This window comes from Stenotrophomonas sp. GW821-FHT02D01 (genome assembly GCF_059421765.1).
The window spans coordinates 54,595-169,937 of the sequence record NZ_JBWKVP010000006.1; the positions used below are offsets into that span (position 1 = coordinate 54,595).

At 65.9% G+C, this 115,343-nt stretch carries 101 protein-coding genes and 2 pseudogenes (1 of these 103 running past the window's edge); 50 read left to right on the forward strand and 53 right to left on the reverse strand.

The window, feature by feature from the left end; all coding sequences use genetic code 11:
- Positions 1-41 precede the first annotated feature (41 nt).
- Both AC07UW_RS13430 and AC07UW_RS13435 read left to right on the forward strand, forming a co-directional pair.
- On the forward strand, positions 42-533 hold the full coding sequence (locus AC07UW_RS13430; RefSeq protein WP_025876984.1) for a phasin family protein: 492 nt from the start codon (positions 42-44) through the stop codon (positions 531-533).
- Between the two features lie 238 nt (positions 534-771).
- Entirely contained in the window at positions 772-1,788 is a 1,017-nt protein-coding gene (locus tag AC07UW_RS13435; RefSeq protein ID WP_312110778.1) for a restriction endonuclease, read from the forward strand.
- A gap of 131 nt (positions 1,789-1,919) precedes the next feature.
- Here AC07UW_RS13435 and hutC read toward each other — a convergent pair whose 3' ends face one another.
- Entirely contained in the window at positions 1,920-2,648 is a 729-nt protein-coding gene (gene hutC / locus AC07UW_RS13440; RefSeq protein ID WP_093819095.1) for a histidine utilization transcriptional repressor HutC, read from the reverse strand.
- A gap of 28 nt (positions 2,649-2,676) precedes the next feature.
- Complete coding sequence (locus tag AC07UW_RS13445) at positions 2,677-4,047, reverse strand: formimidoylglutamate deiminase (protein ID WP_495212227.1); 1,371 nt, start codon at positions 4,045-4,047, stop codon at positions 2,677-2,679.
- A 67-nt stretch (positions 4,048-4,114) separates the two neighbouring features.
- Here AC07UW_RS13445 and hutI point away from each other — a divergent pair, with 67 nt between their 5' ends.
- The 4 genes from hutI to hutU are packed head-to-tail and all read left to right on the forward strand — an operon-like array spanning position 4,115 to position 9,391.
- Entirely contained in the window at positions 4,115-5,338 is a 1,224-nt protein-coding gene (gene hutI, locus AC07UW_RS13450; RefSeq protein ID WP_495212228.1) for an imidazolonepropionase, read from the forward strand.
- Positions 5,335-6,876, forward strand: a complete 1,542-nt coding sequence (gene hutH, locus AC07UW_RS13455) for a histidine ammonia-lyase (RefSeq protein WP_312786299.1) — start codon at positions 5,335-5,337, stop codon at positions 6,874-6,876. The genes hutI and hutH overlap by 4 nt, the downstream gene beginning before the upstream one ends.
- The gene (gene hutG, locus AC07UW_RS13460; protein WP_363732811.1) at positions 6,873-7,727 is read left to right on the forward strand and encodes an N-formylglutamate deformylase; all 855 of its coding nucleotides are present in this window, start codon (positions 6,873-6,875) and stop codon (positions 7,725-7,727) included. The genes hutH and hutG overlap by 4 nt, the downstream gene beginning before the upstream one ends.
- Positions 7,724-9,391 carry a urocanate hydratase gene (gene hutU / locus AC07UW_RS13465; RefSeq protein WP_495212229.1) on the forward strand — a complete coding sequence of 556 codons (1,668 nt, stop codon included), beginning with the start codon at positions 7,724-7,726 and terminating at the stop codon, positions 9,389-9,391. Before hutG ends, hutU begins: the two co-directional genes overlap by 4 nt.
- 168 nt (positions 9,392-9,559) lie before the next feature.
- Here the strand turns inward: hutU and AC07UW_RS13470 are convergent, their stop codons facing one another.
- The 3 genes from AC07UW_RS13470 to AC07UW_RS13480 all read right to left on the reverse strand — a co-directional run bounded on the left by AC07UW_RS13470 (position 9,560) and on the right by AC07UW_RS13480 (position 11,446).
- Positions 9,560-10,018, reverse strand: a complete 459-nt coding sequence (locus AC07UW_RS13470) for an Imm30 family immunity protein (protein ID WP_223495564.1) — start codon at positions 10,016-10,018, stop codon at positions 9,560-9,562.
- 243 nt (positions 10,019-10,261) lie between these two features.
- Complete coding sequence (locus tag AC07UW_RS13475) at positions 10,262-10,930, reverse strand: GAD-like domain-containing protein (RefSeq protein WP_223495565.1); 669 nt, start codon at positions 10,928-10,930, stop codon at positions 10,262-10,264.
- Between the two features lie 102 nt (positions 10,931-11,032).
- Positions 11,033-11,446, reverse strand: a complete 414-nt coding sequence (locus tag AC07UW_RS13480) for a hypothetical protein (protein ID WP_223495567.1) — start codon at positions 11,444-11,446, stop codon at positions 11,033-11,035.
- A 324-nt stretch (positions 11,447-11,770) separates the two neighbouring features.
- Between AC07UW_RS13480 and AC07UW_RS13485 the strand changes: the two genes are divergently transcribed.
- The 3 genes from AC07UW_RS13485 (at position 11,771) to AC07UW_RS13495 (ending at position 16,271) form a co-directional block, all read left to right on the forward strand.
- Positions 11,771-13,207: a serine hydrolase domain-containing protein gene (locus AC07UW_RS13485; protein ID WP_223495568.1), complete on the forward strand. Its 1,437-nt coding sequence runs from the start codon at positions 11,771-11,773 to the stop codon at positions 13,205-13,207.
- 96 nt (positions 13,208-13,303) lie between these two features.
- Positions 13,304-14,104: a restriction endonuclease gene (locus tag AC07UW_RS13490; protein ID WP_080148479.1), complete on the forward strand. Its 801-nt coding sequence runs from the start codon at positions 13,304-13,306 to the stop codon at positions 14,102-14,104.
- A gap of 58 nt (positions 14,105-14,162) precedes the next feature.
- Entirely contained in the window at positions 14,163-16,271 is a 2,109-nt protein-coding gene (locus AC07UW_RS13495) for a TonB-dependent receptor family protein (protein ID WP_223495570.1), read from the forward strand.
- A 41-nt stretch (positions 16,272-16,312) separates the two neighbouring features.
- Here AC07UW_RS13495 and AC07UW_RS13500 read toward each other — a convergent pair whose 3' ends face one another.
- From AC07UW_RS13500 to AC07UW_RS13510, 3 genes are read right to left on the reverse strand one after another with little or no spacing between them, the layout of a single operon-like run.
- Complete coding sequence (locus AC07UW_RS13500) at positions 16,313-16,828, reverse strand: hypothetical protein (protein WP_099784697.1); 516 nt, start codon at positions 16,826-16,828, stop codon at positions 16,313-16,315.
- Positions 16,829-16,876: 48 nt separating this feature from the next.
- Entirely contained in the window at positions 16,877-17,626 is a 750-nt protein-coding gene (locus AC07UW_RS13505) for a hypothetical protein (protein ID WP_495212230.1), read from the reverse strand.
- The gene (locus tag AC07UW_RS13510; RefSeq protein WP_025876964.1) at positions 17,623-18,000 is read right to left on the reverse strand and encodes a VOC family protein; all 378 of its coding nucleotides are present in this window, start codon (positions 17,998-18,000) and stop codon (positions 17,623-17,625) included. The genes AC07UW_RS13505 and AC07UW_RS13510 overlap by 4 nt, the downstream gene beginning before the upstream one ends.
- A 166-nt stretch (positions 18,001-18,166) precedes the next feature.
- Here AC07UW_RS13510 and AC07UW_RS13515 point away from each other — a divergent pair, with 166 nt between their 5' ends.
- A complete protein-coding gene (locus AC07UW_RS13515) occupies positions 18,167-18,475 on the forward strand; it encodes a hypothetical protein (RefSeq protein WP_333622424.1) in 309 nt (102 codons plus the stop codon).
- A 12-nt stretch (positions 18,476-18,487) separates the two neighbouring features.
- Here AC07UW_RS13515 and AC07UW_RS13520 read toward each other — a convergent pair whose 3' ends face one another.
- Entirely contained in the window at positions 18,488-19,066 is a 579-nt protein-coding gene (locus AC07UW_RS13520) for a TetR/AcrR family transcriptional regulator (protein WP_495212231.1), read from the reverse strand.
- Between the two features lie 69 nt (positions 19,067-19,135).
- On the opposite strand from AC07UW_RS13520, the gene AC07UW_RS13525 reads away from it, so the two are divergent.
- Positions 19,136-19,681 (forward strand): thioesterase family protein, encoded by a 546-nt coding sequence (locus AC07UW_RS13525; RefSeq protein ID WP_080148474.1) that lies wholly within the window; start codon positions 19,136-19,138, stop codon positions 19,679-19,681.
- 15 nt (positions 19,682-19,696) lie between these two features.
- On the opposite strand, the gene AC07UW_RS13530 is transcribed toward AC07UW_RS13525, so the two are convergent.
- Together AC07UW_RS13530 and AC07UW_RS13535 are read right to left on the reverse strand one after the other, a co-directional pair.
- Positions 19,697-20,416, reverse strand: a complete 720-nt coding sequence (locus AC07UW_RS13530; RefSeq protein WP_495212232.1) for a hypothetical protein — start codon at positions 20,414-20,416, stop codon at positions 19,697-19,699.
- An 81-nt stretch (positions 20,417-20,497) separates the two neighbouring features.
- A complete protein-coding gene (locus tag AC07UW_RS13535) occupies positions 20,498-21,622 on the reverse strand; it encodes an agmatine deiminase family protein (protein ID WP_495212233.1) in 1,125 nt (374 codons plus the stop codon).
- A 144-nt stretch (positions 21,623-21,766) separates the two neighbouring features.
- Here AC07UW_RS13535 and AC07UW_RS13540 point away from each other — a divergent pair, with 144 nt between their 5' ends.
- Positions 21,767-22,627 (forward strand): LysR family transcriptional regulator, encoded by an 861-nt coding sequence (locus AC07UW_RS13540; protein WP_495212234.1) that lies wholly within the window; start codon positions 21,767-21,769, stop codon positions 22,625-22,627.
- Positions 22,628-22,724: 97 nt separating this feature from the next.
- On the opposite strand, the pseudogene AC07UW_RS13545 reads toward AC07UW_RS13540, so the two are convergent.
- Together AC07UW_RS13545 and AC07UW_RS13550 are read right to left on the reverse strand one after the other, a co-directional pair.
- Positions 22,725-23,444: pseudogene (locus AC07UW_RS13545) on the reverse strand (SGNH/GDSL hydrolase family protein); the annotation flags it as partial.
- Between the two features lie 95 nt (positions 23,445-23,539).
- On the reverse strand, positions 23,540-24,508 hold the full coding sequence (locus AC07UW_RS13550; protein ID WP_495212235.1) for a DUF2268 domain-containing putative Zn-dependent protease: 969 nt from the start codon (positions 24,506-24,508) through the stop codon (positions 23,540-23,542).
- Between the two features lie 140 nt (positions 24,509-24,648).
- On the opposite strand from AC07UW_RS13550, the gene AC07UW_RS13555 reads away from it, so the two are divergent.
- Positions 24,649-25,632 (forward strand): hypothetical protein, encoded by a 984-nt coding sequence (locus AC07UW_RS13555; protein WP_223495595.1) that lies wholly within the window; start codon positions 24,649-24,651, stop codon positions 25,630-25,632.
- Between the two features lie 13 nt (positions 25,633-25,645).
- On the opposite strand, the gene AC07UW_RS13560 is transcribed toward AC07UW_RS13555, so the two are convergent.
- From AC07UW_RS13560 to AC07UW_RS13570, 3 genes are all read right to left on the reverse strand, one after another.
- Positions 25,646-25,969, reverse strand: coding sequence for a hypothetical protein (locus AC07UW_RS13560; protein WP_099842986.1), 324 nt, complete (start codon positions 25,967-25,969; stop codon positions 25,646-25,648).
- Between the two features lie 155 nt (positions 25,970-26,124).
- Positions 26,125-28,587, reverse strand: a complete 2,463-nt coding sequence (locus AC07UW_RS13565; protein ID WP_313248634.1) for a S9 family peptidase — start codon at positions 28,585-28,587, stop codon at positions 26,125-26,127.
- 154 nt (positions 28,588-28,741) lie between these two features.
- Positions 28,742-29,077: a hypothetical protein gene (locus AC07UW_RS13570; protein ID WP_025876944.1), complete on the reverse strand. Its 336-nt coding sequence runs from the start codon at positions 29,075-29,077 to the stop codon at positions 28,742-28,744.
- Between the two features lie 728 nt (positions 29,078-29,805).
- Here AC07UW_RS13570 and AC07UW_RS13575 point away from each other — a divergent pair.
- From AC07UW_RS13575 to AC07UW_RS13590, 4 genes are all read left to right on the forward strand, one after another.
- On the forward strand, positions 29,806-30,312 hold the full coding sequence (locus AC07UW_RS13575; RefSeq protein ID WP_495212236.1) for a hypothetical protein: 507 nt from the start codon (positions 29,806-29,808) through the stop codon (positions 30,310-30,312).
- 13 nt (positions 30,313-30,325) lie between these two features.
- A complete protein-coding gene (locus tag AC07UW_RS13580) occupies positions 30,326-31,756 on the forward strand; it encodes an XVIPCD domain-containing protein (protein ID WP_495212237.1) in 1,431 nt (476 codons plus the stop codon).
- Positions 31,757-31,820: 64 nt separating this feature from the next.
- Entirely contained in the window at positions 31,821-32,597 is a 777-nt protein-coding gene (locus AC07UW_RS13585) for a HipA family kinase (protein WP_223495607.1), read from the forward strand.
- Complete coding sequence (locus AC07UW_RS13590) at positions 32,575-32,967, forward strand: DUF3037 domain-containing protein (protein ID WP_312107845.1); 393 nt, start codon at positions 32,575-32,577, stop codon at positions 32,965-32,967. Before AC07UW_RS13585 ends, AC07UW_RS13590 begins: the two co-directional genes overlap by 23 nt.
- A 4-nt stretch (positions 32,968-32,971) precedes the next feature.
- Here the strand turns inward: AC07UW_RS13590 and AC07UW_RS13595 are convergent, their stop codons facing one another.
- The 4 genes and pseudogenes from AC07UW_RS13595 to AC07UW_RS13610 all read right to left on the reverse strand — a co-directional run.
- Positions 32,972-33,355 carry an energy transducer TonB gene (locus AC07UW_RS13595; protein WP_495212238.1) on the reverse strand — a complete coding sequence of 128 codons (384 nt, stop codon included), beginning with the start codon at positions 33,353-33,355 and terminating at the stop codon, positions 32,972-32,974.
- A gap of 46 nt (positions 33,356-33,401) precedes the next feature.
- Complete coding sequence (locus AC07UW_RS13600; protein WP_495212239.1) at positions 33,402-33,953, reverse strand: DUF4952 domain-containing protein; 552 nt, start codon at positions 33,951-33,953, stop codon at positions 33,402-33,404.
- A 40-nt stretch (positions 33,954-33,993) separates the two neighbouring features.
- Positions 33,994-34,245 (reverse strand): LysR substrate-binding domain-containing protein, encoded by a 252-nt coding sequence (locus AC07UW_RS13605; RefSeq protein WP_495212240.1) that lies wholly within the window; start codon positions 34,243-34,245, stop codon positions 33,994-33,996.
- 103 nt (positions 34,246-34,348) lie between these two features.
- A pseudogene (locus tag AC07UW_RS13610) lies at positions 34,349-34,903 on the reverse strand (LysR family transcriptional regulator); the annotation flags it as partial.
- Positions 34,904-35,024: 121 nt separating this feature from the next.
- Here AC07UW_RS13610 and AC07UW_RS13615 point away from each other — a divergent pair.
- Positions 35,025-36,014 (forward strand): zinc-dependent alcohol dehydrogenase family protein, encoded by a 990-nt coding sequence (locus AC07UW_RS13615; protein ID WP_495212241.1) that lies wholly within the window; start codon positions 35,025-35,027, stop codon positions 36,012-36,014.
- An 84-nt stretch (positions 36,015-36,098) separates the two neighbouring features.
- On the opposite strand, the gene AC07UW_RS13620 is transcribed toward AC07UW_RS13615, so the two are convergent.
- The 7 genes from AC07UW_RS13620 to ligA form a co-directional block, all read right to left on the reverse strand.
- On the reverse strand, positions 36,099-38,624 hold the full coding sequence (locus AC07UW_RS13620) for a membrane-bound PQQ-dependent dehydrogenase, glucose/quinate/shikimate family (RefSeq protein WP_495212242.1): 2,526 nt from the start codon (positions 38,622-38,624) through the stop codon (positions 36,099-36,101).
- A 130-nt stretch (positions 38,625-38,754) separates the two neighbouring features.
- The gene (gene gyrA, locus AC07UW_RS13625; RefSeq protein ID WP_223495620.1) at positions 38,755-41,469 is read right to left on the reverse strand and encodes a DNA gyrase subunit A; all 2,715 of its coding nucleotides are present in this window, start codon (positions 41,467-41,469) and stop codon (positions 38,755-38,757) included.
- A gap of 233 nt (positions 41,470-41,702) precedes the next feature.
- Positions 41,703-42,767 carry an S-methyl-5-thioribose-1-phosphate isomerase gene (gene mtnA, locus AC07UW_RS13630; protein WP_059064602.1) on the reverse strand — a complete coding sequence of 355 codons (1,065 nt, stop codon included), beginning with the start codon at positions 42,765-42,767 and terminating at the stop codon, positions 41,703-41,705.
- Positions 42,768-42,814: 47 nt separating this feature from the next.
- Positions 42,815-43,546, reverse strand: a complete 732-nt coding sequence (locus AC07UW_RS13635) for a DUF3011 domain-containing protein (RefSeq protein ID WP_495212301.1) — start codon at positions 43,544-43,546, stop codon at positions 42,815-42,817.
- 134 nt (positions 43,547-43,680) lie between these two features.
- On the reverse strand, positions 43,681-44,637 hold the full coding sequence (gene epmA / locus AC07UW_RS13640; protein ID WP_495212243.1) for an EF-P lysine aminoacylase EpmA: 957 nt from the start codon (positions 44,635-44,637) through the stop codon (positions 43,681-43,683).
- On the reverse strand, positions 44,634-45,119 hold the full coding sequence (locus AC07UW_RS13645) for a GNAT family N-acetyltransferase (RefSeq protein ID WP_025876917.1): 486 nt from the start codon (positions 45,117-45,119) through the stop codon (positions 44,634-44,636). Before AC07UW_RS13645 ends, epmA begins: the two co-directional genes overlap by 4 nt.
- Positions 45,120-45,170: 51 nt before the next feature.
- Positions 45,171-47,642, reverse strand: coding sequence for an NAD-dependent DNA ligase LigA (ligA, locus tag AC07UW_RS13650; protein WP_495212302.1), 2,472 nt, complete (start codon positions 47,640-47,642; stop codon positions 45,171-45,173).
- Between the two features lie 180 nt (positions 47,643-47,822).
- On the opposite strand from ligA, the gene AC07UW_RS13655 reads away from it, so the two are divergent.
- Entirely contained in the window at positions 47,823-48,947 is a 1,125-nt protein-coding gene (locus AC07UW_RS13655) for a pyridoxal phosphate-dependent aminotransferase (protein WP_495212244.1), read from the forward strand.
- A gap of 129 nt (positions 48,948-49,076) precedes the next feature.
- On the opposite strand, the gene zipA is transcribed toward AC07UW_RS13655, so the two are convergent.
- The 6 genes from zipA to AC07UW_RS13685 form a co-directional block, all read right to left on the reverse strand.
- On the reverse strand, positions 49,077-49,814 hold the full coding sequence (gene zipA / locus AC07UW_RS13660; protein ID WP_025876911.1) for a cell division protein ZipA: 738 nt from the start codon (positions 49,812-49,814) through the stop codon (positions 49,077-49,079).
- 46 nt (positions 49,815-49,860) lie between these two features.
- Positions 49,861-53,364: a chromosome segregation protein SMC gene (gene smc / locus AC07UW_RS13665; RefSeq protein ID WP_495212245.1), complete on the reverse strand. Its 3,504-nt coding sequence runs from the start codon at positions 53,362-53,364 to the stop codon at positions 49,861-49,863.
- 400 nt (positions 53,365-53,764) lie between these two features.
- Entirely contained in the window at positions 53,765-54,217 is a 453-nt protein-coding gene (rplI, locus tag AC07UW_RS13670; RefSeq protein ID WP_025876905.1) for a 50S ribosomal protein L9, read from the reverse strand.
- A gap of 105 nt (positions 54,218-54,322) precedes the next feature.
- Positions 54,323-54,553 (reverse strand): 30S ribosomal protein S18, encoded by a 231-nt coding sequence (gene rpsR, locus AC07UW_RS13675; protein ID WP_002804494.1) that lies wholly within the window; start codon positions 54,551-54,553, stop codon positions 54,323-54,325.
- An 11-nt stretch (positions 54,554-54,564) separates the two neighbouring features.
- A complete protein-coding gene (gene rpsF / locus AC07UW_RS13680; protein ID WP_025876882.1) occupies positions 54,565-55,002 on the reverse strand; it encodes a 30S ribosomal protein S6 in 438 nt (145 codons plus the stop codon).
- A gap of 213 nt (positions 55,003-55,215) precedes the next feature.
- Entirely contained in the window at positions 55,216-55,761 is a 546-nt protein-coding gene (locus AC07UW_RS13685) for a CbrC family protein (RefSeq protein WP_495212246.1), read from the reverse strand.
- Between the two features lie 29 nt (positions 55,762-55,790).
- Here AC07UW_RS13685 and AC07UW_RS13690 point away from each other — a divergent pair, with 29 nt between their 5' ends.
- A complete protein-coding gene (locus tag AC07UW_RS13690) occupies positions 55,791-56,024 on the forward strand; it encodes a hypothetical protein (protein ID WP_478031079.1) in 234 nt (77 codons plus the stop codon).
- Positions 56,025-56,085: 61 nt separating this feature from the next.
- Here AC07UW_RS13690 and AC07UW_RS13695 read toward each other — a convergent pair whose 3' ends face one another.
- Positions 56,086-56,424: a HesB/IscA family protein gene (locus AC07UW_RS13695; RefSeq protein WP_033831500.1), complete on the reverse strand. Its 339-nt coding sequence runs from the start codon at positions 56,422-56,424 to the stop codon at positions 56,086-56,088.
- A gap of 130 nt (positions 56,425-56,554) precedes the next feature.
- On the opposite strand from AC07UW_RS13695, the gene asnS reads away from it, so the two are divergent.
- The 11 genes from asnS to AC07UW_RS13750 all read left to right on the forward strand — a co-directional run bounded on the left by asnS (position 56,555) and on the right by AC07UW_RS13750 (position 66,117).
- Positions 56,555-57,949, forward strand: a complete 1,395-nt coding sequence (asnS, locus tag AC07UW_RS13700; RefSeq protein ID WP_442251937.1) for an asparagine--tRNA ligase — start codon at positions 56,555-56,557, stop codon at positions 57,947-57,949.
- Positions 57,950-57,982: 33 nt separating this feature from the next.
- Entirely contained in the window at positions 57,983-58,282 is a 300-nt protein-coding gene (locus AC07UW_RS13705; RefSeq protein ID WP_006376524.1) for a hypothetical protein, read from the forward strand.
- 7 nt (positions 58,283-58,289) lie between these two features.
- Positions 58,290-58,604, forward strand: a complete 315-nt coding sequence (locus tag AC07UW_RS13710) for a hypothetical protein (protein ID WP_025876872.1) — start codon at positions 58,290-58,292, stop codon at positions 58,602-58,604.
- A 9-nt stretch (positions 58,605-58,613) separates the two neighbouring features.
- Positions 58,614-59,252 carry an FMN-binding negative transcriptional regulator gene (locus AC07UW_RS13715; RefSeq protein ID WP_313248666.1) on the forward strand — a complete coding sequence of 213 codons (639 nt, stop codon included), beginning with the start codon at positions 58,614-58,616 and terminating at the stop codon, positions 59,250-59,252.
- A gap of 73 nt (positions 59,253-59,325) precedes the next feature.
- Positions 59,326-59,988: a carbonate dehydratase gene (can, locus tag AC07UW_RS13720; RefSeq protein WP_006376530.1), complete on the forward strand. Its 663-nt coding sequence runs from the start codon at positions 59,326-59,328 to the stop codon at positions 59,986-59,988.
- Between the two features lie 21 nt (positions 59,989-60,009).
- A complete protein-coding gene (locus tag AC07UW_RS13725; protein WP_025876865.1) occupies positions 60,010-60,531 on the forward strand; it encodes a 3-hydroxyanthranilate 3,4-dioxygenase in 522 nt (173 codons plus the stop codon).
- 167 nt (positions 60,532-60,698) lie between these two features.
- Positions 60,699-61,973, forward strand: coding sequence for a kynureninase (kynU, locus tag AC07UW_RS13730; RefSeq protein WP_301867386.1), 1,275 nt, complete (start codon positions 60,699-60,701; stop codon positions 61,971-61,973).
- 29 nt (positions 61,974-62,002) lie between these two features.
- Positions 62,003-63,370 carry an FAD-dependent oxidoreductase gene (locus AC07UW_RS13735; protein WP_033831504.1) on the forward strand — a complete coding sequence of 456 codons (1,368 nt, stop codon included), beginning with the start codon at positions 62,003-62,005 and terminating at the stop codon, positions 63,368-63,370.
- Positions 63,370-64,809, forward strand: coding sequence for an exodeoxyribonuclease I (gene sbcB, locus AC07UW_RS13740; RefSeq protein WP_495212247.1), 1,440 nt, complete (start codon positions 63,370-63,372; stop codon positions 64,807-64,809). The genes AC07UW_RS13735 and sbcB overlap by 1 nt, the downstream gene beginning before the upstream one ends.
- Positions 64,806-65,492, forward strand: coding sequence for a DUF2461 domain-containing protein (locus AC07UW_RS13745; RefSeq protein WP_025876858.1), 687 nt, complete (start codon positions 64,806-64,808; stop codon positions 65,490-65,492). Before sbcB ends, AC07UW_RS13745 begins: the two co-directional genes overlap by 4 nt.
- A gap of 73 nt (positions 65,493-65,565) precedes the next feature.
- The gene (locus tag AC07UW_RS13750; protein WP_495212248.1) at positions 65,566-66,117 is read left to right on the forward strand and encodes a DUF2939 domain-containing protein; all 552 of its coding nucleotides are present in this window, start codon (positions 65,566-65,568) and stop codon (positions 66,115-66,117) included.
- 72 nt (positions 66,118-66,189) lie between these two features.
- On the opposite strand, the gene AC07UW_RS13755 is transcribed toward AC07UW_RS13750, so the two are convergent.
- The 3 genes from AC07UW_RS13755 to AC07UW_RS13765 all read right to left on the reverse strand — a co-directional run bounded on the left by AC07UW_RS13755 (position 66,190) and on the right by AC07UW_RS13765 (position 73,124).
- Positions 66,190-67,134, reverse strand: coding sequence for a 5'-nucleotidase (locus AC07UW_RS13755; RefSeq protein WP_033831508.1), 945 nt, complete (start codon positions 67,132-67,134; stop codon positions 66,190-66,192).
- A 46-nt stretch (positions 67,135-67,180) separates the two neighbouring features.
- Positions 67,181-67,954, reverse strand: coding sequence for an NAD kinase (locus tag AC07UW_RS13760; protein ID WP_025876850.1), 774 nt, complete (start codon positions 67,952-67,954; stop codon positions 67,181-67,183).
- 193 nt (positions 67,955-68,147) lie between these two features.
- Entirely contained in the window at positions 68,148-73,124 is a 4,977-nt protein-coding gene (locus tag AC07UW_RS13765; protein WP_336029722.1) for an NAD-glutamate dehydrogenase, read from the reverse strand.
- 250 nt (positions 73,125-73,374) lie between these two features.
- Between AC07UW_RS13765 and AC07UW_RS13770 the strand changes: the two genes are divergently transcribed.
- The 3 genes from AC07UW_RS13770 to AC07UW_RS13780 are packed head-to-tail and all read left to right on the forward strand — an operon-like array spanning position 73,375 to position 78,484.
- Positions 73,375-74,031 carry a TetR/AcrR family transcriptional regulator gene (locus AC07UW_RS13770; RefSeq protein ID WP_495212249.1) on the forward strand — a complete coding sequence of 219 codons (657 nt, stop codon included), beginning with the start codon at positions 73,375-73,377 and terminating at the stop codon, positions 74,029-74,031.
- A complete protein-coding gene (locus AC07UW_RS13775) occupies positions 74,031-75,296 on the forward strand; it encodes an efflux RND transporter periplasmic adaptor subunit (protein WP_428705067.1) in 1,266 nt (421 codons plus the stop codon). The genes AC07UW_RS13770 and AC07UW_RS13775 overlap by 1 nt, the downstream gene beginning before the upstream one ends.
- A gap of 14 nt (positions 75,297-75,310) precedes the next feature.
- Positions 75,311-78,484, forward strand: a complete 3,174-nt coding sequence (locus tag AC07UW_RS13780; RefSeq protein ID WP_025876842.1) for a multidrug efflux RND transporter permease subunit — start codon at positions 75,311-75,313, stop codon at positions 78,482-78,484.
- Positions 78,485-78,638: 154 nt separating this feature from the next.
- Here the strand turns inward: AC07UW_RS13780 and AC07UW_RS13785 are convergent, their stop codons facing one another.
- The 3 genes from AC07UW_RS13785 to AC07UW_RS13795 all read right to left on the reverse strand — a co-directional run bounded on the left by AC07UW_RS13785 (position 78,639) and on the right by AC07UW_RS13795 (position 80,616).
- Positions 78,639-78,926, reverse strand: coding sequence for a hypothetical protein (locus tag AC07UW_RS13785; RefSeq protein WP_223495653.1), 288 nt, complete (start codon positions 78,924-78,926; stop codon positions 78,639-78,641).
- 105 nt (positions 78,927-79,031) lie between these two features.
- On the reverse strand, positions 79,032-79,346 hold the full coding sequence (locus AC07UW_RS13790) for a hypothetical protein (RefSeq protein WP_223495654.1): 315 nt from the start codon (positions 79,344-79,346) through the stop codon (positions 79,032-79,034).
- Between the two features lie 121 nt (positions 79,347-79,467).
- Entirely contained in the window at positions 79,468-80,616 is a 1,149-nt protein-coding gene (locus tag AC07UW_RS13795) for an acyl-CoA dehydrogenase family protein (RefSeq protein WP_495212250.1), read from the reverse strand.
- A 163-nt stretch (positions 80,617-80,779) separates the two neighbouring features.
- On the opposite strand from AC07UW_RS13795, the gene AC07UW_RS13800 reads away from it, so the two are divergent.
- From AC07UW_RS13800 to metH, 3 genes are read left to right on the forward strand one after another with little or no spacing between them, the layout of a single operon-like run.
- Positions 80,780-81,709, forward strand: coding sequence for an ArsR/SmtB family transcription factor (locus AC07UW_RS13800; protein ID WP_089236121.1), 930 nt, complete (start codon positions 80,780-80,782; stop codon positions 81,707-81,709).
- Between the two features lie 7 nt (positions 81,710-81,716).
- Entirely contained in the window at positions 81,717-82,811 is a 1,095-nt protein-coding gene (locus tag AC07UW_RS13805; RefSeq protein WP_428705068.1) for a homocysteine S-methyltransferase family protein, read from the forward strand.
- Between the two features lie 54 nt (positions 82,812-82,865).
- Complete coding sequence (gene metH / locus AC07UW_RS13810; RefSeq protein ID WP_495212251.1) at positions 82,866-85,550, forward strand: methionine synthase; 2,685 nt, start codon at positions 82,866-82,868, stop codon at positions 85,548-85,550.
- Positions 85,551-85,660: 110 nt separating this feature from the next.
- Here metH and AC07UW_RS13815 read toward each other — a convergent pair whose 3' ends face one another.
- From AC07UW_RS13815 to AC07UW_RS13840, 6 genes are all read right to left on the reverse strand, one after another.
- The gene (locus AC07UW_RS13815) at positions 85,661-87,751 is read right to left on the reverse strand and encodes an acyltransferase family protein (RefSeq protein ID WP_495212252.1); all 2,091 of its coding nucleotides are present in this window, start codon (positions 87,749-87,751) and stop codon (positions 85,661-85,663) included.
- Positions 87,752-87,818: 67 nt separating this feature from the next.
- Complete coding sequence (locus tag AC07UW_RS13820; RefSeq protein WP_032976315.1) at positions 87,819-88,502, reverse strand: DUF2058 domain-containing protein; 684 nt, start codon at positions 88,500-88,502, stop codon at positions 87,819-87,821.
- Between the two features lie 10 nt (positions 88,503-88,512).
- Complete coding sequence (locus AC07UW_RS13825) at positions 88,513-88,752, reverse strand: SlyX family protein (protein ID WP_025876828.1); 240 nt, start codon at positions 88,750-88,752, stop codon at positions 88,513-88,515.
- Complete coding sequence (locus tag AC07UW_RS13830; protein ID WP_495212253.1) at positions 88,745-90,094, reverse strand: UDP-glucose dehydrogenase family protein; 1,350 nt, start codon at positions 90,092-90,094, stop codon at positions 88,745-88,747. The genes AC07UW_RS13825 and AC07UW_RS13830 overlap by 8 nt, the downstream gene beginning before the upstream one ends.
- Positions 90,095-90,117: 23 nt before the next feature.
- Complete coding sequence (locus AC07UW_RS13835; protein ID WP_025876825.1) at positions 90,118-91,095, reverse strand: FKBP-type peptidyl-prolyl cis-trans isomerase; 978 nt, start codon at positions 91,093-91,095, stop codon at positions 90,118-90,120.
- A 96-nt stretch (positions 91,096-91,191) separates the two neighbouring features.
- A complete protein-coding gene (locus AC07UW_RS13840) occupies positions 91,192-91,779 on the reverse strand; it encodes a glutathione peroxidase (protein WP_312108552.1) in 588 nt (195 codons plus the stop codon).
- A 623-nt stretch (positions 91,780-92,402) separates the two neighbouring features.
- On the opposite strand from AC07UW_RS13840, the gene AC07UW_RS13845 reads away from it, so the two are divergent.
- The 6 genes from AC07UW_RS13845 to AC07UW_RS13870 all read left to right on the forward strand — a co-directional run bounded on the left by AC07UW_RS13845 (position 92,403) and on the right by AC07UW_RS13870 (position 96,748).
- Positions 92,403-92,762 (forward strand): GntR family transcriptional regulator, encoded by a 360-nt coding sequence (locus AC07UW_RS13845; protein ID WP_012511573.1) that lies wholly within the window; start codon positions 92,403-92,405, stop codon positions 92,760-92,762.
- On the forward strand, positions 92,762-93,652 hold the full coding sequence (locus AC07UW_RS13850; protein WP_032976317.1) for an ABC transporter ATP-binding protein: 891 nt from the start codon (positions 92,762-92,764) through the stop codon (positions 93,650-93,652). Before AC07UW_RS13845 ends, AC07UW_RS13850 begins: the two co-directional genes overlap by 1 nt.
- On the forward strand, positions 93,649-94,674 hold the full coding sequence (locus tag AC07UW_RS13855; protein ID WP_025876815.1) for a hypothetical protein: 1,026 nt from the start codon (positions 93,649-93,651) through the stop codon (positions 94,672-94,674). The genes AC07UW_RS13850 and AC07UW_RS13855 overlap by 4 nt, the downstream gene beginning before the upstream one ends.
- 23 nt (positions 94,675-94,697) lie before the next feature.
- Positions 94,698-95,582: a GIN domain-containing protein gene (locus tag AC07UW_RS13860; RefSeq protein WP_223482874.1), complete on the forward strand. Its 885-nt coding sequence runs from the start codon at positions 94,698-94,700 to the stop codon at positions 95,580-95,582.
- 30 nt (positions 95,583-95,612) lie between these two features.
- Positions 95,613-96,215, forward strand: coding sequence for a DUF2884 family protein (locus AC07UW_RS13865; protein ID WP_312108557.1), 603 nt, complete (start codon positions 95,613-95,615; stop codon positions 96,213-96,215).
- Positions 96,216-96,322: 107 nt separating this feature from the next.
- A complete protein-coding gene (locus AC07UW_RS13870) occupies positions 96,323-96,748 on the forward strand; it encodes a hypothetical protein (protein ID WP_032951937.1) in 426 nt (141 codons plus the stop codon).
- A gap of 81 nt (positions 96,749-96,829) precedes the next feature.
- Here the strand turns inward: AC07UW_RS13870 and AC07UW_RS13875 are convergent, their stop codons facing one another.
- On the reverse strand, positions 96,830-98,269 hold the full coding sequence (locus tag AC07UW_RS13875; RefSeq protein WP_495212254.1) for a class II fumarate hydratase: 1,440 nt from the start codon (positions 98,267-98,269) through the stop codon (positions 96,830-96,832).
- A 236-nt stretch (positions 98,270-98,505) separates the two neighbouring features.
- Between AC07UW_RS13875 and purB the strand changes: the two genes are divergently transcribed.
- From purB to AC07UW_RS13910, 7 genes are all read left to right on the forward strand, one after another.
- Positions 98,506-99,873: an adenylosuccinate lyase gene (gene purB, locus AC07UW_RS13880; RefSeq protein WP_140225790.1), complete on the forward strand. Its 1,368-nt coding sequence runs from the start codon at positions 98,506-98,508 to the stop codon at positions 99,871-99,873.
- Positions 99,874-100,541: 668 nt separating this feature from the next.
- The gene (locus tag AC07UW_RS13885) at positions 100,542-101,939 is read left to right on the forward strand and encodes a ribosomal protein uL16 3-hydroxylase (protein WP_495212255.1); all 1,398 of its coding nucleotides are present in this window, start codon (positions 100,542-100,544) and stop codon (positions 101,937-101,939) included.
- 3 nt (positions 101,940-101,942) lie between these two features.
- A complete protein-coding gene (locus AC07UW_RS13890; RefSeq protein ID WP_032978874.1) occupies positions 101,943-102,845 on the forward strand; it encodes a GNAT family N-acetyltransferase in 903 nt (300 codons plus the stop codon).
- Positions 102,846-103,031: 186 nt separating this feature from the next.
- Positions 103,032-105,863: a 2-oxoglutarate dehydrogenase E1 component gene (locus AC07UW_RS13895; protein WP_032978870.1), complete on the forward strand. Its 2,832-nt coding sequence runs from the start codon at positions 103,032-103,034 to the stop codon at positions 105,861-105,863.
- Positions 105,864-105,902: 39 nt separating this feature from the next.
- Positions 105,903-107,102 carry a dihydrolipoyllysine-residue succinyltransferase gene (sucB, locus tag AC07UW_RS13900; protein ID WP_025876796.1) on the forward strand — a complete coding sequence of 400 codons (1,200 nt, stop codon included), beginning with the start codon at positions 105,903-105,905 and terminating at the stop codon, positions 107,100-107,102.
- 63 nt (positions 107,103-107,165) lie between these two features.
- Positions 107,166-108,602: a dihydrolipoyl dehydrogenase gene (gene lpdA, locus AC07UW_RS13905; protein ID WP_032951934.1), complete on the forward strand. Its 1,437-nt coding sequence runs from the start codon at positions 107,166-107,168 to the stop codon at positions 108,600-108,602.
- Positions 108,603-108,765: 163 nt separating this feature from the next.
- Positions 108,766-109,176 (forward strand): hypothetical protein, encoded by a 411-nt coding sequence (locus AC07UW_RS13910; RefSeq protein ID WP_495212256.1) that lies wholly within the window; start codon positions 108,766-108,768, stop codon positions 109,174-109,176.
- A gap of 28 nt (positions 109,177-109,204) precedes the next feature.
- Here the strand turns inward: AC07UW_RS13910 and AC07UW_RS13915 are convergent, their stop codons facing one another.
- The 6 genes from AC07UW_RS13915 to AC07UW_RS13940 form a co-directional block, all read right to left on the reverse strand.
- Positions 109,205-109,465 carry a hypothetical protein gene (locus tag AC07UW_RS13915; RefSeq protein WP_495212257.1) on the reverse strand — a complete coding sequence of 87 codons (261 nt, stop codon included), beginning with the start codon at positions 109,463-109,465 and terminating at the stop codon, positions 109,205-109,207.
- A complete protein-coding gene (locus AC07UW_RS13920; protein ID WP_025876788.1) occupies positions 109,462-109,674 on the reverse strand; it encodes a hypothetical protein in 213 nt (70 codons plus the stop codon). Before AC07UW_RS13920 ends, AC07UW_RS13915 begins: the two co-directional genes overlap by 4 nt.
- A gap of 163 nt (positions 109,675-109,837) precedes the next feature.
- Positions 109,838-111,268 carry a replicative DNA helicase gene (locus tag AC07UW_RS13925; RefSeq protein WP_099821134.1) on the reverse strand — a complete coding sequence of 477 codons (1,431 nt, stop codon included), beginning with the start codon at positions 111,266-111,268 and terminating at the stop codon, positions 109,838-109,840.
- Between the two features lie 213 nt (positions 111,269-111,481).
- Entirely contained in the window at positions 111,482-112,042 is a 561-nt protein-coding gene (locus tag AC07UW_RS13930; protein ID WP_033831525.1) for an NADPH-dependent FMN reductase, read from the reverse strand.
- A 66-nt stretch (positions 112,043-112,108) separates the two neighbouring features.
- A complete protein-coding gene (gene asnB / locus AC07UW_RS13935; protein ID WP_495212258.1) occupies positions 112,109-114,052 on the reverse strand; it encodes an asparagine synthase (glutamine-hydrolyzing) in 1,944 nt (647 codons plus the stop codon).
- A gap of 3 nt (positions 114,053-114,055) precedes the next feature.
- On the reverse strand, positions 114,056-115,343 hold the 3' portion of the coding sequence (locus tag AC07UW_RS13940; protein WP_495212259.1) for a thiamine pyrophosphate-dependent enzyme. Its footprint extends 992 nt past the window's final position; 1,288 of the gene's 2,280 nt are visible here — the last part of the coding sequence; its start codon lies off the right edge, out of view; its stop codon occupies positions 114,056-114,058.

The following is a 115,343-nucleotide window of genomic DNA, read 5'->3' on the forward strand; positions in this document are numbered from 1 at the left end:
CGCTACTCTCGGGGGTAGGCCCAACTCCCACGGGGAATGCAATGAACCGTTACGAGAATGACGACCGCCGCGACGACGATGCCGGCTTCGGCGACCAGGCAGAACGCTTTTCGCGCAAGCTGAGCGATTCGGCACAGCAGGTCTGGCTGGCTGGTCTGGGCGCCCTGGGGCGCGCGCAGGCAGAGGGAGGCCGTTTCTTCGATGGCCTGGTGAAGGAAGGCGAAGCCTGGGAAGCCCGCCGCCGTGAACGCAGCGGCGAGCAGGAACCGGGCTGGCGCGACAACGTCGAACACTCGCTGGACGAAGCCCGCGAGAAGGCATCCGGAACCTGGGACAAGGTCAACAAGGCCTTCGATGACCAGGTGCAGGGCGTACTCAAGCGACTGCACGTGCCGACCGCCGATCAGGTGACCGCGCTGGAAGCCCGCATCGATGCCCTGACCGCGCGCCTGGCCAAGCTCGAACACCGTGCCTCCACCGACGTGGACGCCCCCTCGCCGGGCAGCCATCAGTCGCCGGGCAGCACGCCCTGAACCGCCTTTGTTGCAACGCAATAAATTTTCGTTGACAATCGCGTAGAACCCGCCAATCGCTTCGGCTGCCGTTTGTTCCCTCCCCTCACGGCTTCAGGATTGGCGGGTTTTTTCGTGTCTGGCGCGTGCGGATCTGCGGGCTGCATCACGGTTGTTGTCGGGAACACCCTGACGCAATCAACCGGTCCGCCCTTTACACTGTGGGCTTCCGTTTTCGCCCCTTCCGTCGTCGCCCTGCATGCTTCCCTGGATTCTGGCCCTGCTGTCGGCCCTGCTTACCTGCACCCTGGCCACCGTGTACCTGTGGTGGTTCAAGCGTCGACGTACCGAAATGCAACTGGGCCTGCAGGCTCTGGCGGGCATGCACTGGCGTGAGTTTTCCACGCTGATCAAGCGCATGCTGCGCGAGCAGCGCGGCCTGCGTGAACTGCAGGATCCGAGCGAGGAAAGCCGCGAGCCGAGCAGCGATTTCCTGCTCAGCGATGGACCGAACACCTGGCGGGTGTCGTGCAAGCACGGCCTGGCCTATCGCATCGGCACCGCTGCGGTGAACGAACTGGGTGCTGCCGCGCGACTGGCAGGCGCCAAGGGCGGCATGCTGATCACCGAAGGCCGGGTTGAACGCGATGGCCTGGGCGCGGCGGAAAAGCAGGCAGTGGAAGTAATCGATGGTCCGCGCCTGTGGCCACTGCTGCAGCCCTACCTGCCGGCCGATGTTGAGACCCGCGTGCGCGCGATCGCCCGCCATGAGGCGCTGCGCCGCATTGCCATCGCCGCACTGGCTTCAGTGACGCTGGGCCTGCTGGTCGGGCTTGGCCTGCAGGGCCTGCGCCCGGAACACGCGGACCCGATCCCGGCACCGGCCGTTGCACCTGTCGCAACGCCGGCTGCACGTCCTTTGCCGACGCCCGCCGCGCCGGACAGCGCCGCGAATGCGCCCGCTCCCATGGTCGCCGCAGCCGCGCCGCAGAATGGCGACGACACGCGCAGCAATCCCAACCCGGACGCTGCCACGCTGGACCGCTACCAGGCCGAACTGGCCCGCGCGCTGGCGGGGCAATCCGGCATCGCCAGCGGCGTCTGGCTGACCCGGCAGACGCTGGCCATCAACCGCACCGGTGAACTGGAAACGGTGTGGCCACGCGTGTGCCAGGAAGTGCTGCGCTACCCCGCCCTGCGCAACGTGCGCGTGCAGCTCAACGCCCGCCCCGGTGTGGATGAGCCGGTGCGCTGGCGGCAGTGCGCGACGTATTGATAGGCTGAGGCGTGATGGTGCCGAGCTCGGCTGCTCGGCACCGCATCCACGCATGGCGTGGATCTACTCACGGCGATTCATTCCCGCTTGGCTGAAAGCGCCCTGGGAAGAAGCCGAGCGTGGGTTCGCCCCTATCGCGCCCCAGGCGCGAAACGGGCGACCAGATCCCAGGCATCACCCAGGAACATCTGACGCACGCGGGTGATCGGCTGTTCGCCGCGCCAGGTCAGGCGCTCGATCACCAGGCAGGCGGTACCGGGTTTCACGTCCAGCAGCCTGGCGGTGGGCGCATCGGCTCCCCAGGCGCTGATGCGGTGCTGGGCGCGCGTCCACGACACGTTCTGCAGCAACCAGCTGCCCGGCGCGGTGGTGCTGAAATCCACCTCCAGCACCTCGGGCACGCCGACCGGGCTGATCAGGCGATGCTCCAGCGCCAGCGGCCGGCCATCGGCCAGATGCAGGCAGCGCATCGCCAGCAACTGCTCACTGCCGGCCAGTTCCACTTCGCCGGCATTGGCTGCCTCGGCCAGGCGCAGTTCACGCTGCAGCAGCCGGTAGCCGTATTGATGTCCGCGCGAGCCGACCTCCATCGCGATGTCCGGGATCTCCAGCGCCACCTGCTCCAGGTGAGGTGGTTGCCGAGCCACGAAGGAGCCCGCTCGGCGGCGGCGCTCGATCATGCCGCTCTCGGCCAGCGCCGTCAGCACCTTGTTCACTGTCATCCGCGAGCACCCGTACTGCTCCATCAGTTCGTGCTCGTACGGGATACGGAAGCCCGGCGCCCACTCCCCGCTGAGGATGCGGCTTTCCAGGTCGCTGCGGATGCGCTGGTTGAGCGTGGCGGACTTGCTGGCCTTCACGTGGTGGGGTCTCGATGGTGGGAGGCGATCAGCCCAGCACGCCACGCAGGGCAGCGGCGAAGGCGGTGGTGATGGCCTCGCGCTGCAGGTGGCGGCCCTCGGCCACGCACTGGCGGCCATGGCGCCAGACCGATCGCAGCGCGCCATTACGTGCGGCGAACACCCAGCTGTCAAGCCATGCGTCACCGTGTCGCGCCTGCAACGCGGGGTGCGCGGCATCCAGTTCAACCATGTCTGCGCTGGCACCCACCTGCAGGCCGGCAGCCACGCCAAGCGCCTGTGCACCGCCCTGCAATGCCCCTTCAAACAGGAAGCGCCCGGTGCTGCGGCCGGCATCCGGGGCCAACACGTTGCGACCTCGCAGGGCCAGCCGCTGGCCGTATTCCAGCAGGCGCAGCTCTTCTGCGGCATCGATCAGCACGTTGGAATCGGAGCCGACACCGAAGCGTCCGCCCTCGCGCGCGAAGGCCTGCATCGGGAACAGGCCGTCGCCCAGGTTGGCCTCGGTGATCGGACACAGCCCGGCCACGGCCTTGCTGGCGACCATCTGCGCGCGCTCGTCGTCGGTGATGTGGGTGGCGTGCACCAAGCACCAGCGCGCATCGACCGGGGCATGCTCGTACAGCCACTGCACCGGTCGCCGGCCACTCCATGCCAGGCAGGCCTCGACCTCGCGTACCTGCTCGGCAATATGGATGTGTATCGGGCCATCGGTCAGCGGCAGCAGTGCGCTCAGCTCCTCGCCCGTCACCGCGCGCAGGCTGTGCGGGGCGATGCCCAGCACCGCATCGGGCAGCGTGGCCAGCGCGGTGCGGGCGCCATCGAGCAGCTGCGCAAACCCTTCGACGTCATGGATGAGGCGGCGCTGTGCCGGGTTCGGCGGCGCCCCACCGAAATCGGCGTGTGCATAGAACACCGGCAGCAGGGTCAGGCCGATGCCGGTCTGCGCGGCTGCAGCTGCAATCTGCGCGCTCATCTCGGCGCGATCGGCGTAGGGGCGGCCATCGGCATCGTGGTGCAGGTAGTGGAATTCGCCGACACGGGTGAAGCCGCTTTCCAGCATTTCCATGTAGGCCTGGGCGGCGATGGCGTGCACTGCGTCCGGGCGCAGATGGGCCAGGAAGCGGTACATCAGTTCGCGCCAGCTCCAGAAACTGTCGCCGTCGCCACCACCGATCTCGGTCAGGCCGGCCATGCCGCGCTGGAAGGCGTGGCTGTGCAGGTTCGGCAGGCCCGGCACCAGGATGCCCACGCGGGTATCGCCTTGCTGCGCAGCCTGCCCACGCGTGACCTCGGCGATACGCCCGTCCTGCACCTGCAGGCGGACGTCGGCGGCCCAGCCGTCGGCCAGCAGGGCGTGGGCGGCATGGAAGGAGTGCGCGGAACGCGAATCGGACATGGCTGGACAACCCGAATTGGACGCCTATATTGTATAGACATATAAGCACAACTGCGTTGTGGATGCCATGCACGTCGATACCCTCTGGTCCAACGTCCACCTGATGACCCTCGATGGCGAGGGCCTGGGTGTCCTGCGCGATGGAGTACTGGCCGCCACCGATGGCCGCATCGTGCATGTCGGCCCCGCCGGCAGCGAAGCCCAACTGCAGCCGACCACCCGCATCGACGGCGAAGGCCGATGGATCTCGCCTGGTCTGATCGATTGCCACACCCACCTGGTCTACGCCGGCAACCGCGCCAACGAATTCGAGCAGCGCCTGCAGGGCGTGAGCTATGCCGAGATCGCCCGTGCCGGTGGCGGTATCGTCTCTACGGTGCGCGCCACCCGTGCTGCCTCGCCAGAGCAGTTGGCACACGAGAGCCGGCCGCGCCTGCTGGCGATGCGCGCCGAAGGCGTAACCACCATCGAGATCAAGTCCGGCTACGGCCTGACCCTGCAGGACGAGCGCAAGCAGTTGCAGGTGGCCCGCGCGCTGGGCGAGGAATGCCGGGTGAACGTGGTGCCGACCTTCCTCGGTGCGCACGCGGTGCCGCCCGGTCGCGAGGCGCAGGAATACACCGATGAGGTGTGCGAGGTGATGATTCCGGCCATCGCTGCAGAAGGCCTGGCTGAGGCCGTGGACATCTTCTGCGAGAACATCGCGTTCTCGCCGGCGCAGGCCCGCCAGGTATTCGACGCTGCGCGTGCGCATGGGCTGGCGATCAAGATCCATGCCGAACAGCTGAGCAACCAGCATGGCGCCGAACTGGCGGCCGGTTTCGGTGCGCTGTCGGCCGACCATATCGAACACCTGGACGACGCCGGCATTGCCGCGATGGCCGCCGCCGGTACCGTCGCCGTGCTGCTGCCGGGCGCGTTCTACTTCACCCGCGATACCACCCTGCCGCCGATCGCTGCGCTGCGCGCGGCCGGTGTGCCGTTGGCACTGGCCACCGACAGCAACCCCGGCACTTCGCCGCTGACCAGCCCGCTGCTGGCAATGAACATGGGCGCCACCCTGTTCCGCCTGACCGTGGACGAGTGCATCGCCGGCTTCACCCGTGAAGCGGCTCGTGCGCTGGGCCATGGCGAGCGCATCGGCCGCCTGGCCGTCGGCATGGACTGCGACCTGGCGATCTGGGACATCGACGCCCCCGCCGACCTGGTCTATCGCATTGGATTCAACCCGCTGCACGCGCGCGTGGTGCGCGGACAGCCCGACCTGCCTGCCTCCTGGAGCAACACATGAGCAACACCCTGGTTCTTCGCCCCGGCCATGTCACCCTCGCCCAGTGGCGGCAGGCGTATCGCGGTGCGCCGCTGTCGCTTGACCCGGCCGCGTTGCCGGCGGTGCGTGCCAGTGCCGCAACGGTGGCTGCCATCGTCGCCAAGGGCGCACCGGTGTATGGCATCAACACCGGTTTCGGCAAGCTGGCCAGCGTGCGCATCGAACGCGAGGACCTGGCCACCCTGCAGCGGAACATCGTGCTCTCGCATGCCGCGGGCGTGGGCGAGCCGATGCCGGCGAATGTGGTGCGGCTGATGATGGCGTTGAAGCTGGTCAGCCTGGCCCAGGGTGCTTCCGGCGTGCGCGAGGAAACGCTGCTGCTGCTGGAAGCAATGCTGGTGAAGGGCGTGCTGCCGGTGGTGCCGGCGCAGGGCTCGGTCGGTGCCTCGGGCGACCTGGCACCGCTCTCGCATCTGGCCAGCGTGATGATCGGCGTCGGCGAGGCCTTCGTCGGCGAAGAACGCCTGCCCGCCATGGACGCACTGGCTCGCGCCGGCCTGCAGCCGGTGGAACTGGGCGCGAAGGAAGGCCTGGCCCTGCTCAACGGCACCCAGTTCTCCACCGCGTACGCACTGGCCGGCCTTTTTGAGATCGAAACCGTGTTCCAGGCCGCACTGGTCACCGGCGCGCTGTCTGTGGAAGCGGCCAAGGGCTCGGATACGCCGTTCGACCCGCGTATCCATGCGCTGCGTGGCCAGCGTGGGCAGATCGCCACCGCCGCCACCCTGCGCACGCTGATGCAGGATTCGGGCATCCGCGAATCGCACCGCGACAACGACGTGCGGGTGCAGGACCCGTACTGCCTGCGCTGCCAGCCGCAGGTAATGGGCGCGGCGCTGGACATCCTGCGCCAGGCTGCGACCACCCTGGAAATCGAAGCCAACGGCGTGTCCGACAACCCGCTGGTGTTCACCGACACCGGTGAGGCGCTGTCCGGCGGCAACTTCCACGCCGAGCCGGTGGCCTTCGCCGCCGACATGCTGGCGATGGCTGTGTGCGAAATCGGTTCGATCAGCGAGCGCCGCCTGGCGATGCTGGTCGACCCTGCGCTGTCCGGCCTACCGGCCTTCCTGACCCCGCGCCCGGGTTTGAACTCCGGCTTCATGATTCCGCAGGTGACCGCCGCTGCGCTGGTGTCGGAAAACAAGCAGCGCGCCTACCCCGCCAGCGTCGATTCGATTCCCACTTCAGCCAACCAGGAAGACCATGTGTCGATGGCCGCGCACGGTGCACGCCGCCTGATGCAGATGGCCGAGAACGCGGCCAACGTGATCGGCATCGAGCTGCTGGCCGCTGCGCAGGGCTGCGACTTCCATGCGCCGCTGCGCTCCAGCAACGCACTGGAGAACGTGCGCGCCACGCTGCGTGCACAGGTGCCGACGCTGGAAGAAGATCGCTACTTCCACCCGGACATGGTGATCGCGACCGATCTGGTTCGCAGCGGCGCGCTGGCCAAGGGCCTGGCCGAGCTGCTGCCCACGGTGGAACCGCAGGCATGAACGGCCATCCCGAATGGCTGACCGTACACGAGGGGGATGCCCCGCTGATCGTCAGCTTCCCGCACACCGGCAGCGAGCTGCCGCATGACCTGATCGGCGATTTCCACTCGCCGTGGTTGGCGCGCCGCGATGCCGACTGGTGGGTGCATGAGCTGTACGACTTCGCACGCGGCATGGGCGCGACCACCGTGCGCTCGGCCATCTCGCGTTCGGTGATCGACCTCAACCGCGACCCCAGCGGCGTATCGCTGTACCCGGGCCAGAACACCACCGGCCTGTGCCCGCTGACCACCTTCGACAACCAGCCGCTGTACCACGCCGGCCACGAGCCGGATGACGCCGAGATCGCCCGGCGGCGCGACACGTATTTCGCGCCGTACCACAACGCACTGGCCACGCAGATCGCACGCCTGCGTGCGCGGCACGGCACCGTGGTGGTGTACGACGCGCATTCGATCCGTTCGCACATCCCGCACCTGTTCGAGGGCGAGTTGCCGCAGTTCAATCTCGGCACCGCCGGGCCGTCCGGTGCACCGGACACCTCCTGCGACAACGCACTGAGCGATGTGGTGGAGAACCTGCTGGCGCTCAGCGGCATGAGCCAGGTGCGCAATGGCCGCTTCAAGGGCGGCTGGATCACCCGCCACTACAGCAGCATTGCCGGTGGTGTGCACAGCCTGCAGATGGAACTGGCCTGCCGCGGCTACATGCACGAACCACTACCCGACCAGGTGGACGAGCACAGCTGGCCCACCCCGCTCGACCCCGATCACGCCGCACCGCTGCGCCACACCCTGGCGCAGGTGCTCAATGCCTGCCTTGAATTCGCTACGAACCGGAGCGCCGCATGACCCGCAACGACCCGTCCCGCACCATTGCCGCACCGACCGGCACCACGCTCACCGCCAAGAGCTGGCTCACCGAAGCACCGTTGCGCATGCTGATGAACAACCTGCACCCGGACGTGGCCGAGCGGCCGCAGGAGCTGGTGGTGTACGGCGGCATCGGCCGTGCCGCACGCGATTGGGAGAGCTTCGACGCCATCGTCGAAACCCTCAAGCGCCTGGACGATGACCAGACGCTGCTGGTGCAGTCGGGCAAGCCGGTGGGCGTGTTCCGCACCCATGCCGATGCACCGCGCGTGCTGATCGCCAACTCCAACCTGGTGCCGCGCTGGGCCAACTGGGATCACTTCAACGAGCTGGATAAGAAAGGTTTGGCGATGTATGGGCAGATGACCGCCGGCAGCTGGATCTACATCGGCGCACAGGGCATCGTCCAGGGCACCTACGAAACCTTCGTGGAAATGGGCCGCCAGCATTACAACGGCAGCCTGGCCGGCAAGTGGCTGTTCACCGGCGGGCTGGGCGGCATGGGTGGCGCGCAGCCGCTGGCCTCGGTGATGGCCGGCGCCTCCTGCCTGGCGGTGGAATGCCGCAAGAGCAGCATCGAGATGCGCCTGCGCACCGGCTACCTGGATACCTGGACCGACGATCTGGATGAGGCCCTGCGCCTGATCGAAGAATCGTGCACCGCCAAGAAGCCGCTGTCGGTGGGCCTGCTCGGTAACGTTGCCGACGTGCTGGACGAACTGCTGATCCGCGGCGTGAAGCCGGACCTGCTGACCGACCAGACCTCCGCCCACGACCCGGTGAACGGTTACCTGCCGCAGGGCTGGACGGTGGAAGAATGGGATGCCAAGCGCGTGACCGCCCCGAAGGAAGTGGAAAAGGCCGCGCGTGCGTCGATGGCCAACCACATCCGCGCCATGCTCGGTTTCCACTCGCTGGGCGTGCCTACCGTGGATTACGGCAACAACCTGCGGCAGATGGCGCTGGAAGAAGGTGTCGAGGATGCGTTCGATTTCCCGGGGTTCGTGCCGGCCTACATCCGGCCGCTGTTCTGCCGTGGCATCGGCCCGTTCCGTTGGGCGGCGCTGAGCGGCGACCCGGAAGACATCGCCAAGACCGATGCCAAGGTGAAGGAGCTGATTCCGGACAACCCGCATCTGCACCGCTGGCTGGACATGGCCGCCGAGAAGATCAAGTTCCAGGGCCTGCCGGCGCGCATCTGCTGGGTCGGTCTGGGCGATCGTGATCGACTGGGCCTGGCCTTCAACGAGATGGTGGCCAACGGTGAACTGAAGGCGCCGGTGGTGATCGGCCGCGACCACCTGGACAGTGGCAGCGTGGCCTCGCCGAACCGCGAAACCGAAGCGATGGCCGACGGCTCCGATGCTGTGTCCGACTGGCCGCTGCTGAATGCCCTGCTCAACACCGCCAGTGGCGCGACGTGGGTGTCACTGCACCATGGCGGCGGCGTGGGTATGGGCTTCTCGCAGCACGCCGGCATGGTGATCGTCTGCGATGGAACTGAAGCGGCGGCCAAGCGCATTGCACGCGTGCTGTGGAACGACCCGGCCACCGGCGTGATGCGCCATGCCGATGCGGGGTATGAGATCGCGATTGAGTGCGCGAAGGAAAAGGGTCTGGATCTGCCGGGAATCCTCGGCTGACCCCACACCCGGGTAGGGCGGGCGGGGGGCCGCCACCGCCCGATGCATTGCCCGTGCCGCCAGGCATCGCCCGGCGCCACCTGGAACTCCCGTGTCACCTGCTGCTGTCCGCTCCACCTGGTGTTGGGACGCTCTGGTAAATGCCGACCTTGGTCTGCGCTCGCACAGCTACATCAGTGCCGAAGCGACCACCGATGCCCTTACTCGGATACTGTCCGACGTATCGTCCTTCAGCGCTTCGATCAAGGCGACGACTTCTGCTGCGCCCTTCGTCGAAACCATGTTCTTCAGGCAGGCAATCAACACATCTCTATGTAGATCACTATTCAGAAATCTGCAGATGAACGTCTCCAACCATTCTGGTGCCACGCGACGCATGTACGGAGCTGATTGGACAAGCGCAGAAATCAAAATCTCGCTGTCACTTGTCTCGACGAGATGAAGAAGCCCCCACATGACTTCATGATGCGGAGTGTCATCGGCGAATATCGAAAAGAGGACTCCCAGCTCTCGATTGGAGAATTCCAGTCCTGATAGCGCCTGAACCGTCCGGTCAAATGCAGCAACTTCTTCTGAAGTAAGCATTCGCGAAGCCCGCAACAGCTTGTCCAGAAGTTGGTCTTTCATCACAGCTTCGTTGGCGGAACCTGGCATTACTTGCACCGGCGCATCAGCGGAGTGGTATCCGATTGTACGCACGCACCCTGGTAACGGTGGCATTGGCACCAAGAACGGCCAAGTATGACCAGTGTTACCGACCGAACTCTTTGGAGCAGTGCAACTGCTCGGCTCAATTTTCCCGGCTTCACGACGCCTGACCGAAAGACAGCCGAGCATGGGCTCGGCTCTACATGATTGGGGGCCTTCAATTCACTTCCGGGCCAGCGGCTTCACATCAATGGCATAGCGTGGAAACGCAGGCGCGGCGAACTCCCTCAGCATATGCAGGTGCGGGTGAAGCTTGAGCCTGCGCAGATTGCTGATGGATGCTTCGCCGCCGTATGCCAGGGCTGGCTCAAATCCGTACATTTCATCTGCCAGCAAGGGCCCGCACCTGTTCAAGGCCCTTTCGAAAAGCAGCTCTTCGGCCTCATCTGCCAGATCAAAATCGTCGAGCTCCGCGCACGCGAAGAAGGCTTTGATACCACCATCCTGTTGTCCAAGAGACTTGTGTCTCAAACAGTTCTGAAGAGCAGACACTTCACTGCGGATCGGATCGATGCTCAAGCCAGCGCCTGATGCTTCGCCGCACAGGTAGAACCGTCCAAACCCGCTTCTGGCAAACACATGGTAGGTATCGATCAGGGGAAAAGGCGTACCAGCCAACCATGCACCCACCAGGCCTCCGTACTCCTCTGGATTCACCGTCCACAGCCGTCCGTTGCCATAGCTCGCCCATCCGTCCCGACGCCAGTAGATCAATAGCGACTCAGGCAAGATACCCGCCCACCTGGTGAAGCTGGTTTCTGGAACCGCCGCGTGCCCACTGGCTTCGCCGAAAGTCTCGATGAAAAGTGCAAAGTCCTGATCGTCGTCCATTGTCCTCTCCGTACGAGGCAATCTCGTCAACGTGGAATGACGCGACCCAACATCTGATGCGCCATGAACCGCGGCAAGCTGTGGTCGACACGGCCCGCCCGCTCACACCTCATCGTCAGGTGATTCGCACTCTTCGACAATGGACGGGATCCACTTCGATTCATCATCTACCGGTTGTGGCAATCGTCCTTCAAGCCACTCAAGCACCTCATCAGGCTTGATGCCGGGTAGCGTCGATTCGATGCGCCAGCTCAGATACCAGCATGCGGGACCATTTAGATAGGGCGGTGGCGCCGTGGGCAGGAAACGAGTGGGCAGAAGCTCCGACATAGAAAGCGTGTTGAGCACATACGCCAACTCCTGCACCGCGCTCCACGCCAGCGGGTGTTCCAAGGCAAGCGAAAAGCCGACATACCAAGTTCCACCGTCGCAGCGCTGCCAGTGGATGGGCTCGGACATCGCAGGAATCTTCTGCAGGTATGCCACCAGTTTTTTGAATTCGCGGGGCTTGGCCATTGTTTGCTTCCACTTGCCGGCGACCGCAGATTCACTCGATCCGGCAGTCACAGTGGTACGAGGTGGTGACGCGGTCAACAGACCTTCAATGGACGGGTCTATCCGGCTGGGGATTGATCCAAGATCGCCGCGCTTCCGGACCGACGTTGTATCTGAAGGCCTCGCGCGCAAGAAGGGGCAATCGCGACAGACCTACTACCAGAGGCTTCCGCCCTGCTCCATTCCTGCTCCCCTATGTTCCTGCGTGGAGCAAAGGACAGGGCCGGCTTGACCCCAACTCCCGCCGTGACCAAGATGCGCCATCACCGCTGACGGATCACCGCGATGTACCGCACCCTGGCTGCTGCATTGCTCTGCACGCTATTTGCGATCCCACCCGTTTCGGCGCTTGAACCTGCCGGCGATCTTTCCAATCAGATCGACACCCAACTGCAGGCCAACCGCGAGCGCTACGGCATTGCCGGCCAGGCGGTACTGGTCGCACACAACGGCAACGTGCTGTACGAGGGCGCCAGTGGTGAACGCGACCCGGCCACCCACGCGCCTGCCACCGTCGATACCATCTTCGCCGCGCAGTCGATGGCCAAGCTGCTGACCAGCACGCTGGTGATGCAGCTGGTGGACCAGGGCAAGGTGGATCTGGATGCCCCCGCCAGTCGTTATGTGCCGGACCTGCCGACCGCGTGGCAGGTCATCCACGTGCGTGACTTCCTCAACCACAGCTCTGGCATCGGCGAATACTACGACCGCGTGGACAACCGCTGGGTGAGCAAAGGTTACCCGGGCGTGGCGCCCGATCTTGCTGCTGCGTTGAAGGTGGCCGGTTCGGCACCGCTGCAGTTCAGAACCGGCAGCCGCGTGCAGTACACGCAGGCCAACTACCTGATGCTGACTGCGTTGCTGGAGGCGCAGTACCGCAAGCCCTATCCGGTCATTGCACGCGAACGCATCCTGCAGCCGCTGAAAATGACCAGCACCTCGTGGGGAGCGGCCAGCGTGCCGGCGCAGCGCGCGGCGGTGCCGTACATCGGCAAGGAAGGCCAGCTGCAGCCGGCCAATGAAGATCCATGGCCGAACTACGGCTTGGGCCACGCCGATCTGCAAACCACCGTGGGCGACATGAACCGTTTCCTGCAGGCGCTGGCGACCGGCAAGCTGGTGCGCACGGCCACGCTGGAAGCGCTGTGGCAGCCACAGACACTGACCGGCGGCGGCAGCAACTTCTTCTCCACCGGCTGGGATACGACCCGCAGCGATGGCTATACACAGGTCGGCCACGATGGTGGCACCCGCGTGCGCGCGCGGCTGGCCTTCAAGGGCACGCTGGCCAGCGGCTACTGGGTGTTCGTGTACCTGACCAATGGCAGCGCCCGCAATGCCTGGTCGAGCACTCTGGTGGACAGCACGATGGCAGTGGCTGCGCCAGGCGAGTTTCCGCATGCGGCACTGTCCGAACGTTTGATCGGCTATGCCTTGACCGGCGACAGCAGCAGTGAAAGTAGCCTGCGTGCGTGGCTGAGCGAAAGCAGTGGCATTGCATCCAACGAACTGGAGCGGGCCATCAATGCAACCGGCTACGCGATCCGCAACAATCTGGGCAACCGGCCCGCGCTGAAGGTCTTCGCCCTCAACACCGCCCTGTATCCCACCTCGGCCAATGCCTGGGACAGCCTTGCCGAATGCCATGCTGCGCTCGGTAACGCTGAGATGGCCAAAACGCTATTCGCCAAATCAAAAGCACTGGTGAAATCCGCTTTGTAGAGTCGAGCCTCTTCTACTGGAATTTGCTGTGAGGCACACCGGAAAACCAATCGTAAGGCTCGACTGAACAATGGCGAGCACGTCGGAGAAAAATGCATGGGACGCAGGCGCAACAGTCTTCTGGATGTCATGGCCACATGGCCGTGGTACATCAACGCAGCGGTGGGCGGGCTCGGCTTCGCCACTCTGCGCTGGTTGTTACCGGCTTGGCGCCAACCTGTCACTGCCCCCACTGGCGACATCCTCCTTCAGGTTCTTGCCCAACCGGTATTTGCCTGGGCCTGGTTGGCGATCTGCATGCTTGCCACCTTGCTTTCCTTGGCTGGCGCCTATAAGCGACGCCAGCTGCTGGATACCCGAACCGGGTTGGAAAGCCTGGCCACGACGGGCTGGCGAAACTTCGAGCTTCTTGTCGGCGAAGCCTTCCGGCGCCAAGGCTATGCAGTCGAAGAAACCGGACTGGGCGGCGCGGACGGTGGCATCGACCTGATCCTGCGACGCAACGGCAAGCGCACGCTGGTGCAATGCAAGCAATGGCGACGGCAGCAGGTAGGCGTGGCGGTCGTGCGCGAGATGTACGGGCTGCTCGCGCACCACAAGGCGGACGCGGCAATGGTTGTCAGCTCGGGCAAGTTCAGCCGTGATGCCCAAGCCTTCGTGGCGGGCAAACCCGTCGCATTGGTGCCCGGCGCCGAGCTACTGCGGATGATCCGCGAAGTGCAGACTCGGCCGATCACCGAACCGTTGGAACGGCTGGAGCCAACCCTGGCAACGCCCACGCAAGCCGCAACTGCCGCGACCTGCCGGAAGTGCGCTGCGCCGCTGGTTGAGCGCAAGAACCGGACTACTGGCGAGTTGTTCCTGGGATGTAGCCGATTCCCGGCCTGCCGGGGGTGACGTACCGCACCCGACCTGTTAACTTGCGCGCCTGTTTTTTGGTTTACAGACTGTCCGCATGCCCTTCCTGCCGCACCGCCCCACCCGCTCCCCGATGTCGCTGGCCATCCTGCTTGGCCTTTCCACCACCGCCCACGCCGCGCCTCAGGCCACCACGCTGGACGCGGTGCGGGTCACTGCCGCCGATGCCAGCGCGCAGGCGCGCGAGGCGCTGAAGCGCGTGCCGGGCGCCAGCAACGTGATCGACGTGGCCAAGGCGGACAGCCGCCTGTCGAGCAGCGCCGACGTGTTGGCTTATCAACCCGGCATCAGCGCGCAGTCGCCGGGCAACGAAGGCACCAAGGTGTCGATCCGCGGCTCGGGCATCAACCGCGGCCCGGGTGCACATGCTTCCGGCATCGCGGTATCGATCGACGGCCTTCCACTGTCCGGCCCGGGCGGCACACCTTACGAACTGCTGGAACCGTTGTGGCTATCACGCGTGGAAGTGCTGCGCGGTGCCAACGGCTTCGAACGCGGCGCGCTGGCACTGGGCGGGGCCATCGACTACATCAGCCGCAGCGGTCGCGACTCGGCGGGCGTGCAGCTGCACTACGAAGCCGGCAGCCGCGGCTACCAGAAGCGCGGGATCAGCTGGGGCGGCGCCAGTGGTGACGTCGATTACTTCCTGGCCTATACCGATACCGAATTCGATGGCTACCAGCGCCATGCGGCCGGCGATGGCAAGGGCGCAATGGCCAACATCGGCTGGCAGATCACCCCCGATCTGCAGACCCGCTTCTTCGTGCGCTACCGCGAAACCAACCACGAGACACCCGGGCGCCTGACCCGCGAGCAGATCCGCAATGATCCGCGCGCGGCGAACGCGGCCAACCTGGCCATCGATGCGCGCCGTCCGCAACCGGGCAGCACCTGGGTGGGCAATATCACCACCCTGCAGATCGACGAGGATTCCTCGCTGCAGGCTGGGCTGGTCTATCATAAGTATCCGATGGACTTGAACGAAAGCCTGTACCGCCAGCAGCTGGACTACGCCAACCTCAATGCCACGCTGGACTACCGCCGCCGCCACATGCTGTTCGGCCTGGACAGCGAAACCACCATCGGCCTGCGCGTTACCCACGACCTGGATGCCGATGTGCGCGAGTCGCTGCGCTTTGCCAACAACGGTTATGCCGCCGGCACCCGCACGCGCGATTTCCGCCACCACGGCACCGACAGCACGCTGCACATCGGCAACAACCTGGCCGTGAATGATCGCCTGCGCGTACAGACCGGTTTTGCACTGATCAACACCCGCCGCGATGTGCAGGTCACCTGGCCGAGCAGCGGCGGGCGCCTGCGCGACCACGACTGGGACTACGCGCCGCGGCTGGGCTTCACCTGGCAGCAGACGCCGCAGACGCAGTGGTTCGGCAACCTCAGTCGTTCGGTGGAAGCGCCGCATCCGTGGTCGATGATCTGGGGCTCGAACCAGTACTTCGGCGCGGGCAATGGTCCGTCAACCGGCCGCCAGCGCGCGCCGGTGCCGATGCAGAACCAGACCGCCACCACGCTAGAACTCGGCGCACGCGGCGACGCGCCGTTGGGCCGCTGGGAACTGACCGGCTACTACGCGCGCGTGAACCACGAGCTGCTGAGCGTGGAACTGCAGCCGGTGCCGAACCTGTTCATCGCTGAGAACAACGCCAGCCCCACCGTGCACCGTGGCATCGAGGCCGGTCTGGATAGCACCTTGTGGCAGGCTGCACCGGGCCGTCTGTCGTTGCGCCAGGCGTACACCTTCAGCGATTTCCGCTATCGCCATGACACGCGCTTCGGCAGCAACCGCCTGCCCGGCCTGCCGCGCCACGCTTACCAGGCCGAACTGCGCTTCGACCACGCCTCGGGCCTGTATGCCGCACTGAACACCGAGTACGCCTCACGCATCGCGGTGGACTACGCCAACAGCTACTGGGCGGACAGCCACGTCATCTTCGGCAGTCGCATTGGTTACGACGCACCGGGCGGCCGCTGGCAGCTGTGGGCGGAGATGCGCAACATCGCTGACCGCCATTACGCCGCCACCGTCACCCCCGGTTACAACGATGCCGGCAAGGACGTGGCGCGCTCGACGCCCGGTGAAGGCCGCGGCGTGTATGCAGGCGTGCGCTGGCGCTTCGACTGATTCACAAGGGGAGCGCCGGGCATCGCCCGGCGCCCCTTGGATCATGCAATGCGCCAGGACGGCAGGCGCTCGCTGCGCCGCCAGACAGTGGGCGCGAAACCCATCATCAACAGCCCTGCCAGCCACTTCGGCGACGTGCTGAGCAGTGTAGAGGCCAACGCGGCATCCAGCGGAGCGGCGTCCTCCTGCCACGGGTTATAGCCCAGGTAGATGATGCTGCCCGCCCACCACAGCAGGGCCACCCCGATGCCCACCAGCAGCAGGGCCATCGTGCGGCAGGTCCAGCGCTGCGAAGTCGTCCCCCATTCGCGGGAAATGGCCACCAGCAGGCCGACCACCAGCAGCGACACCAAGGTCACCAGGCCGATGTCGACCTTGTGCCCGATGCGTTCATAGGTGCAGGCGCGGCACTGGGCTTCTTCGGCGGCCGCATCTGTTGTGGGCGGGGTGGCCGTAGGCCCGGACTGGGCCAGCACCGCGAAGGGCATCAACAGGGCGAACATCGCCACCATCAGCCAACGAACGAACTTCCTGTTCCTGCGTGCAGCGACATCCATGCGCTTCTCCTTGCGTGTGATTGATATTAAACGTCGTGGCAGATCCTGTTACAACGCCTTGAATACCTGCATCAGGCTGACCGCATCCGGCGCCAACTGCTGCGCAAGCCAGCCCAGCCCGGCGAAAAACACCAGCAGGCCCAGCAGCGGCCAGATCGTATGGGACAGGCACAGCCGCCACCACCCCTGCGCCTGCATGCCCTGCATCCGCTTGTACAGCCCCCCGGCGATGGCCGCATCCACCAGCAGCTCGGCCATCAGCACCGGCGCCGACCAGACCACCCAGGCACTGGCCACGAGCACTGTAGCCACCAGCGCGATGACGCCGAGAATGGCCAGCAACGGCAGGCCTGCCTCGCCGTCGGCCACGTCCAGCAACGATGCGCTGTCGGCGCTCGCGCTGGAGGACGCTGCGGCTTCGCCCCAGGAGGCGGACGCGCCACCACCGCCGGAATGCCCGCCGCTGCCGGTCCACGGCGATGCCTGGCTGTCACCGCCGCCGGGCGCGGAGCCCAACCCATCGGCCACCGCATCCCAGCGCCACCGGATCCAGACCCACATCAGCAGCAGGAACACGCCATAGGCGATCAGCACGGCCAGTGGATAGCGCAGCAGCATCGCGTCCATGCCTGCCAGGCGCAGCACGTGCGAGGCGAGGAATCCGGCGGCACCGGTCAGCACGACAATCACGGCCATCTGCAGCCGCGGCCAGCCACGATGCTGCAGCTGCCGACGTGCACGCATCGCTTCGCTGCTGCGGCTGCCCGTCATCGAAACGGGCTGGCGTCCGTGTCTCATGCCGCCGCCTTGGTCACCGCCTCGATGCGATGGCCATCTGGATCGATCACGAACGCAGCGTAGTAGCGCTCGCCATAGTCCGGGCGCAGACCGGCAGGTCCGTTGTCCTGGCCTCCGGTGGCCAAGGCAGCACGATGGAAGGTATCAACGGCCGCACGCGTAGTTGCCGTCAACGCCAGATGGAAGCCAGGTCCCGGCGCAACCGCATCGTCGCGCAGTTTCAGGCACAACAGGTCTTCATCCTCGACCAGGCCATAGCCGATCGCGGTGTCGTCTTCGAAGACGCGGCGGTAACCGAGTGCTGCAAGAACGGCATCGTAAAAGCGACCTGCACGCTCGAGATCGCGGACACCCAACGAGAGGTGGTGCAGCATGCAGACATCCTTGCCAAGCACGCGCGGGCTGCGCTGGCCGGATTCTACCCTGCCGTGGCGCCGCGTCTACAGGTCACGTCCCGTCCAGTTCCCGGCCGATCCACGGCAACCGCATTCCGGTGTGGATCCTATATTCTGGGCAGCCACGGAACGGATCGGCTCCTGCATGCAAGCGTCCCAGTTCACCCGCCCTGTTGCCATCGTCATGTTCCTGCCGATGATCGGCCTGGCAGGCTGGGGGTCGTGGTTCGCGACCTATTGCATGAGTGACGGCTGCCTGGGTGTGTTTCCACTTTGGCTTGGCGCAATGGCGGCCTTGTTCCTGCAGGCCCTGCTGGTCTTGCCTGTGCATGCGTGGGCACTGAAACGGCAAGGGGCCGATGCGGCCAGCCGCTATGTACGCTGGCTGGTGGCATCCAGTATCGCTGTGATGGTGCCCATGTTTGCCGGGTGGGTCTACATGTTCTTCAAGTAGTCCGCGCGCCGCTCAGGCAGGCAGTGCGGCTGCCTTCAACAACTGCGCAGCCACCTGGTCGAACGGGGTGATGTCCTGCAGTGCACGGCTCATCGCCACTGCGCCTTCCACACTGGCAATCACCAGGCTGGCCAGGCCGGTCGCCTGGGCAGGCGCGTGCCCATCGGCGACGAACGCCTCAGCCAGGTGCCCCTGCCAGCGGGCAAACACCTCGGCGGCCGCCGCACGTGGCTGGCTCGGCAGGGCCTCCACCGGCTCCTCGACGGCTGCCGCCAGCACCGGGCAGCCGGCACGAAAACCGGTGCGCAGCAGGCGCTCGCGCCACAGCGCCAGGAACTGCTGCAACCCCTGCACCGCGCCGCCCTTCAGCAGTTCGATCAGCAGCGCCTCCACCTTGTCGCCGGCCATCGTGGTGGCCCGTGCCAACAATTCCTGCTTGCCGCCCGGGAAGTGGTGATACGTGGACCCCAGCGGCGCATCAGCCAGTTTGGTCACCTCGCGGATGCTGGTCGCGTTGAGGCCCACACGCGCGAGCATCTGCGCTGCGGCATCAATCACACGCTGGGGGGCATCGGACGATCGCGGGCTCACGGCCGGCTCCTTGCTAAGACAGTCGTCATAGACTAGCGTATCGACCGTTCTATAACAGTCGTCATAACCATGAATCTCTGGTTCCGCCTGCTCCACCTGCTGCTGTGCAGCCTGTTCCGTCCGAAGCTGGAGGCCCCGTTCGGCGTCTCCCGCCTGCAGTTCCGGGTGCTGCCCAACGACCTGGACAGCAACCTGCACATGACCAACGGCCGCTACTGGAACATCTTCGACCTGGGCCGGCTGGACCTGATCCTGCGCATGGGCCTGGGCAAGGTGGCCCTGCGTGAGAAGTGGGCGCCGATCGTTGGCGCCGGCACCATCCAGTTCCGGCGCGAGCTGAAGCCGTTCCAGCGCTTCACCCTGGAAACGCGGCTGGTCGGCTGGGTTGGCACGCGCGGCATCATGGAGCAGCGCGTACTGATCGGCCCGGAGCAGAAAACCGCCACGCGTGCACTGCTGATCACCGGCATCTACGATCGCCGTGCGCGGCAGTTCGTCGGCATGCCGCAGATGATGGAATCGATCGGCGTGGTTGCTCCGCCCTCGCCGGCCCTGAGTGCGGCAGCCGAGGCGCTGCTGGCTGCCGACCTGGCGTTGAAGCAGGACCATGATTGACCCCTGCCGCGCAGATCAGGGGGCAGACACCTCCAGCATCATGGGGGTCACGAAGGTGATCTGCGTGCGGCCACCCACATGCAGCACATACTCGAAGGTCTGCCGCATCTCGCTATACGCGCCACCTTCGGGCGCGCCATAGTTGGCGCCGACGCTCACGGTGTGCCGACCGGGCGTCAGTGGCTTGAGCATCAGCCAGTAGCCGTCGGCCGCAGCCAATCTCGAGTCGTCGTCATCCGGATCCATGCGGAAGCAACCTTCGCTCTTCACCCGGTGCAGGCGCATGTCACCCAACGGCTGCCCGTCCAGCAGCACCACAGCGCTGACAAGATAGTCGTTGTTGATCGCCGCGCCGGCCTGCAGCTCCTCGCAGGAGACGTCTTCCCCGGTCTGGTAGCTGGCCATGTTGATGATGGGCAGCAACAGGTGCCTACCTTCGGGCACCACGCACTGCCTGCGTGGCTGGAAGCGGCCATTGGTTCCTGCCAGGTTCCAGACCGGCCCCTCCTGGCCCAGTTCGCACAGGCGACCATCGGGATCCAGGTAAGGCGCAACCCTCTGCTCGTGAGCCCAGCGCCACCAACGCGCGGTCCATTCGCTCAGGGAAATGCCGGCCACCGCCTCACGTGTGACCGGTGACGCTGCAGGCGCGGCAATGGCGCTCGCCTGACCTGCAAACATCAGTACCGCGCCCACGCCGGCCAAGCGCAGCCTGCTGCCGATTCCGTTCTGCATTCCCTGCCTCGTCGTCCTTGGCGGCCACCGTGCGCGGCCGGCTCGGTGGACACTCTATCGCAGCGGCGCCGCGCCGGTGCACTACACCCGCGGCATGTTCTTGGTCACGCAGTGGATGCCGCCACCGCCACCGGCGATCGCATCGATGTCGACCTGCTCGATCGTGCGACCGGGATACAGGTCTTCCAGCAGTTCGCGGCAATAGCCGTCGGCGCGCACATCACCAAACTGCGGTGCGATCACCGCGCCGTTGATCGGCAGGTAATTGATGTAGCCCCGGGCCAGATCATCGTTGTCACGGGTATGTACGTTATCGCGGCCGCCCAGCGGCGGCGGAAGCGTGTGCACCTGCAGCCTGCGACCGTCGGCATCAGTGGCCTCGCGCAGGATCTGCAGATGCTCGCGGGTCAGATCGTAATCGTACGATTCCGGGTCGTTGTCCAGGTTGGCGATCACTACGCCGGGGCGCACGAAGCGTGCGTAGAAATCCACATGCGCATCGGTGATGTCTTCGCCAGCAATGCCGGGTAACCAGATCACCTTGCGCAGGCCCAGGTGGTGCTTCAACTCCGCTTCGATATCCGCGCGTGACCAATCTGGATTGCGGTTGCGGTTCACCCAGCAGCTCTCGGTCAGGATCGCGGTGCCGTGACCATCGACTTCGATGCCACCGCCCTCGCCCACCAGATCGCTTTCCAGCAGCGTCGCGCCGGTCATCTGCGCCAGCCACGGTGCTACCGCACCATCGTTGCGCGCACTCTGCTTGCCGCCCCAGCCATTGAAGTTGAAGTCGACCAGGCCGAGGCGGCCCTGGTCGTTGGTCACGAAACAGCCGCCGTAATCGCGCACCCAAATGTCATCCAGCGGCACTTCGAGGAACTCGATGTTGTCGCGGCCGCAGCGGTCCTGCGCCTGCCGGCGCTGTGCAGGGCGGCACAGCACGCTGACCGGCTGATGACGGGCGATGGTGCGCGCCAGCCGTGCCACGGCGGTGTTCACCGCATCGGCCTGCGCGCCCCATACCCGCGGCTGTGCGGCGAAGGCCAGGAAGACCCGCTCCTGCGGCCCGTGCTCATCGGGCATCTGCCACCCGGCCGGCGCAGCGGCACGGGCCTGGGCGGGCAGTCCACCCAGGCCCAGTGCGGCCAAGCCGCCCAGGCCGGCGGTAGCGGCGAGTTGGGTGATGAAATGGCGGCGGGTAGACATGACAGGCTCCAGGGGCGGACCGTGAAGTCCAGCTGATCGGTTCATGCGCACCGGCTGATGCGCGACAGACCCATGTTGCCCTTGCAGATGGAGGAGAACAAACGATAGATTCAGTGGAAATACGATCAGCCAGGCTTATCAATCATGCTCAAGCATTGGCCCTCACTGAACGCTCTGCGCGGCTTCGAAGCTGCCGCCCGGCTCGGCAGCTTCCATCGTGCGGCCGAGGAACTGCACCTGAGCCAGTCTGCCATCAGCCAGCAGATCCGCGGGTTGGAGGACTCTCTGGAACAGCCGTTGTTCTTCCGCCAGGGCCGCAGCGTGACCCTCACCGATGCCGGCATCGACCTGCTGGAAACCACACAGTCGCTGCTGCGCCAGCTGGCCAGTGGCATTCGTCGGCTCGATCAGTACCGCAAGCCGAATCAACTGATCGTCAACACCAGCCCCGCCTTCGCGCGCCACTGGCTGGTACCGCGGCTGGGCGAGTTCCGCCGCCAGCAGCCGCAGGCCGATTTGTGGCTGTTGACCAGCGAAGAGGCGCCGGACATGACCGCGCAGACGCTGGACATCAGCGTTCGCGATGATCTGCAGGCACAGGCGCATTGCGAGCATCGCGTGCTGCTGCAGGACCGTCTCTATCCCGCCTGCCATCCGTCCCTGCTCGCCACACCGGTGCACGAACGTCTAACGCTGCATGGCGAGCGCGAAATGGACTGGAGCCAGTGGCAGGTGCAGGGCGGTGCCGATGTCGGCCAGCAACGCGAAGGCCTGAATTTCTCCGAGCCAGGACAGCTGCTGGATGCCGCGTGCCAGGGCCTGGGCATTGCACTGGTCAGCGAACTGCTGGCCGCACCGGCGCGCGCACAGGGCGTGCTGCAGCCGCTGGATGAGGCGTACGTACGCGGACCGCGCTGGAGCTGGCTGCTGCACGAGGACAGCGCGCGCGATCCGCTGGTGATGCGTTTCTGTGAGTGGCTGCTGGCGGAACTGGCGATAGGATAGTGCCGGCCGCTGGCCGGTAATCCGTTCGGCATGCAGATCGAGGTTGCCGGCCAGCGGCCGGCACTACTCCAATCTCAGCGCTTGGGCGCGTTCGCCTGCGCTTGATCGCCGCCTCGGCCAGCGGTGCCATCAGCGCATAGCCCTTCGCCGTCGGGTGCACGCCATCGGTTGCCAACTGCGCATCCAGTCCGCCGGCACGGTTGGCCATCGGCGTGTGGTAGTCCAGATAGACCAGCCCGCGCGCATCGGCCTGCCGCTTCAACGCAGCATTCAATGCACGCACCTTGGGTGCAGGTGCTATGCCCGGCATCCACGGGTACTCGCTGACCGGCAACACCGACGCCAGCACCACCGCAATGCCATGCGCTTTCGCCAGATCCAGCATGGCCTGCAGGTTGTCCTCGATCATCGCCTGCGTGGATGGGCCGGTGTTCCCGGCGATGTCATTGGTGCCGGCCAGGATCACCACCACATTCGGGCGCAGCGCCAGCACATCCTGCGAAAAGCGCACCAGCATCTGTGCGGTGGTCTGCCCGCTGATGCCGCGATTGAGGTAACCCTTGCCGGGGAAGAACGTGCTGCTGCCTTCCTTGCCCCAGCCCTCGGTGATCGAATCGCCGAAGAACACCACACGTGACTGCTCGGCCCGTGGCGCGGGCAATGCAGCATTGGCTGCGCGGTACCTCTGCAGCTGCGGCCAATCGGACAGACGCTGCTGCATGAAGCGCACTTCGTCTGGCTGCACCTGCTCCACTGGCTTGGTCAGCAATGGATTGCTGGCCGCCTGCACCAACACTGGCGTGGCCAGCCCCGCCATGAGCGATCCGGCCAGCAGCCAGGCCAGTGAAGTCCTCCTGCGCATGAGCATCCTCCGTTGTCGACCTGGGGCAGTCTAGCGCGGCCTGCCAATGGTCACTTGGCCGATGCAGCCGCCCTTGCCGCCACACCCGTCACCTTGGCCGGCATCCACATCCCTGGCGTCCAGCCGCTGGCCTGCAGGATCGCCTTCGGGTTGTCCTGCTGGATCAGCGCGCGCACGGCATCGCGCTTGTTGCCGGCCTGCAGGTAGTACGCCTTGGCGATGCGGTAGCCCACCCAGTAACCCAGGTCGTAGGGCTCCTGCGAACCCGGCGTGTGGTTGTACAGCCAGGGCGTCAGATCGGTGCTGTCCACGTCCAGCGCGAAGGCGCTTTCGATATGCACTTCCCTGCCCCGCGTCCAACCGGCATGCCGGCCATTGCCAACGTTGCCGGAAATCAGCTCGGCGATGAACTCGGCGATCCCCTCGCCCAGCGACTCGCGCAGCACCGTCGCCCGCGGGTCGCCTGCTTCGTACTCGCTCACACCGGTCTGCTGGATATGCACATACTCATGCGCGATCACGTGCACGAAGCGGTCCTGCGCGTTGGCGTTCATGAATTCGGCGGCGCACAGTGCTTCCAGGCCGATCACCACCCCATCGGGATACGTCATGCCCACCGGCTTGCCGCGCCCCACCACGATCGCCACCGGCGGAAACTTCGCCTGCGGATAGATCGCATGCAGATTAGCGAACACCTGCACCAGTCGCTGCCGCACCGCCGGCAACTCCGCCAGGCAGGCCCGTCCATTGGCGTACAGCGCAGGGTCGCGCGCCATCGCTTCGGCCATGCGCTGGGCGGTGACCCGGCGCAGCTTGGCGAACTGGGCCAGGCTCGGCGTGCCCTGTGCCAGGTACTGCTCAAGCTGGGCCACGCTGGGCTTGCCGCCAGCGGCCTCGTACAGCGCGTAGAAACGGGTGGCATCGGCGGTCAGGATTTCCGGTCCCGACACCGCCGCCTGGGTGGCGCCGATCACCCCGCCGAGGGCCAGGGCAAGCAGGCAGCGCAATGACACGAACATGGCTCCGTCCTTGGTGGAGTGCACGCGAAGCGCGCAATCTACCACCGCGTCGGCGCATGCGCTGCCGTATCGTGCAACGCCCTCCCCTGCTGTGCCAGACTCGCGGCGAGCGGCTGCCATGGAAGCAAGGGGAAGACAGGATGATGATCGTTCCAGCCTACTGGGCCGAAGCCCGTCTGCAGGACAGGTACAGAGGCCGCGCGGTGGTGGTACGCCGGTTCGGCTGGTCCGACGACGACCAGGACGCCGCGCAGGCCCACGCCGATGCTCGTGCACGCGAAGCGCTTGATGCCATCCTCAGTGGCCAGTCCGTGCCGCGTCGCGAGCGACGGACCAACTACGGCGTGGAAGGCATCCCGATCCGCGAGCAGATCGTGCAGCGCAGGGATGATGTCATTGTCACCCGCAACAGTTACGGCGCGCTGTGCCTGAACACCCCCGATGTGCTGTTTGCGGATATCGACCACGTGCCCACTCCCTCAGGCTGCGCATTGCCGCTGCTCGGAGCGCTGGGGCTGCTGGCGGCCGGTGCGCTGATCGGCGGTGCGCTGGGCAACTTCAACATCGGCCTGGCGGCCGGCGGCATCGCGATGGTGGTGGTCAACCAGATCCTGTCGGGGCGGCGCAAGCGACGGCTCGCCCGGGCCGGCGGCGTCGAGGGCATCGCACTGCAGCGCGTACAGGCATTTGTCGAGCACCACCCCGACTGGCACCTGCGCGCTTACCGCACCCCGGCCGGGCTGCGCATACTGGCGATGCATGCCACGTTCGAACCACAGGATGCGCAGGTGCATGCCTTCTTCAAGGCGTTGGGCACCGACGCGTTGTATGCACGCATGTGCACGCTGCAGCATTGCTTCCGTGCGCGGCTGACACCCAAACCGTGGCGGCTTGGCATCATCGCGCGCATCCGCCCGCCGGTAGCGGCCTGGTCGGCCGAGCAGGCCAGCAACCCCGACCGCCTGGCGTGGATCGCCGAATACGAAAGGGAAAGCGCCGGCTTCGCTGCATGCGCCTATGTCCGCAGTTTCGGCGATGAGCGCCGCGTGGATGCCAAGGCCGAACGCGTGCGCGACCTGCATGACCGGATGTCGCGTGCGCTGGATAACCTGCCGCTGGGCTGAGTGCGCGTCCTGCTCAGCGGCCGCCCTGCACGAAGGGTTGGCCCGCCAGCGTGGTTCCCACCTGCAGAGCAACCTGCTGCCCATCCTTGGCGAAGGTGCTGCTGCAATTGTTGCCGCCCTTCTGGCAACCCACTTCCGGGAAACCGTCCAATACTTCAGGTGCATCGCGTGGCGGGCTGGCCTGCCATCCTGCGGCATCAAGAAGGCGCTTGGCCTTGCTGTAGGGCATGCCGGCAGTGATGCCCAACGCTGCAAGCTCGGCCGGCAGCGGCTGGGCGAATGCAATGCCCGGGACAACGGACATCGACAGCGATACGGCGAGGATGAAGGCCTTCATGGAGCGAACCCGTAGCGGACATCAGATGCGCAGCGTACCGCAGCTTTGTGGCCGATCCATGCCTGCATCACAGATGGTTACGCAACACCCACAGGGGGATACCTGGACAGGACAGCTGAAACAGAAAGGCCGCCCCGGAGGGCGGCCTTGCCGGATTACTTCGCGTTCTTCACGTAAGTGTCGAACCAATTCAGCATTTCCGACACCAGCTGCTCGTTCGATTCCAGCGCGGTGTACCAGTGCGGCTCGTTGGGCAGCATCACCAGACGGGTGGTACCACCATTGCCGCGGATCGCCTGGTACAGCTTGCGCGACTGGAACGGCTCGGTGCCCGGGTTGGCATCGTCCTCGCCGTGGACCAGCAGCAGCGGCAGCTTGATCTTGTCGGCATAGAAGAAGGGCGACGCCTTCAGGTACACATCCTGCGCCTGCCATACCGAACGCCGCTCGTTCTGGAAGCCGAACGGGGTGAAGGTCTTGTTGTACGAGCCACTGGTCGCCACGCCGGCCTTGAACAGGTTGGTGTGGGCGATCAGATTGGCGGTCATCAGGCCACCATGGCTGTGGCCGGTCACGCCGATACGGTTGCGGTCGACCACGCCCAGCTCCACGGCCTTGTCCACCGCCGCCTTGGCGTCGGCTTCCAGCTGTTCCAGATAGGTGTCGTAGGCGTTCTTCGGATCACCCACGATCGGGAACGAGGCGTTGTCGATGATCGCGTAGCCGGCCAGCAGCATCAGGCGGTACGGCTGCAGACGGGTGAACGTCTGCTGCGAACCGGAGACCTGGCCGGCCTGCGCGGCATTGGCGAAGTCGGCCGGGTATGCGTACAGGATCGCCGGCACGCGCTGGCCTTCCTTGTAGCCCGGCGGCGTGTACAGGGTGAACGACAGGTCCACGCCATCGGCGCGCTTGTAGGTCACCAGGCGCTTCTGGATCTGCCGCACTTCCGGGGTCGGGTCGAGCAGCTTGGTCAACGCAGCAGGCTTGGACTGGAACTGTGCCTCGCCGGCCTTGGCATCGTTGATGCGCTCACCGAGCAGACGCACGAATGCGTTCGGCGGGTCCATCACCGACTGGTGCCAGGTCAGGAAGCGACCCGGTGTATTGCTGAACCCCAGGAACTGCTCGTACGCATCGGCATCACTGCGGAACAGGCGTTCGGTTTTCAACGTAGCCAGATCGAGCGCATCCAGGAACGGACGGTCGCCCTGCGGCGAGGCCCCCTGCCCGCGCAGGAACACGGTGTTGCCCTCCTGGCGCACCACCGGCGCACCGCTGGGTAGGCGCTTGAACACCAGGTTGCCCGGGTTGCCGTACAGCTCATCGCTGGACATGTCCCACAGCAGGCGACCTTCCTTCTTCGGCTGGTCCACATCAACGATACGGGTCTGCATCCAGTGGCGGTTCTCGTCGTTCTCGAACTGGAACGACACGGCCGGGTCGGCCGACCACGCAAAGCCCTCGAAGCGCTGTGCAGTGCGGGCGATTTCCACCGGCTTGCCGGTGAACGGGGCCTTCAGCATCAGCACGCGATCGCGATGCGGCACGCTCACCTTCCAGTCGCCCTTGTCCAGCGCTTCGGCATAGACCAGGGTGGCCGGGTCGGTGGAGCGCCAGTCATAGCCGCGCGGGCCTTCCGGGACACCGTGTACCGGCACGCGATCGGCCAGCGGCAGGCTCGCCAGAACCGTATTGCGGCCATTGGCCAGGTCCAGCACGGCCACATCGTTGGCGAAGCGCTGGTAGGTCACCGCATGCGAGAACGGCGCCTTCAGGGTTTCGGTCAGCACATGCACGCCATCGGGCGCGGCGTTGACGTCGTTGTACAGCGCCGGCTGGCCAACCGGGCGCACGCTGCCGGCAGCGGCATCGACCACCGCCAGCTGCGAGGCACCGTAATAGGCGAACAGCTTTTCATCGTGCACGCTGGTCAGCGTGTCGCGCGCTTCATAGGTACTGCTCTCCCCACTGCTGCCCAGCGACTCCTGCGCGTCCGGGCCGGTGGGCGTGCCGCCGTTGGACGGCGCCGGCCCCTGGTTGGCCGGCACCAGCTTCACCAGCAGGTTCTGGCTGCCGCCCAGCCACTGCACCGTGCTGCCGAAAATGGGGTTCAACTGCACGTTCGGCACCTGCTTCACCTGGCCGGTGGCGGCGTCGCCCACCCACAGCTGCACGCTGGTATCGACGGCATTCTGGAAGGCGAAACGGCTGCCATCGGCCGACCACTGTGCGCCACCTGCGCAGCCCTGCGGGAGGTTCACCTTGGTGCTCTTGCCGCTGACGATCTCGACCAGGGTGAAGTCGGCCACACAGGCCGGAATACCATAGCCGCCGGGGGTGTCGTGGCGGCTGCGGTTCTTCGGTTCCAGGCGCACGCCGGCCAGCTTCAGGTACGGCTGGGCGACGCGGGTGATGGACGGATAGGTCTGCGCGGTGGTCAGCAGCAGGCGCTGGCCGCTGGGGTCGATGTTCGGTGCCGGCGGCGGCGGCGCCTTGAGCACCTTGAGCAGGTGTTCCGGCGGCTTGGCGTAGTCGGCGAAGGCCGGGCCGGCGGCCAGCAGGCCGAGCGTGGCAACGGCAACGGCCGCCGCCAGAGAGGTACGACGGATGAGCATCCTTTTCCCCTGGGGTGTGAGTTGGGTACCCGCACGGCGGGCATGGGCCGAATCTAACACCCCCTGCCCACCGGGAAATGGGCCGGAAGGGCTAGTCGCCCCATCCTGCAAAGCGTGGCCCTGCCTGGCCCGGCCCCTCTCTGGTGCCCCTCGCCTACTGCCGCGCGTGCAACTCCCAGGTGGACAGATAATCGGGATCGATCACCGTCACCCCGCTGGACCGCAACTGGTACTCGCCCGGAGCGGCCGGCAGGTACTGGTCCAGCATGGGCGGCAGGTAGCGCTCATGGCCATCATCGCCATCGGCCAGCACCAGCCCTTCTTCGGCACTGACCCTCAGCACGGTGCCGGCAAACTGCTCCAGCCCCTGCACCTGGCCATCGCCACCAAAACGGGTAACGCCCACCAGCACCAGCTTGCCAATCATCTGCGCGGCCTTGGCATCATCCAGATCCAGGGGCGGCAGGGCTCCTCTCGATTCGTTGCTCATCGTGCACCTCGGAAGCCTGCGTGGACATCGTGGACGAGATGCGCGCCCAGTGCTGCGAACAAAGCAGCGTCGTGGGGCGACTCGCATGCATGTAGTGGCTCTGCGCACTGCGGGATGCAGAGCCAACCATCGGTGCTCAACTCACGGAAGAATTCTGTCTGACGCTGCATGAACCGCAGCAGCGGTTTCAGCATGTTCGCCGACACCAACGCGTTTGGCCTGGGCAACAGGCCGGCCGCTGATGCGGTAGGGGTACGCGTGAACAAGACAGTGCATCGCGGGCCTCCTTGCCGGGGGAGTGGCCTCGCAGGACCACCTTCAACGCTGCGCAATGTGCCGGATACGAGTTGCGGAGTGCCGGTCGCGGGAAAGCGGCATGGAGACCCGCTACGCAAGGCCACGCCTGCGCTTGATCGTCGACACGGTTGGATGCTGCCACCGCTGACGGAATGGCGAAGTGAAGAAGTTCCGTGGCATCCGGGCCCGGGGCCACTCCGCTTGCAGCAAGTACCTGAGCCGAACGCACCCTGCCCCGATTCCAGCAATCGTCAATTACATTTAACCTGTGATTCACCTGGCCCACTTTACGGTCAGCGCTCAACATGCAGGGAACGCTTATGTTTGGGTACGCATTCACACGGCCGTGGACAATCGTCCTAAGTGCGGCCTCGCTCTGCGCCTGCGCACACGCGACTGACCATTCGTCGACTTCTCAAGGACCCGCTACCATGGCATCGACTGCCTCCGACGCCGCAACGCCGTCTGCGCTCACCGCAGACCAACTCCTGTTGCGCCTGCTGGATCTGATCAAGGACACCACCTCCACCCGTGAACTGACCCTTGAACGGGTATCGCAGGCCATGCAGGCACCCGCGCAGCGTTTCGGCCCGGGGCACTTCGGCTACGGCGGCACGCTGACGCCGGAATGGAGCTACGGCCTCGAAATCAAGACGGCTGGCGCCGCCGATACGCGTCTCGATCTCAATTTCATCGACACCACCGCCGAGCGTAAAGCCAACGCATCGGCGATCTGCCAGGTCGACTTCGATCAGTTCGCCTCGGGTCTGCAGGCCGCGGGCTTCAAGCGTGAAACCGTCCGCGGCGAGCACGGCCGCATCATCCATGACCGTTTCGATCGCCCGAACCTGAGCATCAAGGTCGACACGATTGCTGAGAATCCGACCCCGTCTGGCGAGCCGGTGCATGCCTGCGTCCGCCTTGTCACCGTGCAGTAAGGAGCACCGCACCATGCCTACGCTTTCAGCGGATACGGAACGCCTGCTGACCGAATTTGCAGGAAAACCCGATGTAACGACCGATCAGGTCGACAACCTTCGCAAGGCCATCGCCAACTCTCCGGCGCTGGCAGCCCAGGTCGACTCGGCCATCGCCGCCGGTCATCTGCAGCGCTTTGAGCTGCTGCCTGCCGACAGCAGTGTGGGCGGCGAGTACGACGGCGGCGCAAAGACGATCAGCCTGCCGGCATCCAGTCTGTCCACACCAGCGCGGGACAGGCACGACGCTGCAGAGCTGACTTTCGTACTGGGCCATGAGCTACAGCATGGGTTCAATGATGCAGCGACCGAACGAGCCTATAAGCAGTTTGATTCCGATATTGCAGACATTGCCGCACGCGATTCGACCCACGACTACACCCAGGCCATCGGCACCCTGCTCGCAGCCAACCGGCGCGACGAGGCATCGGCGAACATCGAGGGCTGGAACGCATTGGTAGGCATGGTCAAGACCGCCAACCCGGACGCCACGCTGGAAGATCTCTACAAAGCAAGTAACCGTGCAGAGGAGTTCGTGCGCGTGCAGCCCGGCCCGCCGATGACCTATGCCGCGCACCCGGACCTCACACTCAATGCAGACCTGAGCATGACCGCCACTGCCGCCAACATCGAGGGCATGGGCAAGCACTACTACGATGAAGGTGTGTCGTCGCGGCTGGGTCCCAACGGCAATTCGGACTACCAGAACTTCTACGCTGCTTATGCCATCGGCCGGGTCTGCGAGGAAGAGGCCAGGAACCCGGCACCCGATGGCATCAGCCGGATGTCGGTGAACATGGCAAAGCTCGGCCTGCAGGAAAGCCTGCTGGAACAGAACGGCCTGTCTCTGGGTGAGGGCACGCAGCCACGGCAGCCCTACTTCGATACCAGCACCTCGCCGTCCACGCTGCACTATTTCGACCACACCGAGGGCACCTATGCCCACGTGCCCATCACTGCACAGGCAACCACACCCGTGCCGACCGAGGCGCAGGCTGCGCCGTTGGCGGGCGGCAACGACCGTGCCCTGCACGACCAGATCCGCGGCAAGGTGGCAGAACTGGATGCCGCCAATGGCCGTAGCTTCGACGCCTCCAGTGAACGTCTGAGCGCAAGCCTGCTGGTGCTGGCCCGCGAGAACGGCCTGGACCGCGTGGATCATGTGGTGCTCAGCCGCCGGGCGGGAGATGTCGCCGCGGCACAGAACGTGTTCGTGGTGAAGGGCGCGCTGGATGATCCTGCGTCGCTGCGCGCATCGGCAGCTACGGCTGAAGCCGCGCAGCGGCCGGTGCAGGAAAGCCTGGACAGCCTCGCCCTCGTCAACCAGCGCCAGGCCGACCACGCCTCGCAGGAACAGACGCGCCAGCAGGTGCAGGAACAGCAGCGCAGCGCGTTGTCGCACTGAGGTCAGGGACGGCGCCGGGCATCGCCCGGCGCACCCCATGCATGGGCCACGCTAGAATGCGCCCATGCGTACCGTCCATGCCCTCCGCTACATCACCCCCTTGCGGGAAGGTGGCTCACTGCCCGCCGTGGTCGAGACCGACGACGACGGTATGGCGGTGCTCAAGTTTCGTGGTGCTGGACAGGGGCCCAAGGCGCTGATTGCCGAGTTGATCGCGGGCGAGATTGCACGCGCGATGGGCCTGCCGATTCCGGAGATCCTGTTCGTGGAGCTGGACAGCGAGTTCGCCCGCACCGAGCCGGACCCGGAGATCCAGGACCTGATCCGCGCCAGCGAAGGCCTGAACCTGGGCCTGGATTACCTGCCCGGCGCGATCAACTACGATCCGGCGGCGATGCCGGTGGACGCCGACCTGGCCTCGCGCATCGTCTGGTTTGATGCACTCACCAGCAACGTCGACCGCACCACGCGCAATCCGAACCTGATGGTCTGGCATCGCAAGCTGTATCTGATCGACCACGGTGCGGCGATGTACTTCCATCACGACTGGGCCAATGCCGGCGACGCCTGCGAGAAGCCCTTCGTACTGATCCGTGACCACGTGCTGCTGTCGTTCGCCAGCCGCATCGCCGAGGTGGATGCCGAAATGGCTGCGCGCCTGCCTGATGCGGAAATCGAGCGAATCGTCGGCCTGGTGCCGGACAGCTGGCTGGTCGATGAGCCGGCCTTCGACAGCCCCCAGGCTTACCGGCAGGGCTACATCAACTACCTGAAGCATCGCCTGAAGGTGCGTGCGGTGTTCGTGCAGGAGGCCATCCGTGCCCACGCTGCACACGTATGACTATGCCGTCATCCGCGTGGTACCACGGGTGGAACGCGAGGAGTTCATCAACGTCGGGGTGATCGTGTCCTGCCCGGGTGCACGTCACCTGGAAGCGGCAATCGAGATCGATGCCGCCCGCCTGCACGCCTTCGCGCCGGCGCTGGATATTGAAGCGCTGCAGCCGTGGTTGGATGCCATCGTGGCGATCTGCCGGGGCGATGCCGGCGCCGGCCCGATCGCGCAGCTTCCCGCGCGCGCGCGCTTCCATTTCCTGACCGCCAAGCGCAGCTCGGTGGTGCAGATGTCCAGCACACATGTGGGCCGCACGGCGGACCCGGCGGGCGTGGTCGAACACCTGATGTCGAAGATGGTTCGGGTACCTACCTAGCGCCCTACTTGCCGCCGCCCCAGCGTGCGGTCATTTCGCTGCGGATCGGCGTGCGCTCGGTGTTGCTGTCCGTTGCAGTGAAGCGCATCGCCTTGACTGCATTCAACGCCCAGCCGCTGAAGGCCGTCGACGGCTTGGCATCCACCACCTTTACGTCATACGTCCGGCCGCGCCTGTTGACCGAATAGGCCACGGTCACCTCGTCGGCGAACTGCACGCGCCCGGGATCGGCATTCAGTCGTGGGCGGAACGTGCCTTCCACCGGCTTCCAGTACGTCAGCGCTTCGGCCTGCTGCAGCTGCAGCGGCTCGGGAGATGCGGCGACGGCGACCTGGCTCAGAGCCAGGGCAAGCGTGATGGCAGCAACACGGAGCAGCATCGGAGGCATGGTTGTCATTCCTTGTACGCCAGTGGCTGGTTTCAAGCGTACGCCATCAGGGGCCTTTGCGGTTCACCGCAACGGTTACCGTGAAGGAGGGAATCGCGCTCCACTGCGTGCGCGGATGATGCAGCGATTCCACGCCCATGCCGATCTGATAATTCACGCTGCCCGGCCGCTCGCGCCAGACGTAAGGCGCGCCGTTGCTCCAGCCACAGCAGACGTACTTCAGTGGCGGCATACCGAAGGTCTGCTGCAGATAGGCTTCCATCTTCGCCGCCGAGGCGCCGCTGACGCGATACCGCGCTTCCATCGGCTGGATGTAGGAATCGTCGTCCTGCGTGCAGCCTACGTATTCCAGCTCGGCTGGTTTTCGTCCCATCGCCTGCAGGAAATCCTGGCAGACGGTGTCGGGCCGGGCCAGGCCTTCGACACGGCCGTGCAGTTCCCATTCTGCAAGCGCACCGGCAGGCGTCTGCGCGCTGGCAGTGACGGCGCTGCCGATCAGCAGCAGCAACCCGGCGCCGCAGCGGAGGCGGACGAAACAGGACGCAGGGGGATGCAGCAGGGCGATGGCAGATCCTTCGTGGGCGTGACGAAATGCCATCGTAATCGACCGACGTGACCACCCGGTGCGAACGCTTCGATCAACGCTCACGCGCCATGCTCTTTTCGGTGAAGCGCGCCACGCAGAAATCCAGGAAGCTGCGCAGCTTCGGCGTCACCTGGCGATCGCGGAGATACAACAGGTTGATCGATGTGGACACCGGTACGAATCGAGGCAGCACTTCCACCAGTTCGCCGCTGGCCAGAGCGGTGGACATCATCTCGAACGGCTGCAGGATCAGTCCCAGGCCACCGACCGCAGCAGTCAGCAGCGGCTCGGCTTGGTTGACCATGAAGCGACTGGACACCGGCACGGTCAACACGCCGCCCTTTTGGGTCGTGGAAGCTCCACCGCGTACGGATCACCGAGTGGGCGAAGCTCAGGCATTCGTGGCGGCTCAGATCCTGCGGGTGGACAATCGGTGGGCGCGCGGCCAGATAGCCGGGGGCAGCGCACAGCGCCAGCGGGTACGGGCCCAGCCGCCGCGCGACCAGGCCGCTGTCGGCGAGATCACCGGTGCGGAACACCAGGTCGTAGCCGTCTTCAATCAGGTTGACCAGGCTGTTGGACAGGTTCAGATCCACCTGCACATCCGGATACTGCTGCATGTAGGCCACCACCGCCGGCCCCAGCGCATGCACACCGAAGGTGACCGGCGCACTGATTCGCAGCCGGCCCATCGGTCGCCCGCGCGCGATTTCGGCAAGTTGCTCGGCACTCTCCACGTCCTCCAGGATGATCCGGGCACGTGCCAGATACGCCTGCCCGAAGTCGGTCAGGCTCTGCCTGCGCGTGGTGCGGTTGAGCAGGCGCACACCCAGATGCTGCTCCAGCGTCTGCACATGCTTGCCGACCAGTTGCGGCGACAGATCCAGTGCGTCGGCAGCTGCGGCGAACGAGCCAACCTCGGCCACCTTGGCGAAGCTGCGCAGGGGTGCGATAAGGTCCATTGCAAACTATTGTTTTCCAATGAAACGCCAGATTACCCCTTCTTTCGTTCGCCGGCCACGCGCACAGTAGGGCTCTGTTCCCCCTGCCGGCCACCAGCCGGCGTTCCCTTTGGAGACCCCCATGACCCAGGTTGTCCGCATCCACGCCTATGGCGACGCCGATGTGCTGCGCGTTGACGATATCGACGTACCCGCTCCTGCCGCCGATGAGATCCAGATCCGGGTCAAGGCCATCGGCCTGAATCGCGCCGAGGTGATGTTCCGCAACGGCGCCTATCTGCAGCAGGCAGAGTTCCCGAGCCGCCTGGGCTATGAAGCGGCTGGCCTGGTTGAAGCCGTAGGCAGCGCGGTGACCGGCTTCGCTGCAGGCGATGCTGTCAGCGTCGTGCCGCCGCTGGATATCGCCCGCTGGGGCACCTACGGCGAGCTGGCCAACGTGCCGGCGCGCCTGGTGGTGAAACACCCGTCGTCGCTGGGCTTCGAGCAGGCCGCTGCGGTATGGATGCAGTACGTCACCGCTTGGGGTGCGCTGCTGGAGCAGGCCAAGGTGGGTGCCGGCGATTTCGTCATCATCACTGCAGCGTCAAGCAGCGTTGGCCTGGCTGCGATCCAGATCGCCAATGCAGTGGGTGCAACGCCGATTGCAGTAACCCGTGGGCCGGGCAAGCGCCAGGCGCTGCTCGATGCCGGCGCCGCCCATGTCATCGCCACCCAGGAGCAGGACCTGGTGGCCGAAGTTGCCCGCATCACCGCAGGTGCCGGCGCGCGCGTGGTGCTCGATCCCATCGGCGGCCCGCAGTTCGTGCCGCTCACCGAAGCGATGGCACGCGGCGGCATCTTGCTGGAGTATGGCGCGCTGAGCAGCGAGCCCACGCCGTTCCCGCTGTTCAACGTATTGGGCAAGTCTCTGACGTTGAAGGGCTACCTGTACTCGGAAATCGTGTCCGACGACGCGGCGCTGGCGCGTGCGAAGGCGTTCATCGTCGATGGCCTGGACAAGGGCGTGCTGGTGCCGCTGATCGCCAAGGTGTTTACGTTCGCGCAGATCCAGGACGCACACCGTTACCTGGAATCGAATGAGCAGATCGGCAAGGTGGTGGTCACGGTTTAACCGCTTGTGCGATACCCCTGTGGCGTAGGGAATGTGCCCACAGGGGTCGTGGCTGCTGACCGTCGGTGTTGCCTGCCCTGCGGCTCATCGCGGCAACGCATACGCCATCACGTAATCCCCGGCCGGCGTCTCCATGAAATGGTGTCCGCCAGCCATGATGACCACGTACTGCCGCCCGCCCTGCTCGTACACCATCGGGTTGGCCTGGCCACCTGCTGGCAGCTTGGTGTGCCACAGCTCCTTGCCGGTCTTCAGGTCGATGGCGCGCAGCAGGTCGTCGGTCGCTGCGGCGATGAAGATCAGGCCGCTGGCGGTCACCACCGAACCGCCATTGTTCGGCGTGCCGATTTCAATGGGCAGGCCGGAACGGATGCCGAAGGGGCCATTGCCACGTGCGCTGCCGAACGGCCGGTCCCACAGCAGCTTTCCGCTGCGCAGGTCGATCGCACGGATACCGCCATAGGGCGGCTGCTTGCACAGCAGGCCGGTGAACGGCAGCCGCCAACCGGCGTTGACGTCGATGCCATAGGGCGTACCGACCTGCGGATCCCCTGCTCCTTCGGCACCGCCCTTGTCGGCCCGCATCTGCTCGCGCGGCAGCCAGCCCTTGCGGTCGGCTTCGGCGCGCGGCACCAGCCGGTTGTAGTTGGGCATGTCGTTGTAGTTGGCCACGATCACGCCACGCCGCGTATCGATGGCCACGCTGCCCCAGTCCGAGCCACCGTTGTAGCCGGGGTATTCGATGGAATGGTGATCGCTGCTGGGCGGCGTGTAGAAACCTTCGTAATGCGCCTTGCGGAACTGGATGCGGCAGACCAGCTGGTCGATGGGAGTGATGCCCCACATGTCACGCTCGGTCAGCGCATCGTCGCGCCGCAGCGTGTGGTACAGCGAGAACAGCTGGGTGGCGGCGCGCTGCTCGGGCTCCACGCCGCCCTGTGGCACCTTGCGCTCTTCGGCCGGGGTCAGCAGCTGGCCGTTGCGACGGTCGAGGATGTACATGTCGCCCTGCTTGGTGGGCAGCAGGATCGCCGGCACCTTGCCCGATGCCGTCGGGTAGTCGATGAGGCTGGCCTGCGAACCCAGGTCGTAGTCCCAGACGTCCTTGCGCACGGCCTGGAAATGCCAGACCGGCTTGCCGGTAGCCACATCGATGGCGACCAGCGAGGTCGCGTACCTGTTCTCGTTTTCGGTGCGCGAGCCACTCCAGTAGTCGCCTGCGGAATTGCCCATCGGCAGGTACACCAGGCCCAGTGCTTCATCGCCGGTAGCGGTGGTCCACATGTTCGGTGTGCCACGTGTATAGGTCTGCTCGCGCGGTGGCAGGCCGCTGCGCTCGGGCTGGTCCATGTCCCACGCCCAGCGCAGCTTGCCGCTGATCGCGTCGTAGGCCTGGATGACGCCGGAGGGCGCGTCGCGGCGCTGGCCGTCCAGTACCTGGTGGCCGGTAACGATGACACCGCGGACGATCGCCGGCGGCGAGGTGATCGATACGTAACCCGGCGGCACCTCGCCCATGCCCAGGGTGATGTCGACCTGGCCGTTGTTGCCGAAATTCGCGCAGGGGCGACCGCTGTCGGCGTCCACCGCGATAAGGCGGCCGTCCAGCGTGCCTTCGATGATGCGTGCGCTGCAGGCTGAGCGGCTCCCTGGCGCCGCGCTCTGGTGGGTGCGGGTCGGCGGCGGTGCGGGCAGCGCGAGATCGGCGGCCACGTCAGCCAGTGCGGCATCGGCGAGGGTCGGCGCGCTGGGCAGCTCGTAATAGGACACGCCACGGCAGGCGGCCGTATACGGGATCGACGCATCCTTCACCTTCGGGTCGAAACGCCATAGCTCCTTGCCGCTGCCGGCATCGAGGGCGATCAACTGATTGCGTGCGGTGCACAGGTACAACCGATCACCGATCTTCAGTGGCGTGGTTTCCGCACCCCAGCGCTTCTTCGGCAGGTCGCCCGTGCGGAACTGCCATGCCAGTTGCAGGGTTCCCACGTTTTCCGGGGTGACCTGCTGCAGCGGCGAATAGCGGGTGGCGGCATTGCTGCGCCCCCATGCCGGCCAGTCACCCTCGGCCGGCTGGTCGGCAGGCTGCAGGCCGGTGGTGTCACGGGTGGGATCAAGCCCGGCGCTGACCGCCGGCTCCGGGAACGGCTGATGCCCTTCGACCATGCCATGCGGGGTGAACGCGAGGCCGAAGGCGGCCACGAAGACCAGCATCAGTACAGCGGCCACGCTGCGCGACAGCCGCCTGGGCACCGGCGCCTGCAGGGTCGGCGCCAGCAATGCCAGGACGATGCCGAGGGCGGTCACCAGGCCCAGCCGTGGTACCCAGCGCCAGTAATCGCTGCCCGATTCCCACCAGGTCCACAGCAGGCTGCCGATGAACACCAGTGCATACAGCAGTGCACCGCTACGCCGATTGCCCCACAACAGGATGCCGCAGACCAGCAGGCCCAGGCCGGCGATGGCGTAGTACCAGGAGCCACCGAGGCTGAGCAGCCACGCACCAAGGCCGCCGATGACCAGGCCGAGCACGATCAGCAACAGGGCCAGCACGGTAACGAGAGGATGGCGGGGCGGAGGCGCGTAAGCAGACTGCGGCGTGGCGGACATCGTCGATCTCCGGGGGCAGCATGCGCCCTTATGCCACCGTCACCGTGAAGTGCGTGCGTATTTTCGACTGCAGACACGACGACGCCGGCACAAGGCCGGCGTCGTCGGGTACCTCAGCATCGCGGCAGGATCACTCCTGCGCGGCGTCCTCGCTGCTGGCAGCAGCCGGTGCGCCGTCGGTCGTGGCCGGGGCGGCGGCGGCCACCTCGTCCTCGTCCTCGTCGATCGAGGCATCCATGCGCTCCACCGCCTGCAGCTTCTCGTCCTTGGACAGGCGGATCAGGGTCACGCCCTGGGTGTTGCGGCCGACGCGGCTGATTTCCGAGCCACGGGTGCGCACCAGGGTGCCGCCATCGGAGATCAACAGGACTTCATCGTCGGTACCCATCAGCACCGCGGCAACCAGCTTGCCGTTGCGCTCGGTGGTCTGGATGCCGATGACGCCCTGCGTGCCACGACCCTTGCGCGGGTAGTCCGGCAGCGGGGTGCGCTTGCCGTAGCCGTTTTCGGTGGCGGTGAGGATGTAACGCAGGTTGGCGTCGTCGGCACCTTCGATCAGCGCATCGCCCGTGGCGATGGCCTCCTCGACACCGTTGTCGTCCTCGTTCTCGTCCTCGATGCCGCCAGCACTCTCGGCCACGATCAGGCTGACCACTTCCTCGCCGGCCGGCATCCTGATGCCGCGCACGCCGGTAGCGGTACGACCCATCGAGCGGACCTTGTCTTCACCGAAGCGCACGGTCTTGCCGTTGGAGGCGAACAGCAGGATGTCGCGCTCGCCATCGGTCAGGCCGACGCCGACCAGGGCATCGCCCTCGTCGAGGTTGATCGCGATCTTGCCGCGGGCCAGACGGAAGGCGAACTCGCCCAGCGGGGTCTTCTTGACCGTACCGTTCTTGGTGGCGAAGAACACGAACTGGCCATCGGCGTACTCGCGCACCGGCAGCACGGCCTGCACGCGTTCGCCCGGCTCCAGCGGGATCCAGTTGATGATCGGACGACCGCGGGCATTGGAACCGGCTTCAGGCAGCTGGTAGACCGGCAGCCAGAACACCTTGCCCGAACTGGTGAAGGTCAGCAGCGTGTCGTGCGTGTTGACCAGCCACAGCTGCTCGATGAAATCCTCTTCCTTGGTCGACGCCGCGCTGCGGCCACGGCCGCCTCGACGCTGGGCGCGATAGGCGCTGACCGGCTGGCGCTTCACGTAACCGGCATGCGACAGGGTGACCACCACGTCTTCCGGGGCGATCAGGTCGAGGATGTCCAGGTCTTCTTCGCTGTGGCGGATCTCGGTACGGCGCTCGTCACCGAACTCCGCGCGCACGTTGATCAGCTCTTCGCGGATCACCTGCAGCAGGCGATCGGGATCTTCCAGGATATGGATCAGCCCGGCGATCACTTCCAGCAGCTGCTTGTATTCCTCGGTCAGGCGGTCCTGCTCCAGCCCGGTCAGGCGATGCAGGCGCATTTCCAGGATCTGGGTCGCCTGGATCTCGGTCAGCTGGTAGCCGCCTTCGATCAGGCCCACGCCCTTGGGCAGGTCATCGGGACGCGAGGCTTCGGCACCGGCGGCGCCGAGCATCGAACCGACCAGGCCCGGTTCCCACAGGCGCGCGAGCATGCGCTCGCGTGCCTCGGTGGGGTTCGGCGAGGTCTTGATCAGTTCGATCATCTCGTCGATATTGGCCAGCGCAACGGTCAGGCCTTCCAGCACGTGGGCACGGGCACGCGCCTTGCGCAGCTCGAACACGGTGCGGCGGGTAACCACTTCGCGACGGTGGCGGACGAAGGCCTCCAGCATCTGCTTGAGGTTCATCAACTGCGGGCGGCCGTCGACCAGCGCCACCATGTTGATGCCGAACACCGACTCCATCTGGGTCTGCTGGTAGAGGTTGTTGAGCACAACCTCGGCCGACTCGCCGCGCTTGATTTCTATGTAGATGCGCATGCCGTCCTTGTCGGACTCATCGCGCAGCTCGCTGATGCCTTCGATCTTCTTTTCCTTGACCAGCTCGGCGATCTTCTCGATCAGACGCGCCTTGTTCACCTGGTAAGGAATTTCAGTGACGATGATCGATTCGCGGCCGTTGTCGGCCACTTCGACATCCGCCTTGGCACGGATGCGCACGCGGCCACGGCCGGTGCGGTAACCGGCGATGATGCCGGCGGTGCCGTTGATGATGCCCGCAGTCGGGAAATCAGGGCCCGGGATGAACTCCATCAGGCCGTCGATATCGATTTCCGGATTGTCGATCAGCGCGATGCAGGCATTGATCGATTCGGTGAGGTTGTGCGGCGGAATGTTGGTCGCCATGCCCACCGCGATACCGGCCGAACCATTGACCAGCAGGTTCGGGAACCGGGTCGGCATGACCGTCGGCTCCAGTTCCTTTTCGTCGTAGTTGGGCTGGAAATCGACGGTTTCCTTGTCGATGTCCGCCATCAGCTCATGCGCGAGCCGCGACATGCGCGCCTCGGTGTATCGCATCGCCGCGGCGGAGTCGCCGTCGACCGAACCGAAGTTACCCTGGCCATCGACCAGCATGTAGCGCAGCGAGAACGGCTGTGCCAATCGCACCAGCGTGTCGTACACCGACTGGTCGCCATGCGGGTGGTACTTACCGATGACGTCACCGACGATACGTGCCGACTTGAAGTAGGGCTTGTTGCTGTGCGCGTTGAGTTCATTCATCGCAAACAGCACACGACGATGCACCGGCTTGAGGCCATCGCGCGCATCTGGCAGCGCGCGCCCCACGATCACGCTCATGGCGTAATCGAGGTAGCTCTTGCGCATCTCGTCTTCCAGGTTGACCTGGATGATTTCCTTGGCGGTTTCTGCCATTCGGGTTCCGTTGTCTGGTAGCGGTCCAGTCCGGCGCATCCACCCGGGGGTGGTCGTGCCGGAACCTCGATTCAACCGCTGGATTCTACCACACGGGGCCGTTTTCCGCCTGCCTTTACGGTGATTTTACCGGCACAAATCAGGAACTTAGGGGGTTGCCGGCCAGCGGCCGGCACTACCGGACGCCGGGGTCGGAGCCCTTTCCAGCGGAAAGGCACCCGCCCCTGCCCGCGTCAACCGCCGAAGGCGGTACGCATGTTCTCTGCGGTCGGGTTCAGGATCACCCCCCGCTCGGTCACAATGGCATCGATCAGCTCGCCCGGGGTGACATCGAACACCGGGTTCCAGGCGGCGATGCCCTCGGCCACGGTGCGGGTGCCCCCCACGCCGTACAGTTCGCCCGGATCGCGCTGTTCGATCTCGATCTGGCTGCCGTCCACGGTATCCATGTCCACCGTCGAGGACGGCGCCACGACCATGAACTTCACCCCGTGGTGGCGGGCCGCGATGGCCAGCTGGTAGGTGCCGATCTTGTTGGCGGTATCGCCATTGGCGCAGATGCGGTCGGCGCCCACGATCACCCACTGCACCGCACCGGTCTTCATCAGGTGCGAGGCGGCCGAGTCGGCGATCAGCGTCGCGTCGATGCCGTCCTGCTGCAGCTCCCATACGGTCAGGCGCGCACCCTGCAACCACGGCCGGGTCTCACCTGCGAACACTCGCGCGATGCGGTCCTGGGCCATGCCGGCGCGGATCACGCCCAGCGCCGTGCCGAAGCCGGCGGTGGCCAGCGAGCCGGTATTGCAATGGGTCAACACGCCGCTGCCGGCCTCGATCAGGCCGGCACCGAGTGCGCCCATGTGGCGGTTCGCGGCCAGGTCTTCTTCGGCGATCGCTTGCGCTTCAGCCTCCAGCAGCGCCTTCCAGTCGGCGCCGGCAGCGCTCAGGCAACGTCGCATGCGTGCCAGCGCCCAGGCCAGGTTGACCGCGGTCGGGCGCGAGGCATTCAGCCGCTGCAGCGCCGGTTCCAGCTGCTGCAGGGCATGCGCGCCATCGGCAGCCTGCACATCACGTGCGGCCAGCACCACACCCCAGGCAGCGGCGATGCCGATGGCCGGCGCACCGCGCACGGTCAGGGCGTGGATGGCGGCAGCCACCTCATCGCTGTCATGGCAGGCCACATGCTCGACCACGAACGGCAGCTTGCGCTGGTCGAGCAGTTGCAGGGCATCGCCGGTCCACAGGATCGGGCGGATGTGGTCGTAGCGGGCGTAGTCGAGGTCGGTGGCGGTATTCATGGCCCCATTGTAGGGCCACGCCACGCACGGATGGACCCCGTCCGGGGTCAGTTCACCGAGAATTCTGCGCGGCAGCCGCCGTCGACCCAGATGCCGTTGCGGTTCCAGCCCCAGGTGCTGCCTTCCTCGCATGGGGTGCTGGAAAGCTGGTTGGAGAGGGTGGCGCTGGTGGAGATGCTGGCGCCACAGAAGCGGCGCTTCTTGGACTTGGATTCGCAGGTCAGCCGGCGCGGCATGTCGACGAAACGGCCCTGCTCGTCGGCCACCTCGAAGTCACCCTGGCAACCCCGGGTGGTCCACACCTCATTGCGCTTGTAGCCCCAGCCCTGCCCTTCCCGGCACGGCAACACCGACAGCTGCCGCAGCAACCGTACCGGCGCACCGTCCAGGCGTACCGGGCAGCTCTGCGGGCGACCATTGGACTCACAGCGCACCACCCGCCGCACCAGGCGCTTGCGACCCTCGGTCGAGGGCGCGACATCATTCTCTGCACGGCGCGCGCGGAACTCGGCGCGGCAGCCCAGTGTCACCCACACGCCACTGCGGTCGGTGCCCCACTCGCTGCCACGGATGCAGCTGTTGCTGGACAACTGGCGGATCAGGTCGACGCCGTTGCTGACATCGATGTCGCAATGCACCCAACCCATGTCGCGGGATTCGCAGGTCACTACTTCGTTGTCATAGCCAAGTGACTGCGCCGATGCGGTCGACGGAAGCAGGCCACCCCATATCGCCACGGAGTACATCGGTGCCGCTACGACCGCAAACCACTTGACCAAAGCCTTCCCCATGAATGGATGAACCACGACGCAAGTGTGCGGTATCGGCTGTGATAAGAGCATCATCGTGCTTGCTGAATCAAGCGCGCAAACGCGTGTTTTCGTTCAGCCTGCCAGGTCCAGGGGAAATCGGCTCATGCGTGGGCGAAATCGAATGCAAGCACGTCGGCGATGCGCGGTGTGCGGTGCATCGCCATCAGCAGGCGATCAATGCCAACGGCAACACCGGCACAGGCGGGCATTGAAGGTAGTGCACGCAGCAACGCTTCATCCAGCGCGGGCTGTACCTGCCCCCGTGCATGGCGACGCTGCAGGTCATGCTGGAAACGCGCGCGCTGTTCAGCCGCATCCTTCAGTTCGTGATAACCGTTGGCCAGTTCCACCGCGCCCAGGTACAGCTCGAAACGCTCGGCCAATGGCGGTGTGCCGGGGCGGATGCGCGCCAGTGCCGCTTGGCTGGCGGGCCAGTCGTGAACCACGGTCATAACCGCGTCATCGAAATGCGGTTGGATACGGTGGGTCATCAACAGATCCAGCCAGTCATCGCGGGTCAGGCCCACCGGATCGATGTGCACCTCGCCCAGCGCAGCGCGCAGTTGGCCCTCATCGGCATCGAACGGGTCCACGCCTGCGTGTTGCTGGAACAGTTCGCGATAGCTCAGCACGCGCAATGTCGCGCTGCGGCCAACCAGCGCCAGTGCCTGCACCACCAGTTCCGCGGTTTCCTGCAGCAATCGATGGTGGTCCCAGCCAACCCGATACCACTCCAGCATGGTGAACTCGGGATTGTGGCGGCCACCGGCTTCGCCATTGCGGAACACCCGGCCGAGCTCATAGCAATCGCCCACGCCGGCAGCGAGCAGGCGCTTGAGCGGGAACTCCGGCGAGGTGCGCAGCCAGCGGCGTCGACCGCCCGCATCGACGTGGCCGCTGAAATCGGTATGGAAGCTGTCGATGTTCGGCTCGGTGTTGCCGGCCACGGAAAGAATCGGCGTTTCCACTTCCAGCACGCCACGCTCGGCGAAGAAGCGTCGCACCAGCGCATTGAGGCTGGCACGCTGTTGCAGGCTGCGCAGCAGTGCCTCGCTCACAGGATGCCCTCCGGGCGCGGATGGTCCAGCGGCAGGGTCAACAGATCGCGCGTGTCATCGATGTAGCCACTGGCCAGGTACAGGCGGCGCGCCAGTTCGTTGTGATGGTTCACCTCCAGCCGCAGCCGGCTGACCCCGCGCCCGCGCGCGCGTTGTTCGCAGATGGCCAGAGCCCGCTTGCCACGGCCACGGCCACGCGCGCGGTGGCTGAGGTAGAGCTCGTCCAGCAACATGAAATGGCCGCCCTGCTCCAGGCTGAAGCCCATCGCGATGACCGCATAGCCAACGACGGCCGCGGCCTCGTCCAACCACAGCAGTACTTCCCCGTTGCGCGGATCGGCCAGCAGCGCATCGACACCACGGCGTACGCGCGCATCGTCGAATTCGATCTTGTCTTCGGCGTAGAAATCGCGCATCAGCGCGATCAGCAGTTCCTCGTCGGCACGGGTGGCCAGGCGGAAATCCAGCGGAGCGGTCTGCATCAGTGTTCCTTTGCGGTTGCGTGCCGGGTGCCTGCGCACCCGGCCGGTTCATCACTCGTGTTCGGCCAGGTAGGCCAGCAGGCGCTCTTCATCCCACACCGGAAGGCCCAGCGATTGCGCCTTGTCCAGCTTTGAACCCGCCTCGGTGCCTGCCACCACGAAACTGGTCTTCTTCGACACGCTGCCGGACACCTTGGCGCCCAGCGCCTCCAGACGCTCCTTGGCGGTATCGCGATTGAGCTGGGCCAGCGTGCCGGTAAGCACCACCGTCTGCCCGTCCAGCGGGCCGGCCACCACTTCGGCCAGGGCCGGCGCAGTGGCCAGGATGTGCTTCATTTCCACTTCGGCGGCCAGCAACATCGCGCCATGGCCCTCGCTGTCCAGCCAGTCGGCGACGCCGCGCGCGGTGTCATCGGGCAGGCCGGCATTGACGAACTGGCCGTGCTCGGCGTCCAGCACCGACTGCGCGCTGGGCAGTGCGGCCACCAGCTTCTCGGCACGCAGGCGGGTAATGCCGGGAATCTCCGCTTCGACCAGCAGCTGGGCAAGGTCCAGCCCCTCGCGCAGCTTCGCACTTGGCGGGTGCACGTCGCTGATGCGCACCTGCCCCACCTGCAGCAGCGCGTCGATGGCCTGCTGGTTGCCTTCCTGTTCGAAGAAATGGCCCAGCGAGCGCGCCACTTCGCCACCGATGTCGGGCACGCGCTTGAACAGCGGCCACGGCAGACGGCGGATCAACGCCAGATCGCCAAACCACAATGCCAATGCCTTGGCGGTGCTCTCGCCGACGTGCTCGATGCCCAGTGCGAACAGCAGTCGCTCCAGCGTCGCATCACGGCTGGCATCGATCGCTGCGATCAGGTTGTCAGCCCACTTGGTGGCGATCTTCTTCGTGTTCCATTCGAAGGCCGCCGGCTGCGCCAATGCCTGCGCGCGCCACCCCGTATCGTTGCCATCCAGTTTCAACACAGCGTTGAGCACCGCGCCACTGCCTTCGGCCGGCAGGTGCAGTTTCAGGCTGGCCGCGAGTGCCGAAGGGTCTTCTGCGTCCAACACCAGCTTCAGGTGCAGCAGTTGGTCGCGGGTGAGGCGGTACAGATCGGCCACGCTCCTGACGATGCCGGCGTCCACCAGGGTTTCGATGTACTTGTCGCCAAGGCCGTCGATATCCATCGCCCGTCGTGAAGCGAAGTGGGCGATGGCCTCCTTGCGCTGCGCCGGGCAGGACAGCTCGCCCGAACAACGCCAGGCAGCAGCCCCTTCCTCGCGCACGATTTCCGAGCCGCACACCGGGCAGCTGGTCGGCATCTGCCAGGGCGTGGTGCCCGCAGGGCGGCGATCGAGGATGACGCTGACCACTTCCGGAATCACATCGCCGGCACGGCGCACGATCACACTGTCGCCCACGCGCACATCCAGGCGCGCGATCTGGTCAGCGTTGTGCAGGGTTGCGTTGGACACGATCACCCCAGCCACCGCGACCGGCGCAAGGCGCGCCACCGGGGTGGCAGCACCGGTACGGCCGATCTGGATTTCGATGGCCTCCAGCGTAGTGCTCTGTTCCTGCGCCGGGAACTTGTGCGCGATGGCCCAGCGTGGTGCGCGCGACACGAAGCCCATGGCCTGCTGGCCGGCGCGGTCATCGAGCTTGTAGACCACGCCATCAATGTCGAATGCCAGGCCGTCGCGACGCTCGCCGATGTCACGGTAGTACGCCAGCAGGCCGTCGCTACCTTCCACCACCTGGCACAGATCGCTGACCGGGAAGCCCCATTCGCGCAGCTGTGCCAGCTTGCCCGAATGCGTATCGGGCAGCTCCCCCCCCTGCACTTCACCGGTACCGTAGGTGAAGAAACTGAGCCTGCGCTGCGCACTGATCTTCGGGTCGAGCTGGCGCAGCGAACCGGCCGCGGCGTTGCGCGGATTGGCCAGCACCTTGCCACCGTGCAGGCGCGCGCGCTCGTTGTAGGCCTCGAAGTCGGCGCGGGCCATGTAGACCTCGCCGCGCACTTCCAGCACATCCGGCCAGTCCTTGCCTTTCAGGCGCTTGGGAATGTCGCCGATCTCGCGCAGGTTGGCGGTCACGTCCTCGCCGGTGCTGCCATCGCCCCGGGTGGCGCCCAGCACGAAATGACCGTCCTCATAACGCAGGCTGATCGCCAGGCCGTCCATCTTCGGTTCGGCGGAAAAACGCAGGGTGCCGCGGCGCAGGCGCTCATCGATGCGGCGCACGAAGTCGGCCACTTCCTCATCGCTGAAGGCGTTGGACAGCGACAGCATCGGTACCGCATGGGTGACTTCGGCGAAGCGGCCGGACGGGCGTGCCCCGACCTGCTGGGTCGGGCTGTCGACACGGGCGAGCTCCGGATGATCGCGCTCCAGCGCCTCCAGCTCGCGCACCAGGCGGTCGTAGTCGACGTCAGGGATCTCCGGCGCATCCAGCTCGTGATAGGCGCGATTGGCCTGGGCGATCTGCCGGCGCAGGTCTTCGGCACGTTCGGCGGGGCTGGGGCTCATCGGAATCCGCGGGTTCTGGGATGGCCGTGAATTCTACCGCGCCTGCGCGCAGCACCTTGTAGAGCCGGGCCATGCGGGACTGGCGGCGAGCAACGGTCGCGCATGATTGGAGACGCTGCGGACCCCCTTGCCCGCACTGACCACCAGCGCTAGCGTGCGTCGGTCGCCCTTCCGGAACCGTCCCCTGTGACCTTGCCTGCCTCCCGTCGCCACTTCCTGCAGCTGGCCGGTGCCGGTCTCGCCCTCGCCAGCAGCGGCCTGCCCCGGTCGGCCCAGGCACAGCCGGCGACCGTTGCGCCGCCACCCGCCGATGCGGGCGCGGTGCTGCTGAACTTCAACGAATGCCCCTATGGCCCCTCGCCGGCCGCCCAGCAGGCGGCGCGCGACAGCATCGCCAGCTGCGGCCGTTACCGCTTCGCCCTGGCCGGTGAGGTGCGCGACGCATTCATCGCCCAGGCCGGCATTCCCGCCGACCACGTGCGCCTGTATCCGGGCTCCAGCGAACCGCTGAACCGTGCGGCGACACTGTGGACCGGCCCGCAGGCGGGCCTGGTGGTGGCCGACCCGACCTTCGAGACGCTGGGCGAGATGGCTGCCTCGCGTGGTGCCCACGTGCAGAAGGTGCCGCTGCGCAGCGATGGAGCGCACGACCTGCGCGCGATGGTGGCCGCCGCGCACGCGCGGCCGACCGGCCTGCTGTACGTGTGCAATCCCAACAACCCCACCGGCTCGATCAGTCCGGCCAACGAGCTGGCCTGGCTGCTGGCCAACAAGCCCGCAGATACCCGGGTGCTGCTGGACGAGGCCTATCTGCAGTACAGCGAACAGCCCAGCCTGATTGCACAGGTGGCCCAGCGCGATGACCTGATCGTGCTGCGCACCTTCTCCAAGCTGTACGGCATGGCCGGCCTGCGTCTTGGCGTGGCTGCAGCGCATCCGGAGCGCCTGCGCGAGCTGGCGAGCCTGGGCGAGAACCCGCTGCCGGTGCCCGCCCTTGCAGCGGCACTGGCCAGCCTGCGCGACCCGCAGTTGATCCCGCAGCGACGTCTGCAGAACGCCAAGGTCCGGCAGGCCACCATCGCCTGGCTGGGCAAGCGTGGCTTTGACTGCCTGCCGACCGAAGCGAACTGCTTCGTGGTGGATGTGCAGCGCGACGGCGCGGCCTTTGCCAAGGCGATGGCGGACAACGGCGTGGTGATCGGCCGCAGCTGGCCGATCTGGCCGCAGCGCGTGCGCGTGACCGTGGGCACCGAAGAGGACATGGCCGCATTCCGCAACGCGTTCGCGAAGGTGGCTGGGGTACCGGTCTGACCCTATCCACGCATGGCGTGGATCTACTGGTCTGGTGGGGGGCGAACCCTGGTTCGCCGCATCCACGCATGGCGTGGATCTACTGTTGTGGGTGCCGACCGTTGGTCGGCACGCCAGGACCTGCCGCGCTTACCAGCGCGGGGTCTTGGTCAGCGGCGGCGCCTGGTGCTGGCGGTCATAGGCGCGCAGCTCATCACGGATGTGGGCGATGCGCTGGCGGCCGAGCGCGTTGCGGCTGTCATCCAGCACCACGCCATCGAGCAGTTCAGCCATGCGCTGCACGGTCGGCAGCATCTTCTCCCAGGCGTCCAGCGCGGTCAGCGGTGCCGGCAGCGTCAGGAAGAAGGCGATGGCCGGGGTTTCCATGGCGCGGATGTTGCCCATGTCGAAGCTGCCCGGCTTCATGATGCTGGCCATCGAGAAAATCGGGCCCCGCTCGGGATGACCCTCCACCAGCCGGTGGAAGACATTCATGTGGCCAAACACCAGGCCGGTCTTCTCCGCTGCCACGACGATGTCTTCGCCGCGCAGCTGCTCACCGGCGCGGGCGGCCACGAACAGCGAAACGATCTTGTCGAAATCCTGCGTCGCGCGCTTGCCCAGGTCGCTGGCCGCGCCATCGACATCGGGCAGCCCCAGTTCGGCCTGCTCGACCGTCTCGCCCATGCCAGGCTCGACGCGGTCGCCGGCCACAGGCACGCCATCCTCGCCCAGCACCGGCTCGCGACGCTCGCCGCTGGTCGGTTCGGCGCTATCGAGGCGCCGGCCCTGGGGCTTCTTTTTCGGGCGGCCAAACAGGAAGATCGCAGCGACCAACAGCAGGCCGGCGGCCAGGATGCCGATGCGCAACAGTGCCGTGTCGGACATTCGTTAGGTTCTCCGGCTAGTTCATTCAGGTAACTAGGATGGCACGTCAGGCCGCGCCCGCCAATCGCGCGGCTTCTTCCAGGTCCACGCTGACCAGGCGGCTGACTCCCGGCTCGCGCATCGTCACGCCCGACAACTGGTGCGCCGCTTCCATCGTGGCCTTGTTGTGGCTGACGAACAGGAACTGCACCTTCTCGCTCATTTCCTTGACCATGTTGGCCAGGCGGCCGACGTTGGCTTCATCCAGCGGCGCGTCCACCTCGTCCAGCAGGCAGAACGGTGCCGGGTTGAGCTGGAAGATCGCAAACACCAGCGCCACGGCGGTCATCGCCTTTTCGCCGCCGGACAGCAGCGAGATGCTCGACACGCGCTTGCCCGGGGGACGCGCCATGATGGTCACGCCGGTATCGAGAAGGTCTTCGCCGGTCAGCTCCAGATAGGCGTGGCCGCCGCCGAACAGGCGCGGATACAGCGCCTGCACACCGGCGTTGACGCGGTCGAAGGTGTCCTTGAAGCGGCCCCGGGTTTCGCGGTCGATCTTGCGGATCGCATCTTCCAGGGTCTCCAGCGCGGTGGTCAGGTCCACGTGCTGGGCATCCAGATACTCCGAGCGCTGCGAGGCTTCGCCATACTCGTGGATCGCGGCCAGGTTGACCGGCTCCAGCCGGCGCATGCGACCGTCGATCTGGTGCACGGCCTGTTCCCAGTCGCCCAGGCGCGCCTCTTCGGGCAGCGCGTTGATCACATCCTGCAGCACGAAACCGGCCTTCTCCACTGCGCCCTGCAGGGTTTCGGCACTGAGTACCAGCGCCTGCTGGTCCAGCTTGCGCTGCGAGATACGCTCCCGCTGGGACAACGCCTGCTCGTCGCGCTGGTGGCGGGTCTGCTCGTAGTTGCGCAGTTCGGCATCGATGCCATCCAGCAGCGTGCGCGCTTCGGTCAGCACGCGATCGGCACGCACGCGCTCTTCCAGCGCGTTCTGGTGCTCGGCCTGCAGCGACTCGACCGGGGTATCGCCTTCGTCCAGCTGCGAATGCAGTTCGCCCAGGCGTGCATCAAGCTGGCCGCGCTGGGTGCTCATGCGTTCCAGCGCCTGGCTCAACGACGCCACCTGGGCGCGCTGTGATTCCAGGGTCAGGGCCAACGCGTGCGAGCGCTCGCGCACCGCACGGGCGGCGTCGCGGGCCAGATCACGCGCCTCGGTCAACTGACGGCGTTCGCCCTCCAGGCCCTGCCGGTTCGACTCCAGGTCGCCCATGCTGTTGACCGCATTCTCCAACCGCGCACGCGCTTCACGCGCCTGCTCGCGATTGATGTCCAGGGTCTCCAGCAACTGGCTGAGCTCGCCTTCGATACGGTCGATGCGCGTACGTGCCGCCTCCACCTTGCCCTGCTGGCCCTGCAGCTGGCCGGCCAGTTCGGACACCGCGCGGTGCGCCAGGTACAGCGCACGCTGCGCATCCTCGCGCTGCTGTTCGGCGGCCAACAGGTGCTCGCGGAAACCGGCCAGCTGTTCTTCCAGTTCGGCTTCGCGCGATTGCAGCTGCTCGATCTGCTCGCGCAGTTCGTTGATTTCGCGTTCGCGCAGCAGCGCGCCCTGCTTGGCGGCGCCGGAGCGCGACACGCGCACCCAGCCCTCGCCCAGGCGTTCACCGCCCTGGGTGATGATGGAATCGCCCTCGGGCAGGCTGGCCTGCAGTGCATTGGCTTCGGCAAGGTCACGCGCGCCGTGCAGGCGTGCAAGCAGGCGCCGTATCGGCGCTGGTCCACGCACGCGTGCAGCCAGCGAGGTCGGCGCGACCTTCAGGTCCGCACCGTCATTGGCAACCAGCGCGATGCGGCCTTCGCCAAGCTCACCCAACGCATCGACCAGGTTGGCCGGGTCGTCGACCAGCACGCCTTCGATCAATTGACCGAGCGCGCTTTCCACTGCGTTTTCCCAACCCGCATCAACATCCAGGCGCTCACCTACGCGCGCGGCCGAATCCAGCCCACGCGACTTCAGCCACGCCACCGCCGCGCCCTGCTCCTGGCCGAGTGCAGCCTGCTGCAGGGTTTCCAGCGAAGACAGGCGCCCGCGCAGGCCATTGACCTGCTTGCGCAGCTCGGCCAGCTCGTTCTGCCCGTTGCGCTGCTGCTCCTGCACGGCGGCGACACCGTGCTTGCGCTCCTCGACCTGCTCGGTCAGCTCATCCAGCGCGGCCTTCTGCGTATCGTGCTGCAGGTGCAGCTGCTCGAAGACTTCATCCAGTGCATCCACGTCCAGCCCGGCACGTTCGGCCGCCAGCGCTTCGCGGCGGCGATCGGCATCAAGAATCTGCTTGTCCAGGTAGTCCACGCGGGTGCGCTCGACCTCGCCGGCGCGCGAGGCTTCCGAGCTCTGCGAGGTGTGCTGCTCCCAACGCTGCTGCCAATCGGACAACCGCGCTTCGGCCTCACGCAGGCCTTCCTGCTTGATCTCGTTTTCTTCCTGCAGCGCTTCCAGCTGCGGGGTAGCCGCATCGACCGCTTCGCGCAGCACCATCAGCTTGGCCTCGTCGCCGCTGATGTGCTGGCCCAGTTCGGCCAATGCCTGGCGGGTTTCATCGCGCGCCTTGTGCAGGCGCTGCGACAGTTCGCGCTGGTGCTGGATCTGCTGTTCGAGGCGGGCCAGCGTGCTGCCCACCTGGTAGACCTCGGCCTGCGCAGCATTGAGCGCGTCGGCAGCCTCCTCACGGCGCACGCGGGAAGTCTCGATCCGCGCCTCGGCGTCGCGCTGGTCGGCAATCAGCTGCTGCAGCTTGGTTTCTTCCTGCGACAGCCCTTCGCGCAGCTTGGACAGGCGACCATCAAGGCCACGGTATTCCAGCGCCTTCCACTCCGCATCCTTGACCCGGCGTTCTTCCTGCAACGCCTGGTACTGCTCGGCCTGCTTGGCCTGCCGCTTGAGGTGCTCGAGTTGCTTGGTGATTTCCTCGCGCAGGTCGCCAAGACGGTCCAGGTTCTCGCGGGTGTGGCGGATGCGGGTCTCGGTTTCCTTGCGGCGTTCCTTGTACTTGGAGATGCCGGCGGCCTCTTCCAAGTACACGCGCAGGTCTTCCGGGCGCGCCTCGATGATCTGGCTGATCATGCCCTGCTCGATGATCGAGTAACTGCGCGGGCCCAGGCCGGTGCCAAGGAACAGGTCGGTGATGTCGCGACGGCGGCACTTGGTGCCGTTGAGGTAATAGTTGCTGCTGCCGTCACGGCTGACGGTGCGCTTGACCGAGATCTCGTTGAACGAGGCGTACTCGCCGGAGATCGTGTGGTCGGAGTTGTCGAAGATCAGCTCGACGGTGGCCTGCGAGACCGGCTTGCGGGCATTGGAACCGGAGAAGATCACGTCGGTGAGCGAGTCACCACGCAGGCGGCTGGCCGAACTTTCGCCCATGACCCAACGCACCGCATCGATGATGTTCGACTTGCCGCAGCCATTGGGGCCCACCACGCCGGTCATGTTGGTCGGCAGGTGCAGGGTGGTCGGATCGACGAAGGACTTGAAGCCGGACAGCTTGATCGTGGAAAGACGCATGGCGTGATTGGGTTCCGGGCAAGGGCCTTACGGCCGCCACCATAGTGGATGTCAGGTCAGCCAGCACCTCAAGCCCTTGATTTCAAAAGAATTCAACAAGGCCAAGGGTGACGCAATGGAATGAGTATAGCGGGGCCAATGTTCCACGGGCGGGATGACCGTGGGAGGAGACTCAGCGCTCACGCCCGCTCGTGCTTCCCGGCTCTGCCGGAGGCCGCCCCGTAAACCGACCCGGGTCCGGAAAATGAGACCAACGCATTGATCTTCATGGATTCATCCAGGATCTATCGGCACGGGCGCGGCAGGCCAAGCACCGGCCCGGCCGGACGGGCCGCCCCAAAACAAAACGGGCACCCTTGCGGGCGCCCGTTCTGGTGATACCAGGCCTTGCGGCGTGGGATCAGGCCTTTTCGGCTTCAACCACGACCTTGACGGTGGTCTCGACGTCCGCGTGCAGGTGCACCAGGACTTCGTACTCGCCAATGTTGCGGAAGGCGCCTTCGCCCAGGATGACTTCGCTCTTGCTCAGCGCCAGGCCGGCAGCGGTGAAGGCATCGGCGATTTCGCGCGCGCCGACCGAGCCGTACAGCTTGCCTTCGGTCGAAGCGTTGGCGGCGACGGTCACGCTCGCGCCTTCCAGCTTGGCCTTGCGGGCTTCGGCTTCAGCGTGGATGGACTGGGCCTTGGCTTCGTAATCAGCGCGCTTGGCTTCGAACTCGGCCTTGTTGCTCTCGGTGGCCGGAACGGCCTTGCCCTGCGGCACGAGGAAGTTACGGCCGTAGCCCGGCTTCACGTCGACCAGGTCGCCCAGGTTGCCGAGGTTGGTGACTTTCTGCAGGAGGATCAGCTGCATGGTATTGCTCCAGATAAGTTATTCGTTAGCGAGGCGCGGGCCCCGCAACAAAGGCTGTCCGAATAGCTGGCACAGCGGGGGCAGCGCGAAGCTGCCCCGCCGGCATCAGACGTCGTGGTTGTCGGTGTACGGAATCAGGGCCAGGAAGCGAGCGCGCTTGACGGCGGTCGCCAGCTGACGCTGGTACTTCGACTTGGTACCGGTGACGCGGCTCGGCACGATCTTGCCGTTCTCGGTCAGGTACTGGCGCAGGGTGTTGAGATCCTTGTAGTCGATCTCCTTGACACCTTCGGCCGTGAACTTGCAGAACTTGCGGCGACGGAAGAACTTGGACATGTCAGTGCTCCTTAGGCGGCCGAAGCGGCGTCGTCGCCGGCATCGTTGTCAGCGGCGGGGGTGGTTTCGCCTTCTTCGTCATCACGACGACGACGCTCACCACGCTCGGGCTTGTCGCCCTTCTCGTCCTTGCTCTTCATGATCAGCGACTGCTCGGTGTCAGCCTCGTCACGCTTGATGACCAGGTTGCGCAGGACGGCGTCGTTGAAGCGGAAGCTTTCGGTCAGCTCGGTCAGCACGGCCTGGTCGACTTCGATGTTCAGCAGCACGTAGTGCGCCTTCACCAGGTTCTGGATCGGGTACGCCAGCTGGCGGCGGCCCCAGTCTTCCAGACGGTGGATGGTGCCGTTGCCGTTCTCGACCAGCGACTTGTAGCGCTCGATCATGGCCGGGACCTGCTCGCTCTGGTCCGGGTGGACCATGAACACGATTTCGTAATGACGACTCATGTTTTTCTACCTTTCGGATGTGGCCTTGCGGCCGGACAGCCCCCCGCCGTTGATACCGCGGTGGGGCAAGGGATCCTGCCAGGGAGGCAGGAAGCCGCGCATTATGGCGCAGATTGGGGGGCGTGAACAAGGCACGGACCTTCAGGGTCCACCGAGGGTCCGCAGGAAGCGCCCCGAAATCCAAAACATTCCCTTAAAATTCAATTACCTGAACTACCCCAGATCCACATGCAGGCGGTGCTGGCCGCATTGCAGGCACTGGAACAGGCACCCCACCAACATCCCCTCACGAGTCAGGTGCTGCAGCACCCAGCCAGCATCACGCGGGTTGACCGCTTCCACGTCGGGCCGGACCTCGTCCAGGATCGGCGCCAGGTCATCACGGCCGGCATAGCCCAGGAAGGCACAAGGAGTATTGCAGTGGGTCAGCCAGACCGGCTGCTGCCAGGAGAAGTAACCCGGGGTACGCTCGCAGATCTCCAGCAACTGCTCGCGGGGAATGGTCGGCGGCGGATCGGCCGGGTCCGGCGACACGCCCTCGATGTCGCTCCAGCCGATGAAATCGCCCTGGAAACGCTCAACCGCCCGGCCATCGGCGATGCACCAGGGGCACAGGTAGTCCGGCGCATCGCCGGCACAATGGAAGCTGCACAGGTAGCGCAGCGTTCGCGGCTCGCCACAGCAATCGCAGACACCCGCCACCTCCTCGAAGGAGATCGCGTAGGCGTTGGGAGAATAAGCAAAAACCGGTCGTTCCATCCGTGGATCCTCTGCGCTAACGTCCAGCCATGGACCGCCTCACACGAATCCGACGCTGGATCAACCGCGACGATGGACGCCTGTTCCGTGTGGGCAACGGCCCGATCAGCGGCGCTACGGCCCTGGGCTCTCTGAGCTTGGTGGCGGCACTGCTGATGCATCTTCTGCGCGAAGCCACAGGGTTGCCAGGTAGCTATGCGGCGGCCTGCCTGACGATAGCCGGCGCGTTGCTGGCCTGGGATGCCTGCCGCAACCACCGTTGACCACGGCAAGGGGCGCTCCAACGTCGGTGCCAACCAAGGTCAGCACCCACCCAAGCGGGGCTCAGGCCTTGTCGGCGTCGGTTGTGAAGCTCTCGCCGCAGCCGCACTCGGCGGTGGCATTCGGGTTGCTGAACGTGAAGGTCTCGCTCAGGCCGTGCTTGCCGAAGTCGATCACGGTGCCGTCCACCAGGGCCAGGCTCTTGGCGTCGACATAGATCTTCACCCCGTCCTGGTCGAACACGGTGTCGTCCGCGCGCTCGTCGCGGGCCAGGTCGGTGATGTGGCCCCAGCCCGAGCAGCCGGTCTTGGTCACGCCAAAACGCAGGCCCAGCGCGCCGGGGGTCTGGGCGACGAAGCGCTGCACGCGCTCGAAGGCAATAGGGGTCAGGCTGACAGCCATGGTGGATCACTCCAGAGGTACCGGGACATTATAGGGAGCCGATGACCGCAGAAATGCCTCGCAAGCAGAACGCTGCAACCGGTAAACTCCCGTGTTCATAGATCGAGTCGATCAGCAGAGGATTCAAGTCATGACGGTGGTCAGCGTTGAACATGCGCTTGCCGGGAAGATCCCGGAAGGTGGCGAAGTCACGGTACGCGGTTGGGTGCGCACGGTGCGCGGTTCAGCAAATCTGGCTTTCGTGAATGTGACCGACGGTTCCTGCTTCGCCCCGATCCAGGTCGTGGCCGGCGACGGGCTGGCCAACTTCGACGAGATCAAGCGCCTGACCACCGGCTGCTCGCTGGTGGCCACCGGCACGCTGGTGAAGTCGCAGGGCAAGGGCCAGTCGTTCGAGATCCAGGCCAGCGCGGTCGAGGTGGTCGGCTGGGTCGAAGACCCGCTCACCTACCCGATCCAGCCCAAGCCGATGACGCCGGAGTTCCTGCGTGAAGTGGCGCACCTGCGCCCGCGCACCAACCTGTTCGGCGCGGTCACCCGCATCCGCAACTGCCTGGCCCAGGCCGTGCACCGCTTCTTCCACGAGAACGGCTTCAACTGGATCAGCACCCCGATCATCACCACCTCCGACGCCGAAGGCGCCGGCCAGATGTTCCGCGTGTCCACCCTGGACATGGTGAACCTGCCGCGTGACGCCCAGGGCGGGATCGACTTCAGCCGCGACTTCTTCGGCAAGGAAACCTTCCTGACCGTGTCCGGCCAGCTGAACGTCGAGGCCTACTGCCTGGCGCTGAGCAAGGTGTACACCTTCGGCCCGACCTTCCGCGCCGAGAACAGCCACACCACCCGCCACCTGGCGGAGTTCTGGATGATCGAGCCGGAAATCGCCTTCGCCGACCTGGCCGAAGACGCACGCCTGGCCGAGGAATTCCTGAAGTACCTGTTCCGCGCGGTGCTCAACGAGCGCGGCGACGACCTGGCCTTCATCGCCGAGCGCGTGGACAAGAACGCGATCACCAAGCTGGAAGACTTCATCAACGCGCCGTTCGAACGCATCGATTACACCGATGCGGTCAGCCTGCTGCAGAAGTCCGGAAAGAAGTTCGACTTCCCGGTCGAATGGGGCCTGGACCTGCAGACCGAGCACGAGCGCTGGCTGACCGAGGAACACGTCGGTCGCCCGGTGGTGGTGACCAACTACCCCGAGCACATCAAGGCCTTCTACATGCGCCTGAACGATGACGGCAAGACCGTCGCGGCGATGGACGTGCTGGCCCCGGGCATCGGCGAGATCATCGGTGGCAGCCAGCGCGAAGAGCGCCTGGACGTGCTGGATGCACGCATGGCGCAGTTCGGCCTGGATCGCGAGCACTACAGCTGGTACCGCGATTTCCGCCGCTACGGCTCGGTACCGCACGCCGGCTTCGGCCTGGGCTTCGAGCGCCTGGTGGTGTACGTCTGCGGTCTGTCCAACATCCGCGATGCGATCCCCTACCCGCGCGCCCCGGGCAGCGCGGACTTCTAAGCCCACACGCACGACCACGGAGGTACTGCCCCCATGACCCTGTTCTTCGCCCTGTGTTTCGTCGGCGTTGCAGTGGCCGGGTTCAGTGCCTTCGTGATTTTCTGGCCGCTGACCCTGGTGCATGTGCGCGATCGCCATCCGGCGCTGGCGCAGCGCTTCGGCAGTGGCGCCTTCCTCAAGCCCGATGCGCTGGGCTGGCTGCTGCGGCGCGAATACCGCACCCAGCCGGACCGCTCGCTGTCCGGGCTGGCGACGCCCGCCTGGGTATCGCTGCTGACCCTGCTGGCCGGACTGGGCATGGCTGCCCTGCTCTGGCTGGCCTCGCTCTGGTAAGACACACATGAACGACCTTTCCCACGTCCGCGACAGCTGGTGGCTGGCCAGCCTCGGCAACACCCTGATCTGGGCGCGCCTGCGCATCCGCGAGGCCGGCACTGCCGAAGTGCTGGACAGCGATGGCAATACGCTGAGCTACGACAGCGAAGACACTGCACGCTCGCAGCTGTTCGATGCCGAGTTCGTCGAGTACGACGGCCTGGATGAAGAAGATGCGCTGGTGCGCGGCTTCTCGCTGCATGAAGTGCAGCCACCGCAGGCAGGCAGCGACGAAGGCCTGCGCGGGCGCATGGTGCAGTCGCTCGGCAGCCGCGCCTGAGGCCAACCGATGTTCGCCCCGCGCGCTTTCGCCGAGACCGACCTGCTGTGGCTGGATCGCCTGCTGGCGCGTGATCCATTCGTCACCGTGCTGACCGCCGGTGGCGATGGCCTGCCGGAACTGACCCGGCTGCCGGTGCTGTACCAGCGCAACGGCGACCACATCGAGCTGCGCGGCCACTGGGCCCGTGCCAACCCGCAGGCACGCCACAGCGGTGCGGCCAAGGTGCTGGTGGACGGGCCGCATGGCTATGTATCGGCCAGCTGGTACCCGGACAAGGAACCGATGGCACGGGTGCCCACCTGGAACTACGCCGCCGCCGAGCTGCGCGGCCAGTTGCAGCCCTTCGACGATACCGATGCCCTGGCCCAGCTGGTCAGCGATACCGGCGACCACTTCGAAGCCAGCGTCGGCCAGGACTGGCGGTTCGAACCCGAGCGTGACGACCACCGCCGCCAGCTGCGCGGCATCGTCGGCTTCCGTTTTACCGTCGAACAGGTGCAGCTGACGCTGAAGCTGAGCCAGAACCACCCCGAGGCCAACCAGCAGGCGGTGATGGCCGAACTGGAACGCCTGGACAATCCCCATTCCACCGAACTGGCGCAGTGGATGCGCCGGTATCGCGACGAAGCCGCCGCAGGCAGCTGAGCGCTCTGTTTCCCGCGACGACGCGACCAGAACGGCCGCGCCTTGCCCCCACCCGACGTCAGGGACCCCGAACATGAAAGACATCCACAAGCTGCTGCAGAACAACCGCGAATGGGCTGACCGGATCGAGAAGGAAGATCCGGACTTCTTCCATCAGCTGGCCAAGCAGCAGCATCCGGAATACCTGTGGATCGGCTGTTCCGACTCGCGCGTGCCAGCCAACCAGATCATCGGCATGGCCCCGGGTGAGGTGTTCGTGCATCGCAACGTGGCCAACGTGGTGGTGCATACCGACCTGAACTGCCTCAGCGTGATCCAGTACGCCGTGGACCAGCTGAAGGTGAAGCACATCCTGATCGTTGGCCATTACGGCTGCGGCGGCGTGCACGCCAGCCTGAACAACACGCGGGTGGGCCTGGCCGACAACTGGCTGCGCCATGTCGGTGACGTGGCACAGAAGCACGCCGCGATCATGGATGCGATCGAGGAGCCGGAGCTGAAGCATGCCCGCCTGTGCGAACTGAACGTGATCGAGCAGGTGGTCAACGCCTGCCGCTCGACGATCGTGCAGGATGCCTGGGCCCGCGGCCAGAAGCTGATGGTGCACGGCTGGGTGTACAGCCTGAAGGACGGCCGCGTGCGCGAAATGGGCATCGACGTGGGCGCACCGGAAGAACTGCAGCCGGCCTACGAGAAGGCCCTGTCCTACGTTCCGCGCCGCGGCCGGCGCGACTGACCCTCCCTTACGGACACCCCCATGCTTGCCTCCCCCATCAACCTGCTGGGCTGGATCGAGGAAAACCGGCATCTGTTGAAGCCGCCGGTCGGCAACAAGATGATCGACAACGGCGATTTCATCGTGATGGTGGTCGGCGGGCCGAACAGCCGCACCGATTTCCACTACGACGAAGGCCCGGAGTGGTTCTATCAGCTGGAAGGCGAGATGGTGCTGAAGGTGCAGGAGGATGGCGCGGTGCGCGATATCCCGATCCGTGCCGGCGAAATCTTCCTGCTGCCGGGCAAGGTGCCGCACTCACCGCGGCGCCCGCCCGGTGGCATCGGCCTGGTGGTGGAACGCAAGCGCCTGCCGCATGAACGCGACGGCGTGATCTGGCATTGCGAACGCTGCAACCACAAGCTGCACGAAGAGTACTTCACGCTGCAGAACATCGAGACCGACCTGCCGAAGGTGTTCGCGCACTACCAGGCCAGCCTGGAGCTGCGCACCTGCAGCGCGTGCGGCCACGTGGATCCGTTGCCGGCGCCAGTGGCGGCCTGACGGCGCTCCGCCCCCGGTAGATGCCCACCTTGGTGGGCGCTTGTTCGCACGTGCGCCAACCAAGGTTGGCCACTACCGGATCATGCGGCGCTGGCGCTGGGTGCGCAGCTACCGGGTGATGCCCCAGGCGCTACACTGGCAACCCCGTTGCAGCCTGTTGCCCGACCATGTCCGACCTGCTCAGCCGCACCCACGCCATTGCCCTTGATGCCGCCGATCCGCTGCGGCCGCTGCGGCAGGAATTCCTGATTCCGCGCCACGGTGGCGGTGAGCAGACCTACTTCGTCGGCAACTCGTTGGGCCTGCAGCCACGCGGCGCACAGGCTGCAGTGCAGGAAGTGATGAAGCAGTGGGGCGAACTGGCGGTGGAAGGCCACTTCACCGGGCCGACCCAATGGCTGTCGTACCACCGCCTGGTCAGCGCACAGCTGGCCCGCGTGGTCGGTGCGCTGCCCAGCGAAGTGGTGGCAATGAACACGCTGAGCGTGAACCTGCACCTGATGATGGTCAGCTTCTACCGGCCCACGGCCGAACGCCCGGTGATCCTGATGGAAGCCGGTGCGTTCCCGACCGACCGCCATGCGGTGGAGGCACAGATCCGCTTCCATGGCTTCGACCCGGCCGACTGCCTGGTGGAAGTGCAGCCGGATGAAGCCAACGGCACGATCTCGATGACCGCCGTCGAACGCGCGATCGCCGCGCACGGTCCGCGCCTGGCGCTGGTGCTGTGGCCCGGCGTGCAATACCGCAGCGGCCAGGCCTTCGACCTCGATGCGATCACCCGCGCCGCTCGCCTGCAGGGTGCGCGCATCGGCTTCGACCTGGCGCACTCGGTCGGCAACCTGCCGCTGCGCCTGCATGACATCGCGCCGGATTTTGCCGTGTGGTGCCACTACAAGTACCTCAACAGCGGCCCCGGCGCAGTGGCCGGTGCCTTCGTGCACGAGCGCCATCATCGCGACACCACGCTGCCGCGCTTTGCCGGCTGGTGGGGCCACGACGAAGCCACCCGCTTCCAGATGGCACCGCAGTTCACGCCGGCGGTCGGTGCCGAGGGATGGCAGCTGAGCAACCCGCCGATCCTCGGCCTGGCACCGCTGCGGGCATCGCTGGACCTGTTCGAACGTGCCGGCATGGAATCGCTGCGCAGCAAGTCGCTGGCACTGACCGGCATGCTCGACGCACTGGTACGCGCGCGCCTGCCGCAGGTGCTGGAGATCGTCACCCCGGCCGAGCCGGAGCGCCGCGGCTGCCAGCTGTCGCTGCGGGTGATCGGTGGCCGCGAGCGTGGACGCGCCCTGTTCGAACACCTGCGCGCCATCGGCGTGCTGGGTGACTGGCGCGAACCGGACGTCATCCGCATCTCGCCCACCCCGCTCTACAACCGCTACCTCGACGTGCACCACTTCGTCGAGGAAGTGGAAGCCTGGGCTGGCCTGTAAGCCGCCCTCCCCTACTGCTGGACAGTTCGTTGATCGCACATGCATCCCGCTCGCTGAGCATTGTCGGCGCCGGCCTGGCCGGATCCCTGCTGGCCATCCTGCTGTCACGGCAGGGCTGGCGCATCACCCTGTACGAACGCCGTGGCGATCCGCGCATCGCCGATTACGAAAGCGGCCGTTCGATCAACCTGGCCCTGGCCGAGCGCGGGCGCAACGCGTTGCGCCAGGCCGGCGTGGAAGACGAAGTGATGGCGCGGGCGGTAATGATGCGCGGGCGCATGGTGCATCCGCGCGAGGGCGAGCCGCAGCTGCAGCGTTATGGTCGCGACGACAGCGAAGTGATCTGGTCGATCCATCGCAGCGATCTGAATACCACGCTGCTGGAACTGGCCGAGCAGGCCGGCGCCACCGTGCATTTCCACCGTCGCCTGCACACCGTCGATTTCGATGCCGGCTACGCACGCTTCATCGATGATCGTGACGACAGCCCGCACGATATCCGCTTCGATACGCTGGTGGGTGCCGATGGCGCCGGCTCGGCGCTGCGCGCGGCGATGAACCGGCGCGAACCGCTGGGCGAGGACATTGCCTTCCTCGACCATTCCTACAAGGAACTGGAGATTCCGCCGAGCGACGAGGGCGGCTTCCGCATCGAGCGCAATGCCCTGCATATCTGGCCGCGTGGCCACTACATGTGCATCGCCCTGCCCAACCACGAGGGCACCTTCACCGTCACCCTGTTCCTGCCCAACGATGGCGATCCGAGCTTCGCCACGGTCACCACCGGCGCCCAGGCCGAAGCGCTGTTCGCGCGTGAGTTCGCCGATACCCTGCCGCTGATTCCCAACCTGCGTGCAGACTGGGAGCAGCATCCGCCCGGCCTGCTCGGCACCCTCACCCTGCAACGCTGGCACCAGCAGGCACGTGCCGTGCTGATCGGTGACGCAGCGCATGCGATGGTGCCGTTCCACGGCCAGGGCATGAACTGCGCGTTCGAGGACTGCGTGGCGCTGGCCCGCCATCTGATGGAGGCGGACGACCTGCAGAGTGCGTTCGCCGCATTCGAGGCCGAGCGCAAGCCGAACGCGCGTGCGATCCAGCAGATGGCGCTGGAAAACTATCTGGAGATGCGTGACAGGGTGGCCGATCCGGCCTTCCTGCTGCAACGTGAGCTGGAACAGGAACTGCAGCGGCGCTGGCCCACGCGTTTCGTCCCGCACTACACAATGGTGACGTTCCTGCACACGCCCTATGCCGAGGCACTGCGCCGGACCGACCTCCAGCGCGCGATGCTGATCGCCGCCACCGCAGGCCACGACACCCTGGACAACATCGACTGGAACGCACTGGAAGCGCAGATCCATGCGCAGCTGCCGGTGCTGGAGGGCGCGCACTGATGGCCGACAGCTTCCTGTTCTACGACCTGGAAACCTTCGGCCAGGATCCACGTCGTACCCGTATCTCCCAGTACGCGGCAATCCGTACCGACAGCGACCTCAATGAGATCGATACGCCGGTCAGCTTCTTCGTTCGCCCAGCCGATGATCTGCTGCCCTCGCCGATGGCGACGATGGTCACCGGCATCACTCCGCAGCAGGCGCTGGCTGAAGGCATCAGCGAAGCCGAGGCGTTCGATCGCATCAACGAGCAGCTCTCGCGTCCCGGTACCTGCGCACTGGGCTACAACACCCTGCGCTTCGACGACGAGTTCATCCGCTACGGCCTGTTCCGCAACTTCCACGACCCGTACGAACGCGAGTGGCGCAACGGCAACTCGCGCTGGGACCTGCTGGACATGCTGCGGCTGATGCATGCCATCCGCCCGGACGGCATCCACTGGCCCAAGCGCGAGGACGGCGCCACCTCGTTCAAGCTGGAGCATCTGGCCGAGGCCAACGGCGTGCGCGAGGGCGATGCCCACGAAGCGCTGTCGGACGTGCGCGCGACGATCGGCATGGCGCGCCTGTTCAAGCAGTCGCAGCCGCGCCTGTGGGACTACGCGCTGAAGCTGCGCGACAAGCGTTTCGTCGGCAGCCTGCTCGACATCACTGCATTGAAGCCGGTGCTGCATATCTCGATGCGCTACCCGGCCAGCCGCCTGTGCGCGGCACCGGTGTTGCCGCTGGCGGTACATCCGACCATCAACAACCGGGTGATCGTGTTCGATCTCGACGGCGACATCGATGACCTGCTGGAACTGCCCGCCGAAGTGATCGCCCAGCGCCTGTACCTGCGCGCCAGCGAACTGCCCGAAGGCGTGGCCCGGGTGCCGTTGAAGGAAGTGCACCTGAACAAGGTGCCGGCGCTGGTGGCCTGGAACCACCTGCGCGCTGATGACCACGCACGACTCGGGCTGGACGTGGCGGCGATCGAAGCCAAGGCCGAACGCCTGCGCGCGTTCGCGCCGCAGTTGGCCGAGAAGGCGCGCCAGGTCTACAACCAGCCGCGCGCGGCGAGCGTTTCCGATGTGGATGCGTCGCTGTACGACGGCTTCCTCGGCGCCGGCGACAAGCCGCTGCTGGCACTGGCACGGACCACGCCCGCCGAGCAGCTGGCCGCACTGGAAGGCCGCTTCCGCGATCCGCGCTTGCCCGAGCTGTTGTTCCGCTACCGCGCCCGTAATCATCCCGACAGCCTCGCACCGGAAGAACGCGAGCGCTGGAAAGCCTATCGCCGCCAGCGCCTGTTCGGCGAGGAAGGCATGGGCGAACTCAACCTGACCCAGTACCAGCAGCAGCTGGATGCGCTGGCGGCCGAAGCACCCGACGACGCCCGCCGCGCCGCGCTGCTGCAATCGCTTCGCGACTGGGGTCAACACCTGCAGGAGGAGCTGTGAGCACCTATTTCTCCGATGCCAGTTTCAAGTTCCTGCGCAGCCTGGCGCTGCACAACGACAAGACCTGGTTCAACGACCATCGCCAGCAGTACGAAGACCACGTGCGGCAGCCGTTCCTGCGCCTGCTGGGCGACCTGCAGCCGGCGCTGGCCGAGGTCAGCGGACACTTCCGCGCAGACACGCGTGGCGTGGGCGGCTCGCTGTTCCGCATCCACCGCGACGCGCGTTTCTCCAACGACAAATCGCCGTACAAGACCTGGCAGGGCGCGCGCCTGTTCCATGAGCGCCGCCGTGAAGTGGCCGCGCCCTCGTTCTACGTGCACCTGCAGCCGGGCGAGAGCTTCGTCGGTGCCGGGCTGTGGCATCCCGAACCGGAAACCCAGCGCCGCGTCCGCCACTTCATCCTCGACAACCCGGGCAGCTGGAAGGCGGCTGCGCACGCACCGGCGCTGCGCAGGCGTTTCGACTTCGAGGAAACCGAGAAGCTGGTGCGCCCACCGCGCGGCTTCCCGGCTGACTTCGAGTTCATTGATGACCTCAAGCACCGCAACTGGGTGATGTGGCGTTCGCTGGACGATGCCACGATGACCGGCCCGCGCCTGCTGTCCACGCTCGGCAAGGACCTCGCGGCGTTGGGCCCGTTCGTCGACTACCTGTGCGCTGCGCTCGATCTGGAGTTCTGACCGGCGCCGGTGGCATTGCTGGGATCACCCGCCGTTCACCACCGGCAGCCGTACTTGCGGCAGGCTGTGCACCATGAAGAAGCTCATTGGCGCCCTCGTTCTGCTGATCGCTGTGGTGGCCGCCTGGTGGTTCGGCGGCCCCTACCTGACCGTGCATGGCCTGTCCAAGGCCATCGAACAACGGGACACCGCCCGTCTGGAGCGCTACGTGGACTTCCCACGCGTGCGTACCAGCCTGCGCGCCCAGCTCAATGATTACCTGGTGCGCCAGGCCGGCCCCGAGGTGGCTGCCAGTCCCTTCGGCGCGCTGCTGTACGGGTTGGGTGACCAGCTGGGCGGCGCCGCGGTGGAAACGATGGTCACCCCCACCGGCATCGGCGCGATGTTGCAGGGCCACGTGCTGTGGAAGCGCGGCCGCAATGAACTGCAGGGCGGCGAGGCCTTGGGTGCAACCGAGCCGGCACGCCCGCTGAAGAACGCCGAACACCACTTCGAAGCCCTGGACCGCTTCGTGGTCGACGTCGATCGCGGACCCGGCCAGCCGCCGTTGAAGGTAGTGCTGGAACCGCAGGGCCTGCGCTGGAAGGTGGTGGACCTGCAGTTGGGGATGTCAGACACTCCGTAAGCGGTATGCCCACCTTTGAGGACACTGATACAAACGACTGCCAACCAAGGTTGGCAACTACCGGGGCAAGCATCACCCCTCGTTGGCGACACCATGCGGCACGTGGCCGGCGGCTACGTGTTCACGCGCACTGTCGATGTTGTGCTGCGAATCGTCAAAGAAGATATCGGCACCAAACGCCTGCAGGAACGGGCCCTTGTGTCGACCACCCAGGAACAGCGCCTCGTCCAGGCGCACGCCCCATTCGCGCAGGGTGCGGATCACCCGCTCGTGCGCCGGTGCCGACCGCGCAGTCACCAGCGCCGTGCGGATGGGCGCGCTGTCGCCGGCCGGGAACACTTCCTGCAACGTGTGCAGCGCAGAGAGGAAACCGCGGAACGGACCGCCACTGAGTGGCTCGCGCGCACGCTCGCGTTCGTGCCGGCCGAAGGCTTCCACTCCCTGCTCGCGCGAGATGCGTTCGCTCTCATCGCCGAAGATCACCGCATCACCATCGAACGCGATGCGCAGCTGCCCGGCCGGGCGGGTGATGTCGATCTGGTCGGCGGCAGCAGCAGCGGTCTCGCCCGGTGGCTTGGGCAAGATGGTTGCCGCGGCGATGCCGTGGCGCAGCGCGCTGCGCACCGATTCCGGATTGGCCGACAGGAACAGGTCGGTACCGAATGGCTTCACGTACGGCCAAGTGGGCTCGCCGGCGGTGAAGGTCGCGCGGATGATGCCCAAGCCGTAGTGCTGGATGGAATTGAAGATGCGCAGGCCGGTATCGGCCGAGTTGCGCGACAACAGGATCACTTCCACGCGCGGGTTCTCGGGGCTGGCGCCCTGGTTCAGCGCCAGCAGCTTGCGCACCACCGGGAAGGCTACGCCCGGCCCGAGGATGTCGTCCTCGTGCTGGCGCTGGTACTCGGCATAGGCAGCCACGCCATCGCTCTCGAACAGCGCATGGCTTTCTTCCAGGTCGAACAGCGCACGCGAGGTCACCGCGACGGTCAGCAAACGGGGGGAGTTGTCGCCCATCGGTGGGGTCCTTCAAGCGGTCGGCAGTGCCGGCCGCCTATTGTCGTCAAAAAACGAACTGTTCGCTCAGGATCCGGTCTTCAAGGTTGTGCTCCGGGTCGAACAGCAGGGTCACCCGGTGCTCGCGCGACTCGCGGATCGTCACTTCGACCACATCGCGGGTCTCGTGCGAATCGGCGGTGACGCTGACCGGACGCTTGTACGGATCGAGCACGCGGAAGCGCACTTCGGTGTCGGCCTTGAGGATGGCGCCGCGCCAGCGCCGCGGACGATACGGGGCCAGCGGCGTCAGGGCGATGGTGTGCGAGCCCAGCGGCAGCACCGGCCCATGCGCGGAGTAGTTGTAGGCGGTGCTTCCGGCCGGGGTGGCCACCAGCACGCCATCGCCGATCAGTTCGCCCACCCGCTCCTGGCCATTGAGGTCGATGCCGATATGCGCCGCCTGCCGGGTCTGGCGCAGCAGCGAGACGTCGTTGTAGGCGAGCGATCCGGTGGTGGTGCCCGATTCGGTCAGCGCCATCATTTCCAGCGGGCGCAGGTGGGCCGGCTCGGCACGGGCGATACGCGCGTGCACGTCGTCGTCGCCGCGGTACTGGTTCATGAGGAAACCCACCGTGCCCAGCTTCATACCGAATACCGGCCTGCCCAAGTGTCCGTGACGATGCAGGGTCTGCAGCATGAAGCCATCGCCGCCCAGCGGGCACAGCACATCGGCCTGGTCCGGGGCGTGGTCGCCATAGCGCGAGACCATCGCTGCGCGTGCCATCTGTGCAGGTTCGGTGGTACTGGCCAGGAAAGCGATGCGGGGGGTGTCGCTCATCGGTGGATCCGGGTGGGTGTGCCAGCAAGAGCATACCCGGTAGTGCCGGCCGCTGGCCGGCAACCGCCTATCTGCGGAGAGGCCCAAGAGGTTGCCGGCCAGCGGCCGGAGCTACCCCCAAAACAAGAACGGCCCCGCTTTCGCGGGGCCGTTCCGGTTCACGCATGCCAGGCGTGGCCTGGCACTACATCACTTACGCGCCGTGGGCAGCGAGCTGACCCAGGCGCTGCACCGCGACCGAAACGGTCGGATAGTCCAGGGTCTTCTGCTCGGCAAGTTCGGCCAGCATCGCCAGGGTGAAGCGCAGGCTGCTGTCGTCACGACCGATCCACGCGGCCACCTTGGCTTCAGCGGTGCTGCCCTTGGTGGCCAGCACCTGACCGGCCAGGCTGCGGTGGTGTGCAGCCAGCTCGTCGCGCAGCACGCCACGGGCCACGGCGTGCCAGCGGCCATTGACCTCCAGCGCGTCGATCTGCTCGAACAGCCAGGGCAGCTGCAGGGCATCGCCCAGGCGGAAGTGGATCTTGGACACATCCACCGGCTTCAGCTTGCGGGTACGGGCCAGTTCGATGATGTCGAACGCCGGTTCCAGGAAGTGCAGTTCGGCCAGCTGCTGTGCCAGCGCCGACGGCAGGCCCTTTTCCTTCCACTCGGCCACCAGGGCTTCGTAGGTCGGACGCTGCGAATCCGGCAGCACACCCGAAGCAACACGGATGTCGTTGAACGGACCCTGGTAGCGGTTGACCGCCTCGGTGATGCCCGGCATCGGGCCCGGGCGCGACAGCAGCCAGCGCACGAACGAACGCTGCAGCTTCCAGATCACTTCCAGCGCGTCGATCTGCACCGACTCCGGCAGGGTGCCGTCGAGGGCGTCGATCTGCGCCCACAGCGCGCGGGCGTCCAGCGTTTCGCGGCTGATGGTGTAGGCCTTGGCGACCTCGGCAATGGAACGGCCGGTGTCTTCCTGCATGCGCATCAGGAAGGTGGCGCCCATGCGGTTGATGGTCTGGTTGGTCACGGCCGTGGCGATGATTTCGCGCTTCAGGCGGTGACGCTCCATCGCGTCGGCGTACTTCTTCTGCAGCGGCGTCGGGAAGTAGCGCTGCAGTTCCTTGGACAGGTACGGATCTTCCGGGATGTCCGAATCCAGCAGCTGGGCGAACGCCACCAGCTTGGAATAGGACAGCAGCACCGACAGTTCCGGACGGGTCAGGCCCTGGCCGCGTGCCTTGCGCTGGGACAGCTCGGCATCGGACGGCAGGAACTCGATCTGGCGATCCAGCAGGCCCTGCTGTTCCAGGGTACGGATGAAGTGCTGCTTGGACCCCAGGCGCTTGACCGCCATCCGCTCCATCAGGCTCAGGGCCTGGTTCTGGCGGTAGTTGTCGTTGAGCACCAGCGCGGCGACTTCGTCCGTCATCGACGCCAGCAGCTTGTTGCGCTGCTCGACGGTCAGCTTCTTGGCCCGCACCACATCGTTGAGCAGGATCTTGATGTTGACTTCGTGGTCGGAGGTATCCACACCGGCCGAGTTGTCGATGAAGTCGGTGTTGAGCAGCACGCCGGCCTGGGCGGCTTCGATGCGGCCCAGCTGGGTCATGCCCAGGTTGCCGCCCTCGCCCACCACCTTGCAGCGCAGCTCGCCACCGTTCACGCGCAGGGCGTTGTTGGCGCGGTCGCCGACATCGCTGTGCTGCTCGCTGGCGGCCTTGACATAGGTACCGATGCCGCCGTTCCACAGTAGGTCGACCGGCGCCTTCAGGATGGCGCTCATCAGATCGTTCGGCGACAGCGCCTTGACGCTCTCGTCCAGGCCCAGCACCTCACGCACCTGCGGGGTGATCTCGATCGACTTCAGGCTGCGCGGATACACGCCGCCGCCCTTGCTGATCAGCTTGGCGTCGTAATCCGCCCAGCTCGAACGCGGCACGGTGAACAGACGCTCACGTTCGACGAACGTGGTCGCTGCATCAGGGTTCGGGTCCAGGAAGATGTGGCGGTGGTCGAACGCAGCGACCAGGCGGATGTGGCGCGACAGCAGCATGCCGTTGCCGAACACGTCGCCGGACATGTCGCCGACGCCAACCGCGGTGAAGTCCTGGGTCTGGCTGTCACGGCCCAGTGCACGGAAGTGGCGCTTGACCGACTCCCACGCGCCGCGCGCGGTGATACCCATGCCCTTGTGGTCGTAACCGACCGAACCGCCGGAGGCGAACGCATCGCCCATCCAGAAGCCGTGCGCGATGGCCAGGCCGTTGGCGATGTCGGAGAAGGTCGCGGTGCCCTTGTCGGCGGCCACCACCAGGTACGGATCGTCCATGTCATGGCGCACGACATCCACCGGCGGCACGATCTTGTTGTTGACGATGTTGTCGGTGATGTCCAGCAGGCCCTGGATGAACAGCTTGTAGCAGGCCACGCCGTTGGCGAAGATCGCGTCGCGATCGCCGTTCACCGGCGGCATCTTGGCGAAGAAGCCGCCCTTCGCACCGACCGGCACGATGACGGTGTTCTTGACCATCTGCGCCTTGACCAGGCCCAGCACTTCGGTGCGGAAATCTTCGCGGCGATCCGACCAGCGCAGGCCGCCACGGGCGACGGCACCGAAGCGCAGGTGGGTACCTTCCACGCGCGGGCCGTACACGAAGATTTCGCGGTACGGGCGCGGCTTGGGCAGGTCCGGCACCAAGGCCGAATCAAACTTGAAGCTGATGACATGGCCGTGCTGGCCGTTGGCATCGGTCTGGTAGTAGCTGGTGCGCAGGGTCGCATCGATCACGCCCATGAAGGAACGCAGGATGCGGTCCTCGTCCAGGCTGGACACGCGGTCCATCAGCTTCAGCAGCGCTTCGCGCGCGGCCTGCATCTGCGCATCGCGGTCACCCTTGCGGGCGTCGACCACGGTCTTGAGCACCTTCAGGGTGGCCTCGTCGCCGGCAGCCAGCACGTCGAGGTGGGCCTTCAGCTGCGCCTGGCCGGTGGCGATGTCTTCCTTGCTTTCATGACCGGTGGCCGGATCGAAGCGGGCTTCGAACAGCTCGACCAGCAGGCGTGCCAGCAGCGGGTAGCGGGTGAAGGTACCTTCGACGTAAGCCTGCGAGAACGGCACGCCGGTCTGCAGCAGGTACTTGCAGTAGCCGCGCAGCATGGCGACCTGGCGCCAGTGCAGGCCGGCAGCCAGCACCAGGCGGTTGAAGCCATCGTTCTCGGCATCGCCGTGCCAGACGCGGGCAAAGGTCTCACCGAAGGCTTCATCGACGCTGGCCGCATCGATCGCACCGGCAGTCGACTCGACCTCGAAGTCCTGCACGTACACCGGCGCGTTGTCCACCGACAGGCGGTACGGGCGCTCGGCGATCACGCGCAGGCCCATGTTTTCCATCATCGGCAGCGCGTCCGACAGCGGGATGTCATCCAGCTGGCGATACAGCTTCAGGCGCAGGCCATCGCCGGATTCGCGCGGCACGGCCTGCAGGCTCAGGCGCAGGTCGTCCGGACCGGTCAGCGCATCGAGCTGGCTGACATCGTTGGCGGCAACGGCGGTGCTGTTGTCTTCGATGTAACCGGCCGGCAGTGCCTTGCCGATACGCGCAGCGATGCGCAGGCCTTCGGCTTCGCCATGGCGGGTGACCAGCGCTTCGCGCAGGTCGTCCTGCCAGTTACGCAGCACCTGGGCCAGCTTCTGCTCCAGTTCGGCGGTGTCGACGTCAAGCATTTCGCCCGGCTTCGGACGCACGATCAGGTGCACCTGGGCCAGCGGCGATTCACCCAGCACCACCGAGCTGTCCACGTACTCGCCGTGCAGCGCTTCCTTGAGCATCGCTTCGATGCGCAGGCGCACGTCGGTGTTGAAACGCTCGCGCGGCAGGTAGACCAGCGCGGAAATGAAACGGCTGTACTTGTCGCGGCGCAGGAACAGGCGGCTGCGCACACGCTCCTGCAGGCCCAGCACGCCCATTGCGGTGCGGAACAGTTCGTCCTCGCTGGACTGGAACAGTTCTTCACGCGGCAGGGTTTCCAGGATGTGGCGCAGGGCCTTGCCGCTATGGCTGGAGCCAGCCAGGCCGGACTGCTTCATCACGTGCTCGTAGCGCTGGCGCACCAGCGGGATTTCCCACGGGCGGCGGTTGTAGGCGCTGGAAGTAAACAGGCCGAGGAAGCGCTGTTCGCCGATGATCTTGCCCTTGGCGTCGAATTCCAGCACGCCGATGTAGTCCATGTAACCGGCACGATGCACGCGCGAACGGGCGTTGGTCTTGGTCAGGATCAGCGCGTCCTTCAGCCCGGACGTGGTGTTCAGGCCCTGCGCGGCCAAGGTCTTGACCGGACGTGCAGCGGACTTGTCCTTGCCGCGCATCAGGCCCAGGCCGGTGTCGTTCAGCGGCGCCAGCACGTCTTCCTTGCCCTGCTTCTCGACGCGGTACTCGCGGTAGCCGAAGAAGGTGAAGTGGTTGTCGGCGGCCCAGCGCAGGAATTCCTGTGCTTCCTTGCGCGAGGCAGCGTCGACAGGCAGCTGGCGGCTGCCGAGGTCGTCGGCCAGCGCCAGCGCCTTGTCCTGCATCGGCTGCCAGTCGCGTACGATGGCGCGCACTTCATCCAGCGCCTTGTTGATGGCCTGCTCGATGTCTGCCATGGCTTCGGCCGGCTGGCGGTCGATCTCCAGCAGCATCACCGATTCCAGCTGGCCCTCGCCGACCTTGGTCAGCTTGCCAGCCTTGTCACGGGTGAAATGCAGCACCGGGTGGCCCAGCACATGCACGCCAACACCATGCTCGGCCAGCGACATGGTTACGGTGTCGACCAGGAACGGCATGTCGTCGTTGATGATCTGCAGCACGGTGTGCGGCGATTCCCAGCCATTGGCCTTCACCGTCGGGTTGAAGACGCGGACGTTGGCCTTGCCCGATTTGCGGGCGCGGGCAAATTCCAGCGTTTCGGCGGCAAGCGCGGCCCATTCCTCAGCGCTGTGATGGGGGAACTCGTCGGCCTCCATGCGCTTGTAGAAGCTGGAGGCAAATGCCACTGCCTCGGCCTGAGCGGCCGCGGGGTAACGCTTGCGCAAGGCCGTGTACACCGGCTCCAGGGAGAAACCAGCGGTCACTGCGACCTCCGACTCAACTGGTTTGCTTTTGTTTTTCACGGTCTTGGCTGCGGTTTTTTGCGGTTTCATGGCAGAGCGGCGCGCTTGCTCAGTTGGGAAAATGAAATTGTAGCCCTACCGCACGAAAAGGCCTTGCTGCAGGACGGAATAACCAGATTCGGGTTTGCTGCGGTTTAGACGCCCTATTCAGTTCGCACCGGTATGGGCATCGCAGTCGCACAGCGTTGCCGACAGGATCGGCAAAACGTGTTACCGGAAGACACATGCGGCAACATCGGCGCGATTCCACAATCCTGAACTGGACGGTATAGTCCACCGCGTGAATCCGGCCTACCTTCCTGTCGCCCTCGACGCGCGTGATGAGCGCGTGTTCGACGCCGTGCGCGAACTGCTTGCCCAACAGGGCATGCAGATGAGCATGGACGCGGTCGCCCAGCATGCAGGCTGCTCGAAGCAGACCCTGTACTCGCGCTACGGCAACAAGCAGGCCCTGCTGCGGCGGGTGATGCAGCGCCACGTGGGCCACGCCACCGGGGCCATGCTGCGTGCACTCCGCGGTGACGACCTGCGTGGCAGCCTGCTGCAGTTCGCCACCGACTTCCTGGAGCACTTCAACCAGCCCCACGTCGGCCAGGCCTGCCGCCTGATCGCCGCCGATGCAGCACAGTTTCCCGAAGAGGCGCGTACGCTGTACCGGCATGGCGCCGGCGCGTTGACGCTTCATCTTGCTGAATGGATTGAAAGCGTTTGCAGTCGCGGTCTGCTGCGGCATGACGACCCGCACTTCATGGCCGAACTGCTGCTGAGCATGATCGCCGGTCAGGATTTCGACAAACAGCGCTTCCATACCCCCCATCGTGATGACGCAGCGTTGCGTCGGCGCTGGGCAGAGTTCTCCGTCGATGGCTTCCTGCGCGCGTTCGCGCCGCAGCCCTCGCCGGCCCCGTCTTCAAACCAACCCCGGAGTTCCTCCTGATGACCGCCCCACTCCGCACCCTTGCCTTGACGTGCGCCGTTGCTGTCGCCGTAGCTGCCTGCAAGAAGCCGGAACAGCCGACGCCCCCACCGCCGGAGGTGGGCGTGATCGACGCCAAGCCGCAGACCCTGCCGCTGCAGCGCGAGCTGGTCGGTCGCCTGTCGCCGTTCCGCAGCGCCGATGTGCGCGCCCGCGTGCCCGGCGTGCTGCTCAAGCGCGTCTATCAGGAAGGCAGCGAGGTCAAGCAGGGCCAGACCCTGTTCCTGATCGACCCTGCGCCGCTGCGCGCCTCGCTCAGCGCCTCCGAAGCCCAGCTGGCTTCGGCCCGCGCGACCTACGCCAACGCCAAGGTCGCCGCTGACCGCGCCCGTTCGCTGGCACCGCAGAAGTTCGTGTCCAAGGCTGACCTGGACAACGCCGAGTCGGCCGAGCGCACCGCGCTGGCCGCGGTCAAGCAGGCCGAAGCCTCGGTGACCAGCAGCCGCATCAGCCTGGGCTATACCAACGTCACCGCTCCGATCAGCGGCGTGGCCAACAAGCAGCAGGTCACCGAAGGCGCGCTGGTCGGCCAGGGCGATGTGACCCTGCTGACCACCGTGGACCAGCTCGACCCGCTGTACGTGAACTTCTCGCTGAGCGTGGATGAACTGACCCAGCTGCGTGCGCAGCAGGCCAAGGGCACCTTGGCCCTGTCCGGCGACGGCAAGGCCACGGTCAACGTCAAGCTGGCCGACGGCAGCACCTACAGCGAGCCGGGCACGCTGGACTTCTCCTCGACCACGGTCGACCCGGCCACCGGCGCGGTGTCGCTGCGTGCGGTGTTGCCGAACCCGCAGAAGATCCTGCTGCCGGGCGCCTTCGTCAGCTTCCAGGCCAACCTGGGCGAGCGCAACAACGCCTACCTGGTGCCGCAGCAGGCCCTGCTGCGTGACACCACCGGCGGCTATGTGATGGTGGTGGGCGCAGACGGCAAGGTCGTCCGCAAGAACGTCAAGACCGACGGCGCGCAGAACGGCAACTGGCTGGTCAGCGAGGGCCTGGCTGCCGGTGACAAGGTGGTCGTCGCCGGCGTGCAGAAGGTCAAGGAGGGTACGCCGGCCACGGCCAAGCCGTGGACCCCGGGCCAGGACGCCAACGGCAAGCCTGCCGCCGGCGGTGCTGCTCCGGGCGCGCCTGCCGCAGCTCCGGCCGACGCCAAGGCACCGGCCAAGGCTGACCAGGCCGACAAGGCCGAGCCGGCCGCCACCGAATCGAACAAGCAGTAACGGGACCTTCCGTCATGCCTAAATTTTTCATCGAACATCCAGTCTTCGCCTGGGTGGTAGCGATCCTGATCTCGCTCAGCGGCGTGATCGCGATCCTCAACCTCGGCGTTGAGTCCTACCCCAACATCGCCCCGCCGCAGGTGACCGTCTCGGCCACCTACCCGGGTGCAAGCGCGGACACCACGGAAAAATCGGTCACCCAGGTGATCGAGCAGCAGCTGACCGGTATCGATCACCTGCTGTACTTCAGCTCCTCGTCCGCGTCCAACGGCCGCGCCTCGATCACCCTGACCTTCGAGACCGGTACCGATCCGGATATCGCCCAGGTGCAGGTGCAGAACAAGGTCTCGCTGGCCACGCCGCGACTGCCTTCGGAAGTCACCCAGCAGGGCGTGGTGGTGGCCAAGGCCAACGCTGGCTTCCTGATGGTGGTGGCCCTGCAGTCCGATACGCCGACCATCAACCGTGACGCACTGAACGACATCGTCGGTTCGCGCGTGCTCGACCAGGTCTCGCGCATCCCCGGCGTCGGCAGCACTCAGCAGTTCGGTTCCGAGTACGCCATGAACATCTGGCTCAACCCGGAAAAGATGCAGGGCTATGGCCTGTCGGCCAGCCAGGTGCTGGCGGCGGTACGCGCGCAGAACGTGCAGTTCGCCGCCGGTGCGCTGGGCTCCGACCCGTCGCCGGAAGGCCAGCACTTCACCGCCACGGTGTCGGCCGAAGGCCGCTTCAGCTCGCCGCAGGAGTTCGAGAACATCATCCTGCGCGCCAATGCCGATGGCTCGCGCGTGCTGTTGAAGGACATCGCCCGCGTCGCCTTCGGTGCCAACAACTACGGCTTTGATACCCAGTACAACGGCAAGCCCACCGGCGCCTTCGCCATCCAGCTGCTGCCGGGCGCCAACGCCCTGAACGTGGCCGAGGCGGTGCGCGGCAAGATGGACGAGCTGCAGCCCAGCTTCCCGGCCGGCGTCACCTGGTTCTCGCCGTACGACAGCACCACCTTCGTCAAGATCTCGATCCAGGAAGTGGTCAAGACCCTGTTCGAAGCGGTGTTGCTGGTGTTCCTGGTGATGCTGATCTTCCTGCAGAACTTCCGCGCCACCCTGATCCCCACGCTGGTGATCCCGGTAGCGCTGCTGGGTACGTTCCTGGGCATGTGGATGATCGGCTTCACGATCAACCAGCTGACCCTGTTTGCGATGGTGCTGGCGATCGGCATCGTGGTCGATGACGCGATCGTGGTGATCGAGAACGTCGAACGCATCATGACCGAGGAAGGCCTGGCGCCGAAGCCGGCCACGCAGAAGGCGATGACCCAGATCACCGGTGCGGTGGTGGCCATCACCGTCGTGCTGGCGGCGGTGTTCATCCCCTCGGCCCTGCAGGGCGGTGCGGCCGGTGAGATCTACAAGCAGTTCGCCCTGACCATCGCCATCTCGATGGCGTTCTCGGCGTTCCTGGCGCTGGGTTTCACCCCGGCGCTGTGCGCGACGTTCCTCAAGCCGACGCACAACGACAACCCGAACATCGTCTACCGCACCTTCAACAAGTACTACGACAAGATCAGCCACACCTATGTGGGCCACATCACCTCCGCGGTGCGCCATGCACCACGCTGGATGATCCTGTTCGTGGTGCTGACCGCGCTGTGCGGTTTCCTGTTCACCCGCATGCCGGGCAGCTTCCTGCCTGAGGAAGACCAGGGCTATGCACTGGCGATCGTGCAGTTGCCGCCGGGCTCGACCAAGAGCCAGACCAACGAAGCGTTCGCACAGATGCGCGGCATCCTGGAAAAGCAGGATGGCTATGAAGGCATGCTGCAGGTGGCCGGCTTCAGCTTCGTCGGCTCCGGCGAGAACGTGGGCATGGGCTTCATCCGCCTGAAGCCGTGGGAAGAGCGCAAGTTCACTGCTCCGGAATTCATCCAGAACATGAACGGCGCGTTCTACGGCATCAAGGAAGCGCAGATCTTCGTGGTCAACCTGCCGACCGTGCAGGGCCTTGGCCAGTTCGGTGGCTTCGACATGTGGCTGCAGGACCGCAGCGGTGCCGGTTACGAGCAGCTGACCCAGGCCCGCAACATCCTGCTCGGCCAGGCCGCGCAGAAGCCGGACCACCTGGTGGGCGTGCGCCCGAACGGCCTGGAAAACGCCCCGCAGCTGCAGCTGCACGTGGACCGCGTGCAGGCGCAGTCGATGGGCATGTCGGTGTCGGACGTGTACAGCACCATCCAGCTGATGCTGGCCCCGGTGTACGTCAACGACTTCTTCTACGAAGGCCGCATCAAGCGCGTGACCATGCAGGCTGATGGTCCGTACCGTACCGGCCAGGAATCGCTGAAGAGCTTCTACAGCCCGTCCAGCCTGACCACCAATGCCGATGGCACCAACGCGATGATTCCGTTGAGCACGGTGGTCAAGTCCGAATGGGTCTCGGCACCGCCGTCGCTGAGCCGCTACAACGGCTACTCGGCGATCAACATCGTCGGCTCGCAGGCACCGGGCACCAGCTCGGGTGAAGCGATGCAGACCATGGAAGGCATCGTCAACGACGACCTGCCGGCAGGCTTCGGCTACGACTGGTCCGGCCTGTCCTACCAGGAAATCCTGGCCGGCAATGCCGCGACGCTGCTGCTGGTGCTGTCCATCGTGGTGGTGTTCCTGTGCCTGGCCGCGCTGTATGAAAGCTGGTCGATCCCGGTGGCGGTGCTGCTGGTGGTGCCGCTCGGCGTGCTGGGCGCACTCGCCCTGTCGATGATGCGTGGCCTGCCGAACGATCTGTTCTTCAAGATCGGCCTGATCACGGTGATCGGCCTGGCCGCGAAGAACGCGATCCTGATCGTGGAGTTCGCGGTGGAGCAGCGTGCAGCGGGCAAGACCCTGCGCGATGCCACCATCGAAGCGGCGCGCCTGCGATTCCGCCCGATCCTGATGACGTCCTTCGCGTTCATCATGGGCGTCATCCCGATGGCGATCTCCACCGGTGCCGGCGCCAACTCGCGTCACGCCATCGGTACCGGCGTGATCGGCGGCATGCTGTTCGCCACCCTGCTCGGCCTGCTGATGATCCCGGTGTTCTTCGTGGTGGTGCGCCGCATGCTGGGCGACAAGCTGGATGAACCGTCGAAGGAATTCCTCGGCCGCCAGCGTGATGCGGAAAGCGCCCACCGCCCGGATCGTTGATCCGACGGTAAGTTGAAACGAGGAAGGCCCCGGAGCGATCCGGGGCCTTTTTCTTTGCTGCTTTTGAATTCATGCCAACCAAGGTTGGCATCTACCAAAGCAGCGGCATGCCCGGTAGCCGCCAACCTTGGTTGGCGCTCTCCAAGGCGACGTGTCAGCGCAGCAGCGCGATCACGGCGCACACCGCCACGAGAACCAGCGCGGCCCATTGCATGGGCACGAAGAAGAAATGATGGGGTGCGGCCTCACCCTTATGCCGCGGCGCACGGTTAAGCCACAGGCCCAGCAGCACGTTCACTGCCGCACCGATGCCACCACCCAGCAGCACCTGCTGCAGCGGGATGTTGCCCTTGGGGCCGTCGTGCGGGAAGAAGTACGCCAGCAACAGGATGCCTGCGATCGGCGTCACCAGCGTCATGAAGCCCCAGCCGCGGTAGATCATGCGGTATCTCCAGAAAAACGATCCGCATTGGAGCAGCATGAATCCTGGCAGGCAAGAGGCGGACACGCCATCTGGACACCTGATTCCCGCAGCAGTCGCTCGGCGCTAGACGTTCCAGCCTGCGCGGGCTACGGCCAGTCGCAGTTGTTCTTGTAGTTGCGCCAGCGAGTGCGCCTGCGCGCTGAACAGCGGGACGTCCCAATCGGTTCCGTCGATCAGCAGGATCCGGAAGCTGCCAGAAGCATCAAACTCGGGATACCAACCGACGTCGAGCACCTTGCCGCCAGGCAACTGCCACTGCAGAAGATCTTCTTTCAACGCGTCCAGCTGTCCCAGCAAGGGCAACCCGGGATCCACATGGAAATCCAGAAACGCACCTGGCGCACTCAGCTGGTCGATGCGTTCGATCAACGCGTCCATGACTCGTTTCCTCTTCCAGTTCCTGGCCGACGGATGGGCAGAAGCACTAGGCAACGACCTCATCCACGCATGGCGTGGATCTACTGCCGCGCCGCCATTGCAGCGGCGCGGCACGGGAAAATCAACGCAGACCGGTTTCGTTGCGGGCGATCACCAGGCGCTGGATCTCCGAGGTGCCTTCGTAGATCTCGGTGATCTTGGCATCACGGAAGTAGCGCTCCAGCGGCATTTCCTTGGAATAGCCCATGCCGCCATGGATCTGTACGGCCTGGTGGGTGATCCACATCGCCGCTTCCGAAGCGGTCAGCTTGGCGATGGCGGCCTCGTTGCTGAAGCGCTTGCCCTCGCCCTTCACCCATGCTGCACGCAGGGTCAGCAGCAGCGCCGCGTCCAGCTTGCACTTCATGTCGGCGATCTTCGCCTGGGTCATCTGGAAGGTACCGATGGCCGCACCGAAGGCCTTGCGGTCCTTCACGTACTCCAGGGTCGCTTCATAGGCGGCACGGGCGATACCGATCGCCTGCGAGGCGATGCCGATGCGGCCGGCGTCGAGTACGCCCATGGCGATCTTGAAGCCCTCGCCTTCCTGGCCCAGCACGTCTTCCGGCTGCGCCACGTAATCGTTGAACTCGATCTCGCAGGTGGCCGAGGCACGGATGCCCAGCTTCGGTTCGGTCTTGCCGCGGCCGAATCCGGCCTTGTCGGTGTCGATCATGAACGCGGTGATGCCACGCGCGCCCTTGTCCGGCTCGCTCATCGCGAACAGCACGATGTACTTGGCCACCGGGCCGGAGGTGATCCAGCTCTTCTTGCCATTGATGACGTAGCTGCCATCGGCCTGTTTGATCGCACGGCAACGCATCGCAGTGGCGTCCGAACCGGACTGCGGCTCGGTCAGCGCGAACGCGCCGATGGCGGTACCCTCGGCGATGGCCCGCACGTACTTCTGCTTCTGCGCTTCGCTGCCATGGGTCAGGATGCCGTTGCAGAACAGCGAATTGTTGACCGACATGATGGTCGAGTGCGCAGCATCACCGGCGGCGACCTCCACCATCGCCAGCACGTACGCGATCGGGTCCATGCCTGCGCCGCCATATTCGGCCGGCACTTCGATGCCCATCAGGCCGTTCTCGCCCAGCAGGCGGATGTTGTCCAGCGGGAACTCGCCCGTACGGTCATGGTGCTCCGCACTCGGGGCGATCTTTTCCTGCGCGATGCGACGCGCCACGTCCTGCAGCATCAACTGCTCTTCGGTAAAGCTGAAATCCACAACACCCTCCCGGGTACATGATGTTATGGGCCGCGCAGCGCGCGCCCAGGTGCCCCGATTGTACCGGGGCCGGGCATCGGCGGCTGACTCGCGGGGAGCCGCGGCTTGACCGGAAGAGGGCTGGTCGGCGAATATATCTCTATATCGCGATAGGTAGATGTTTATGGATCTGGAAGACTGGTCGACCCGCCTGAAGGTGTTCGCCGATGCTACCCGTGTGCGCCTGCTGGCGCTGCTGGAGCAGGAAGAGCTGACCGTGGCCGAGCTTTCGGCCATCACCCGGCTGGCGCAACCGCGGGTATCGACTCATCTGGCGCGCCTGAAGGAAGCCGGCCTGGTGCGCGACCGCCGTGCGGGCGTGTCGGCCTATTACCGCTTCGACGAGGCCCAGCTGGACCCGGCGCAGCGTGCATTGTGGCATGCCCTGAGCAACGGAAGCGACGACCCGTTGCTGCGCCAGGATGCTGAACGGGTCGCTGCAGTGCTCGCCCACCGCGCTTCCGACCAGAACTGGGCCGACAGCGTGGCTGGCGACATGGAGCGCCACTATTCCCCAGGGCGTACCTGGGAAGCATTGGCGCGCACCGCGCTACCTTTGCTGGAAACCGGCGACGTGCTGGATATCGCCTCCGGTGACGGCGTGCTGGCCGAACTGGTCGCCCCGCATGCACGGCGCTACGTGTGCATCGACACCAGCGCACGCGTGGTGGCTGCCGCCAGCGAACGCCTGCGCCGCCTGCCGAACGTTGAAGTGCGCGAGGGTGACATGCATGCCCTGCCCTTCAAGGACCGCAGCTTCGACCTGGTCGTGCTGATGCACGCGCTCACTTACGCCAGCAAGCCGGCGCAGGCGGTCACCGAGGCCGCGCGCGTGCTGCGCCCGGGCGGTCGCCTGCTGCTGTGCAGCCTGGCCCGTCATGAGCACAAAGCCGCGGTCGATGCCTATGGCCACGTCAACCTCGGCTTCAGCGACAAGGAGCTGAAGAAGTTCGTCGACAAGGCAGGCCTGCAGGTATCCAACCTGGAAACAGTCACCCGCGAAAAGCGCCCGCCGCATTTCGAAGTGATTTCGCTGATCGCCAACAAGCCCTGAGGCCGACATGCCCGCCCTGCCCTGGTTGCACCCGGAACGCGTGGAATCGCTGCTCGCTGCCCTGCGTGATCGCATCCTGATCATCGACGGCGCGATGGGAACGATGATCCAGCGACACGGCCTGCAGGAAGACGATTACCGGGGCGAGCGCTTCGCCGGTGGTTACGACCACGCCCATGGCCCCGGCTGCGACCATGGCGGGACACCCGAAGGCCACGACCTGAAAGGCAACAACGATCTGTTGCTGCTGACCCGACCGGAAGTCATCGCAGGCATCCACACCGCCTACCTGGAAGCGGGCGCGGACCTGGTGGAAACCAACACCTTCAATGCCACCTCGGTCAGCCAGGCCGACTACCACCTTGAACATCTGGTGTACGAGCTGAACAAGGCAGGCGCTGCCGTTGCCCGTGCCTGTTGTGATGCGGTGGCGGCGACCACGCCGGGCAAGCCGCGCTTCGTCATCGGCGTGCTCGGCCCGACCAGCCGCACCGCCTCGATCAGCCCGGACGTCAATGATCCCGGCTTCCGCAACACCAGTTTCGATGAGCTGCGCGGTACCTACCGCGAAGCCATTGACGGGCTGATCGATGGCGGCGCCGACACGATCATGGTCGAGACCATCTTCGATACGCTCAACGCCAAGGCCGCACTGTATGCCATCGAGGAAGCCTTCGATGCACGTGGCGCGCGGCTGCCGATCATGATTTCCGGCACCATCACCGATGCCTCCGGGCGCACCCTGTCCGGGCAGACCGCCGAAGCGTTCCAAGCGTCGCTGGCGCATGCACGGCCGTTGTCGATCGGCCTGAACTGCGCGCTCGGCGCCGATGCCATGCGTCCGCACGTGGAAACCCTGTCGCAGGTGTCGGACTGCTACGTCAGTGCCCATCCCAACGCCGGCCTGCCCAACGCCTTCGGCGAGTACGACGAAACGCCCGAGGAGATGGCCGCCACCCTGCGTGGCTTTGCCGAAGATGGCCTGCTCAACCTGGTCGGCGGCTGCTGTGGCTCCACCCCGGACCACATCCGCGCGATCGCGCTGGCGGTGGCCGGGCTGCCGCCGCGCGCCCTGCCTGCCGCCCAGGTGCAGGCGGCATGAACACCTCCGCCCCCTCCCGCACGCCCCCCTGTTGCCGCTGAGTTGCCGCCGATCATGACGCCTGTCCGCCCTACCCGCCTGTCCGGCCTGGAACCGCTGGTCATCACCCCGGACCTGCTGTTCGTCAATGTCGGCGAACGCACCAACGTCACCGGCAGCGCGCAGTTCCGCAAGCTGATCAAGGAAGGCCGTTACGAGGAAGCGGTGGATGTGGCCCGGCAGCAGGTGGCCAGCGGCGCACAGATCCTCGACGTCAACATGGACGAGGGCTTGATCGATTCGGAAGCGGCGATGACCCGCTACCTCAACCTGATCATGTCCGAGCCGGACATCGCGCGCATTCCGGTGATGGTCGACTCCTCCAAATGGAGTGTGATCGAGGCTGGCCTGAAGTGCCTGCAGGGCAAGAGCGTGGTCAATTCGATCTCGCTGAAGGAAGGCGAGGACGTGTTCCGCGAGCATGCGCGCAAGGTACTGCGCTACGGCGCGGCCGCAGTGGTGATGGCCTTCGATGAGAGCGGGCAGGCCGACACCTGCGCGCGCAAGGTTGAAATCTGCACCCGCGCCTATCGCCTGCTGGTCGATGAAATCGGCTTTCCGCCGCAGGACATCATCTTCGACCCGAACATCTTCGCCGTCGCCACCGGCATTGAAGAGCATGACAACTACGCGGTCGACTTCATCGAAGCCACCCGCATCATCAAGCAGACGCTGCCGCACTGCCATGTGTCCGGTGGCGTATCGAACGTTTCGTTCTCGTTCCGTGGCAACGAAACGGTACGCCAGGCCATCCACTCGGTGTTCCTGTACCACGCCATCGCCGCGGGCATGGACATGGGCATCGTCAATGCCGGCACCATGCCGATCTACGACGAACTGGAGCCGGACCTGCGCGAGCGGGTGGAGGACGTGATCCTCAACCGCCGCCGCGACGCTACCGAGCGCCTGCTTGAAATCGCCGAGCGCTACAAAGGCAGCAAGGGTGCGGCGAAGACCGAAGACCTGGCCTGGCGCGAGAAGCCGGTGGATGCACGATTGGCGCATGCGCTGGTGCATGGCCTGGATGCCTGGGTCGAAGCCGATACCGAAGAAGCCCGGCAACGTTCCAGCCGCCCGCTGGACGTCATTGAAGGCCCGCTGATGGCCGGCATGAACGTGGTCGGCGACCTGTTCGGTGCCGGCAAGATGTTCCTTCCGCAGGTGGTGAAATCGGCACGGGTGATGAAGAAGGCAGTGGCCTACCTGCTGCCCTACATCGAAGCCGAAAAGGCCCGCAGCGGCGACACCGCCAAGAGCAACGGCAAGATCATCATGGCCACGGTGAAGGGCGATGTGCACGACATCGGCAAGAACATCGTCGGCGTGGTCCTGGCCTGCAACAACTTCGAGGTGATCGATCTGGGCGTGATGGTGCCGGCGCAGAAGATCCTCGATGCCGCCCGCGAGCACCAGGCCGACATCATCGGCCTGTCCGGCCTGATCACGCCGTCGCTGGAGGAAATGAGCCATGTCGCCCGTGAAATGCAGCGGCAGGGCTTTGACCTGCCACTGATGATCGGCGGCGCGACCACCTCGCGTGCGCACACCGCGCTGAAGATCGACCCGCACTACAAAGCCCCGACGGTCTGGGTGAAGGACGCCTCGCGCGCCGTGGGTGTGGCGCAGTCGCTGATCTCGCGCGAGCTGCGGGATGCGTTCGTCGCCGCCAACGAGGCGGACTACGCCGAGATCCGCACCCGCCACCGCAACCGCGGTGACGCCAAGCGCCTGGTCTCGCTGGAACATGCACGTGGCCAGAAGTTCCAGTGCGACTGGCAGGCGTACACGCCACCCGCACCGAAGCAGCCGGGCCTGCATGTATTCGATGATTACCCGCTGGCAGAACTGGTGCCCTACATCGACTGGACACCCTTTTTCCAAGCGTGGGAGCTCGCCGGCAAATATCCGGCGATCCTCACCGATGAGATCGTCGGCACCCAGGCCAGCGAGCTGTACCAGGACGCGCGCGCGATGCTCGACCGCATCGTCAACGAGAAGTGGCTGCGGGCCAAGGCCGTGTTCGGCCTATGGCCTGCCAACAGCATCGGCGACGACGTACGTGTGCAGCATCCCGATGGCGAGACCACCCTGCACTTCCTGCGGCAACAGGTGGACAAGCCTGCTGAACGCCCGGATTTCTGCCTTGCCGATTTCATTGCCCCGGCTGATAGCGGCAAGCAGGACTGGATCGGCGGCTTCGCAGTCACCGCCGGCATCGGTATCGACGCGCACGTGGCCCGTTTCGAGGCCGACCACGACGACTACAACGCGATCCTGCTGAAGGCGCTCGCCGACCGCTTTGCCGAAGCCCTGGCCGAACGCCTGCACCAGCGCGTACGCACCGGGTTCTGGGGGTACGACCACACCGAAACGCTCGACAACGAAGCGCTGATCGACGAAAAGTACCGTGGCATCCGTCCCGCGCCCGGTTACCCCGCCTGTCCCGAGCACAGCGAAAAACGCCGGTTGTTCGACCTGCTGGGCGCCGAAACCAACGCCGGCATGCGGCTCACCGAAAGCTTCGCGATGCTGCCGACCGCGGCGGTATCGGGCTACTACTTCAGCCACCCGCAGAGCCAGTATTTCGTGGTCGGCCGCCTCGGCCGTGAGCAGGTCACCGACTACGCACGCCGCAAGGGCGTGGACCGCGCCCAGGCCGAACGCTGGCTGGCGTCGAACCTGGACTACGATCCGGAATGATCGCCGCGCCTGGCAAGGATCAGGCGCCAGCGTCCACGACGAACCGATAGGCACCCCAGGAAGCGGGCCAACCCGGACACTGCGACCCGTAACTGATCACGCGCCCCCGATCAGGGGGCGACCGCCGGTGCCGGCGACGACGCCTGCAGACGCTGCAGCTGATTCTGGAAATCAGGCAGCAGCAGACGGTTGCTGTATCCGCTGAGATGGTCGCCATCGAAGAACAGCGGCTTGCCGTCGCGGGTGGGAAGGCACTGCTCGCCCGGGCACAGCAACGGCATCGGATCCCATATGGATGCACCCGGCAGACCTGCGGCGACCTGCTGCAGGCCGGCCAGCACCGGCTCGCGCAACTGCTCGATCTCGCTGCGCGCAACCGTCATGCCGTTGGCACAGATCGGGTTGTGCCGGTTGAACACATCCGAGCAGCGGTACGGCGGTGCCGGCAGCACCGGCTTGGGTGCTTCCAGCACGATGCGCACGCCGCGTTCTGCCAGCGGTGTGAGCTGCTCGATCCAGTGCCCGATCTCGGCTTTGCGACCCGCGCTGGCCGTCTCGCTCAGATGCTCGGCACGCACCTGGGCAATGTCGAACAGCGCGTACGACTCAGACAGGCGTGGCAGGCGCAGCCCTGCCAGCAACACCACATCCCCCGGCTGCGCGCGTGCCTGGATATCTTCCAGCACGTTACGCGTATAGGCCTCGCAGGACGGATTGGGGCCCTGCCAGGCTCGTAACCCGACCAGCGCGCAGCCGCCACTGCTGTACAGGTGGATCGGCGCCCCATCGAGCACGGCAAGGCGCTGCAGCATCTCGTGGTAGGCCAGTGCATGCGAATCGCCGGCCACGAACAACTGGCGGGTGGATGCAGTGCGTCCGGGGCACTCGCCGCGCTCGTAAAGGCGGGCCTGTCCGCCCAGTACCGGCACGTTGCTGACCCGCACGCGGCAGTCCGGGATTTCCTTCTTCAGCCCCTTGGCATACGGGTACCAGTCCAGCGAGGCACGGCTGACCACGCTGAGCGAGGTGTACCGCTGGGTCTTGGTCAGCGCCGACTGCAGGCCGGCACCGAGCACCAGTACGCCCAGCCCGACCACTACCCAGCGCGCGTTGCTGACGCGCCAGCGCGCACCATGCCGCAGGGGCTGTTCCACCCAGCGCCAGGACAGCCAGGACAACACTGCCACGCACAGCAGCGCGGCGCCGCCGGTGGCCACCGTCTCCAGGCCCACCGTCCAGCGGAACAGAACGAAGACCGGCCAGTGCCACAGGTACAGCGAGTAGGACAGCCGGCCGATCGTCACCATCGGTGTGGTCGCCAGCGTGCGCCCGATCCAGCCCCCGGGTGAGCGCTGCAGCAGGCCCAGCAATCCCAGCGTGCCCAATACCGGCCACAGCCCATCAATCCACGGCGAATGGCCCGGGCGCGCAGACCAGAGCCCATAGCCCAGTGCCACCACGCTCAGCAGCAGCAGAGGCGAGCGCCAACTGATACCCCGTGGCGGCACCGGCGGCGGCGTGAACCGGCCGCTCAGCGACAACAGCTGGAACAGCAGCACGCCAGCGCCAAGCTGCCAGAACCGCGTGGTGGTCAGGTAGAACGCATCGATCTCATGACCGCCCTGCCCCGCGCGGAACACCGCATACCCCAGCGATGCCACAGTTGCTGCGCCAAACAGCCCCACCGACAGCCAGCCGCCGCGCCGGCCTTTGGCCCAAGCAAGGAACAGCAGCGGGAACAGCAGGTAGAACTGCTCTTCGACACCCAGCGACCAGGTATGCGTGTAGGGATTGAACTCGGTTCGCGGCGAGAAATAGTCGTTGCCGGTGCTGGCCAACACCCAGTTGCTCAACCCGAAGAACGCCATGCGGCCAGTCTTGTCGCTGGTCTCGCTGAGCCAGGATTCGGGAATCAGCAACGCGCTGAACATCGCCGTCACCAGCAGGCACACCACCAGCGCCGGGGCGATGCGACGCATGCGGCGTGCATAGAAGCGCGCCAACCCTGCCCAGCCTCCGATCGCCGGCAGACGATCCACCGAGGCACTGACCACGAAGCCGGAGATGACGAAGAACACGTCCACGCCGGTAAAGCCACCCGGCAACCAGCTCGCCTTGAGGTGGTAGAGGATGACCGCCAGCACCGCGATCGCACGCAGGCCATCGATATGCGGGAAATATCCGGGACTGCGTTCCTGCATGGCCCTGCTCCTGACATGCAACGGGCGCCCTTCGGCGCCCAGTGCGTTCAACAATGGACGCGTCGACTTACCAGACCAGGTCGTCGGGCACCTGGTACTGCGGGTCGGCGTAGGGATCGTCCTCGGCCGGTGCATTCGGGTCGACCTTCAACGCCACCGAAGCGGCGAACACCGCCTCAGACTGGGCCAGGACTTCAGCCGTCACCAGCAGGTAGCGACCGTTGAGCTGGACCACGCCCAGTTCACCGGCATTGAGTGCCTTGAGCTGCTCGGCGGTGACGTAGATGCGCTTGATCTTGCCGCCGTAAGGGAAGTGGCGCGCGATATCGGCCGCTTCGGCATTCAGGCTCTTGTCCTTCAGCAGTTCTTCCAGCTTCACCTTGGCCTCGCGGCGCTGGCGGGCTTCTTCCTGCTTCAGGCGCTCGGTCTCGATGCGCTCTTCCTTCTCCCGCTGCGCACGGATCGCGTAAGCCTTGGCCAGATCCATTTCCTCGGCGGTACGCGGCTTGCGCGGCCCCTGCCCGTGGCCCTGGCCACGCTGCTGGCCAGGCTTGCCCGGGCCGCCATTGCCATGCGCCCGCCGCTCGCCGGGTTTGTGTTCGCCCTTGCCAGCGTGCTGCGGCTTTCCATTGCCAGCGCCACCCTTGCCCTGCGGGCGGCCATCACGGCGGGGGGCATCATTCTTGCGCTCGGGCTTGGGCGCGGGCTTGAAGCCCAGGCCCATCAGCTGGTCGCGGAGGGTATCGCTCATAGGATATGGATCAGTAGTGCGGCGGCGGCGGTTCGCTCGCCGGATCAGAAGAATTCAATGCATTGCGGACCTTGCCCAGGTCTTCCAGCAGCACGCGCAGGATGCCGGCATTGCGGCTGCCTTCCATGCGCGCGTCTGCAAGTGCATCGCTCAGTTCGGCCAGCGCGTGTTCCTGGAAGGACACGCGCATCTCCAGCTCGACCAGGCGCGCTTCCAGCGCCTGCTCACGTTCGGTCGGTACTTCAGACATGCAGCGAACGTCCCCGGCCAATGCCGTAATACGCAAGGCCGGCGGCCTCGACTTCAGCCGGCTCGTACAGATTGCGGCCGTCGAACACCACCGCATCCTTCAGCCGCTCGCGCAGCATCTGGAAATCGGGGCTGCGGAACTGCTTCCACTCGGTCACCACGACCAGTGCATCGGCGCCCTGCAGCGCATCGTCGGCACTGTCACAGAACACCAGATCGTCGCGCTCGCCGAAGATCCGCTGCGATTCATGCATCGCCTCCGGATCGTAGGCACGTACTCTCGCACCGCCTTCCCACAACTGGGCCAGCAGGCGGCGGCTGGAGGCCTCGCGCATGTCATCGGTGTTCGGCTTGAACGCCAGGCCCCACACGGCAAACGTCCTGCCGCGCACGCCTTCGTCTTCGCCCTTGTCGTAGTGGCGCTGGATCAAGGCAAACAGGTGCCCCTTCTGCGATTCATTGACCGCCTCCACCGCGTTCAGCAGCTTCGGCTCCAGGCCGGCCTGCTGCGCGGTGCGCGCCAGTGCCTGCACGTCCTTGGGGAAGCACGAACCGCCATAACCGGCACCCGGATAGATGAAGTGCCAGCCGATACGCGGATCCGAACCGATGCCCTGGCGGACCTGCTCGACGTCTGCTCCGACGCGCTCGGCGATGTTGGCGATTTCATTCATGAACGAAATCTTGGTTGCCAGCATTGCATTGGCGGCGTACTTGGTCAGCTCGGCCGAACGCACATCCATCTCCACCACGCGATCGTGGTTGCGATTGAACGGTGCGTACAGGCGACGCATCACGGCGACCGACTCGGCGCTGGTCGCACCGATGATGATGCGGTCAGGCCGCATGCAGTCGGCAACGGCGTCGCCTTCCTTCAGGAATTCGGGGTTGGACACCACATCGAAGGCGATATCCGCTCCACGCGCTGCCAGCTCCTCGGCAATGGCCGCACGCACCTTGTCGGCGGTGCCCACCGGCACCGTCGACTTGTTGACCACCACGGTCGGCACCGAGATGTACCGGCCGATGGTGCGGGCCACGGCCAGCACGTACTGCAGGTCCGCGCTGCCATCCTCGTCCGGCGGCGTGCCCACGGCGATGAACACCACCTGGCCGTGGCCGATGGCGGTCGCCGCGTCGGTGGTGAACACCAACCGCGACGCGGCGTGGTTGGCCTTCACCATCGGCTCCAGGCCGGGCTCGTAGATCGGGATGATGCCCCGGTTGAGGCCATCCACCTTGGCTTGGTCGATATCGACGCAGACCACCTGGTGGCCAACGTCGGCCAGGCAGGTGCCGGTCACCAGACCTACGTAGCCGGTACCAAAAATCGCAACGCGCATATCCGTGCTGACTCCGTGTTGGCTTACGGCAGAACGCCCAGCAGCTCGACGTCGAAGGTCAGGGTGGAGTTCGGACCGATCGGACCACCCGGGGTGCCGTTCTCGCCGTATGCCAGTTCACCCGGGATCCAGAAGCGGTACTTCGAGCCGACCGGCATCAGGGCCACGCCCTCGGTCCAGCCCTTGATGACCTGGTCCAGACCGAATTCGGCCGGGCCACGGCCCGCGGAACTGTCGAACACCGTGCCGTTGAGCAGCTTGCCTTCGTAGTTCACGCGCACCTTGCTGGAGGGCAACGGACGCTCGCCACTGCCCGGACGGATCACCTGGTACTGCAGGCCCGACGGGGTGGTCACCACGCCCGGCTGGGTCTTGTTCTTGGCCAGGAACGCGTTGCCTTCCTGACGGTTGGTCTGCGCTGCCTGTGCGGCCTTTGCCTGCATCTCGGCCTGCTTGGCACCCATGAACGACTGGATGGTGGCAGTGGCATCGGCTTCGCTCATCTTCGGCTGGCCCTTGCTCAGGCCAGTGTTGATCGCGTCAAACAGCGAGGCGGTATCGATATCGTCCTTCAGCTGTGCCAGCGACGGACCCACCGAATAAGCACCGATCATCTGCGCGACCTTGACCCGATCAACCTTCGCCGGCTGCGAGCCCGGCGCGACGCCCGGCACCTGCTGGCCGCTGCGGGCCATCACCACCTGGCGCAGGGCGGCATCGGTCGCCTTGGCCTGTTCCTGGGTGATCTGCGGCTGCAGGCCTTCGAAGGAACGCTCCACGGCAGTGCGCAGCGCGGCTGCATCGATTTCATCGGCGATCGGCGCGAACGACTTGGCCACATCCAGACCAATGGCGTAGCCGAGCTTCTGCTTGGGGGAATTCAAGGGTGCGGTCTCCTTGGCGGCCGAGGGAGCGGCCGGTTGTTGCGACAGGGCGACACCGGAGGTGCCCATCGCCAGAATCAGAACCGACGCCGCGGCGCCGCGCATTCCCATTTTCATTCGCTGCATTCCTGGAAGTGACTGGACGCCGACGTCGGCGCGAAAACACGTATTGTCGCACGCATGCCGTCGATGTCGAGGCATCCGTGCCGGCGTTCAATGTACAGCTGGTGCTGCAAGCGCCTTGTCGATGGCTGCTTTCAGCTGCGGATCATCCGGAGTGACCTTGCTGGCGAACTGGGCAATGACCGTGCCATCGCGCCCGACCAGATACTTGTGGAAATTCCAGGCCGGCGCCACGCCGGTGGCGGCGGTCAAGCGCTGATACAGCGGCGTGGCCTGCGCGCCGGTCACGTGCACCTTTTCGAACATCGGGAACTTCACGCCATAAGTAAGCGTGCAGAAATCCTGGATCTGCTTTTCATCACCAGGTTCCTGCCCCTTGAAATCGTTGGACGGGAAGCCGAGCACCGCAAACCCCTTGCCGGCGTACTGCTTCTGCAACGCTTCGAGGCCTTCGTACTGGGGGGTATAGCCGCACTTGCTGGCGGTATTGACCACGAGCAGCACTTGACCGTGGTAGCGCTGCTGCAGGTTGACCTGCTGCTTGCCCGCCAGCGGCCGATACGACAGATCCAGCAGATCGGCGGCAAACGCCCCGGCCGAAGTGGCCAGGCCAGTGGCCAGCAGGGTCAACAGGGACAGGCCGCGAAGGCGGCGCGAGGAGGCAGGCGACAAAGGCATGGGAGACGTTCCGCGGTAGCCGTTCCAGGGGTCCGGCCGTGACCGGCCGGGAATCGGCCGAACTATAGCACCGGGGTCTGCATGCCTCTGGAGCGCACGCGCTGTCGCGCTTTGCACGGCGTGGCGGGAGTCGCTGGCAACGCGCCTCAGCCCTCAGCTGATGACATAGCATGGACATGGCTGAATGGGAGGCCGACAGAAAACGCGCCTCCGCAGTTTCATTTTTTCGATGCATATCAAGCGGTTGAACGAATATTGCAGCGCCATGACCACCCCTGCCATCAGTTGGGTGGGGGCAGGACTTGCACACAGGCGTGCCGGTGTTATAGTTGCATACAACACCAGTCACCTGAGACAGGGGGAACCATGAACAGCCGGATGCGTCGCAGCCTTGCCGCCCCCGCGGTCACCGCGGTATCAACCCTGTTCGTGCTGGTCTGGCTGGCCATGCCGGCACCGCCGGCCGCGTCCTCCCCCGCCCTCTCCGGAGACGGTACGCAGGACGCAGCAGCACCCACGGCAGGGAATGCCGCTCCCTCCCCCTCCCCCCCGCGTCGGCTGCACAGCTCCCTGTCCATGCCGTATTTCTCGTTCGCACAGCCGCTGACCCCACGGAGCTGAATATGAGCGACATCCAGTGGAGCGACGGCGCTCCCATCTACCGCCAGCTGAAGGAACGCGTGATCGCGATGATGCTTGACGGAATCCTCAAGCCGGGCGATGCCCTTCCTTCGGTGCGCCAGGTGGCCGCCGATTACCAGCTCAACCCCATCACCGTTTCGCGCGCCTACCAGGAGCTGGCCGACGAAGGCCTGGTCGAGAAGCGCCGCGGGCTGGGCATGTTCATGACCGAACAGGCGGCCACGCAGCTGCGCAGCAGCGAGCGCGAACGCTTCCTCAATGAAGAATGGCCGGCCGTACTGGAACGCATCCAGCGACTGGGCCTGAGTCTCGACGAATTGTTGCCCCAGGGGAAATTCTGATGAATGCCAGTCCCACTACCGCTGTGCCAAGCGACGCTGTCATTACCGCCCGTGGCCTTCGCAAGGCTTACAAGAACACGCTCGCGCTCGACAACGCCAGCTTCTCCATTCCGGCAGGCCGCATCATCGGCCTGATCGGCCCCAATGGTGCCGGCAAGACCACCGCGCTGAAGGCGGTGCTCGGCCTGACCTCGGTGGAAGGCGAGCTGAGCGTGCTCGGCCGCGACCCGCGCGTGCACCGCGACGATCTGATGAACGACATCTGCTTCATCGCCGATGTCGCCGTGCTGCCGCGCTGGCTGAAGGTGCGTGAGGCCATCGACTTCGTCGCCGGCGTGCACCCCCGCTTCGATCGCGCCCGTTGCGAACGCTTCCTGGCCAACACCAAGCTGCAGCCGAAGCAGCGCGTGCGTGAACTGTCCAAGGGCATGATCGTGCAGCTGCACCTGGCCCTGGTGATGGCCATCGACGCCAAGGTGCTGGTGCTGGACGAACCCACGCTCGGCCTGGACATCCTGTACCGCAAGGAGTTCTACCAGCGCCTGCTGGAAGACTACTTCGACGAGCAGAAGACGATCATCGTCACCACCCACCAGGTGGAAGAGATCGAGCACATCCTCACCGACGTGATGTTCATCCGCGATGGTCGCATCGTCCTCAATGCGGAAATGGACGAAGTCGGCGACCGCTATACCGAACTGCTGGTCGGTGCCGACCAGCTTGAAACCGCCCGCGCACTGAAGCCGATCGACGAGCGCAGCCAGGCCTTCGGCAAGACCGTCCTGCTGTTCGACGGGGTGCCACGCAGCCAGCTGGCCAGCCTGGGTGAAACCCGCAACGCCGGCCTTGCCGATCTGTTCGTCGCTGTCATGAAGGGGACCTACGCATGAATGCCGTCAACCATCCTGTCAGTCCCGCAGGCACCCTGCGCTGGCTGCTCAAGCGCGAATACTGGGAAAACCGCGGTGGTTTCCTGTACGCCCCGGTGATCGCCGGCATCGTCTCGCTGCTGATGAGCGGCATCGGTATCGGCCTGGGCCTGTTCGCCCTGCATCGTGCCGCCCGCGACGGCGGCCTGCACATCGACGGCGAGAGCGTGAACATCAACGGCCTGGATCTGGCCGTGCTGACCCGCGACATCAGCGCCAAGGACATGGCCGACCTGGGCAACGGCCTGGACCTGGCGATGGTATTGACCTCGTCCTGGCCACTGATCGTGCTTGCCTTTGTGGTGTTCTTCTATTGCCTGGGCGCCCTGTATGACGATCGCCGCGACCGCAGCATCCTGTTCTGGAAGTCGCTGCCGCTGTCGGACACCCAGACCGTGCTGTCCAAGGTACTCAGTGCACTGATCGTCGCACCGCTCATCGCCATCATCGCGTCCAGCCTGACCCTGCTCGTTTTCATGCTGATACTGTGCCTGGTGGTGGTCTCCCACGGCGGCGATGCGATGCAGTTGATCGTGGGACCTGCCAATCCGATGAGCCTGGTCATGGGCATGTTCGTGTCCATCCCGGTGTACGCCCTGTGGGCGCTGCCCACTGCGGGCTGGCTGCTGCTGTGCTCGGCCTGGGCACGGAGCAAGCCGTTCCTTTGGGCGGTGATGCTGCCGCTGTTCGCCGGCATCATCGTCAGCACCACCAAGCTGATGCACCTGTTCGACCTGACCACCGGCTGGTTCTGGCAACACATCGTCGGCCGTCTGCTGCTGGGTGCGATGCCGGGAATGGATCTGCTGTACCGCGCCGGTGGCGGTGAATCCAGGCAGGATCTGGACTCGATCGTGGCGCTGATGGCGCCCTCTGCCCAGCTCAAGTCGCTGGCGATGCCCGACCTGTGGATCGGCGCGGCCTTCGGCGTGGCCTTCATCTTCATCGCCATCCGCCTGCGCAAGCGCGCTGGCGAAATCTGATCGTCAACCTGGAGGCACCACCCATGCGTTCCTTGATTGCCTGTACTGCACTGTTGCTGTTGCCGCTGTCGGCGCTGGCCGCCGATGCACCGAACTGCAAGTTCTCCGCGCCGCGCGCGTTGAAGATCGACGCGGCCGGTGCCAAAGCGGTGGTGTTCGAGATCAACCAGCATGACCTGAAGGTGGTTGCCAGCGCGGGTGGCGGCCAGCTCGAAGGCCGCGCGTGCGCGTCCAACAAGGACTGGCTGGACCAGCTGGTGCTGGACCAGCGCCGCGTGGGCGACAAGCTGGTGGTGAGCCTGCGCCGCGACAGCCGCGACGCGCTGTCGATGGGTAACAGCTACGCCTGGCTGGACATCCGTGGCAGCGTGCCGGACAACCTGCCGCTGCAGTTCAAGATCGGCTCGGGCGATGGCAGCATCGAGAACGCGCAGTCGCTGAGCATGGACGTGGGCTCCGGTGATGGCATCGCCCGCGGCACCCGTGGCAGCGTGCATGCCGCCGTGGGTTCGGGCGACCTGGACGTCGATGGTGCCGCATCGTTCAACCTGCTCTCGCTGGGTTCGGGCGACGTCAACGCCCGCAACATCGGCGGTGATGCCAGCGTCGGCACCGTCGGCTCCGGTGACCTGAAGGTGACCGACGTGCGTGGCAACGCACGGCTGGATACCGTCGGTTCGGGCGACATCGGCTTCAAGCAAGTGCAGGGCAACGTCGAGGTCGGCGTGGTCGGCTCCGGCAACGTCGATATCGAGCAGGTCGGCGGCAACGTCCGCGTGCGCAGCCACGGCTCGGGCGACATCGATGTCGACGGCGTGCGCGGCAACCTCACCGTCGAGCACAGCGGCAGCGGCGATGTCCAGCATCGCAACGTGTCCGGCACCATCACCCTGCCGCGCGGCAAGTAACGCCCAACCATCCGATTCGAGGGGAATGCCATGAACCTGCTGCGCCTGCTGCCTGCTGCCCTGCTGTGCCTGCCGTTGATCGCCTGTGGCGACACGTCCAGCCCCGACAAGACCGCCGGCAAGGCGGTGGCCGAGACCGCGGGCGGCGTCGGCCAGACCGTCAAGGAAGCGATGGATGACGCCCGCAAGGAAATCGCCGAAGGCAACATCAAGATCTCGGCCGACAACCAGCCGCGCGCGGAGATCACCCCGCAGGGACAGCTGCTGATCGGTGGCAAGCAGGTGGCGCTGGACGATGGCCAGCGTCGCCAGCTGCTTGATTACCGCGGCCACGTGGTGGCGGTGGCGATGGACGGCATGGATGTCGGCCTGGCAGGCGCCAAGCTCGGCGCCAATGCCGCCGGTGAAGCACTCAAGGGCATCTTCAGCGGTGACAGCGAAGGCATCGAGAAACGGATCAACGCCGAGGCCGCCAAGATCGAAGCGCAGGCCAAGCGCATCTGCGACCGCATGCCGGCCATGCTGGCCAGCCAGCAGGCCCTGGCTGCCTCGCTGCCGGCGTTCAAGCCCTATGCCACGATGGACCAGAGCGATGTGGACGACTGCGGCAAGGACACCGTCGTCAACCGCTGACCCCTGTGACAGATCAGCGCACCCGGCCGGCCGCGCACCTGCGTTGCCGGCCGCTGCGCCCCGGCGGGCTTACAATGGCAGCCCCGGATGCACTTCATCGAACCGCCATGAAAAAGCTGTTTCTGCTGCTGGCCGCCCTGCTCTGCCTGGGCCTGGTCGGCTGTGACCAGGACTACCGCAACCACCGCGCCGAGCGTGGCAAACCCAAGATCTCGGTCAGCGAGAGCATCGTGACCGTTCGCCGCCAGCCGGCACCGAACATCATCATCCTGCCGGACGGGCAGATGAAGATCGACGAGATCCTGATCCCGCTCAACGCCGAACAGAAACAGATGCTGCAGACGATGTTCGGCAAGCTGCAGGTGCTGCGCCAGAACACGCTGGTGGCCGCACCGGCCGACCCCAACATGCAGCCGGTGAAGATCGTGCCGCCGGAGGGTATGCAGGTGATTCCGCCGGACCTGGTGCAGACCATTCCCGAGTTCAAGGACTACACCGAGACCTTCGGCAACATCGTCGCCGACCGTCGCTGAAACAAACAACGCCGCCCTCCCGGGCGGCGTTCTTCCTTCTCGCCTTTGGTGGCTGCGGACCTCGGCCCGCACACCGCTCGATCAGCCGCCGGCACCACCGCCACCGGCCTGGATGCCACCGGCCGTCAACGCGGCCGGATCCAGCAGGCGGCGCAGCTCGGCTTCGGCCAGGCCGCTGTCTTCCAGCGCCACGTCCAGCACCGGGCGCTGCTCCTTGTAGGCGCGCTTGGCAATCGCTGCGGCCTTCTCGTAACCGATGATCGGGTTCAGCGCGGTCACCAGGATCGGATTGCGCGCCAGCGCCTCGGCCACACGGTCCTCGCGCACCTTCAGGCCGGCGATGGCGCTGTCGGCCAGCAGGGTCGACACATTGGCCAGCAGGCCGATGCCATCGAGCAGGTTCACCGCGATCAGCGGCAGCGTCACGTTGAGCTGGAAGTTGCCGGTCTGGCCGGCCACGGTGATCGCCGTGTGGTGGCCGATCACCTGCGCGCAGGCCATCACCGTCGCCTCCGGGATCACCGGATTGACCTTGCCCGGCATGATCGAGGACCCCGGCTGCAGTGCCGGCAGTTCAATCTCGCCCAGGCCCGCCAGCGGGCCGGCGTTCATCCAGCGCAGGTCGTTGGCGATCTTGATCAGGGCTACCGCCAGCGCATTGAGCTGGCCCGACAGCTCCACTGCATCGTCCTGCGCGGCCAGGCCTTCGAACTTGTTCTCTGCGCTGTCGAACTTGAAGCCGGTCTGCTGCTTCAGCGCCTTGGCAACCTGTGCACCAAAGCGCGGGTCGGCATTGATGCCGGTGCCGATGGCGGTACCGCCGAGCGGCAGGCGGCGCACGCGCTTGAGGCTGTCCTCGATGCGCTCCTGCGCCGAGGCCAGCTGCGCCGACCATGCACCGAATTCCTGTTCGAAGGTCAACGGCATCGCGTCCATCAGGTGGGTGCGGCCGGTCTTGACCACCTTGCGCAGGCTGCGGCCCTTCTTGTCCAGCGTCCTGCGCAGGTGCACCAGCGCCGGCAGCAGCTGCTCATGGGTGGCCAGCACGGCCGACACGCGCAGCGCAGTCGGAATCACATCGTTGGAGCTCTGCCCCTGGTTGACGTGATCGTTCGGGTGCACCGTGGCCTTGCCGGCCTTGCCGGCGCGATTGGCGAGGGTGGCGATGACCTCGTTGGCATTCATGTTCGAGGACGTGCCCGAGCCGGTCTGGTAGACGTCGATCGGGAACTGCGCGTCCCACGTGCCGTCCGCCACTTCAGCCGCGGCAGACTGGATGGCCTTGGCCACGGTCTTCGGCAGGTGGCCCAGCTCGGCATTGACGCCGGCGGCAGCGCCCTTGACCAGGCCCAGCGCACGGATGAAACCGCGCGGCATGCGCTGGCCCGACACCGGGAAATTCTGTACAGCGCGCTGGGTCTGCGCGCCCCACAGGGCGTCGGCAGGCACCTGCAGCTCGCCCATGCTGTCGTGCTCGATCCGGAACCCCTTGGGGGCACGCTTGCTTGCAGCTTTGCTCATTGCATCAACTCCGCACTACTTCAGTTGGGGAAAGGAAAGCGGCGGCTGGCAGGGTGTCGCTTCCCGGGCTGGCGGCTGCGACAACGATACTCCCTTGTCCGATGCTCGGTAGTGCTGGCCGCTGGCCGGCGTCCCCGCGGGGTCCGCGATTCCATGGGTTGCCGGCCAGCGGCCGGCACTACCTCACCGGCACGTCGTAGAATATGGCCCCCGCCGCTCGTCCCAGCCCTGCCGACATGTCCGAATCCGCCCTGCTCGCCCTGTCCCCGCTCGATGGCCGCTATGCCGGCAAGGTCGACGCCCTGCGCCCGATCTTCTCCGAGTACGGCCTGATCAAGGCCCGTGTCACGGTCGAAGTGGAGTGGCTGTTGGCCCTGGCCGCCGAGCCGGGCATCGTCGAGCTGGCCGCGTTCTCCGACGCTGCCATCGTCCGCCTGCGTGCACTGGCCAGCGGCTTCAGCCCGGCCCAGGCCGCGCGCGTGAAGGAGATCGAGCGCACCACCAACCATGACGTCAAGGCGGTGGAGTACTTCATCAAGGAACAGCTGAAGGACGATGCCGAGCTGGCGCCGGCGCTGGAGTTCGTGCATTTCGCCTGCACCAGCGAAGACATCAACAACCTCAGCTACGGCCTGATGCTGGAACAGGCCCGTCGCGAGGTGCTGCTGCCGACCCTGGACGGCATCGCCACTGCACTGCGCACGCTGGCCCATGCCCAGGCCGGCCAGCCGATGCTGTCGCGCACCCACGGCCAGACCGCCTCGCCGACCACGCTGGGCAAGGAGCTGGCCAACGTGGTCGCCCGCCTGGAGCGCCAGCGCCGGCAGATCGCCGCGGTTGAACTGACCGGCAAGATCAACGGCGCCGTCGGCAACTACAACGCGCACATCGCCAGCTACCCGGATGTGGACTGGCCGGCCTTCGCCGAGCGCTTCGTGACCGGGCTGGGCCTGGTGTTCAACCCGTACACCACCCAGATCGAACCGCACGACAACATCGCCGAGATCGGTGATGCCGCCCGCCGCGCCAACATCATCCTGATCGACCTGGCCCGCGACATCTGGGGCTACGTCTCGCTGGGCTATTTCAAGCAGCGCCTGAAGGAAGGCGAAGTCGGTTCGTCGACGATGCCGCACAAGGTCAACCCGATCGATTTCGAGAACGCCGAAGGCAACTTTGGCATCGCCAACGCGCTGTTCGAGCATTTCAGCGCGAAGCTGCCGATCAGCCGCTGGCAGCGTGACCTGACCGATTCCACCGTGCTGCGCGCGCTGGGCACCGCGTTCGGTCACAGCCAGGTGGCGCTGGATTCGCTGGCCAAGGGCCTGGGCAAGCTGGAAGTGAACCCGCAGCGCCTGGACGCCGATCTGGATGCGGCGTGGGAAGTGCTGGCCGAGGCCGTGCAGACGGTGATGCGCCGCCACGGGCTGCCGAACCCGTACGAGCAGCTGAAGGCGCTCACCCGTGGCCAGGGCATCACGGCCGAGTCGATGCGCACCTTCGTGCAGGGGCTGGAACTGCCGGCCGATGCCAAGCAGCGCCTGCTGGAGATGACCCCGGGCAGCTACACCGGCCTGGCCGAGTCGCTGGCGAAGAAGATTTAAGGATTTTCCTTGCGGCGGCGGCCGCGTGCGCTGCCTGCGGCAGGCAAAAGCAACGGCAACAGCAACGTCAAAAGCGGCTCTGGATTACTGCTAGCTGGGCGGGTCGGGATGGGCCAGCGGGACACGCCGTGAACCCATCCATGGGGGCTCGATGGCGCCATCCATGGCGCCAACGGTCCCGCTGGCCCATCCCGCCCCACCTCTGACAGATTCCCGGTGACGGATCGAAGAGCGTTGGGTTGTCGGGACGGAATTGAGAGAGGGACGCGGCTTCGCCGCGTCCCTCTTTGTTTATGGCGCAGGCAGGGCGAAGCAAGCGCAGCGCGCGACCCGCTGTTGCCTTTGATTTTCTTCTTCCATTCCGTGGCGGGCCACCCAGGAAACTGTCAGAGGCCGGGCGGGTGGGCTGCGCGGGGGTGTCCGCCGCATGGATGCGGCGGCCAAGCTTACAGGGACGTACTTGCAGCGTCCCCCGCGCAGCCCACCCGCCCGGCCAATCCCGGCTTCGGCTTTTGCCTTCAGCGCTACCCCGCCACGAGGGGCTCAGCCGTTGGCCGGACCCCGCGACAAACCAGCACACGTGCGCAATCCCATCGAACGTCGGACAATGGAGCCCTTGGCGGCCCGCCACGCCGCCCCTCCCGCTTTCCGCTGCAAGGAACTCCCCCATGGCCGCCCGCAAGTCCTCCTCCCCCCTGATCGAAGTCACCGCCCGCCGCGGCCAGCCGCTGGGCATGGCACCGGCCACCTTCCTGCGTGACTTCTGGCAGAAGCGCCCGCTGCTGATCCGCAATGCCTTCCCGGATTTCCAGACCCCGGTACAGCCGGAAGACCTGGCCGGCCTGGCCTGCGAAGAGGGCGTGCTGGCCCGCCTGATCGAGCACGACAAGGCCCAGGACAGCTGGCGCGTGCGCAGCGGCCCGTTCCAGGAAGACATCTTCCCCGCCCTGCCCGACCACGACTGGACCCTGCTGGTGCAGGACGTGGACAAATGGGACAAGGACGTGCGCGCCCTGATCGAACACTTCAGCTTCCTGCCGCGCTGGCGCATGGACGATGTGATGATCAGCTTCGCCGCTACCGGTGGCTCGGTCGGTGCCCATGTCGACCAGTACGACGTGTTCCTGCTGCAGGCCCACGGCCACCGCCGCTGGCAGATCGATGCCAGTGAATCGATCAAGGGCAAGCGCCCGCCGCTGGGCTTCCGCCCCGACGTGGAACTGAAGCTGCTGGAAGTGTTCAAGCCGACCCACGACTGGGTGCTGGCGCCGGGCGACATGCTGTACCTGCCGCCGAACGTGCCGCATCACGGCGTTGCCGAAGACCCGTGCCTGACGTTCTCGTTCGGCATGCGCGCACCGTCTTCGGCCGAGCTGATCAGTGACTATCTGGACACGTTGATCGCCGACGCCGACGAGAACATCCGCTACCAGGACGCCGACCTGAAGGCACCGGCCGACCCGAACGAGATCGACACCGTGGCGATGGCGCGGGTGATCACCGCGCTCAACGCCATCCGCATGAACGATCCGGACAAGCTGGGTGACTGGTTCGGCCGCTTCATCACCACCTACCGCGCCGCCGGCGAGGTGATGGCCCACCAGGCCGCGCCGCCACAGGAAGAAGTGCTCGAGGCCCTGCAGCCGGGCCTGCTGCTGCAGCGCCACCCGTGGGCGCGCCTGGCCTGGCGCCGGGCCAAGCGCGGTGCCAGCCTGTATGTCAGTGGCCAGGACTTCGCCCTGCCGGTCAAGGACGCGCAGCGCCTGGCAGGTGCCGAGCAGCTCGACGCCGCCGCCTACCGCGGCCTGTCCGACAAGGGCCGTGCGGTGGTCCAGCAGTTGCTGGTCGGCGGCGTGTTCCAGCTGATCGATCCGAACGAGGTGTACGCCGACGAGGAGGAAGAGGTGCTGGGTGAAGTGATCGAGGGCCACGAGCAGGTCGAGGTGATCGAGGCTGACTCGATGTCCGATGACGTCCATCTGGTGACCGTGCACGACGACGGTATTGAAGTGATCGTCAACTTCGATGACCACGACGAAGACGACAGCGACGCCGGCCGCGGCTGAGCCATGAGCCCGCTGCGGGTCCAGCAGGTCAGTCACGCCGAGGCCCACGTCGCCATCCACGACGTGCGCCAGCGGGTGTTCGTGCAGGAACAGGGCATCGACGCCGCCCTGGAGCGCGATGCCCTGGACCCGGTCTGTGCCCACGTGCTGGCGCTGGATGCCGACGGGCATCCGGTCGGCACCGGGCGGCTGGCGCCGGATGGCCGCATCGGCCGCATGGCGGTGCTGGCGGCGTATCGCGGCCACGGCATTGGCGAGGCCCTGCTTGAGGCACTGGTGCAGGCCGGGCGCCAGCTCGGCCTGGCCGAGCTGCACCTGCATGCGCAGCTGCCGGCACGCGACTTCTACGCCCGCCAGGGCTTCCTTCCGGAAGGCCCCGAATTCGAAGAGGCCGGCATTGGCCACCAGCAGATGCGGCGCCGGCTGCAGGCCGTTTCCGCCATCGACAGCCGCGCTGAAGCGGTGGCGATCACCACGGCGATCATCCACCGCGCCCGCCGTCGCTTGTGGCTGCACAGCCGGCAGCTGGACCCCGGCCTGCTGGACGCGCCACCGGTACAGGCAGCCCTGCGCCGCTTCGTCACCGCCCGCCACGACAAGCAGCTGCGGGTGATCGTGCATGACGCCGCAGCCATCGCCAGCGCCGGTGCGCCGCTGCTGGCGCTGTTCCAGCGCCTGCCCAGTGTGATCCAGTTCCGCGAGGTCGCAGACCCCATCGATCGCGCCCTGGCCTCGGCCTGCCTGCTCAACGATGCAGGCGACTTCTACTTTCGTCTCATCGGCCATCGCCTCGACGGCGAATCGGCAATCGCGCTGCCGGCACGTTCGCAGCCGTTCGAGCAGCAATTGCAGCGTGTCTGGGACCGTTCGCGCGAATGCAGCGAATTGCGGGCACTCGGCATCTGACCGCGACCGGTGCGCTCAACCTGTCTGGGACCGACACCGGGGGACGCCCGATGCCCTCGTCGCTGCCCCTTCGTGTCCGGATGGGGGTACAATTTGGCCGTTTGAACGCGCCCGTGCATGGCTATTCATCTTCGTGCCGGGTCCTTCTGAAGCCATACCCCACAAAGCGAATCAGCACCCTCCATCGTGGACAATCAACTGAAGCAGTTTGCGCAATCTTCGCAACTCGCCGGCGGCAACGCCTCCTATGTCGAGGACCTGTACGAGCAGTACCTGGTCTCCCCGGATAGTGTCGATCCCAAATGGAAAACCTACTTCGACGGCTTCAAGGGCCGCGAAGCGGGCGACATTCCGCACTCGGCCGTCATTTCCCACATCGCGGACGCGGCCAAGGATGCGCTGAAAGCAGGCACCGGCACCGGTGCAGGCGATGAGCGCGAGCGCAATGTCGGTCGTCTGATCACCGCCTACCGTTCGCGTGGTCATCTGGACGCCCGCCTGGACCCGCTGGGCCTGGCCTCTCCGGTCAACACCCCGGACCTCGGCCTGCCCTTCCACAACCTGTCCGATGCTGACCTCAACAGCGAGTTCAGCACCGGCGGCGTGGGTGGCCAGCCGCGCATGAAGCTGCGTGACCTGCTGGCGCGCCTGAAGGCGACCTACACCGGTTCGATCGGTGCGGAGTTCATGCACATCTCCGAGGTCGAGCAGCGCCAGTGGATCTACAAGAAGCTGGAACTGGCCGGTGGCAACTACCAGCTGGACGCTGACACCCAGCGCCGCACGCTGGAGCGCCTGACCGCCGCCGAAGGCCTCGAGCGCTACCTGCACACCAAGTACGTCGGCCAGAAGCGCTTCTCGCTGGAAGGCGGCGACTCGCTGATCCCGATGATGGACACCATCATCCGCAGCGCCGGCAAGGATGGCGTCAAGGACGTGGTGATCGGCATGGCCCACCGCGGCCGCCTGAACGTGCTGGTCAACACCCTCGGCAAGAACCCGCGCAAGCTGTTCGACGAATTCGAAGGCAAGTTCGAGCACGACGAGCACGCCTCGGCCGGCGATGTGAAGTACCACATGGGCTTCTCCGCCGACGTGGCCACCGAGGGTGGCCCGGTGCATCTGGCCCTGGCATTCAACCCGTCGCACCTGGAAATCGCCGATCCGGTGGTTGCCGGCTCGGTGCGTTCGCGCCAGGAACGCCGCAAGGACACCGCACGCAAGCAGGTGATGCCGATCCTGATCCACGGCGACGCGGCCTTCTCCGGCCAGGGCGTGGTCATGGAGCTGTTCCAGATGTCGCAGGCCCGCGGCTTCGCCGTTGGCGGCACCGTGCACATCGTGGTCAACAACCAGGTCGGCTTCACCACCTCCAATCCGCAGGACACGCGCTCCACGCGCTATGCCACCGACGTGGCGAAGATGATCGCCGCCCCGGTGCTGCACGTGAACGGCGATGATCCGGAAGCTGTGGTGTTCGCCGCGCAGCTGGCGTTCGAGTTCCGCCAGAAGTTCGCCAAGGACGTGGTCATCGACCTGATGTGCTACCGCCGTTGGGGCCACAACGAGGCCGACGAGCCGGCGATCACCCAGCCGCTGATGTACCAGGTGATCCGCAAGCACGCCACCACCCGCGAGATGTACGCCGAACAACTGGAGAAGGCGGGCGTGATCGCCGCCGGCGCCGGCAAGGCGATGGTCGATGCGTACCGCGAAAAGCTCGATGCCGGTGAAGTGACCACCGAGCTGGCCAAGGTCGAAAAGACCCCGCCGACCAGCCCGCTGTTCGTTGATTGGCCGAAGCTGCTGGAAGGCAAGCTGTCCGATCCGGTGTCGACGAAGGTCGACAAGGACAAGCTGGTCGCGCTGGCCAAGCTGATCAACACCGTGCCCGAAGAAGTGCAGCTGCACTCGCGCGTGTCCAAGGTGTACGACGACCGCCGCAAGATGGCTGCCGGCGAGATCCCGGGCGACTGGGGCTTTGCCGAGAACCTGGCCTACGCCACCCTGCTGGATGAAGGCAGTGCGCTGCGCCTGGTCGGCCAGGACGTCGGCCGCGGCACGTTCACCCACCGCCACGCGATCCTGCACGACCAGAAGACCGACAACTACTACCTGCCGCTGCGGCAGCTGGTGGATTCTCCGGAGAAGGCCACCGTCATCGATTCGCTGCTCAGCGAAGAAGCAGTGATGGCCTACGAGTACGGTTTCTCGACCACCGATCCGAACACCCTGTGCATCTGGGAAGGCCAGTTCGGCGACTTCGCCAACGGCGCCCAGGTGGTGATCGATCAGTTCATCGCCGCCGGCGAAGCAAAGTGGGGCCGCATCTCCGGCCTGACCCTGCTGCTGCCGCATGGCTATGAAGGTCAGGGCCCGGAACACAGCTCGGCGCGCCTGGAGCGCTTCCTGCAGCTGTGCGCGCTGGAGAACATGCTGGTGGTGGTGCCGTCGACCCCGGCGCAGGCCTTCCACATGCTGCGTCGCCAGCAGCACCTGACCACCCGCAAGCCGCTGGTGGTGATGTCGCCCAAGTCGCTGCTGCGCCACAAGCTGGCCGTGTCGACCCTGGACGAGCTGGCCAATGGCGAGTTCCAGCACCTGATCGGCGATGCCAATGCAGATGCCAAGAAGGTCAAGCGCGTGGTGCTGTGCTCGGGCAAGGTCTACTACGACCTGCTGGAAGACCAGACCAAGCGTGGCCAGGACGACGTGGCGATCATCCGCGTGGAGCAGCTGTACCCGTTCCCGCGTGCGCTGCTGGCTGCCGAACTGAAGAAGTACGGCAAGGCCACCGACGTGGTGTGGACGCAGGAAGAACCGCAGAACCAGGGCGCGTGGTACCAGATCCGCCACCACCTGCAGTTCTGCCTGGCCGATGGCCAGAGCCTGCACTACGCCGGTCGCGCACGTTCGGCTTCGCCGGCTGCCGGTCACATGGCTGACCATGTCCGCGAACAGCAGCAGCTGGTCGCCGATGCACTGGTCAACCCGTTCAACGACTCGTTCGCTGAATAACTCTCCCCCTATTTAGAAGACAAACCAGGAAGCTCCCGCATGGCCACCGAAGTCAAAGCCCCGGTACTGCCCGAATCCGTCGCCGACGGCACCATCGCCACCTGGCACAAGAAGGTGGGCGACGCCGTCAAGCGCGACGAAAACCTGCTTGACCTGGAAACCGACAAGGTCGTCCTGGAAGTGCCGTCGCCGGTCGATGGCGTGATCAAGGAAATCAAGTTCAAGGAAGGCGACACCGTCACTTCCAGCCAGGTCGTGGCGATCATCGAAGAAGGCGCCGTGGCTGCTGCACCGGCCCCGGCTGCCGAAGAGAAGAAGGCTGAGGCCGCTCCGGCCGCTGCTGCTCCGGCCGCCGCCGCTGCCCCGGCCCCGGCTGCCAAGTCGGCTGCCGACGCGCTGCCGCCGGGCGCCCGCTTCACCGCCATCACCGAAGGCGTGAACCCGGCCGACGTCGACGGCACCGGCCGTCGTGGCGCCGTCACCAAGGAAGACATCGTCAACTTCGCCCGCAACGGCGGCGCCGGCAAGGCCGGTGGCGCACGTCCGGAAGAACGCGTGCCGATGACCCGCATCCGCAAGCGCATCGCCGAGCGCCTGATGGAGTCGAAGAACTCCACCGCCATGCTGACCACCTTCAACGAAGTCGACCTGTCCAAGGTGTCGGCGGCGCGCAAGGAACTGCAGGACGAGTTCGTCAAGGCACACGGCATCAAGCTCGGCTTCATGAGCTTCTTCGTGAAGGCCGCCGCCAACGCGCTGCAGCGCTTCCCGCTGGTCAATGCCTCCATCGACGGCGACGACATCATCTATCACGGCTACTCGGACATCTCGATCGCCGTGTCGACCGAGAAGGGCCTGGTCACGCCGGTGCTGCGCAACGTCGAGCGCATGTCGTTCGCCGACATCGAAAAGACCATCGCCGACTACGCCAAGAAGGCCCGTGACGGCAAGCTGAGCCTGGAAGAACTGCAGGGCGGCACCTTCACCGTGACCAACGGCGGCACCTTCGGTTCGCTGCTGTCGACCCCGATCATCAACCCGCCGCAGAGCGCCATCCTCGGCATGCACGCCATCAAGGAGCGCCCGATCGCCCAGAACGGCCAGGTCGTGATCGCGCCGATGATGTACCTGGCGCTGTCCTACGATCACCGCATCATCGACGGCAAGGACTCGGTGCAGTTCCTGGTGGACATCAAGAACCAGCTGGAAAACCCGGGCCGCATGCTGTTCGGCCTGTAAGAGACCTCCCGCCCCTCCGCGCCTGCGCGGAGGGGTTCTGGTAATGCAACAAGGACTATTTCAATGGCTGAACAATTCGACGTCGTCGTCATCGGTGCCGGCCCGGCCGGTTACCACGCTGCCATCCGCGCGGCCCAGCTTGGCCTGAAGACCGCCTGCATCGACGCAGCGCTGGGCAAGGACGGCAAGCCGGCCCTGGGTGGCACCTGCCTGCGCGTGGGCTGCATCCCGTCCAAGGCGCTGCTGGATTCCTCGCGCCAGTTCTGGAACATGGGCCACATCTTTGGCGACCACGGCATCAGCTTCAAGGATGCCAAGATGGACGTCGAAGCGATGGTTGGCCGCAAGGACAAGATCGTCAAGCAGTTCACCGGCGGCATCGCCATGCTGTTCAAGGCCAACAAGGTCGCCGCCTATTACGGCTTCGGCGAACTGCAGCCGGGCAACGTGGTCAAGGTCACCCAGCATGACGGCTCGGTCGTCGAGCTGAAGGGCACCAACGTCATCATCGCCGCCGGCTCGGATTCGATCGAACTGCCGTTCGCCAAGTTCGACGGCGAGACCATCGTCGACAACGTCGGCGGCCTGGACTTCACCGAAGTGCCGGCGCGCCTGGCCGTGATCGGCGCCGGTGTGATCGGCCTGGAACTGGGCAGCGTGTGGAAGCGCCTGGGTTCGGAAGTGACCATCCTGGAAGCGCTGCCGGACTTCCTGGCTGCGGCCGATACCGAAGTGGCCAAGACCGCCGCCAAGGAATTCAAGAAGCAGGGCCTGGACATCCGCCTGGGTGCCAAGGTCTCCAAGGCCGAAGTGACCGGCAAGGGCAAGAAGAAGGAAGTCGCCCTGACCTACACCGACGCCGAAGGCGAGAAGTCGCTGGTGGTGGACAAGCTGCTGGTGGCCGTTGGCCGTCGCGCCGCCACCAAGGGCCTGCTGGCCGAAGGTACCGGCGTCAAGATCAACGAGCGTGGCCAGATCGAAGTCGACGCGCACTGCCACACCGGCGTCAATGGCGTCTGGGCGGTCGGTGACTGCGTGCGCGGCCCGATGCTGGCGCACAAGGGCTTCGAGGAAGGCATCGCGGTTGCCGAACTGATCGCCGGCCTGCCGGGCCACGTCAACTTCGACACCATTCCGTGGGTCATCTACACCGAGCCGGAGCTGGCCTGGGTCGGCAAGACCGAGCAGCAGCTGAAGGCCGAGGGCATCCCGTACAAGGCCGGCAGCTTCCCGTTCGCCGCCAACGGCCGTGCCGTGGCGATGATCGAGCCGGCAGGCTTCGTGAAGGTTCTGGCCCACGCCGAAACCGATCGCATCCTGGGCATGCACCTGGTGGGCGCCAACGTGTCCGAGCTGGTGCACGAAGGCGTGCTGACCATGGAGTTCAGCGGTTCGGCCGACGACCTGGCGCGCATCTGCCACGCCCACCCGTCGCTCTCGGAAGTGGTGCACGACGCGGCGATGGCCGTTAGCAAGCGCGCGATCCACAAGGCGAACTGATCCATCGGGCAGTGCCGGCCGCTGGCCGGCATCGCTGGATGCTGAAAACCCCGCCTCGGCGGGGTTTTTTGTTGGCCGCTTGACCGCCCGCCTGCAACCCGGCCCAATGCAACCGGCCAGGGAATGCTGTGGCCGCCGCCGATTTCCATGGAGCCGTACGATCATGCACCTGTCCCGCTTCTGCCGCCTGCCATTGCTGCTCGGCTTCGCCTTGGCCGGGTGCAATGCCACCCCAGCCAGAACCGACTACCGCGCAGCCGAGGTGCAGCCGGTCGAAGTGATGCCCCAACGCGATGGCGACGTGCTGATCCGCTACCACGTACCTGCCGAGACGCTCTTCCACTCACCCGGCGCAGATGTGCACACGGCCAGCGATGGCAGCCTTGAAGTATCCCTGCGGCGCTGTGGGATCAAGCAGCCCTGCACGGTGACCCATCCGGCGGCAGCCACCGCTGGGGCGCCGCTGCAGGTTGAATTCGTAGTGCGCCCGCGTAGCCGCATCATCATGGTCTACCGCGATCTGCGCGAACAGGTGTTCCCGGCACCGCCGGCCGCCGCGGCCCCCTCATCCTGAAGCCGCCGCCGTACCGGCAGATTGCGGATCAACGCTGCATCGGCCGCGGCGCCGGCTTGGCGGCAGCCCTCTTCGGCGGATCGTCACAGATGCGGTGCTGGACGACCGTTTCCCCTGCCTTCCACTCCTTCACCACCCGGCAGGATTCCTTGGGCGCATCCTCTGCAGTCGCGGCGGTGGCGGCCAAAGCAGGATCGTGCCCGCGCTCCAGGTAGGCCGACGGCGGCTCCTTGCCGGACGCGGGCGCCGCCACCAGCAGCGCCACCATCGCAATGACGAGCGGCCTCATGCGGTCACCGGGCCGCCGCCCAGCAGGCGTGCCGGCAGCATGAACAGCGCGCGCAGGAAGGCGAACAGTGCCGAGAAGGTGATGCCGAGCAGGCGGAACGGCAGGCTCAGCAGCCACACGAACGGCCAGGCGACCAGCGCCAGGATCGCCAACGGCCAGCACAGCACGAACAGCAGGCACCAGACACCAAGCGCAAACAAGGTCTTCATCAGAGGCTCCCTCGGCGGCACCCCGCCGCCTGCAACCACGTTGCTGCCCCGCCCTGTCGCCCGCAAACGGTTTGCGACGAAACCCGGTTGGGGGGCGATGAAACCTGCCGCTGGGGAGCAGATCCGCCGGGCATGGCCCGGCGCTACCGTAACGCCGTCGGCGCTATTCGAACGAACCGACCGAGTCGTGGGCCAGGTTGTCGAAACGGGTGTATTCGCCGAAGAACTTCAGCTTGCACGAGCCGGTGGGGCCACCACGGTGCTTGCCGATGATGATCTCGGCCAGGCCCTTGTCCGGCGAATTTTCCTTGTTGTAGTAATCGTCGCGGTAGATGAAGACGATCATGTCCGCATCCTGCTCGATTGCGCCCGATTCGCGAAGGTCGGCCATCACCGGGCGCTTGTCGGTACGCGTTTCCAGCGAGCGGTTGAGCTGGGACAGCGCGATGACCGGCACGTGCAGCTCCTTGGCCAGGCCCTTCAGCGAACGCGAGATCTCGGAAATTTCGGTCGCGCGGTTCTCGCTGTTGCCCGGCACGCTCATCAGCTGCAGGTAGTCGATCACGATCAGGCCCAGGTCGTGCTCGCGCTTGAGGCGGCGGCACTTGGAGCGCAGGATCTCCGGCGACACGCCTGGCGTATCGTCGATGAAGATCTTGGTTTCCTTCAGCATCTTGATCGCACCGGTCACCCGGCTCCAGTCCTCGTCCTCCAGCTGGCCGGTACGCAGGCGCTGCGCGTTGATGCGGCCATTGGAGGAGATCAGGCGCATCGCCAGCTGCGATGCGGACATTTCCATCGAGAACACCGCCACGCCCTTCTTCGACTTGATCGCCGCGTACTCGGCGATGTTCAGGGCGAAGGTGGTCTTGCCCATTGCAGGACGCGCGGCAAGGATGATCAGGTCGGTCGGCTGCAGGCCGGCGGTCATCGCGTCGAAATCAGTGTAGCCAGTCGGCAGGCCGGTGATGTTGCCGCCATTCTCGAAGCGGTTGCGCAGCTCTTCGAATGCGTCCTTCAATGCACCGGGCATGGCCACGAAGTCGGTACGGCCGCGCGCGCCCTGTTCGGCAATGGCGAACACGCTCTTTTCCGCAGCGGACAGCAGCTCGCTGCTGTCACGGCCCTCGGGCTGGAAACCATCGTTGACGATGTCGGTGCCGACCTGGATCAGCTGCCGCAGCACCGCCTTGTCGCGCACAATCTCGGCATAGGCCACGATATTGGCTGCCGACGGCGTGGTGCTGGCCAGTTCGATCAGATAGGCGCCATCGCCCACCAGCTCCATCTTGCCCTGCGATTCGAACCACTCGCCCAGGGTCACCGCATCGAAGGGGCGCTCGCGCTCGGACAGCTCGCGGATCGCCCGGTAGATCATCTGGTGGTCGCGGCGGTAGAAGTCACCCTCGGTCAGCTGATCGTTGACCCGGTCGTAGGCATCCGGTGCCAGCATCAGGCCGCCCAGCACCGCTTGTTCGGCCTCCACCGAGTGCGGCGGCACGCGCAACTGGTCGATACGCGATTCATCGCGATCGCGATCGAAGCCATCGCCGCGCTCTCTGCGGTTGGAACGGAAGCCGGAACGGGCGGACATGCTGCGGTGTTTCCTGCAAAAGGGGCCAGACGAGTGTAGGCATGCGCCGACCCCGGCGACCATGGACAAATCTGTGGATAAGCCGTGGAAAAACGGGGGATATCCGCCTGAGCCTGTCCAGACTGGCGCGAGGGCGTCGCATTGCCTGCGACGGGCGTCGTTGCGACGCCCGCAGCGGAGCATTATCGCAGATGGGGACCGCCGCCGCTGGCGTCAATCGCCCTTGGCATGTACCGCGATCAGGGCGAGGAACCGATCCACATAGCCTTGCAGGAACGTCTGCGTGCCCTCGTTGTGGATCGTACCGTCGGCATCGATCAGGCCATCCTTGAAGTGGATGAACGCCTCGGGCTGGCCAAGCACGTGCATGTCCAGGAAGGCCAGGCTGTTGCGCAGGTGCTGCTGGGCCACCGCCGTGCCGATCTGGCCGATGGAAGCACCGATCACCGCCGCTGGCTTGCCCGCAAAAGCGCTGTCGCCGTAGGGGCGCGAGCCGATGTCGATGGCATTCTTCAACACGCCCGGCACGGAACGGTTGTACTCGGGGGTCACGAACAGCACGGCGTCGGCGGCGCGTACCTGGTCCTTCAGGCGCGTGCCCTGCGCGGGGTAGCTGGCGTCGAAATCCTGGTCGTACAGCGGCAGGTCGCCGATCTGCACATACTGGAAGCGCGCCTTGTCGCCCGCAAGTTTCTCCAGCGCGCGGGCCAGCTTGCGGTTGCATGAGTCCTTGCGCAAGCTGCCGACGAATACGGCAATGGTGGGGACGGACATCAGGACATACTCCTCACGGTGCGGGAGGGCCAGCCTAGCCGCCGCGGCCTTCCCCGCCGGTGAAGATCAAGCGCGCTTCACGCCTGCACGCACCTGCCGCCAGTGGTCCTGCCAGGCCTGGAACATCAGCACGTTCCACAGGTGCGTGTGCCACTTGCGCTGGCCGCCCAGGAACTGCTGCCACAGTGGCTGCACGGCGGCGGCCGACAGCACGCCTTCGCGTTCCAGTCGCGCCGGCTGCAACAGTTCGTCCGCCCAGGGCTTCAGATCGCCCTTCAGCCAATCACTGACCGGGGCACCGAATCCACGCTTGGGCCGGTGCACCATCGACTGCGGCACGTACCGCCCCAGCACGCGCTTGAGCAGCACCTTGCTGGTCGACTCACTGCGCTTGAAGCCCAGCGGCAGCGACCAGGCGAACTCGGCCACGCGCCAGTCCAGCAAGGGCGCACGTGCCTCCAGGCTGACCGCCATCGAGGTGCGGTCGACCTTGCACAGCAGATCGTCGGGCAGATAGCTGACGAAGTCGGCCAGCATCATCGCGTCGGCCGGCGTACCGGCACCATGCAGCGGATCGGCCAGATCGTAGAAGCTGCCCGCCTCGCGTGCACCGATCACCGCGGCCGCCGGATCGCGCCAGCGCGAGATGCGGTTGCGATACACATCGCCGATACCACGTGCGCCGGTTTCGGCCAGCAACGCGGCCAGCCCGCCGGTGCGCGACGCCTCGCCCTGCTGGTGCGCACGTGCGCCCATCCAGCGCCGCAGCGGCGCGGGCACCCGTCCCAGCATCTGCCAGTTGCGCAGCGCACGCACATAGCGGGTATAGCCGAAGAACAGCTCATCGCCGCCATCGCCGGACAGTGCGACGGTCACGCCCTGGCGGGCGAGGCGGGCGACTAGCGCGGTCGGCACCTGCGAGGCATCGGCAAAGGGTTCGTCGAACATCGCCGGCAGCTGCGGCACCACCGCCAGCGCATCGGCGCCACTGACATACAGCTCGGTGTGATCGCAGCCAAGGTGGGTGGCCAGTTCCCTGGCCAACGGTGCCTCGTCGTGGTGGGAACCGCTGAAACCGATGCTGAAGCTGTGCACCGGCTGCCCGCTCTGCGCCTGCATCAGCGCCGCCACCAGCGACGAATCGGTGCCGCCGGACAGGAACACGCCCACCGGCACATCGGCAACCATGCGCAGCGCCACCGCATCGCGCAGCAGGCCATCCAGCTGCTCCTCGGCCTCTTCGATGCGGCCCTGGAACGGTGTGGCCAGTGCCGCCTGCATGCGCGCGCGCGCGTCCCAGTACGGACGCTGCGCCTGCTCGGGCCGATGGGCGCTGGCCCCGGCCGCCACCGTCGCCGCATCCAGCCGCAGCACGCGCCCGGGCATCAGTTTGTAGCAGCGCTGGTGGATGCTGTGCGGTGCCGGGATGTAATCCAGCCGCAGCAGCAGCGTCAGCGCATCGCGGTCGATATCGTTGTCGAAATCCGGGTGCTGCCACAGCGCCTTCAGCTCTGAGCCGAACACCAGGGCATCACCGGCCCAGCCGTAGTACAGCGGCTTCTTGCCGACCCGGTCGCGGGCCAGCCACAGGCACTGTTCCTGGCGGTCCCAAAGGGCGATGGCAAACATGCCGTTGGCGCGCTGCAGGGTGTCCTCGACGCCCCACTGCAGGATCGCGGCCAACAGCACCTCGGTATCGGAATGGCCACGGAACGCATGCCCCAGCGGCTCCAGTTCGGCGCGCAGTGCGGCGAAGTTGTAGACCTCGCCGTTGTAGGCCATCACATAGCGGCCGTCAGCCGAGGCCATCGGCTGGTGGCCCAGCGGTGAAAGATCGAGGATGCTCAGGCGCCGGTGGGCCAGGGCAATACCAGCGGCGGCATCTACCCAGGTACCGCCGTCATCCGGCCCGCGATGGTGCAGCGCCTGGCCCATGGCCTGCGCCTGCGCCTGCAGGACCTCGGCCGGCGTCTGTGCCGCCGGCAACAACATACCTGCCAATCCACACATGCATCAGGGTTCCTGCGCCAGGTCGAGGGCGGCGCCAATCACCGCATTGTCGCTTGGAAGCCCGAACATTGCTGCCCCCGCCAGTGGCGTATAGGTATCGGCACCGCAGACCCGGCGCACGGGCAGGTGGCCATGGCCGGCCTCGACCAGCGCGGTGATCACGCCCTCGCCGACGCCCCCGCTCTGGCGCCCTTCATCCAGCACCAGCACCCGTTGCGCGGTGGCGGCCTGGGCGCCGATGAAGGCCGCATTCAACGGCACCAGCCAGCGCAGGTCGACCACACGCACCTGCCAGCCCAGCTGCTGCTCGATGGCGACCGCTGCGCGCAGCGCCATCGGCACACCGTTGCCATAGGTGAAGATCACCAGATCGCTGGCATCCGGCGCGTACACCCTGCCCTCGCCCAGCACCAGCGCGTGCCCGGGCGCGGGGTAGTCGAACAACCACTGGCCGTCGCCGGCCGCGTGCAGATCCTTGGTCATGTAGAGGGCGATCGGTTCCAGGAACACCGCTACCCGGCCATCCACTCGGGCCAATGCCGCCAATGTGCGCAGCATCATCACCGCATCATCGCCACGCGACGGACAGCCCACCACCAGCCCCGGGATGTCACGCAGCGCCGTGATCGAATTGTCATTGTGGAAATGGCCGCCGAACCCCTTCTGGTAGCCCAGCCCGGCCACCCGTACCAGCATCGGGTTGCGGAACTGGTCGTTGGAGAAGAACTGCAGCGAGCAGGCCTCGCCACGTACCTGGTCGATGGCGTTGTGCAGGTAGGCCAGGTACTGGATTTCCGGAATCGGCAACATGCCCATGTTGGCCAGTCCCTGGGCCATGCCCAGGATCATGGTCTCGTCCAGCAGCGTGTTGAACACCCGGCGCGGGCCAAAACGGCGCAGCAGGTCGCGCGTCACCGTGTAAACGCCGCCTTTCTGCGCCACGTCCTCGCCAAACAACAACGCCTGCGGGTACTTGCCCAGCAGCTCCTGCAGCCCGTGGTTGATCTGTATCGCCAGATGCCGCGGCGGTTGCCGCTCGGGCAGCGCGTCGGCGCCGCCGTACAGCGCCTGCCGGGCCTCGATGGGCGCCACGCGCTCGGCCTCGGCCTGCACCGCTGCGGGCGTATAGGGTGCCAACGGCGTGACCACTTCCTGCAATGTCTGCAGCTTCGGCCGCGTATCAGCATCGATGGCGGCGGCCATGCAGCGCGCGCGCAGGGTTTCATAGGCGGCCTCGACGCCCGCCGCATCCATCCAGCCTGATTCCAGCGCAATCTGCGCCGAGCGCAGC

Coding starts and splice junctions, on each gene's coding strand:
- AC07UW_RS13430 (WP_025876984.1), top strand. CDS start 42: ATGAACCGTTACGAGAATGACGACCGCCGCGACGACGATGCCGGCTTC.
- AC07UW_RS13435 (WP_312110778.1), top strand. CDS start 772: ATGCTTCCCTGGATTCTGGCCCTGCTGTCGGCCCTGCTTACCTGCACC.
- AC07UW_RS13445 (WP_495212227.1), bottom strand. CDS start 4,047: ATGTCCGATTCGCGTTCCGCGCACTCCTTCCATGCCGCCCACGCCCTG.
- hutI (WP_495212228.1), top strand. CDS start 4,115: ATGCACGTCGATACCCTCTGGTCCAACGTCCACCTGATGACCCTCGAT.
- hutH (WP_312786299.1), top strand. CDS start 5,335: ATGAGCAACACCCTGGTTCTTCGCCCCGGCCATGTCACCCTCGCCCAG.
- hutG (WP_363732811.1), top strand. CDS start 6,873: ATGAACGGCCATCCCGAATGGCTGACCGTACACGAGGGGGATGCCCCG.
- hutU (WP_495212229.1), top strand. CDS start 7,724: ATGACCCGCAACGACCCGTCCCGCACCATTGCCGCACCGACCGGCACC.
- AC07UW_RS13470 (WP_223495564.1), bottom strand. CDS start 10,018: ATGAAAGACCAACTTCTGGACAAGCTGTTGCGGGCTTCGCGAATGCTT.
- AC07UW_RS13475 (WP_223495565.1), bottom strand. CDS start 10,930: ATGGACGACGATCAGGACTTTGCACTTTTCATCGAGACTTTCGGCGAA.
- AC07UW_RS13480 (WP_223495567.1), bottom strand. CDS start 11,446: ATGGCCAAGCCCCGCGAATTCAAAAAACTGGTGGCATACCTGCAGAAG.
- AC07UW_RS13485 (WP_223495568.1), top strand. CDS start 11,771: ATGTACCGCACCCTGGCTGCTGCATTGCTCTGCACGCTATTTGCGATC.
- AC07UW_RS13490 (WP_080148479.1), top strand. CDS start 13,304: ATGGGACGCAGGCGCAACAGTCTTCTGGATGTCATGGCCACATGGCCG.
- AC07UW_RS13495 (WP_223495570.1), top strand. CDS start 14,163: ATGCCCTTCCTGCCGCACCGCCCCACCCGCTCCCCGATGTCGCTGGCC.
- AC07UW_RS13500 (WP_099784697.1), bottom strand. CDS start 16,828: ATGGATGTCGCTGCACGCAGGAACAGGAAGTTCGTTCGTTGGCTGATG.
- AC07UW_RS13505 (WP_495212230.1), bottom strand. CDS start 17,626: ATGAGACACGGACGCCAGCCCGTTTCGATGACGGGCAGCCGCAGCAGC.
- AC07UW_RS13510 (WP_025876964.1), bottom strand. CDS start 18,000: ATGCTGCACCACCTCTCGTTGGGTGTCCGCGATCTCGAGCGTGCAGGT.
- AC07UW_RS13515 (WP_333622424.1), top strand. CDS start 18,167: ATGCAAGCGTCCCAGTTCACCCGCCCTGTTGCCATCGTCATGTTCCTG.
- AC07UW_RS13525 (WP_080148474.1), top strand. CDS start 19,136: ATGAATCTCTGGTTCCGCCTGCTCCACCTGCTGCTGTGCAGCCTGTTC.
- AC07UW_RS13530 (WP_495212232.1), bottom strand. CDS start 20,416: ATGCAGAACGGAATCGGCAGCAGGCTGCGCTTGGCCGGCGTGGGCGCG.
- AC07UW_RS13535 (WP_495212233.1), bottom strand. CDS start 21,622: ATGTCTACCCGCCGCCATTTCATCACCCAACTCGCCGCTACCGCCGGC.
- AC07UW_RS13540 (WP_495212234.1), top strand. CDS start 21,767: ATGCTCAAGCATTGGCCCTCACTGAACGCTCTGCGCGGCTTCGAAGCT.
- AC07UW_RS13550 (WP_495212235.1), bottom strand. CDS start 24,508: ATGTTCGTGTCATTGCGCTGCCTGCTTGCCCTGGCCCTCGGCGGGGTG.
- AC07UW_RS13555 (WP_223495595.1), top strand. CDS start 24,649: ATGATGATCGTTCCAGCCTACTGGGCCGAAGCCCGTCTGCAGGACAGG.
- AC07UW_RS13560 (WP_099842986.1), bottom strand. CDS start 25,969: ATGAAGGCCTTCATCCTCGCCGTATCGCTGTCGATGTCCGTTGTCCCG.
- AC07UW_RS13565 (WP_313248634.1), bottom strand. CDS start 28,587: ATGCTCATCCGTCGTACCTCTCTGGCGGCGGCCGTTGCCGTTGCCACG.
- AC07UW_RS13570 (WP_025876944.1), bottom strand. CDS start 29,077: ATGAGCAACGAATCGAGAGGAGCCCTGCCGCCCCTGGATCTGGATGAT.
- AC07UW_RS13575 (WP_495212236.1), top strand. CDS start 29,806: ATGGCATCGACTGCCTCCGACGCCGCAACGCCGTCTGCGCTCACCGCA.
- AC07UW_RS13580 (WP_495212237.1), top strand. CDS start 30,326: ATGCCTACGCTTTCAGCGGATACGGAACGCCTGCTGACCGAATTTGCA.
- AC07UW_RS13585 (WP_223495607.1), top strand. CDS start 31,821: ATGCGTACCGTCCATGCCCTCCGCTACATCACCCCCTTGCGGGAAGGT.
- AC07UW_RS13595 (WP_495212238.1), bottom strand. CDS start 33,355: ATGCCTCCGATGCTGCTCCGTGTTGCTGCCATCACGCTTGCCCTGGCT.
- AC07UW_RS13600 (WP_495212239.1), bottom strand. CDS start 33,953: ATGGCATTTCGTCACGCCCACGAAGGATCTGCCATCGCCCTGCTGCAT.
- AC07UW_RS13605 (WP_495212240.1), bottom strand. CDS start 34,245: ATGGTCAACCAAGCCGAGCCGCTGCTGACTGCTGCGGTCGGTGGCCTG.
- AC07UW_RS13615 (WP_495212241.1), top strand. CDS start 35,025: ATGACCCAGGTTGTCCGCATCCACGCCTATGGCGACGCCGATGTGCTG.
- AC07UW_RS13620 (WP_495212242.1), bottom strand. CDS start 38,624: ATGTCCGCCACGCCGCAGTCTGCTTACGCGCCTCCGCCCCGCCATCCT.
- gyrA (WP_223495620.1), bottom strand. CDS start 41,469: ATGGCAGAAACCGCCAAGGAAATCATCCAGGTCAACCTGGAAGACGAG.
- mtnA (WP_059064602.1), bottom strand. CDS start 42,767: ATGAATACCGCCACCGACCTCGACTACGCCCGCTACGACCACATCCGC.
- AC07UW_RS13645 (WP_025876917.1), bottom strand. CDS start 45,119: ATGCAGACCGCTCCGCTGGATTTCCGCCTGGCCACCCGTGCCGACGAG.
- zipA (WP_025876911.1), bottom strand. CDS start 49,814: ATGTCCGACACGGCACTGTTGCGCATCGGCATCCTGGCCGCCGGCCTG.
- smc (WP_495212245.1), bottom strand. CDS start 53,364: ATGCGTCTTTCCACGATCAAGCTGTCCGGCTTCAAGTCCTTCGTCGAT.
- rplI (WP_025876905.1), bottom strand. CDS start 54,217: ATGCAGCTGATCCTCCTGCAGAAAGTCACCAACCTCGGCAACCTGGGC.
- rpsR (WP_002804494.1), bottom strand. CDS start 54,553: ATGTCCAAGTTCTTCCGTCGCCGCAAGTTCTGCAAGTTCACGGCCGAA.
- rpsF (WP_025876882.1), bottom strand. CDS start 55,002: ATGAGTCGTCATTACGAAATCGTGTTCATGGTCCACCCGGACCAGAGC.
- AC07UW_RS13685 (WP_495212246.1), bottom strand. CDS start 55,761: ATGGAACGACCGGTTTTTGCTTATTCTCCCAACGCCTACGCGATCTCC.
- AC07UW_RS13690 (WP_478031079.1), top strand. CDS start 55,791: ATGGACCGCCTCACACGAATCCGACGCTGGATCAACCGCGACGATGGA.
- AC07UW_RS13695 (WP_033831500.1), bottom strand. CDS start 56,424: ATGGCTGTCAGCCTGACCCCTATTGCCTTCGAGCGCGTGCAGCGCTTC.
- asnS (WP_442251937.1), top strand. CDS start 56,555: ATGACGGTGGTCAGCGTTGAACATGCGCTTGCCGGGAAGATCCCGGAA.
- AC07UW_RS13705 (WP_006376524.1), top strand. CDS start 57,983: ATGACCCTGTTCTTCGCCCTGTGTTTCGTCGGCGTTGCAGTGGCCGGG.
- AC07UW_RS13710 (WP_025876872.1), top strand. CDS start 58,290: ATGAACGACCTTTCCCACGTCCGCGACAGCTGGTGGCTGGCCAGCCTC.
- AC07UW_RS13715 (WP_313248666.1), top strand. CDS start 58,614: ATGTTCGCCCCGCGCGCTTTCGCCGAGACCGACCTGCTGTGGCTGGAT.
- can (WP_006376530.1), top strand. CDS start 59,326: ATGAAAGACATCCACAAGCTGCTGCAGAACAACCGCGAATGGGCTGAC.
- AC07UW_RS13725 (WP_025876865.1), top strand. CDS start 60,010: ATGCTTGCCTCCCCCATCAACCTGCTGGGCTGGATCGAGGAAAACCGG.
- kynU (WP_301867386.1), top strand. CDS start 60,699: ATGTCCGACCTGCTCAGCCGCACCCACGCCATTGCCCTTGATGCCGCC.
- sbcB (WP_495212247.1), top strand. CDS start 63,370: ATGGCCGACAGCTTCCTGTTCTACGACCTGGAAACCTTCGGCCAGGAT.
- AC07UW_RS13750 (WP_495212248.1), top strand. CDS start 65,566: ATGAAGAAGCTCATTGGCGCCCTCGTTCTGCTGATCGCTGTGGTGGCC.
- AC07UW_RS13755 (WP_033831508.1), bottom strand. CDS start 67,134: ATGGGCGACAACTCCCCCCGTTTGCTGACCGTCGCGGTGACCTCGCGT.
- AC07UW_RS13760 (WP_025876850.1), bottom strand. CDS start 67,954: ATGAGCGACACCCCCCGCATCGCTTTCCTGGCCAGTACCACCGAACCT.
- AC07UW_RS13765 (WP_336029722.1), bottom strand. CDS start 73,124: ATGAAACCGCAAAAAACCGCAGCCAAGACCGTGAAAAACAAAAGCAAA.
- AC07UW_RS13775 (WP_428705067.1), top strand. CDS start 74,031: ATGACCGCCCCACTCCGCACCCTTGCCTTGACGTGCGCCGTTGCTGTC.
- AC07UW_RS13780 (WP_025876842.1), top strand. CDS start 75,311: ATGCCTAAATTTTTCATCGAACATCCAGTCTTCGCCTGGGTGGTAGCG.
- AC07UW_RS13785 (WP_223495653.1), bottom strand. CDS start 78,926: ATGATCTACCGCGGCTGGGGCTTCATGACGCTGGTGACGCCGATCGCA.
- AC07UW_RS13790 (WP_223495654.1), bottom strand. CDS start 79,346: ATGGACGCGTTGATCGAACGCATCGACCAGCTGAGTGCGCCAGGTGCG.
- AC07UW_RS13800 (WP_089236121.1), top strand. CDS start 80,780: ATGGATCTGGAAGACTGGTCGACCCGCCTGAAGGTGTTCGCCGATGCT.
- AC07UW_RS13805 (WP_428705068.1), top strand. CDS start 81,717: ATGCCCGCCCTGCCCTGGTTGCACCCGGAACGCGTGGAATCGCTGCTC.
- metH (WP_495212251.1), top strand. CDS start 82,866: ATGACGCCTGTCCGCCCTACCCGCCTGTCCGGCCTGGAACCGCTGGTC.
- AC07UW_RS13815 (WP_495212252.1), bottom strand. CDS start 87,751: ATGCAGGAACGCAGTCCCGGATATTTCCCGCATATCGATGGCCTGCGT.
- AC07UW_RS13820 (WP_032976315.1), bottom strand. CDS start 88,502: ATGAGCGATACCCTCCGCGACCAGCTGATGGGCCTGGGCTTCAAGCCC.
- AC07UW_RS13825 (WP_025876828.1), bottom strand. CDS start 88,752: ATGTCTGAAGTACCGACCGAACGTGAGCAGGCGCTGGAAGCGCGCCTG.
- AC07UW_RS13830 (WP_495212253.1), bottom strand. CDS start 90,094: ATGCGCGTTGCGATTTTTGGTACCGGCTACGTAGGTCTGGTGACCGGC.
- AC07UW_RS13835 (WP_025876825.1), bottom strand. CDS start 91,095: ATGAAAATGGGAATGCGCGGCGCCGCGGCGTCGGTTCTGATTCTGGCG.
- AC07UW_RS13840 (WP_312108552.1), bottom strand. CDS start 91,779: ATGCCTTTGTCGCCTGCCTCCTCGCGCCGCCTTCGCGGCCTGTCCCTG.
- AC07UW_RS13845 (WP_012511573.1), top strand. CDS start 92,403: ATGAGCGACATCCAGTGGAGCGACGGCGCTCCCATCTACCGCCAGCTG.
- AC07UW_RS13850 (WP_032976317.1), top strand. CDS start 92,762: ATGAATGCCAGTCCCACTACCGCTGTGCCAAGCGACGCTGTCATTACC.
- AC07UW_RS13855 (WP_025876815.1), top strand. CDS start 93,649: ATGAATGCCGTCAACCATCCTGTCAGTCCCGCAGGCACCCTGCGCTGG.
- AC07UW_RS13860 (WP_223482874.1), top strand. CDS start 94,698: ATGCGTTCCTTGATTGCCTGTACTGCACTGTTGCTGTTGCCGCTGTCG.
- AC07UW_RS13865 (WP_312108557.1), top strand. CDS start 95,613: ATGAACCTGCTGCGCCTGCTGCCTGCTGCCCTGCTGTGCCTGCCGTTG.
- AC07UW_RS13870 (WP_032951937.1), top strand. CDS start 96,323: ATGAAAAAGCTGTTTCTGCTGCTGGCCGCCCTGCTCTGCCTGGGCCTG.
- AC07UW_RS13875 (WP_495212254.1), bottom strand. CDS start 98,269: ATGAGCAAAGCTGCAAGCAAGCGTGCCCCCAAGGGGTTCCGGATCGAG.
- purB (WP_140225790.1), top strand. CDS start 98,506: ATGTCCGAATCCGCCCTGCTCGCCCTGTCCCCGCTCGATGGCCGCTAT.
- AC07UW_RS13885 (WP_495212255.1), top strand. CDS start 100,542: ATGGCCGCCCGCAAGTCCTCCTCCCCCCTGATCGAAGTCACCGCCCGC.
- AC07UW_RS13890 (WP_032978874.1), top strand. CDS start 101,943: ATGAGCCCGCTGCGGGTCCAGCAGGTCAGTCACGCCGAGGCCCACGTC.
- sucB (WP_025876796.1), top strand. CDS start 105,903: ATGGCCACCGAAGTCAAAGCCCCGGTACTGCCCGAATCCGTCGCCGAC.
- lpdA (WP_032951934.1), top strand. CDS start 107,166: ATGGCTGAACAATTCGACGTCGTCGTCATCGGTGCCGGCCCGGCCGGT.
- AC07UW_RS13910 (WP_495212256.1), top strand. CDS start 108,766: ATGCACCTGTCCCGCTTCTGCCGCCTGCCATTGCTGCTCGGCTTCGCC.
- AC07UW_RS13915 (WP_495212257.1), bottom strand. CDS start 109,465: ATGAGGCCGCTCGTCATTGCGATGGTGGCGCTGCTGGTGGCGGCGCCC.
- AC07UW_RS13920 (WP_025876788.1), bottom strand. CDS start 109,674: ATGAAGACCTTGTTTGCGCTTGGTGTCTGGTGCCTGCTGTTCGTGCTG.
- AC07UW_RS13925 (WP_099821134.1), bottom strand. CDS start 111,268: ATGTCCGCCCGTTCCGGCTTCCGTTCCAACCGCAGAGAGCGCGGCGAT.
- AC07UW_RS13930 (WP_033831525.1), bottom strand. CDS start 112,042: ATGTCCGTCCCCACCATTGCCGTATTCGTCGGCAGCTTGCGCAAGGAC.
- asnB (WP_495212258.1), bottom strand. CDS start 114,052: ATGTGTGGATTGGCAGGTATGTTGTTGCCGGCGGCACAGACGCCGGCC.